This window comes from Gottfriedia sp. S16(2024), from assembly GCF_050473765.1.
Lineage (GTDB): Bacteria > Bacillota > Bacilli > Bacillales > Bacillaceae_G > Gottfriedia.
Map to the genome: position 1 here is coordinate 5,129,160 of NZ_JBFLUO010000001.1, position 115,343 is coordinate 5,244,502.

General features: G+C 33.5%; 112 protein-coding genes, 1 pseudogene and 2 other annotated features (2 of these 115 cut by a window edge). Of the genes and pseudogenes, 26 read left to right on the forward strand and 87 right to left on the reverse strand.

All coding sequences use genetic code 11. The features are described 5' to 3' along the window. The 5 genes from AB1282_RS24730 to AB1282_RS24750 form a co-directional block, all read left to right on the forward strand. Positions 1–814, forward strand: partial view of an ABC transporter ATP-binding protein gene (locus tag AB1282_RS24730; RefSeq protein ID WP_056472869.1) — the 3' portion only. Its footprint begins 173 nt before the window's first position; the window shows 814 of its 987 coding nt (coding positions 174–987); its start codon lies off the left edge, out of view; the stop codon is at positions 812–814. Between the two features lie 308 nt (positions 815–1,122). Further along, positions 1,123–1,872 (forward strand): sensor histidine kinase, encoded by a 750-nt coding sequence (locus tag AB1282_RS24735; RefSeq protein WP_056472866.1) that lies wholly within the window; start codon positions 1,123–1,125, stop codon positions 1,870–1,872. A 15-nt stretch (positions 1,873–1,887) separates the two neighbouring features. Beyond that, on the forward strand, positions 1,888–2,586 hold the full coding sequence (locus tag AB1282_RS24740) for a response regulator transcription factor (protein ID WP_429900935.1): 699 nt from the start codon (positions 1,888–1,890) through the stop codon (positions 2,584–2,586). A 2-nt stretch (positions 2,587–2,588) separates the two neighbouring features. Further along, on the forward strand, positions 2,589–3,908 hold the full coding sequence (locus AB1282_RS24745) for a sodium:solute symporter family transporter (protein WP_429900937.1): 1,320 nt from the start codon (positions 2,589–2,591) through the stop codon (positions 3,906–3,908). 243 nt (positions 3,909–4,151) lie between these two features. Further along, positions 4,152–4,820, forward strand: a complete 669-nt coding sequence (locus AB1282_RS24750) for an epimerase (RefSeq protein ID WP_429900939.1) — start codon at positions 4,152–4,154, stop codon at positions 4,818–4,820. A 56-nt stretch (positions 4,821–4,876) separates the two neighbouring features. Here the strand turns inward: AB1282_RS24750 and AB1282_RS24755 are convergent, their stop codons facing one another. Next, positions 4,877–5,071 (reverse strand): hypothetical protein, encoded by a 195-nt coding sequence (locus AB1282_RS24755; RefSeq protein WP_390311688.1) that lies wholly within the window; start codon positions 5,069–5,071, stop codon positions 4,877–4,879. Between the two features lie 279 nt (positions 5,072–5,350). Here AB1282_RS24755 and AB1282_RS24760 point away from each other — a divergent pair, with 279 nt between their 5' ends. Continuing rightward, positions 5,351–6,829: a S8 family serine peptidase gene (locus AB1282_RS24760; RefSeq protein WP_429900941.1), complete on the forward strand. Its 1,479-nt coding sequence runs from the start codon at positions 5,351–5,353 to the stop codon at positions 6,827–6,829. Positions 6,830–6,921: 92 nt separating this feature from the next. Here AB1282_RS24760 and mtaB read toward each other — a convergent pair whose 3' ends face one another. The 11 genes from mtaB to gpr form a co-directional block, all read right to left on the reverse strand. Beyond that, positions 6,922–8,256 (reverse strand): tRNA (N(6)-L-threonylcarbamoyladenosine(37)-C(2))-methylthiotransferase MtaB, encoded by a 1,335-nt coding sequence (gene mtaB, locus AB1282_RS24765; protein ID WP_390311686.1) that lies wholly within the window; start codon positions 8,254–8,256, stop codon positions 6,922–6,924. A gap of 4 nt (positions 8,257–8,260) precedes the next feature. Beyond that, complete coding sequence (locus AB1282_RS24770; RefSeq protein ID WP_056472848.1) at positions 8,261–9,013, reverse strand: 16S rRNA (uracil(1498)-N(3))-methyltransferase; 753 nt, start codon at positions 9,011–9,013, stop codon at positions 8,261–8,263. A gap of 1 nt (position 9,014) precedes the next feature. Continuing rightward, positions 9,015–9,965, reverse strand: coding sequence for a 50S ribosomal protein L11 methyltransferase (gene prmA / locus AB1282_RS24775; protein WP_056473115.1), 951 nt, complete (start codon positions 9,963–9,965; stop codon positions 9,015–9,017). Between the two features lie 146 nt (positions 9,966–10,111). Next, positions 10,112–11,245 (reverse strand): molecular chaperone DnaJ, encoded by a 1,134-nt coding sequence (dnaJ, locus tag AB1282_RS24780; RefSeq protein WP_056472845.1) that lies wholly within the window; start codon positions 11,243–11,245, stop codon positions 10,112–10,114. A gap of 225 nt (positions 11,246–11,470) precedes the next feature. Beyond that, complete coding sequence (gene dnaK / locus AB1282_RS24785) at positions 11,471–13,294, reverse strand: molecular chaperone DnaK (RefSeq protein WP_335408083.1); 1,824 nt, start codon at positions 13,292–13,294, stop codon at positions 11,471–11,473. A 94-nt stretch (positions 13,295–13,388) separates the two neighbouring features. Beyond that, positions 13,389–13,961 (reverse strand): nucleotide exchange factor GrpE, encoded by a 573-nt coding sequence (gene grpE / locus AB1282_RS24790; protein WP_056472839.1) that lies wholly within the window; start codon positions 13,959–13,961, stop codon positions 13,389–13,391. Positions 13,962–14,018: 57 nt separating this feature from the next. Then, on the reverse strand, positions 14,019–15,047 hold the full coding sequence (gene hrcA / locus AB1282_RS24795) for a heat-inducible transcriptional repressor HrcA (protein ID WP_429900944.1): 1,029 nt from the start codon (positions 15,045–15,047) through the stop codon (positions 14,019–14,021). Between the two features lie 199 nt (positions 15,048–15,246). Beyond that, a complete protein-coding gene (hemW, locus tag AB1282_RS24800) occupies positions 15,247–16,383 on the reverse strand; it encodes a radical SAM family heme chaperone HemW (RefSeq protein WP_429900946.1) in 1,137 nt (378 codons plus the stop codon). Positions 16,384–16,666: 283 nt separating this feature from the next. Then, entirely contained in the window at positions 16,667–18,487 is a 1,821-nt protein-coding gene (gene lepA / locus AB1282_RS24805) for a translation elongation factor 4 (RefSeq protein ID WP_056472831.1), read from the reverse strand. 109 nt (positions 18,488–18,596) lie between these two features. Then, a complete protein-coding gene (locus tag AB1282_RS24810) occupies positions 18,597–18,947 on the reverse strand; it encodes a hypothetical protein (protein WP_056472826.1) in 351 nt (116 codons plus the stop codon). Positions 18,948–18,972: 25 nt separating this feature from the next. Then, positions 18,973–20,073 carry a GPR endopeptidase gene (gene gpr / locus AB1282_RS24815; protein WP_056472823.1) on the reverse strand — a complete coding sequence of 367 codons (1,101 nt, stop codon included), beginning with the start codon at positions 20,071–20,073 and terminating at the stop codon, positions 18,973–18,975. A 219-nt stretch (positions 20,074–20,292) separates the two neighbouring features. On the opposite strand from gpr, the gene rpsT reads away from it, so the two are divergent. Beyond that, positions 20,293–20,559: a 30S ribosomal protein S20 gene (gene rpsT / locus AB1282_RS24820; RefSeq protein ID WP_056472820.1), complete on the forward strand. Its 267-nt coding sequence runs from the start codon at positions 20,293–20,295 to the stop codon at positions 20,557–20,559. 321 nt (positions 20,560–20,880) lie between these two features. Here the strand turns inward: rpsT and tnpB are convergent, their stop codons facing one another. The 3 genes and pseudogenes from tnpB to holA form a co-directional block, all read right to left on the reverse strand. After that, positions 20,881–22,014, reverse strand: coding sequence for an IS200/IS605 family element RNA-guided endonuclease TnpB (gene tnpB / locus AB1282_RS24825; RefSeq protein ID WP_429900949.1), 1,134 nt, complete (start codon positions 22,012–22,014; stop codon positions 20,881–20,883). A 34-nt stretch (positions 22,015–22,048) separates the two neighbouring features. After that, positions 22,049–22,129, reverse strand: a pseudogene (locus AB1282_RS24830) (IS200/IS605 family transposase); the annotation flags it as partial. Between the two features lie 385 nt (positions 22,130–22,514). Continuing rightward, complete coding sequence (holA, locus tag AB1282_RS24835; protein WP_429900951.1) at positions 22,515–23,519, reverse strand: DNA polymerase III subunit delta; 1,005 nt, start codon at positions 23,517–23,519, stop codon at positions 22,515–22,517. 209 nt (positions 23,520–23,728) lie between these two features. Between holA and AB1282_RS24840 the strand changes: the two genes are divergently transcribed. Further along, entirely contained in the window at positions 23,729–23,863 is a 135-nt protein-coding gene (locus tag AB1282_RS24840) for a YqzM family protein (protein WP_082459515.1), read from the forward strand. Positions 23,864–23,902: 39 nt separating this feature from the next. Here AB1282_RS24840 and AB1282_RS24845 read toward each other — a convergent pair whose 3' ends face one another. Beyond that, positions 23,903–26,242, reverse strand: coding sequence for a DNA internalization-related competence protein ComEC/Rec2 (locus AB1282_RS24845; RefSeq protein WP_429900953.1), 2,340 nt, complete (start codon positions 26,240–26,242; stop codon positions 23,903–23,905). Between the two features lie 5 nt (positions 26,243–26,247). Continuing rightward, the gene (locus tag AB1282_RS24850; RefSeq protein ID WP_429900955.1) at positions 26,248–26,865 is read right to left on the reverse strand and encodes a helix-hairpin-helix domain-containing protein; all 618 of its coding nucleotides are present in this window, start codon (positions 26,863–26,865) and stop codon (positions 26,248–26,250) included. A 90-nt stretch (positions 26,866–26,955) separates the two neighbouring features. On the opposite strand from AB1282_RS24850, the gene comER reads away from it, so the two are divergent. After that, positions 26,956–27,771 carry a late competence protein ComER gene (gene comER / locus AB1282_RS24855; protein WP_429900957.1) on the forward strand — a complete coding sequence of 272 codons (816 nt, stop codon included), beginning with the start codon at positions 26,956–26,958 and terminating at the stop codon, positions 27,769–27,771. A 119-nt stretch (positions 27,772–27,890) separates the two neighbouring features. Here comER and AB1282_RS24860 read toward each other — a convergent pair whose 3' ends face one another. Genes AB1282_RS24860 through AB1282_RS24890 form a run of 7 tightly spaced genes read right to left on the reverse strand, consistent with a single transcriptional unit; the run spans position 27,891 to position 32,377 of the window. Further along, positions 27,891–28,634, reverse strand: a complete 744-nt coding sequence (locus AB1282_RS24860; RefSeq protein WP_056472804.1) for a class I SAM-dependent DNA methyltransferase — start codon at positions 28,632–28,634, stop codon at positions 27,891–27,893. Further along, positions 28,631–28,987 (reverse strand): ribosome silencing factor, encoded by a 357-nt coding sequence (rsfS, locus tag AB1282_RS24865; protein WP_056472801.1) that lies wholly within the window; start codon positions 28,985–28,987, stop codon positions 28,631–28,633. Before rsfS ends, AB1282_RS24860 begins: the two co-directional genes overlap by 4 nt. 5 nt (positions 28,988–28,992) lie before the next feature. Next, the gene (yqeK, locus tag AB1282_RS24870; RefSeq protein ID WP_056472798.1) at positions 28,993–29,568 is read right to left on the reverse strand and encodes a bis(5'-nucleosyl)-tetraphosphatase (symmetrical) YqeK; all 576 of its coding nucleotides are present in this window, start codon (positions 29,566–29,568) and stop codon (positions 28,993–28,995) included. 37 nt (positions 29,569–29,605) lie between these two features. Beyond that, on the reverse strand, positions 29,606–29,896 hold the full coding sequence (yhbY, locus tag AB1282_RS24875; RefSeq protein WP_056472795.1) for a ribosome assembly RNA-binding protein YhbY: 291 nt from the start codon (positions 29,894–29,896) through the stop codon (positions 29,606–29,608). Next, positions 29,890–30,726, reverse strand: coding sequence for a shikimate dehydrogenase (aroE, locus tag AB1282_RS24880; RefSeq protein ID WP_429900960.1), 837 nt, complete (start codon positions 30,724–30,726; stop codon positions 29,890–29,892). Before aroE ends, yhbY begins: the two co-directional genes overlap by 7 nt. 23 nt (positions 30,727–30,749) lie before the next feature. Then, a complete protein-coding gene (gene yqeH, locus AB1282_RS24885; RefSeq protein ID WP_390311674.1) occupies positions 30,750–31,859 on the reverse strand; it encodes a ribosome biogenesis GTPase YqeH in 1,110 nt (369 codons plus the stop codon). Then, positions 31,856–32,377, reverse strand: coding sequence for a YqeG family HAD IIIA-type phosphatase (locus AB1282_RS24890; RefSeq protein ID WP_056472787.1), 522 nt, complete (start codon positions 32,375–32,377; stop codon positions 31,856–31,858). The genes yqeH and AB1282_RS24890 overlap by 4 nt, the downstream gene beginning before the upstream one ends. A 238-nt stretch (positions 32,378–32,615) precedes the next feature. On the opposite strand from AB1282_RS24890, the gene AB1282_RS24895 reads away from it, so the two are divergent. Continuing rightward, entirely contained in the window at positions 32,616–32,777 is a 162-nt protein-coding gene (locus AB1282_RS24895; protein ID WP_429892020.1) for a sporulation histidine kinase inhibitor Sda, read from the forward strand. A gap of 128 nt (positions 32,778–32,905) precedes the next feature. Here the strand turns inward: AB1282_RS24895 and AB1282_RS24900 are convergent, their stop codons facing one another. Then, positions 32,906–33,685 (reverse strand): phosphatidylserine decarboxylase, encoded by a 780-nt coding sequence (locus AB1282_RS24900; protein ID WP_056472784.1) that lies wholly within the window; start codon positions 33,683–33,685, stop codon positions 32,906–32,908. 306 nt (positions 33,686–33,991) lie between these two features. Here AB1282_RS24900 and AB1282_RS24905 point away from each other — a divergent pair, with 306 nt between their 5' ends. The 4 genes from AB1282_RS24905 to crcB (AB1282_RS24920) all read left to right on the forward strand — a co-directional run bounded on the left by AB1282_RS24905 (position 33,992) and on the right by crcB (AB1282_RS24920) (position 37,019). Beyond that, the gene (locus tag AB1282_RS24905) at positions 33,992–34,609 is read left to right on the forward strand and encodes a GTP pyrophosphokinase (protein WP_056472780.1); all 618 of its coding nucleotides are present in this window, start codon (positions 33,992–33,994) and stop codon (positions 34,607–34,609) included. A gap of 852 nt (positions 34,610–35,461) precedes the next feature. Then, a complete protein-coding gene (locus tag AB1282_RS24910) occupies positions 35,462–36,223 on the forward strand; it encodes a CPBP family intramembrane glutamic endopeptidase (RefSeq protein ID WP_056472778.1) in 762 nt (253 codons plus the stop codon). A gap of 50 nt (positions 36,224–36,273) precedes the next feature. Then, positions 36,274–36,663, forward strand: coding sequence for a fluoride efflux transporter CrcB (gene crcB, locus AB1282_RS24915; protein WP_056472776.1), 390 nt, complete (start codon positions 36,274–36,276; stop codon positions 36,661–36,663). Beyond that, positions 36,660–37,019 carry a fluoride efflux transporter CrcB gene (gene crcB, locus AB1282_RS24920; RefSeq protein ID WP_056472773.1) on the forward strand — a complete coding sequence of 120 codons (360 nt, stop codon included), beginning with the start codon at positions 36,660–36,662 and terminating at the stop codon, positions 37,017–37,019. The genes crcB (AB1282_RS24915) and crcB (AB1282_RS24920) overlap by 4 nt, the downstream gene beginning before the upstream one ends. A 53-nt stretch (positions 37,020–37,072) precedes the next feature. Here crcB (AB1282_RS24920) and AB1282_RS24925 read toward each other — a convergent pair whose 3' ends face one another. Beyond that, positions 37,073–37,525: an SRPBCC family protein gene (locus AB1282_RS24925; RefSeq protein ID WP_429900963.1), complete on the reverse strand. Its 453-nt coding sequence runs from the start codon at positions 37,523–37,525 to the stop codon at positions 37,073–37,075. A 180-nt stretch (positions 37,526–37,705) separates the two neighbouring features. Here AB1282_RS24925 and AB1282_RS24930 point away from each other — a divergent pair, with 180 nt between their 5' ends. Then, a complete protein-coding gene (locus tag AB1282_RS24930) occupies positions 37,706–38,251 on the forward strand; it encodes a GNAT family N-acetyltransferase (RefSeq protein ID WP_056472768.1) in 546 nt (181 codons plus the stop codon). A 63-nt stretch (positions 38,252–38,314) separates the two neighbouring features. Here AB1282_RS24930 and AB1282_RS24935 read toward each other — a convergent pair whose 3' ends face one another. The 3 genes from AB1282_RS24935 to AB1282_RS24945 form a co-directional block, all read right to left on the reverse strand. Beyond that, positions 38,315–39,547 carry an aminopeptidase gene (locus AB1282_RS24935; RefSeq protein WP_429900964.1) on the reverse strand — a complete coding sequence of 411 codons (1,233 nt, stop codon included), beginning with the start codon at positions 39,545–39,547 and terminating at the stop codon, positions 38,315–38,317. A gap of 226 nt (positions 39,548–39,773) precedes the next feature. Continuing rightward, complete coding sequence (locus AB1282_RS24940; protein WP_056472763.1) at positions 39,774–40,874, reverse strand: prephenate dehydrogenase; 1,101 nt, start codon at positions 40,872–40,874, stop codon at positions 39,774–39,776. 36 nt (positions 40,875–40,910) lie between these two features. Continuing rightward, positions 40,911–41,996 (reverse strand): bifunctional 3-deoxy-7-phosphoheptulonate synthase/chorismate mutase, encoded by a 1,086-nt coding sequence (locus AB1282_RS24945; RefSeq protein ID WP_056472760.1) that lies wholly within the window; start codon positions 41,994–41,996, stop codon positions 40,911–40,913. A 102-nt stretch (positions 41,997–42,098) separates the two neighbouring features. Then, positions 42,099–42,325, reverse strand: a binding site (T-box leader). 258 nt (positions 42,326–42,583) lie between these two features. On the opposite strand from AB1282_RS24945, the gene sigK reads away from it, so the two are divergent. After that, positions 42,584–43,303 (forward strand): RNA polymerase sporulation sigma factor SigK, encoded by a 720-nt coding sequence (gene sigK, locus AB1282_RS24950; RefSeq protein WP_056472757.1) that lies wholly within the window; start codon positions 42,584–42,586, stop codon positions 43,301–43,303. Between the two features lie 74 nt (positions 43,304–43,377). Here the strand turns inward: sigK and AB1282_RS24955 are convergent, their stop codons facing one another. The 5 genes from AB1282_RS24955 to AB1282_RS24975 form a co-directional block, all read right to left on the reverse strand. Next, the gene (locus AB1282_RS24955) at positions 43,378–43,611 is read right to left on the reverse strand and encodes a YrhC family protein (RefSeq protein ID WP_056472755.1); all 234 of its coding nucleotides are present in this window, start codon (positions 43,609–43,611) and stop codon (positions 43,378–43,380) included. Positions 43,612–44,326: 715 nt separating this feature from the next. Continuing rightward, the gene (locus AB1282_RS24960) at positions 44,327–44,971 is read right to left on the reverse strand and encodes a TetR/AcrR family transcriptional regulator (RefSeq protein WP_056472752.1); all 645 of its coding nucleotides are present in this window, start codon (positions 44,969–44,971) and stop codon (positions 44,327–44,329) included. 3 nt (positions 44,972–44,974) lie between these two features. Further along, positions 44,975–45,991 carry an ABC transporter permease gene (locus AB1282_RS24965; RefSeq protein ID WP_429900966.1) on the reverse strand — a complete coding sequence of 339 codons (1,017 nt, stop codon included), beginning with the start codon at positions 45,989–45,991 and terminating at the stop codon, positions 44,975–44,977. Beyond that, complete coding sequence (locus AB1282_RS24970; protein WP_056472747.1) at positions 45,988–46,707, reverse strand: ABC transporter ATP-binding protein; 720 nt, start codon at positions 46,705–46,707, stop codon at positions 45,988–45,990. Before AB1282_RS24970 ends, AB1282_RS24965 begins: the two co-directional genes overlap by 4 nt. A 167-nt stretch (positions 46,708–46,874) precedes the next feature. Next, positions 46,875–47,006: a hypothetical protein gene (locus AB1282_RS24975; RefSeq protein ID WP_429900968.1), complete on the reverse strand. Its 132-nt coding sequence runs from the start codon at positions 47,004–47,006 to the stop codon at positions 46,875–46,877. A 182-nt stretch (positions 47,007–47,188) separates the two neighbouring features. Between AB1282_RS24975 and AB1282_RS24980 the strand changes: the two genes are divergently transcribed. Both AB1282_RS24980 and AB1282_RS24985 read left to right on the forward strand, forming a co-directional pair. Beyond that, positions 47,189–47,824 carry an FMN-dependent NADH-azoreductase gene (locus AB1282_RS24980; RefSeq protein ID WP_056472744.1) on the forward strand — a complete coding sequence of 212 codons (636 nt, stop codon included), beginning with the start codon at positions 47,189–47,191 and terminating at the stop codon, positions 47,822–47,824. Between the two features lie 126 nt (positions 47,825–47,950). Further along, positions 47,951–48,700: an SDR family oxidoreductase gene (locus AB1282_RS24985; protein ID WP_429900970.1), complete on the forward strand. Its 750-nt coding sequence runs from the start codon at positions 47,951–47,953 to the stop codon at positions 48,698–48,700. A gap of 184 nt (positions 48,701–48,884) precedes the next feature. Here AB1282_RS24985 and mtnN read toward each other — a convergent pair whose 3' ends face one another. The 22 genes from mtnN to cymR form a co-directional block, all read right to left on the reverse strand. Further along, complete coding sequence (mtnN, locus tag AB1282_RS24990) at positions 48,885–49,577, reverse strand: 5'-methylthioadenosine/S-adenosylhomocysteine nucleosidase (RefSeq protein ID WP_056472738.1); 693 nt, start codon at positions 49,575–49,577, stop codon at positions 48,885–48,887. A gap of 186 nt (positions 49,578–49,763) precedes the next feature. Further along, a complete protein-coding gene (locus tag AB1282_RS24995) occupies positions 49,764–50,360 on the reverse strand; it encodes a YrrS family protein (protein WP_429900972.1) in 597 nt (198 codons plus the stop codon). 67 nt (positions 50,361–50,427) lie between these two features. Further along, on the reverse strand, positions 50,428–52,188 hold the full coding sequence (locus tag AB1282_RS25000; protein ID WP_429900974.1) for a peptidoglycan D,D-transpeptidase FtsI family protein: 1,761 nt from the start codon (positions 52,186–52,188) through the stop codon (positions 50,428–50,430). Between the two features lie 73 nt (positions 52,189–52,261). Further along, complete coding sequence (gene greA, locus AB1282_RS25005) at positions 52,262–52,738, reverse strand: transcription elongation factor GreA (protein WP_056472726.1); 477 nt, start codon at positions 52,736–52,738, stop codon at positions 52,262–52,264. 211 nt (positions 52,739–52,949) lie between these two features. After that, the gene (gene udk, locus AB1282_RS25010; RefSeq protein ID WP_056472723.1) at positions 52,950–53,585 is read right to left on the reverse strand and encodes a uridine kinase; all 636 of its coding nucleotides are present in this window, start codon (positions 53,583–53,585) and stop codon (positions 52,950–52,952) included. A 20-nt stretch (positions 53,586–53,605) separates the two neighbouring features. Further along, complete coding sequence (locus tag AB1282_RS25015; RefSeq protein ID WP_056472719.1) at positions 53,606–54,883, reverse strand: peptidase U32 family protein; 1,278 nt, start codon at positions 54,881–54,883, stop codon at positions 53,606–53,608. A 113-nt stretch (positions 54,884–54,996) separates the two neighbouring features. Next, positions 54,997–55,929, reverse strand: a complete 933-nt coding sequence (locus tag AB1282_RS25020; protein WP_056472717.1) for a peptidase U32 family protein — start codon at positions 55,927–55,929, stop codon at positions 54,997–54,999. After that, positions 55,922–56,581 (reverse strand): O-methyltransferase, encoded by a 660-nt coding sequence (locus tag AB1282_RS25025; protein WP_390309950.1) that lies wholly within the window; start codon positions 56,579–56,581, stop codon positions 55,922–55,924. The genes AB1282_RS25020 and AB1282_RS25025 overlap by 8 nt, the downstream gene beginning before the upstream one ends. Positions 56,582–56,946: 365 nt before the next feature. After that, positions 56,947–58,041, reverse strand: a complete 1,095-nt coding sequence (mltG, locus tag AB1282_RS25030; protein ID WP_286131715.1) for an endolytic transglycosylase MltG — start codon at positions 58,039–58,041, stop codon at positions 56,947–56,949. Positions 58,042–58,163: 122 nt separating this feature from the next. Next, positions 58,164–58,454 (reverse strand): DUF1292 domain-containing protein, encoded by a 291-nt coding sequence (locus tag AB1282_RS25035; RefSeq protein ID WP_056472710.1) that lies wholly within the window; start codon positions 58,452–58,454, stop codon positions 58,164–58,166. A gap of 123 nt (positions 58,455–58,577) precedes the next feature. After that, on the reverse strand, positions 58,578–58,994 hold the full coding sequence (gene ruvX, locus AB1282_RS25040; protein WP_056472707.1) for a Holliday junction resolvase RuvX: 417 nt from the start codon (positions 58,992–58,994) through the stop codon (positions 58,578–58,580). Between the two features lie 3 nt (positions 58,995–58,997). Next, positions 58,998–59,264 (reverse strand): IreB family regulatory phosphoprotein, encoded by a 267-nt coding sequence (locus AB1282_RS25045; RefSeq protein ID WP_056472706.1) that lies wholly within the window; start codon positions 59,262–59,264, stop codon positions 58,998–59,000. A 114-nt stretch (positions 59,265–59,378) separates the two neighbouring features. Further along, positions 59,379–62,030, reverse strand: a complete 2,652-nt coding sequence (alaS, locus tag AB1282_RS25050) for an alanine--tRNA ligase (protein WP_429900977.1) — start codon at positions 62,028–62,030, stop codon at positions 59,379–59,381. Positions 62,031–62,385: 355 nt separating this feature from the next. Beyond that, positions 62,386–63,453 (reverse strand): AI-2E family transporter, encoded by a 1,068-nt coding sequence (locus AB1282_RS25055; protein WP_056472702.1) that lies wholly within the window; start codon positions 63,451–63,453, stop codon positions 62,386–62,388. A 40-nt stretch (positions 63,454–63,493) separates the two neighbouring features. Continuing rightward, positions 63,494–64,042: a GNAT family N-acetyltransferase gene (locus AB1282_RS25060; RefSeq protein WP_429901228.1), complete on the reverse strand. Its 549-nt coding sequence runs from the start codon at positions 64,040–64,042 to the stop codon at positions 63,494–63,496. 729 nt (positions 64,043–64,771) lie between these two features. Next, complete coding sequence (locus AB1282_RS25065; protein ID WP_082459514.1) at positions 64,772–64,906, reverse strand: DUF3918 family protein; 135 nt, start codon at positions 64,904–64,906, stop codon at positions 64,772–64,774. Positions 64,907–64,919: 13 nt separating this feature from the next. After that, positions 64,920–65,108, reverse strand: a complete 189-nt coding sequence (locus AB1282_RS25070; protein ID WP_056472699.1) for a hypothetical protein — start codon at positions 65,106–65,108, stop codon at positions 64,920–64,922. 112 nt (positions 65,109–65,220) lie between these two features. Further along, positions 65,221–67,578 (reverse strand): SF1B family DNA helicase RecD2, encoded by a 2,358-nt coding sequence (gene recD2 / locus AB1282_RS25075; protein WP_056472697.1) that lies wholly within the window; start codon positions 67,576–67,578, stop codon positions 65,221–65,223. Positions 67,579–67,611: 33 nt separating this feature from the next. Then, a complete protein-coding gene (locus AB1282_RS25080) occupies positions 67,612–68,271 on the reverse strand; it encodes a tetratricopeptide repeat protein (RefSeq protein ID WP_429900980.1) in 660 nt (219 codons plus the stop codon). 207 nt (positions 68,272–68,478) lie between these two features. Continuing rightward, the gene (mnmA, locus tag AB1282_RS25085) at positions 68,479–69,597 is read right to left on the reverse strand and encodes a tRNA 2-thiouridine(34) synthase MnmA (RefSeq protein ID WP_429900982.1); all 1,119 of its coding nucleotides are present in this window, start codon (positions 69,595–69,597) and stop codon (positions 68,479–68,481) included. A 28-nt stretch (positions 69,598–69,625) separates the two neighbouring features. Beyond that, positions 69,626–70,771, reverse strand: coding sequence for a cysteine desulfurase family protein (locus AB1282_RS25090; protein ID WP_429900984.1), 1,146 nt, complete (start codon positions 70,769–70,771; stop codon positions 69,626–69,628). A gap of 54 nt (positions 70,772–70,825) precedes the next feature. Then, positions 70,826–71,242 carry a cysteine metabolism transcriptional regulator CymR gene (cymR, locus tag AB1282_RS25095; RefSeq protein ID WP_056472685.1) on the reverse strand — a complete coding sequence of 139 codons (417 nt, stop codon included), beginning with the start codon at positions 71,240–71,242 and terminating at the stop codon, positions 70,826–70,828. A gap of 446 nt (positions 71,243–71,688) precedes the next feature. Here cymR and AB1282_RS25100 point away from each other — a divergent pair, with 446 nt between their 5' ends. Continuing rightward, positions 71,689–75,810 (forward strand): S8 family serine peptidase, encoded by a 4,122-nt coding sequence (locus AB1282_RS25100; RefSeq protein ID WP_429900986.1) that lies wholly within the window; start codon positions 71,689–71,691, stop codon positions 75,808–75,810. A 70-nt stretch (positions 75,811–75,880) separates the two neighbouring features. On the opposite strand, the gene AB1282_RS25105 is transcribed toward AB1282_RS25100, so the two are convergent. Continuing rightward, the gene (locus tag AB1282_RS25105; protein ID WP_056472680.1) at positions 75,881–76,093 is read right to left on the reverse strand and encodes a hypothetical protein; all 213 of its coding nucleotides are present in this window, start codon (positions 76,091–76,093) and stop codon (positions 75,881–75,883) included. Between the two features lie 43 nt (positions 76,094–76,136). Then, a complete protein-coding gene (locus AB1282_RS25110) occupies positions 76,137–76,469 on the reverse strand; it encodes a DUF4257 domain-containing protein (RefSeq protein ID WP_056472677.1) in 333 nt (110 codons plus the stop codon). A 308-nt stretch (positions 76,470–76,777) separates the two neighbouring features. Here AB1282_RS25110 and AB1282_RS25115 point away from each other — a divergent pair, with 308 nt between their 5' ends. Together AB1282_RS25115 and AB1282_RS25120 are read left to right on the forward strand one after the other, a co-directional pair. Next, positions 76,778–78,538, forward strand: a complete 1,761-nt coding sequence (locus AB1282_RS25115) for a hypothetical protein (protein ID WP_429900988.1) — start codon at positions 76,778–76,780, stop codon at positions 78,536–78,538. A 659-nt stretch (positions 78,539–79,197) separates the two neighbouring features. Further along, complete coding sequence (locus AB1282_RS25120) at positions 79,198–79,830, forward strand: DUF2306 domain-containing protein (protein ID WP_056472673.1); 633 nt, start codon at positions 79,198–79,200, stop codon at positions 79,828–79,830. 43 nt (positions 79,831–79,873) lie between these two features. Here AB1282_RS25120 and AB1282_RS25125 read toward each other — a convergent pair whose 3' ends face one another. Beyond that, positions 79,874–81,163: a replication-associated recombination protein A gene (locus AB1282_RS25125; RefSeq protein WP_056472670.1), complete on the reverse strand. Its 1,290-nt coding sequence runs from the start codon at positions 81,161–81,163 to the stop codon at positions 79,874–79,876. 137 nt (positions 81,164–81,300) lie between these two features. Here AB1282_RS25125 and AB1282_RS25130 point away from each other — a divergent pair, with 137 nt between their 5' ends. Both AB1282_RS25130 and AB1282_RS25135 read left to right on the forward strand, forming a co-directional pair. Further along, positions 81,301–81,735 (forward strand): SANT/Myb-like DNA-binding domain-containing protein, encoded by a 435-nt coding sequence (locus tag AB1282_RS25130; protein ID WP_429900990.1) that lies wholly within the window; start codon positions 81,301–81,303, stop codon positions 81,733–81,735. 99 nt (positions 81,736–81,834) lie between these two features. Beyond that, positions 81,835–82,053, forward strand: a complete 219-nt coding sequence (locus tag AB1282_RS25135) for a hypothetical protein (protein WP_390309931.1) — start codon at positions 81,835–81,837, stop codon at positions 82,051–82,053. A 67-nt stretch (positions 82,054–82,120) separates the two neighbouring features. Here the strand turns inward: AB1282_RS25135 and AB1282_RS25140 are convergent, their stop codons facing one another. The 13 genes from AB1282_RS25140 to AB1282_RS25200 form a co-directional block, all read right to left on the reverse strand. Continuing rightward, positions 82,121–82,369, reverse strand: coding sequence for a hypothetical protein (locus AB1282_RS25140; protein ID WP_056472663.1), 249 nt, complete (start codon positions 82,367–82,369; stop codon positions 82,121–82,123). An 89-nt stretch (positions 82,370–82,458) separates the two neighbouring features. Next, positions 82,459–83,226 (reverse strand): tRNA threonylcarbamoyladenosine dehydratase, encoded by a 768-nt coding sequence (locus AB1282_RS25145; protein ID WP_056472661.1) that lies wholly within the window; start codon positions 83,224–83,226, stop codon positions 82,459–82,461. A 165-nt stretch (positions 83,227–83,391) separates the two neighbouring features. Then, a complete protein-coding gene (aspS, locus tag AB1282_RS25150) occupies positions 83,392–85,161 on the reverse strand; it encodes an aspartate--tRNA ligase (protein ID WP_429900992.1) in 1,770 nt (589 codons plus the stop codon). A gap of 19 nt (positions 85,162–85,180) precedes the next feature. Next, positions 85,181–86,446, reverse strand: a complete 1,266-nt coding sequence (gene hisS / locus AB1282_RS25155; protein ID WP_056472657.1) for a histidine--tRNA ligase — start codon at positions 86,444–86,446, stop codon at positions 85,181–85,183. A 66-nt stretch (positions 86,447–86,512) separates the two neighbouring features. Then, positions 86,513–86,740 (reverse strand) — a binding site (T-box leader). Positions 86,741–86,811: 71 nt separating this feature from the next. Further along, a complete protein-coding gene (locus AB1282_RS25160; RefSeq protein ID WP_088013656.1) occupies positions 86,812–86,985 on the reverse strand; it encodes a hypothetical protein in 174 nt (57 codons plus the stop codon). 309 nt (positions 86,986–87,294) lie between these two features. Continuing rightward, positions 87,295–87,474: a hypothetical protein gene (locus AB1282_RS25165; protein WP_056472655.1), complete on the reverse strand. Its 180-nt coding sequence runs from the start codon at positions 87,472–87,474 to the stop codon at positions 87,295–87,297. 132 nt (positions 87,475–87,606) lie between these two features. Continuing rightward, positions 87,607–88,047, reverse strand: coding sequence for a D-aminoacyl-tRNA deacylase (gene dtd / locus AB1282_RS25170; RefSeq protein ID WP_056472654.1), 441 nt, complete (start codon positions 88,045–88,047; stop codon positions 87,607–87,609). Positions 88,048–88,062: 15 nt separating this feature from the next. Beyond that, on the reverse strand, positions 88,063–90,258 hold the full coding sequence (locus AB1282_RS25175; protein ID WP_429900994.1) for a RelA/SpoT family protein: 2,196 nt from the start codon (positions 90,256–90,258) through the stop codon (positions 88,063–88,065). Between the two features lie 162 nt (positions 90,259–90,420). Beyond that, positions 90,421–90,933: an adenine phosphoribosyltransferase gene (locus AB1282_RS25180; RefSeq protein ID WP_056472646.1), complete on the reverse strand. Its 513-nt coding sequence runs from the start codon at positions 90,931–90,933 to the stop codon at positions 90,421–90,423. Continuing rightward, on the reverse strand, positions 90,933–93,284 hold the full coding sequence (recJ, locus tag AB1282_RS25185) for a single-stranded-DNA-specific exonuclease RecJ (protein ID WP_429900996.1): 2,352 nt from the start codon (positions 93,282–93,284) through the stop codon (positions 90,933–90,935). The genes AB1282_RS25180 and recJ overlap by 1 nt, the downstream gene beginning before the upstream one ends. Positions 93,285–93,323: 39 nt before the next feature. Beyond that, positions 93,324–94,235: a cation diffusion facilitator family transporter gene (locus tag AB1282_RS25190; RefSeq protein WP_429900998.1), complete on the reverse strand. Its 912-nt coding sequence runs from the start codon at positions 94,233–94,235 to the stop codon at positions 93,324–93,326. Positions 94,236–94,896: 661 nt separating this feature from the next. Then, on the reverse strand, positions 94,897–97,134 hold the full coding sequence (gene secDF / locus AB1282_RS25195; RefSeq protein ID WP_056472637.1) for a protein translocase subunit SecDF: 2,238 nt from the start codon (positions 97,132–97,134) through the stop codon (positions 94,897–94,899). Between the two features lie 102 nt (positions 97,135–97,236). Further along, positions 97,237–97,515: a post-transcriptional regulator gene (locus AB1282_RS25200; RefSeq protein ID WP_335412584.1), complete on the reverse strand. Its 279-nt coding sequence runs from the start codon at positions 97,513–97,515 to the stop codon at positions 97,237–97,239. 156 nt (positions 97,516–97,671) lie between these two features. On the opposite strand from AB1282_RS25200, the gene spoVB reads away from it, so the two are divergent. Next, complete coding sequence (spoVB, locus tag AB1282_RS25205; protein WP_056472631.1) at positions 97,672–99,228, forward strand: stage V sporulation protein B; 1,557 nt, start codon at positions 97,672–97,674, stop codon at positions 99,226–99,228. A gap of 678 nt (positions 99,229–99,906) precedes the next feature. On the opposite strand, the gene AB1282_RS25210 is transcribed toward spoVB, so the two are convergent. Then, positions 99,907–100,557, reverse strand: a complete 651-nt coding sequence (locus AB1282_RS25210; RefSeq protein ID WP_056472628.1) for a DUF421 domain-containing protein — start codon at positions 100,555–100,557, stop codon at positions 99,907–99,909. 223 nt (positions 100,558–100,780) lie between these two features. Between AB1282_RS25210 and AB1282_RS25215 the strand changes: the two genes are divergently transcribed. Further along, positions 100,781–101,164, forward strand: coding sequence for a TIGR04086 family membrane protein (locus tag AB1282_RS25215; protein WP_056472625.1), 384 nt, complete (start codon positions 100,781–100,783; stop codon positions 101,162–101,164). Positions 101,165–101,278: 114 nt separating this feature from the next. Here AB1282_RS25215 and yajC read toward each other — a convergent pair whose 3' ends face one another. The 6 genes from yajC to ruvA form a co-directional block, all read right to left on the reverse strand. Beyond that, positions 101,279–101,551, reverse strand: coding sequence for a preprotein translocase subunit YajC (gene yajC / locus AB1282_RS25220; protein ID WP_286131712.1), 273 nt, complete (start codon positions 101,549–101,551; stop codon positions 101,279–101,281). Positions 101,552–101,578: 27 nt separating this feature from the next. Further along, entirely contained in the window at positions 101,579–102,718 is a 1,140-nt protein-coding gene (tgt, locus tag AB1282_RS25225; protein ID WP_056472622.1) for a tRNA guanosine(34) transglycosylase Tgt, read from the reverse strand. Between the two features lie 20 nt (positions 102,719–102,738). Then, entirely contained in the window at positions 102,739–103,767 is a 1,029-nt protein-coding gene (queA, locus tag AB1282_RS25230; protein WP_429901001.1) for a tRNA preQ1(34) S-adenosylmethionine ribosyltransferase-isomerase QueA, read from the reverse strand. Positions 103,768–103,854: 87 nt separating this feature from the next. Further along, positions 103,855–104,052 (reverse strand): DUF2905 domain-containing protein, encoded by a 198-nt coding sequence (locus tag AB1282_RS25235; protein ID WP_056472616.1) that lies wholly within the window; start codon positions 104,050–104,052, stop codon positions 103,855–103,857. Then, on the reverse strand, positions 104,049–105,050 hold the full coding sequence (gene ruvB / locus AB1282_RS25240; RefSeq protein WP_056472613.1) for a Holliday junction branch migration DNA helicase RuvB: 1,002 nt from the start codon (positions 105,048–105,050) through the stop codon (positions 104,049–104,051). Before ruvB ends, AB1282_RS25235 begins: the two co-directional genes overlap by 4 nt. A 5-nt stretch (positions 105,051–105,055) precedes the next feature. Continuing rightward, a complete protein-coding gene (gene ruvA / locus AB1282_RS25245; protein ID WP_056472609.1) occupies positions 105,056–105,673 on the reverse strand; it encodes a Holliday junction branch migration protein RuvA in 618 nt (205 codons plus the stop codon). A 194-nt stretch (positions 105,674–105,867) separates the two neighbouring features. Here ruvA and AB1282_RS25250 point away from each other — a divergent pair, with 194 nt between their 5' ends. Further along, positions 105,868–106,443, forward strand: a complete 576-nt coding sequence (locus tag AB1282_RS25250; RefSeq protein WP_429901229.1) for a GNAT family N-acetyltransferase — start codon at positions 105,868–105,870, stop codon at positions 106,441–106,443. A 107-nt stretch (positions 106,444–106,550) separates the two neighbouring features. Here the strand turns inward: AB1282_RS25250 and AB1282_RS25255 are convergent, their stop codons facing one another. The 8 genes from AB1282_RS25255 to nadB all read right to left on the reverse strand — a co-directional run. Continuing rightward, positions 106,551–107,060 carry a BofC C-terminal domain-containing protein gene (locus AB1282_RS25255; RefSeq protein ID WP_056472605.1) on the reverse strand — a complete coding sequence of 170 codons (510 nt, stop codon included), beginning with the start codon at positions 107,058–107,060 and terminating at the stop codon, positions 106,551–106,553. Positions 107,061–107,210: 150 nt separating this feature from the next. Further along, positions 107,211–107,669 (reverse strand): GNAT family N-acetyltransferase, encoded by a 459-nt coding sequence (locus AB1282_RS25260; protein ID WP_429901003.1) that lies wholly within the window; start codon positions 107,667–107,669, stop codon positions 107,211–107,213. A 27-nt stretch (positions 107,670–107,696) separates the two neighbouring features. Then, positions 107,697–108,278, reverse strand: coding sequence for a TetR/AcrR family transcriptional regulator (locus AB1282_RS25265; protein WP_429901005.1), 582 nt, complete (start codon positions 108,276–108,278; stop codon positions 107,697–107,699). A gap of 220 nt (positions 108,279–108,498) precedes the next feature. Further along, positions 108,499–109,269: a YhcN/YlaJ family sporulation lipoprotein gene (locus AB1282_RS25270; RefSeq protein ID WP_056472600.1), complete on the reverse strand. Its 771-nt coding sequence runs from the start codon at positions 109,267–109,269 to the stop codon at positions 108,499–108,501. 241 nt (positions 109,270–109,510) lie between these two features. Then, on the reverse strand, positions 109,511–111,889 hold the full coding sequence (locus AB1282_RS25275; protein WP_429901007.1) for a LysM peptidoglycan-binding domain-containing protein: 2,379 nt from the start codon (positions 111,887–111,889) through the stop codon (positions 109,511–109,513). A 219-nt stretch (positions 111,890–112,108) separates the two neighbouring features. Next, the gene (gene nadA / locus AB1282_RS25280) at positions 112,109–113,218 is read right to left on the reverse strand and encodes a quinolinate synthase NadA (RefSeq protein ID WP_025569222.1); all 1,110 of its coding nucleotides are present in this window, start codon (positions 113,216–113,218) and stop codon (positions 112,109–112,111) included. Positions 113,219–113,243: 25 nt separating this feature from the next. Beyond that, positions 113,244–114,071: a carboxylating nicotinate-nucleotide diphosphorylase gene (gene nadC, locus AB1282_RS25285; RefSeq protein WP_390309911.1), complete on the reverse strand. Its 828-nt coding sequence runs from the start codon at positions 114,069–114,071 to the stop codon at positions 113,244–113,246. A gap of 12 nt (positions 114,072–114,083) precedes the next feature. Then, positions 114,084–115,343, reverse strand: the 3' portion of a protein-coding gene (gene nadB, locus AB1282_RS25290; RefSeq protein WP_429901009.1) for an L-aspartate oxidase. It continues 222 nt past the right edge of the window; the window shows 1,260 of its 1,482 coding nt (coding positions 223–1,482); its start codon lies beyond the right edge, outside the window — the gene reads right to left on this strand; the stop codon is at positions 114,084–114,086.

Genomic DNA, 115,343 nt, shown 5'->3' on the forward strand with positions numbered 1-115,343 from the left:
TTGTGGTAAGTCTACTACTGGTAGAGCCATTCTAAGATTGGACGAGCCTACAAGTGGAAGCATTCATTTTAAGGAAAAAGATTTATTAAGCTTAGGAAAAAAAGAAATGCGTAAAATAAGAAAGGATCTGCAAGTAATCTTCCAGGATCCGTTTGCATCACTTAACCCTAGACAAACAATTGGACAAATTTTAGCTGAAGCATTAGCAATTCAAGATGTCGTTCCAAAAGAAGAACGTAAAGCTAGAATTGAGGAATTATTAGGGCATGTTGGTTTAAGACCAGAAGCAATGGAGAGATATCCTCATGAATTTAGTGGTGGTCAACGTCAGCGTGTCGGAATTGCACGTGCACTTGCAGTTGATCCAAAACTAATCATTTGTGATGAAGCAGTATCCGCTCTAGATGTTTCAATCCAAGCTCAAGTATTAAACTTATTAAAATCGTTACAGAAAAAATTCTCACTTACCTTTCTTTTCATCTCACATGATTTAGGTGTAGTAAGACATATTTCTGACCGTGTAATGGTAATGTATTTAGGGAAGATTGTTGAGATTGCCGATAAAAAATCTATTTTCGAAAATCCGCAGCATCCTTATACACGTGCACTATTATCTGCTATTCCAGTACCAAACCCGGTACATCAAAGAGAACGAATCATCTTAACAGGAGATGTACCTTCTCCAATCGATCCTCCAAGCGGTTGTCGTTTTCACACAAGATGCCCTTTCGCGATCGATATTTGCAAAACAAAAGTACCTGAATTAAAAATATCTGAACAAAATCATCAAGTTGCTTGTCACATAATTAATTAAATAGTATTCTTATAGGCGTGAAGTAAAGGAAAAGAAGAGAATTGATCCTGCCATGTAGAAATTCTACTTCTATTAAAAATATTAAATGCTTATAAAATTGGATTATAAATCGAATTTTGATTTAATCAAGATGTTATAAGGCTCCTATGGAAAAAGGCGCGAAGGCTAGAGACTCCTCTAAGTATCTCCAATGGGATGCTCAGCTTCGTTCCATTCCATTGGAGATACTTTAGTTGTAATCAACCATTTATAAACAAAGTTTTCGAAAAAATTAAAAATATTATTAAAAAAACTAATTGAGGTTCTTCATGCTTAGTTACGAGGGATTTACTTTACTAATTATGCTATTTATTTTAGCTCCTATTATGGGAGCTATTGCTTTATTATTTTTGTTTATCTTTGAAAAAAGAATTGATTTACTTGAAAATAAAAATAGAGAAATTCGGTTAGAGCATGCATTACAAGAAGCCCAGTACAATAAATTAAATCAGCAAATTCAACCACACTTTTTATTTAATACACTCAATGTCATATTAAGCTTAGCTCGTTTAAACCGAACCTCGGAATTAATCCGAGCTCTAGAAACATTCTCTCAATTTTTAAAGTTTAAATATAAATCTTCAGAGCCATTAATCCCTTTAGATCAAGAAATACAATATACTCAATATTATTTAGATATTCAAACACTACGGTTTGGAGATCGTCTTAAAACTCAGTTAGATTGTCCAAAAGAATTATATAAAGCGCTAGTCCCCCCTTTTATTTTGCAAACATTAGTAGAAAATTCATTTAAACATGGTTTAGAAAAAAAGGTTGGAGAAGCTTTACTGGATATTCGATTTTATCAAGATTCCGAGCTAGTTTGTTTAGAAGTAATTGATAATGGTTTAATGGGAATGACTAATTCTTTTTCTAATCAAGAAGGCCATGGATTAGACAATATAAAAAAGAGATTACAACTATATTTTGGTAACAGTGGACATGTACTGATTACATCAAATGAATCAGGAACAAATGTTAAGGTCGTTTGGCCACTTATATATGACTCTATAGAGTAAAGGAGGGAAAATGAAGTGAATGTATTATTAGTAGATGATGAACCATTAGAGCTTGAACAGATGGAATATTTGATAAAAAATATGTTTCCATTATGGAAATTTTATAAAGCTGCTGATGCATGCCAAGCAATAACAATTAATCAAAATCATAAAATTAACATTGCGTTTCTAGATATAAATCTACCTGGGCGGTCTGGACTAGAGTTTGGCGAAGAGCTTAGAGCACAAAATAAAGACGTAGATATTATTATGGTTACAGCATATCAAAGTTTTGATTATGCTCAACAGTCAATCCGAATCGGCGTTCTAGATTATTTAACAAAGCCAATTATTGAAAGTGAATTATATAAAGTTTTATCTAAATATTGTGATACCGATACGTCAAACCAATATTCTAGTTTAATACATCAAACTCTTTTATATATTCATGAGCATTTCGCTGAAAAACTGTCTCTTTCTGACGTAGCTCGAGAAGTTCATACGAATCATACTTATTTAAGTAGAAAATTTCACGAAGAAGTCGGTGTATCATTTTCAGAATATTTAATAGACTATAGAATACAAGCAGCTAAGCGATATTTAACAAATAATCCCAATTGGAACATATCCGATGTAGCAGAAAACTCAGGCTTCAATAGTCAGCATTACTTTAGTACTTTATTCCGCAAAATTGAGGGCATTACTCCAAAAGAGTATCGTGAGAAAGGAAAATAACAGTGAATTCACGTTCATTTAGAGAATACGTGCAAGGTCCTATTCAAATTGGAATGGGAATGGGAATTATTTCTCTCTTGGCACGTTGGGTAACAGGAACTACGATATTATCTTCGCCAGAATCAATGATTAAATATGGCGTATTTGGTGGAATCGGATATGCATTTTTAGGTGCTATTGCTTTATTTGTATTTAGTTTTATTGGGAAAAAGGTTCGACAGGAGTACCCTGATGGTCTAACAATTGGAGATTATTTGAAGAAAAAACTACATCCACTTGGTTATTGGATTATGATTTGTATTTTAATATTAACTAGTTTACACATATTATATATACAGTCGATCACTGCTTCTACTTTATTTCATTTTCTTTTTAATTTACCGTTGTACATAGAAATAATCATTTTTATAAGCTTTTGTGTACTTTTTGCAGGTTTTGGTGGATTAAAAATGATACATGGATTAGCAGGATTCCAAGTCATTACAATGTTTGCAGCGGCAATTTTAATTCCGTTGTATTTTTTCGTAAAAGAGGGTGTTCAACCCGTATATGATGGGATTAAATTATACCATCCATACATGCTCGTTATTGATCATTACGATTTATGGGGTTTTTTATTTTCTGGCTTATTAGTCGGATTTGGTCAGTTTTTCTTTGACATTACTTCATGGCACCGATTATTTATGATTGAACCGAAAAAACTCCGCTTAACATTCTCAATATCAGGCTTAATATGGTGTATTTTCCCACTTTCATTTTCATGCCTTTTTATTATTGTTATATTTACAGGTGGTTTTACAGATATTCAATCAATATTAGTCGGTTTAGCAAATAAAATAACAACACCATTTTTTTTCATACTTTTTGTTTTATGTGCATTTAATGCAATTACTTCTACATTTGGTGCGGTTCTACATTCGCTTGCTAGCTTAATCATTATCAATATAATAGAGCCATTTCATACGATAAAAAATGATCAAAAAAAAATAAAACTTGCTTATCTTCTATCTGTGATTATTGGCGCGATCATCTTTTTCGCTACAATTATTCAATCAAAAAAAATTATTGAGCTATTATTTTACTCAGGAAATGTCTATTCAGCATTGTTATTTCCAATTTTAGTTATTGTCTTTAGTAAGAATAAGGTCGGTAATTATATTCCAATTAGTATCGTAATTAGTATTATACTTTCTTATATTGTTCAGCCGTATGTAGGTGAATTTGAAAGTATTTGGTTGAGCTTATTATTTTCTATTGTGATAATTATTCTTGGTTTTACACTCCAATTTTTTAGTAAGAAAGAGACTGTAAATATGTCGTAACGAAGAGCTAATCAGTTGACTTGATTAGCTCTTCTTGTTGTTGAAAAACAATCTTGTAATTAATTACCAAAATTTTCGTAAAAGGAGTTGAGTGTTGTTGATTTCCATTACAGGATGCTCGCTTTCAATGGGGCGAGACCTGAGCCTCCTCGTCTTTCATTTTTAAATTGCTTAAAAATGATTTATCATTTATTATTTGCCCATGAGATTAAATCGATGAAATTAAATTATGGGGGTTACATTATGAAGATTTTACTTTTTGGAGCAACTGGAATGGTTGGACAAAGTGTATTAAGAGAATGCTTACGAGATCCTTCTGTTAGCTCGATTTATTCAATTGGTCGCAGTATTACAGGTATTCAACATGAAAAATTCTATGAAATTAAGCATTCTAATCTGCTTGATTTATCTACAATTGAGAGTCAATTAACCGGATTTGATGCATGTTTTTTTTGTCTAGGTGTTTCATCATTTAGAATGACAGAGGAAGATTATCGTAAGATTACATATGACCTTACACTATCCATTGCACGTACATTATCAATATTGAATCCTCAAATGACTTTCATTTATGTCACTGGCTCAGGTACCGATAGTACGGAGAAAGGTCGTACAATGTGGGCTAGAGTGAAGGGAAAAACAGAAAATGACTTGTTAAAATTACCATTTAAAGCTGCATACATGTATCGACCAGGTGCTATTATTCCGCATAAAGATATAAAATCAAAAACTAAACTATATCAATACGGCTATAACGTAACGAAACCTATCTATCCGATACTAAAAAAAGTATTTCCAAACTCAATAACAACTTCAGAACAAATTGGTCGATCCATGATCAATATTGCCAAGGCTGGTTATCATAAGCCTTTAGTTGAGGTTGAAGATATTAATAGGACAGCAGAAAAGTGAAAGTAAAAAAGGCATAGGGAAAGTATTTTTCCTTCTTTCCCCTAACCCTCTTCACATTAAGTATTTAAATATGGAGCTCCTCGTCTTGTGTTTGCTGCGGATGATGCGTCCTCACTAGTATCTAAGTATGGGCTACCACCTTCGTCATAATTAATTTTATTGGAATCGTTCTCGCTTGTGTCTAAGTATGAGTTAGTAGCAACGTGGATATGATTGTCATCAGTATCTTTTGATGTTTTATGTTCTGACATTATAAGTTCACCTCCGTATTTATATTGTGTATGGATGTTAACATTAAATTACAGGTAGTTTGAGGGAATTATTACATCCATTTCAAAGTTTATATCATGTTGTTTTTTTCACTTATCTCTCATTTATGTAATTAAAATACCCTTATCGATTTATTCCCTAATGAATTGTCAAAAAATTTTGTATTTTGCGTTCGAAATTCCGACAAGTTTTTAAAGGGAGTTTTATTAAAATTTGATTAAATACGTGTATACGTAAATAATACAAATTGGAGAGATTTCATGAAAAAAAGAATTGCTGCCTTATCGATTTGTTCTGTTTTATCATTTTCATTACTTATTGGTACACAATCCAAACCAGCAAAAGCTGCACCTGAGGAGCTTCATTATGTTTTAGCTTATAAAGGTAATTTACCAAGCAATTTCACAGATACAATTTCAAAAGCTGGAGGTTCTGTGGAACGAATTATTTCAGAAGTTGGAATTGTTGAAGTTTCATCATCTAATAGTGAATTTTTAACTAATATTAAAAAAGATACAAGCATTCAATCAGCTGGTAAAGAACTTCAAGCATACTTGGAAGCTGACCCAGATGATAAAATTGAGTTTACTCCTGGAACACCGAATGGTGAAAAAGTAACACTTGATGCTAACTCTAACTCCTACTGGGACAAACAATGGGACATGCAGAACTTAACTCATAATGGAGATTCCTATAATATTAACAAAGGAAATCATAAAACGGTCGTAGCTGTAATCGATACAGGAATCGACTTTGGTCATCCAGATTTAAAAGCTAATGCAGATCTTGCTGGATCAAAAACATTTGTCCCAGGAACGACAGATGCATGGGATAAAAATGGCCATGGAACGCATGTTGCTGGCTCAATTGCAGCAAATGGAAAAGTTAAGGGCGTTGGACCTGAGTTAACAGTTCGTGCTTACCGAGTTTTCGGTGCAACAGGTGGAGCTGAACAGTCATGGATTACAGATGCAATTGTTTCAGCTGCAAACGATGGTGTAGATGTAATTAATATGTCGATCGGTGGATGGCGTTGGATGGCTAATAACTTAGACGAAAAAGGTGAGTCAGCTTCAATGGTGGCATATCATCGAGCGATTCAATATGCAATTAAAAAAGGTGTAACGGTCGTTGTATCTGCGGGGAATGACTCAAGAGATTTTAACAATATACACGATATGCAAGATTATTGGAAAACTACTTACGGTTTAGATATTAAAGGTCCTTCACGTGTTGTTCCTGCACAAATCTCAGGTGTCATTACAGTTTCTTCATCTAATCAGTGGTCAAAAGATAGTATTGCATTCTACTCAAATTATGGAAGTGTAATCGATGTTGCTGCTCCTGGTGGAGATAACGGGCCTGTATACGATGGATTATACCGTCAAAATCCAACAGGTAACTTTTTAAATAAACGTGATTATACATATCGTACTTTGTCTACTTATCCTACATATCCAGTAGGTGTAAATGCAGCTAATCCAAATGGTACGAATGCAACAACACAATTTAGTGACGGAAAATGGCATGGCTATTCATATCTTCATGGAACTTCAATGGCAGCACCAAAGGTTGCAGGTATTGCAGGCGTAATTAAGGCAGCTCATCCTGAATATAATCCTGCTAAAGTAGCAGCAGCAATAAGACAAAGTGCACTTGATTATGGGAAAAAAGGACAAGATCCACTTTATGGTTCTGGTGAAGCAAACATTTATTCCTTTTTATCTAAAGATAAATAAGCGAATAAATTAAATTTTTAAGCAAGTAAAATAAAAAAGGATAGATAATCCAGGAGATTTCTAGATTATCTATCCTTTTATTTATATATTCCTTAGTTAACAGCTACATCTTCTAATACTCGGACAAATTCACCTTTATTTACTGGATAACCAGCTTCAGCGATTTTAACTTTTACAATTTTACCGATCATGTCTTCTGTTCCTTCGAATACGACTTTTAGATAATTGTCTGTGTAACCAATTAATAGTCCTTCTGCATCATCTTCAGTGTACTTTTCTTCCGGAATAACTTCTAGTACATCTCCATCAAACATTGATGCGTATTCTTTTGCAAGTTGATTTGATAATTCAATTAAACGATGTACTCGTTCATTTTTAACTTCTTCGTCAACTTGATCTTCCATACGTGCAGCTGGTGTACCTGTACGTTTAGAGTATGGGAATACGTGTAATTCAGAGAATTTATTATCTCGAATGAAATTGTATGTTTCCATAAACTCTTCTTCAGATTCGCCTGGGAAACCTACGATTACATCAGATGTAATTGAACAGTTTGGTAATACTTCGCGTAGTTTTTCAATTCTTTCAGCAAATTCAGCCATTGTATATTTACGACGCATACGTTTAAGAACAGTATCTGATCCAGATTGTAAAGGTACGTGTAGGTGTCGAACTACAATATTTGAATGACGAAGTACTTCAATTACTTCATCTGTAATTTGACTAGCTTCAATTGAAGAAATACGAACACGTTTTAATCCTTCAACTGTTTCTAAATCTTTTAATAACATTGCTAAGTTGTAATCTTTCATGTCTTGACCATATCCACCTGTGTGAATACCAGTTAAAACGATTTCCTTATAGCCTGATTCAACTAATTGAGTAGCTTGTTTTACAACTTCTTTTGGATCACGAGAACGCATTAAACCACGTGCCCATGGAATAATACAAAACGTACAGAAGTTATTACAACCTTCTTGTATTTTTAATGAAGCACGTGTACGATCAGTAAAAGCAGGTACATCTAGCTCTTCATAAACTCGTGCTTTCATAATATTTCCTACGCCATTAATTGGTTGACGTTCTACTCGGAATTGTTCGATATAATCCAGCATTTTCGTACGGTCCTGTGTACCAACAACGATATCCACCCCAGGAATTGCCATGATTTCGGCTGGAGATGTTTGTGCATAACATCCAGTTACACAAATTACTGCATCTGGATTTTTGCGCACGGCACGACGGATTACTTGTCTACTTTTTTTGTCACCTGTATTTGTAACTGTACAAGTATTAATTACATAAACATCAGCTTTCGTTTCGTATTCTGTACGTTCATAGCCAGCTGCTTTAAACAGTTGCCAAATTGCTTCTGTTTCGTAATGGTTAACTTTACAGCCTAATGTATGAAAAGCTACTTGTGGCATTTCTTCACCCCATTAATTCAAAATGAAAGGAGGCAGCAGCTAAAACATAAAATGGTGCTGTTTCTGTTCGCAGAATTCTTGGTCCAAGTCCACATAGCTTAGCACCTTTTTCTTCTAGCTGATCAACTTCTTTATCTGACAAACCACCTTCTGGTCCGAAAACTACTAATAATCGTGAGCCTTCCTTTAGTGACTGGAATGTCTGAACAAGTCCTGCTGATTCTCCTGTTTTTGCACTTTCTTCATATGCAACAATACAAGCATCATAATGCTGTATTGAGTTAAGTAATTGTTGAAAAGATGCTGGCTGTTCGACAGTTGGTACAATAAATCGATATGATTGTTCAGCTGCCTCTTTTGCAATTTTTTGCCATCTATCAACCTTTTTACCAGCTTTTTTATCATCTAGTTTAACAATTGATCTAGCTGCAGCGAATGGTAAAAAACCAGAAGCTCCAAGCTCCGTACCTTTTTGAATGATTAACTCTAGTTTATCACCTTTTGGTAGTCCACTAGCAATCGTAATTGATATCGGCAGTTCATTTGTATTCTCAACATATTCTACAACAGCTGCTGTTATTTGTTCACTAGAAATATTTGTAAGTGTACAACGAACAGTTGAAGATCCTGGAACTGTACAAATGATCTCTTGATCAAGCTTCATTCGCATAACATTTGCGATATGATGAGCATCATCACCAGTTATTGTAACAAGATCATTTTGAAGCTGCGTTTCTTCTATAAAATATCTTTGCATATTACATTCCTTGTTCTGGCTTTTTTGCAATAATTGCAACCCAGTCCTCTAAATGTAGTACTTCCTTCACTTCAAAGCCAACTCGTTTAAGCTCATTTTCGATGTCTGCTTGTTTAGCACCTATAATTCCTGAAGAAATAAATGTTCCACCCGGTTCTAAAACATTAAAAACATCGTCTACGAAACGAAGAATAATTTCAGCAAGTAAGTTCGCAACAACTACTTGAAACGGACCTTCAATTCCTTGTAGTAAGTTACCTTGTCCAACTTTTATCACATCGTCTACTTTGTTTAATACAACGTTTTCTCTTGCACTTCGAACTGCTACATCATCTAAGTCATAAGCTTCTATATTTGTAGATCCCAGTTTAGCAGCCGCAATACTTAATACTCCTGAGCCAGTACCTACATCGATTACACGGTCAGTTGATTTTACAACCTTCTCAAGTGCACGAATACACATAACAGTTGTCGGGTGAGTACCAGTACCAAACGCCATTCCTGGATCTAATTCGATAATTAATTCGTCTGATGATTTGACTTCATACTCTTCCCAAGAAGGTACAATTGTAAATCGATCTGAGATTGAAATTGGATGATAATATTTTTTCCATGCAGTAGCCCAATCTTCTTCGTTTACTTCATGCACAGCAAATGTATTTTTTCCTAAATCAATATCATATGAAATTAAATTATTTATTGCTTCTTTTATTCCGTCGATTGTATCGTTTAAAAAACTATTCACAGGAAGGTATGCTTTAACGATTACACCTTCCTCTGGATAATCTTTTGGGTTAAGTTGGTAGATTTCACCGTAAACCTGTGCTCGCTCCTTCGTCAAATCAAACACATCCTCTATGACAACACCACTTGCACCAGCTTCGTGTAAAATGTTAGAAATCGGTTCAACCGCATCCTGTGTAGTGTGAATACTTAATTCTGACCATTTCATAAAACTACCAACTCCATTCATACTCTCTTCTTTACTTGGCAATACCCTCTAATCATAGTCAGATTTAGAGGGTGCCATTTAAATTACTTCTTCTATTTAGTGTTTCCACTTTTTACCTTAACTAACGTACTGAATTAATAACTTCCTTATTGTTCGCCAAAATTCTTAACCGCACGCTTTAACTTTGTAAAGAAAGAATCGTGTTTATCGTCTTTTTGACCTTTGCCAATATTGTAAAACTCTTCAAGCAATTCTTTTTGACGGCTTGTTAGTTTTGTAGGTGTGATAACTTTTACGATTACGTGTTGATCACCTTGACCATATCCACGTACATCTTTAATACCTTTACCTTTTAAACGCATTCTAGTGCCAGTTTGCGTTCCAGCAGGTATTTTTGTTTTTACTTTACCATGTAATGTTGGAACTTCAACTTCATCACCTAATGCAGCTTGTGCAAATGTTAATGGAAGTTCGCAGTAAACATCATTTCCGTCACGTTCAAAGAACTCATGTTCACGAACATGGAATGCAATATATAAATCTCCAGCAGGACCACCATTTTTACCTGGTTCTCCCTGACCTGAAAGACGAATTTGTTGTCCATCATCGATACCAGCTGGCACTTTAACCATGATTTTCTTACGAGTTTTCACTCGGCCAGCACCATGACAAGTATTACATTTATCTTTAATTATCTGACCAGTACCTTGACAGTGTGAACATGTCGTACGGTTCACAATACGTCCAAATGGAGTATTTTGTTCAACACTCATTTGTCCTGAGCCTTGACAATGATTACATGTTTCTTTTGATGTACCAGGTTTCGCACCTGATCCACTACATGTATGACATGTTTCTTCAGTTGGAATTTCAATTTCTTTTTCCATTCCAAATGCTGCTTCTTCAAACTGGATTGTCATTGTGTATTGTAAATCAGCCCCTGCTCTTGGTGCGTTCGGGTCACGACGACGTCCACCGCCACCACCAAAAAACTGACTGAAAATATCTTCGAATCCACCGAATCCGCCGCCGCCAAATCCGCCACCGCCGAAACCTTGGTTTGGATCTGTATGACCAAACTGATCATAATGAGCACGTTTTTGATCGTCTGATAAATTTTCGTATGCTTCTTGCACCTCTTTAAACTTTTCAGGTGCATCAGGATCCTTATTAACGTCCGGATGATATGTTTTTGCTAATTTACGAAACGATTTTTTTATTTCATCTTGTGATGCACTTTTACTAACACCAAGCACATCATAGTAATCACGTTTACTCATAGTGTTACAATCCGCTCCTTTCACATAAAGAATATTTTAACACATCCTGTGCTTTTCTAAAAGAAAAAGAAGAAGTCAAAGCCAAGGCTTCCCTGACTTTGACTTCCCTTAATGTTTTAAATATATATGTTGTCTAGTTCAGGCGTTACTGACCAAAACGCCTTCCACTTTTCGTTATTGTCTAGTTCCAGGCGTTACTGAGCAAACGCCTTCCACTTTTCGTTATTATTTATCTTCCTTAACTTCAGTAAACTCAGCGTCTACTACATCGTCTTGTTTCGCTCCGCCTTCAGCTCCACCTGCAGCTTGTTGTGCAGCAGCAGCTTGCTCATAAAGTTTCATTGATAAAGCTTGAACGATTTCAGAAAGAGCATCTTTCTTCGTACGGATGTCATCTAAGTTACCAGCTTCTAAAGCAGCTTTTAATGCGTCTTTAGCTTCGTTAGCTTTAGTAACCTCTGCTTCTTCAACTTTTCCTTCAAGATCTTTTAAAGTTTTCTCTACTTGGAATACTAATTGATCCGCTTCGTTTTTAAGATCTACTTCTTCTTTACGTTTTGCATCTGCATCAGCATTTAATTCTGCTTCTTTTACCATGCGTTCTACTTCTTCATCACTTAAACCTGAAGAAGATTGAATTACGATGTTTTGTTCTTTTTGAGTACCTAGGTCTTTTGCACGCACTGTTACGATACCATTTTTGTCGATATCAAACGATACTTCAATTTGAGGAATTCCACGTGGTGCTGGTGGGATATCCGATAATTGGAAGCGACCTAATGTTTTATTATCATTAGCCATTGGACGCTCACCTTGTAGTACGTGAATGTCTACAGCAGGTTGATTGTCAGCAGCTGTTGAGAATACTTGTGATTTACTTGTTGGGATTGTTGTATTACGTTCGATTAACTTTGTAAATACTCCACCCATTGTTTCAATACCTAATGATAATGGTGTTACGTCTAGTAATACTACGTCTTTTACATCACCAGTTAATACTCCACCTTGAATTGCAGCACCTAGTGCTACTACTTCATCAGGGTTTACACCTTTATGTGGCTCTTTTCCTGTTTCTTTTTTGATTGCTTCTTGAACAGCAGGAATACGAGTTGAACCACCAACTAAAATTACTTTATCAATTTGACTAGCAGTTAAGCCAGAATCTTTCATCGCTTGACGAGTTGGGCCTAAAGTTCTTTCTACTAAGTTGTGAGAAAGCTCTTCGAATTTTGCACGAGTTAAGTTTAACTCTAAGTGTAATGGACCAGCTGCACCCATGCTAATGAATGGTAATGAAATTTGAGTTGAAGTAATACCTGATAAATCTTTTTTCGCTTTTTCAGCAGCATCTTTTAAACGTTGTAATGCCATTTTATCTTGACTTAAATCAACACCGTTTTCTTTTTTGAATTCAGCTACTAAGTAATCAATGATCACTTGGTCGAAGTCATCTCCACCTAAACGGTTATCACCAGCTGTAGCTTTAACTTCAAAAATTCCATCTCCTAATTCAAGGATTGAAACGTCGAATGTACCGCCACCTAAGTCATAAACTAAGATTGTTTGGTCTTCATCCATTTTATCTAAACCGTATGCTAATGCAGCCGCAGTTGGCTCATTGATGATACGTTCTACTTCTAAACCTGCGATTTTACCAGCATCTTTAGTTGCTTGACGCTCAGCATCATTGAAGTATGCAGGTACAGTAATAACTGCTTTCGTTACTGCTTCACCTAAATAAGCTTCAGCAGATGCCTTTAAGTTTTGAAGAATGATGGCAGAAATTTCTTGAGGAGAAAAATCTTTACCTTCAATGTTTTCTTTATGTGTAGTACCCATATGACGTTTAATTGACATGATTGTGTTAGGGTTTGTAATTGCTTGACGTTTTGCCACTTCCCCAACTTGACGCTCACCATTTTTGAACGCAACAACTGACGGAGTTGTACGTCCACCCTCTGGGTTCGGAATTACTTTTGGCTCTCCACCTTCTAATACTGCGACACAAGAGTTAGTTGTACCTAAGTCAATACCAATAATTTTACTCATTGCATGTTCCTCCTAAAATCTACATAAGTTATATTTTAGTTTTTTTAAAAAAATTTTATATTTATGTTAGCGATATAAATAGACGCTTAACGAATTACTCGTTTACTTTAACCATTGATGGACGAATTACTCTGTCCTTTAGCTTATAGCCTTTTTGGAATTCTTGTAGAACTTCATTAGATGGTTTAGAATCATCACTTTCTTGCATTACAGCTTGATGTACATTCGGATCGAATTGTTCACCAAGTGCCGGGATTTCTTCTACCCCTTCTTTTTTCACAGCTTCAACAAGCAAACGGTAAACCATTTCCATACCTTGTTTTAAAGAAGCAGTTTGCTCATCTGTTGCTTCAACTTGTAGTGCGCGTTCGAAATTATCTAGTACTGGTAATAAATCAGTCACTAAACTTTGAGCACGATAAGTCATTAAAGATTGTTGGTCTAAAAGTGCACGACGTTTATAATTTTCGAAATCAGCATGTAGACGTAAGTACTTATTTTCCTTCTCATCTACTTCAGCACGAAGTTTTTGTAGCTCTTCTTCAGAAGAATTCACATTATCAGTTTTCTCTTCTGTATTTTCTTCTGTAAAGATTGAAGGCTCTTCAACAGTAGTTTCTTCATTCACTACTTCTTCATTTAAAAGTTCTTCCTGACGTTCTGTCATGTCACCTTCACCTCCTATTTTTTTATATGTAATCCATTGTTTCTTTTCACAATGGATTTATTCAACATCCTTAGATGAAAATAATAAATTCAATTGTCCTGTAATTAAATGCATTAATGAGATTACTCGAGAATATTCCATTCGAGTTGGTCCTAATACTGCGATTGTACCAATTTGATCTTCACCTAAAGAATAGGTTGCGCTAATGATACTTACATTTTCTAATCCAGACTTTTCATTTTCCTTACCAATTTTGACACTTAAACCCATGTGTTCAAGAGGAATAATACTTTTTAGTTCATCTTTCCTTTCAATCATGTTTAACAAAATTTTCATTGTCTCAACATTATTAAATTCTGGTTGAGCTAAAATATTCGTTTTTCCACTTAAAAACAGTTTTTGTTCAATCGGTACGTCAATAGTGCCACCAATCATCTTTATAACGCTCTCATAATTCGAAATATGCGTACGTAAAATCATAGCAATTTCTTTATAAAGCTTGTCATTTATTTGATGAATCGGTACATTTACTAGTCGTTCATTTAATATATTTACCATTTTCTCAATATCACTCATAGACACACCAGGTGGTATAGTTACTGTTCGATTTTTAACAATACCTGTGTCTGTCACAATAATTGATACTGCTGTATTAGGTCCTATTGGAATAAGCTGAATATTTTTAAGCTTATTTTCAGTAACTTTTGGTCCTAGTGCAATTGTTGTGTAATTTGTTAAGTCAGATAGTATATCAGCTGAATTTTTCACAAGCTTTTCTATTTCAAAAATACGCTCGGCAAAAATACCTTTTATCGAACGAACATCATCGTCATTAACAATTTGTGGTGATAACAAATGGTCTACATAAAAACGATACCCTTTTTCAGAAGGGATTCGACCTGCAGAGCTATGAGGCTTTTCAATATAACCAAGTTCCTCTAAATCAGCCATCTCATTTCGTATCGTTGCTGAACTAAATGAAATACCTTCCTTTTTAGATAAACTCCTTGAACCAACAGGTTGTGCCATGCGAATAAAGTCATCGATAATAATTTGTAGTATCAATAACTGTCTTTCAGTCAACATGTTTATCACCTCTATTAGCACTCTTATCTAGTGAGTGCTAAATATATTATTAACTTAACAAATCCTTTATACGATGTCAAGAAGTTAAGGGCAGTAATAAAGAAGTACAGGATGAATGGATTAGGAATTTTTAAATACATAAGATCTATTCTATAGTCACATATCTCATCCGCTTTTCCTGCTCTTCACCTTACTGCTTTTAAAGTAAAAATGCTTGAAATACTTCGTTTCCGAGTAACTTCCCTTTATGGGTTAATCGAAGAAATACTCCATTCATCTCGACTAATCCATCTTTCATTAGTTTTTCAATTACGTTCGGAAATACTTCATTAAAGTTTGAACCAAATTTTTCTTGGAATTTTCTTTCCGAAACTCCCTCCATTTTACGTAATCCTAAAAACATTTCTTCTTCCATTTTTTCTTGCTTCGTTACCGTATGCTCATGAACAATTGGGACACCAGTCTCATCAATCAACTGAAAATATTTCTTTAACGGTCCTGCATTTGAATATCGAATGCCATTAATATAGCCATGTGCTCCTGCACCAAATCCAAAATACTCTTCATTATTCCAATAAACAAGATTATGCTTACTTTCTAAACCGTTCTTTTCAAAATTGCTGATTTCATATTGATGAAAACCTTTTTCTTCTAAATACTTCATTAAAAAGTCATACATAGCTGCTTCATCTTCTTCAGGAGCCGGTTTAAGCTTGCCCCTATTCATTTCTATGTAAAACACGGTTTTTGGTTCAATAATTAATGAATACGCTGAAATATGCTGAATCGGTAACTTCATAGCTTTATCCAACGAATCAACGAATTGTTCCATTGTTTGACCTGGCAAAGCATACATTAAATCAAGATTGATATTATCAATTCCAACTTCTTTTGCAGTTTGAATTGCTTCTTCTATTTCATTAGGTGAATGTGTTCTTCCAATCTTTTTAAGTAAACCTTCATCAAATGTTTGCGCTCCAAAACTAATTCGATTCACTCCACCATCTTTTAAAATTTGAAGCTTCTCTTTAGAAATTTCATTTGGATTACTTTCAAAAGTCATTTCGATTTCTTTATTCCCTTTAATGATCTGTTTATTAATCATATCTACTAACGTTTGAGTTTGGGGCAAAGTTAATGCTGTAGGTGTTCCTCCACCTACAAAAACTGTTTTCAAATCTGAAATCGGATTTCTTTTTAGACTTTCAACAATTTCTTTCTCTAGATATTCTAAATACTGATCAACCGGCTGACGGTCCATCATAAATTTATTAAAATCGCAGTAGTAACAAATCTGCTGACAAAATGGTATATGAATATAAACGGAAGATGCCATACCTTCTCCTCTTTTCTATGTGAAAAGCCCCTGATCCAATACCACCTAAGGTGCAGATTCAGGGACTTTTGTTGATTTTAACTTTTATGATTGTATATTTTCTTATGATATTTGTCTAATGAATCGCTTTACTATTATTAATCATTATTTACATCTTACTTTTTATTAATAACAATTTGAGTGAGAAATTATCAATTAACATTAAAAAAAGCCACCGCAAATAAATTACGGTGGCCTCTCTAGATAATCTTCAATTCTATAATCGATAAATTCCTATTGATTATTAATCATCCATACGTAAAACAGCCATGAATGCCTCTTGTGGAACCTCTACAGATCCAACAGCTTTCATTCGCTTTTTACCTTCTTTTTGCTTATCTAATAGCTTACGCTTACGAGAGATATCCCCACCGTAACATTTAGCTAATACGTTTTTACCCATTGACTTAATTGTTGAACGAGCAACGATTTTTTGTCCGATTGCCGCTTGAACTGGAACTTCGAACTGTTGTCTTGGAATAAGTTCTTTTAATTTTTCAACGATAATTTTTCCACGGTCATAAGCAGCGTCTTTATGAACGATAAATGATAGAGCATCTACTTGTTCACCGTTTAATAAAATATCCATTTTCACAAGTTTAGAAACTTTGTAACCAATTAGTTCATAGTCAAATGATGCATAGCCTTTTGTACTTGATTTTAATTGATCAAAGAAATCATAAACAATTTCAGATAATGGAATTTCATAAGTTAATGTTACACGGTTAGCATCTAAATATTGCATATCGATAAAGTTACCGCGTTTCTTTTGGCAAAGCTCCATGATTGCTCCAACAAAGTCATTTGGAACCATGATTTTTGCTTTTACGTAAGGCTCTTCCACTCGATCAATTGATTGAGGATCTGGCATATGAGCAGGGTTATCAACGATAATCATTTCGTCTTTTGTTGTATAAACATTATAAATAACACTTGGTGCTGTTGTAATTAAATCAATTTTGAATTCACGTTCAATACGCTCTTGAATGATTTCCATGTGTAATAATCCTAAAAATCCACAACGGAAACCAAAACCTAAAGCCTGTGAAGTTTCTGCTTCAAATTGTAAAGCTGCGTCATTTAATTGAAGCTTTTCAAGTGCATCACGTAAATCATTATATTTAGAAGTATCAATTGGATATAATCCACAGAATACCATTGGATTTAATTTACGATAACCTGGTAGAGGCTCAGTTGCTGGATTCTCAGCAAGGGTAATTGTATCCCCAACGCGAGTATCTCCAACATTTTTAATAGAAGCTGTTAAGAAACCTACGTCACCTACAGTTAATTCGTCTCTTTGTGTAGTGCGTGGTGTGAATACTCCAGCTTCAACTACTTCGAATTCTTTACCTGTAGCCATCATTCTAATTTTTTGCCCAACTTTTACAGTACCTTCTACGATACGAATATAAGCTACAACACCACGGTATGGATCAAATAATGAATCAAAAATAAGTGCTTTTAAAGGTGCATCTGGATCGCCTGTTGGTGCTGGTACTTTTTCTACGACTTGTTCTAGAATTTCTTCTATTCCGATTCCTGCTTTAGCAGATGCTAATACCGCTTCTGAAGCATCTAATCCAATTACTTCTTCAACTTCTTGTCTTACACGTTCAGGCTCAGCACTTGGTAAGTCAATCTTATTAATAACTGGTAAGATTTCTAAATCATTGTCTAAAGCTAAATATACGTTGGCTAATGTTTGTGCTTCGATACCTTGTGCAGCATCAACTACAAGAATTGCGCCTTCACACGCTGCTAAACTACGTGAAACTTCATAAGTGAAGTCGACATGTCCAGGTGTATCGATTAAATGAAGAATATATTCTTCACCATTTTTAGCTTTATATTGTAACTGCACAGCATTTAATTTAATGGTAATTCCACGTTCACGCTCTAAATCCATTGAGTCTAATAGCTGAGACTTCATCTCACGCTGAGTTAGTGCATTTGTTTTCTCAAGAATTCTATCTGCTAATGTAGATTTTCCATGGTCAATGTGTGCGATGATTGAAAAGTTTCTAATTCTCTTTTGTCTTTCTGATCTTGACTCTTTGTTCATTTCATCACTCCTAAATTTCTCGACAGCATAGATAGTTTTGATTATATCAAAAAAATAGGGAAATATTCAATCTCTATTAGCAGTATATGTCGAATGAAGTTTAGAAGGTCTAATTAAAGCTATCAATAATAGAAGGAATTTTTTCAACAATCTTAACCCCTTTTTCAGTTACATACGTAACAAAATGGGATAGTCCTTTACCAACAACTGTAAAATAATTAAATGCCCCTAATCTTTCTAAATGATCTTCTCTAATTGCTAGTCCTTCTTTCGTGTAATCTTTTCCAAAAAGTACTGGACCAGCTTTCCCATCTTCTTTTGAGATTTTTACTACATCATCTACATGATAGTAATCAGTCGAAGTAACTTTACTTATTCCGTCTTTCGCAATTTGCATACAAGTAATGATAGTTATAGAAAAAATGATGATTAGCGTAAAATACCGAACCATATATTTCATTTTATTTCTCCTCACTTACGAAATATTAATGAGTATATGAGCCAATATTATCTTGATTAATTTTAGAATGCAGTGCAGCGTTCATACCGCCAGCAATAATATTTGCCATATCTTCAATAAATGTATCCACTTCTTTTGGTGTAACCATTAAGTTATGACCTAGTGGTGACAATACCTCATGAATCAGTTTTCGTTTTTCATTCTCTTCTAGCGTTCCTACAATCCCCATAAATGCCATTCGTTCCTTTTCACTAGGCATATCTTCGTCGGTATACTTTTTCTTTTCTCCAAATGCCATTCCAGAAGGGATTAGCGCTTTAGCAGGCTTGTCTCCCTCTTTTATTTCTCGTCCAAAATGTTTTAAAATGAAGTCAATTGTATCACTTGTAATAGCAACAGCATCAACAACGGTTGGAACCCCTATAGCAATTACCGGAATACCTAGTGTTTCCTTACTTAATTCCTTACGTTTATTTCCTATTCCAGAGCCTGGATGAATGCCATTATCTGTAATTTGGATAGTTGTATTAACTCGCTCAATGGATCTAGCTGCAAGTGCATCGATCGCAATGACAAAATCAGGTTTTACTTTATCAATGACACCCGATATAATATCGCTCGTTTCAATACCAGTAATTCCCATTACACCAGGAGATAAAGCACAAACTGGACGATAACCATCTTGTACACTTTCAGGCTGTAATTCAAAAAGATGCTTTGTAACAACTAAATTTTCAACAACCATTGGACCAAGTGCATCTGGTGTCACATTCCAATTACCTAAGCCGACGACTAAGCAAGTTTGATCTTCCGTAATTCCTAAATTTTTTAAGAAAGCAGAAAACTCGTTTGCAAAAACCTTTTCAACTTTTTCTTGAAGGTCAGTATCTTGTTCACGAATACCTTGAACTTGAAGTGTTAAATAATTCCCTGGCTTTTTACCGATTCTTTCAGATGCCGATTCTTTAATATGAACATGAGAAATACTTACACCATCTGCTTCACGTTCTTTAACGATTACGCCGGTAATTTCTTCCTTTGTCTGTTCACGCTCCTCGAGCATCTCTTTTGCCTCTACTGCTAAATCTGTTCGAACACTATATTGACTTAAATCCAACTCACTCATTTATCTAGCCTCCACAATACTCATCGAAATTTAACAATTCTCTTCTTAACTAGTTTAGCTAGATGTTACCAATTCTAAACGAATTGTTTATTTTTCTTTTGAAAAGGCGAAAATAGCTTTATGAATTCTATTGCCAAATGGGACTTGTTTTGATAAAATAAGTTTTGTTCTATTTGTATTCGAGGCAAATTTCTCGACTGCATTCGGGAGGTGAAAGGTATGCCAAATATTAAATCAGCTATTAAACGTGTAAAAACAGCTGAAGCTCATCGTGCTCACAACGCATCTCTAAAATCAGAAATGCGTACTGCAGTGAAAACTGTTGAAGCTTTAGTTACTAATAACGAAACTGAAAAAGCGCAAGAAGCTTTATTAACTGCTTCTAAAAAATTAGACAAAGCTGTTAACAGCAATCTAATCCACAAAAACGCTGCTTCACGTCAAAAGTCTCGTTTAGCTAAAAAAGTTAACGCTATGAACGCGTAATGAATTAAATGGTGTCTCATCTGAGACACCATTTTTTCGTGCAATAAAGTTGTTCAACTAGACGTTTTTTAAATACATATTTGCATTCGAACCAATATGTTAGATTAAATAATTTTATTACATTCTTCAATCATAAACTCCACATAGTCAATCGCATCTTTTCTTCTTGTTTGAACTACTCACCACTTAACACCCTTACAGGTTGTTTGAAGTGGGAGATTCTTGGGAACAGAGCATACTTGCTAGTGTTATTTCTTTGCCAGCAGAGGTTTCTCTTATTTACCAAGCTATCCCCGTAGATTCCTACGGTTCTATGATTATTTAGACCAAAGCCAATGTTCGTAAGCCTTCAGCTAGAATATTTTTACTAGCATTTAGATCTCGATCGTGATGTTGATGGCAATTTGGACAGGTCCATTCCCTGATTGCAAGAGATTTCTTGCAATCTTGGTGCCCACAATCAGAACATATTTGGCTGGATGGAAACCATTTACTTACTTTCATGATTGTTTTACCATACCATGTAGCTTTGTATTCTAATTTAGATACAAATGCAGACCATGATACATCAGAAATCGATTTGGCTAATTTGTGATTACGTAACATTCCTTTCGTATTCAAGTTTTCGATACAGATTAGATCGTGGTTTTTGATTATTTCTGTACTCAACTTGTTAAGGAAATCATCACGTTGATTCATTACTCTTTCGTGTAATCTAGCGACTTTTCGTTTTTGTTTCTGATAGTTTTTTGCATCTAAAAGGCTAATCCCATTCTTGTTAGCATGTAACGCACGTCTTGAAAGTTTTCGCTGTTCACGTTTTAGTTTCTTTTCCATTTTGGTAGTAAATTTATTGTTGTCAATTTTGCGACCGTCAGAAAAAATGGCAAAATCGATGATGCCTAAGTCGATACCAATCGATGATTCAGCTTTCTCGAGTGGTATTACGTCTACTTCTGCAAGAATGGATACAAAGTATTTACCACTTGGAGTTCGTCTAACGGTCGCATTTAAAACACGACCATGTACTTCGCGACTTTTAGCAAAGCGAACAAGACCAAGTTTAGGAAGTTTCATTTTGTTTCCGACAACGGCAATATTTCCGTTTGTTTCTTTTGTTGTATAGGATTGAATTTGATTCTTTTTAGACTTAAAGCGAGGTGCTTTATTCTGCTTTTTGAAGAATCGTGAATACGAATCTGCGAGGTTTTTCAGTGAGGATTGAAGAGCAATACTGTCAACTTCTTTGAGCCATACTAATTCTTTTTTCAACTTTGTTAATTCTGCAGAACAAGAATTGTACGTTAATCCTTTGCCGGTTTCTTTGTATGAGTCGTTCCAGTGTCCTAAAAAGTGATTGAATACAAAACGACTACATCCAATCGTTTTGGCGATTAGTGTTTCCTGTTCTTTAGTTGGATAGATACGGAATTTATATGCTTTATTGACTAGCATTGTTTTCACCTCACTTCATTCCTTGATTTTTAATTTATTTCTTAACTACATTGATGGGAGAACCACCAGTAGTTAGTAAGCAGAAACTTCTTGACCAAAACATTTCTTCCAATAGCTCTTTTCTAATTCATTAAGTTTTGAAGCAGACAATAAAAAAGCCTTTAGACATGCCGCCTAACCGATATTCATCTCCCACCTATTACTGGTGTTATCACACCTTCACGTAATTGAGGAAGGAGTCTTCTGTCGGATAATGATAAAGATAAAAAGAATCAATTAAATTTGGTAATTTCAAATCAAAATAATGAAAGTATGTATCTAATTCACTGTTTATTTCTTTAGGTATTTCCTCCATTGAACCATCTCCCAAATACCACTTATTGGTAAACTTTCACAATTACACCATTATAAGTAATTGTATAAGTAGTAGATTGAAATTTATAGCCTTTTTATATCAAAAAATGGCAGTCCAATTTATTGCATTCGGACTGCCATTTGATTTATTTATTTAATTGAAGAATCAACATTTCAAGGATCATAACCTTATCTCCTTGACCAGTCTTCATTTTATAATCAACTTCAGCAATTAATCGTATTGCTTCTTTTAATTCACTTGCTTGAAAATTATTCGCTTGTTTTTGCCCATAAAATACCCTTCCTGGAGATACGCCAACTGCAGAAGCGATTTGATTATTTGAGTACCCACTACTTGAAAATTGTTTTATTCCGTACAATAATCTAAACTGGCTAGCTAACAATGCAACTATTTTTATCGGTTCTTCACCTATAAATAACAATTCATGAAGAATTTTAAGCGCATCAGTTGTCTGTCTTACTGCTGTTTTTTCAATAAGAGAAAAAACGTTTTGTTCAATGGTTTTTGCTACCATCATTTCCACAAGTTCAGCATCAACTTCGCCTTCATCACCGATAAACAATTGTAGCTTCTCACATTCAAGTTTTAATATCGATAAATTATTTCCAACGAGTAGTTTTAATTTTTCAATTGCTTCTTTAGTAATCGTTACATTCCCAGTGAACCGCTCTTTAATCCAGCCGTCTAAATTGCTCGTTTCAACAGGATGACACTCAACTAGCTCTACTTGTTTTTTTAACGCTTTTGTTACTTTTTTTCGCTCGTCCAATTTTTCAAAAGGAGCAACAAAAACAACAGTAGTAAAAGGTGCAGGATTTTCAATATAATCAAATAATGGTTCTATATCTTGTACAATTTTTTCTTTTTGAGCTGTTAAAAACAAACATGATTTTATGATGATGACTTTGTTGCCGCCAAAAAAGGACGGTGTTTGAGCATCCTCAAGAGCTTCACTTAAATAAGCCTCTTTTAAATCATATGTTTGATAGTTAAAATCATCAATTTCTCCTTGTAAAGCTGCTTTCACGATTAAGTTTTCCGCTTCTTGAAGTAAAAAATCTTCAGTACCTACCAATAAATACATTGGTGACACATTCTTTTTCAATTTTTTATGTAAATCATTAATCATGTTTTGCTCCTCTATACTAATTTTCTTAGTATAGTATAACATGTCCTACATGAGAAGGAAGAGATTAGTAAATACTAATCTCTAATTTATATTAACGTTTTAAATAAAGACCCGGTTTCTTCATTTAAAACGGTATAACTAAAACAAACATACTATGGATTTTTTAGTTATATTGATTTATACTAAAATTGAATTAGGAGGGGTTATTTGTGAATACTTTTGAAAAAAATGTTCAAAGCAAACGTAATGATTCAACAGATTCTGGCGTTGGCTTTGCTGTTTCATTTGGTTTCTTCGCAATTCTATTTATCATCGCAACAGTTGTGGAGTATGTTACGAGATAATACATAGGATCAAATGATTGGACTGCCTCGGCAGTCTTTTTAATTTCCTTCTTGGTTTCTGTTATTTGTTTTACGATATGCTTTAAATGTATAAATGGTACCTTGTCCTCTTTTAAATTCATAAGTTATTGCACCAAGTTCATCAGTACGTAAGATTTTTACATTGTACTTTTTTAATCGATTAAGTACTTCTTTTGTTGGGTGACCATATCTATTTTTTTCCCCAACGGAAATAATGCCAATTTTAGGCATAACTGCTTTAATAAATTGTTCAGAAGTAGATGTTTTGCTTCCATGATGCCCTATTTTCAAAACATCAGCCTTTAAATCATGATACATAGAGATCAGTCGATTTTCTCCATTTTCATCTAAATCACCTGAAAACATCCAATCCTTCCCACCTATGTGTGCCCTTAGAACAATTGACCCTTCATTTTCCTCACCTACATAATCTTTGATTGGCGAAACAACTTGAAAATAATTCGGACCGATTTTCCACCCCATACCTTCGCTTATTTTTTTAATCTCGACTCCCTTTTTTATGGCTATATTAATTCTTTCTTTTTCTGCTGAACTAAAATTCGCCTTGTCTCCTACAATTAATTGTTTTACATGAAATGATTGTAGTACTTCCTTTCCGCCTCCAATATGATCAATGTCACCATGTGTAAATATTAATTTATCTATTTTACTAATTCCTTCTCCTTTTAAAATTGGAATCAATAAATCATTGCCTGTTGAAAATGGTTTTTTTCGCTTCATCCACGTTTCTTCTTTTATAGTTAACTTACCTCCCGTATCAATTACATAATTCCCTTTATTAAAAGGCAATTTTATAAGAATACAGTCACCTTGACCAACATCAATAAACATAATCTTTCCAACTGGGTTAATAGAGGGATAAAATAAATGCCCGCTTATAAGAATAAAAAATCCAATCAGGCAATTATTAAACAACTTCTTCCATTTCTCACTTTCCATAAAGAATAAAATTAAAAATATTAATGCTATATACAAAAGTAGAATTCCTTTGGATGGATGTATAAAAATCAGCTTAATAAACGGTAGTTGCATGCATATATTCAGTAATTGATCTGACAAGTTAATAAAGTATGTTAACAGTAATGTTAACTGTTCGCTTATTTCTAAATTAATAAAACTTAAACTAAAACAAAAAATACATAGTGGCATAATAATAAAACTAATATAAGGAATAAAAAGTAAGTTAATTATTATACTGTATGGTGATAATTCGTGAAAATTAAAAAGTAATATTGGGATTGACACTAGTTGAGTAATACCCGATGTATAAAGAGCCCTTGCATACCAGGATTTGTAATTTAAAATTTGTTCAGACGTTAAAACAAGTACAAAACTTGTTACAAAGGAAAATTGAAATCCAATATCATCTAAATAATTTGGTTTTGCAAATAACATGATTATACAAGAAATGAATAATAGCGAAGTAATGTCAACTTTCATTTTTGCTAACTTGTAGAAACAAACTAGAACACCTATAATAACTGCCCTGACAACTGATGCTGAAGCACCTGCTAGAAATCCATACGATATAATACACAAAATTGTTATAAATAAGCTGGTTTCTTTCGTTAAGCCAATTCTAATTAATAAAAAATAGATGACAAGACTCAACAAACTAATATGAGAACCACTAATCGCAAGTAAATGTACAATTCCCACTATTTGATATTGAGATTCGGTGATTGTATTCATCTTTGATCGATCCCCAAAAAGGAGCGCATTAATATAACCTTCTGTATTGGAATCAAAATTCATCTCAACATATTTAATTAAGCCATGTCGGCTATAATTTATTGATTGAAGGATGGTTCGATTTCCATTTTCACAATCCTCAAAACTATTTGGATTTGCAGTATTTATCCAGTGAATTCCTTGATTTAATAAATACTTCTTATAATTAAATAAGTATGGGTTTGAATTTTCTAAAGGCAATGAAACTTCACCTTTTACTTCACATATTTCACCTATTTTTCTTTTTTGAAAAACTTTTAATTGTTCTTTTGTATTAGCAAAACTATTTAATAAGATTTCTTGGTTTTGGAGTTTAAATGTAAATGAAACTTTATTACCATCTATTATTGGAGTAGAAGTGATCTCACCACGGACATTTTGCGAGGGCTTTGGTTGAGGTGAATTCACCTTATTGTTTTGTAGGTAACATATACCAGACGTAAAGCATAGCGAAATAATACAAATTAATAAAAGTAGCCATTTTTTCTTTCCGACCAAAAAAATCATTAAAATGAGAAATATTAAGATAAAGAATAAATTATAGCTCTTAAAAAAGATGATTGTAATTATTTGTACAAAAACAATATAAGCCAGATAAATACTCATTTATTTTAGCGTATGACAATAAAAGGAGTCATTTTTTCAAGGGATTTTTTGCCGATTCCATTGACAGATTCTAATTGTTCTACTGAAGTAAATGGTCCGTTCTCATCAATATAATCTAAAATATTTTTTGCTTTTGCTGGACCAACACCCGGTATTTTTTCCAAATCTGCCTGTGATGCATGGTTTATATCGATCATCTCATTTTGTTTGGTTTCATCCCCTCTTTTAGTAATAATCGTTTGATCGGTTTCTTCTACAATGAACGGTACATAAATGACCATCTCATCAAATATTTTTTCGGCTAAATTAACCTTATTAACATCAGCTTTTTCTTTAAATCCACCCGCCAATTTAATCACGTCAAAAACTCGTTCTCCTTCGTTACATTGGATTACACCTGGTTTTTGTATTGCACCTTTTACATCAACCATAAATACTTTTGAAATCACTGGCATCTTAACTTCTTTTTTCTGATCATCGTTCTTCTTTAGTATTTCTTCTTCAAGTGGTTTTTTCGCAAAAACCACCTCATTTTTACGCTCAGTTTGATAAAAATTTACTACTAAAATACCAACAATTACGAGAGCAATCCAAACTAGTTTATTATGAATTAACTTTTTCATTATTAGTCCTCCATTTTAACTTATATCATTATTTTCGACCTTGCTTCATATAGTGTAGGAGAGAATGTATGCAAAGGAAGGGATGTACTCATGAACGTAGGAATCATAGGTACAGGAAATATGGGCACTATATTGCTCAATGGATTTATAAAATCAAATGCCGTGAAGCCCTCCGAATTAACTGTTACAAACCGCTCAATGTATAAAGCTTATGAGCTAAAAAATATATATCCTGATTTAAATGTTGTTGAGACTGCTAAAGAAGTAATTACCGCTTCTGATATTGTATTGGTGTGTGTAAAACCTTTAGAAATTCAGCCACTTTTATCATCTTTACAAAAGCATTTCACTAAAAAACATTGCGTTATATCGATCACTAGTCCGATTAATGTTGAACAATTAGAAGCGATATTACCTTGTCAGGTTGCACGCGTTATTCCAAGCATTACGAATCAAGCATTGAGTGGAGTAACTTTAGTTAATTTCGGGAATAGGTGCACGGCCAAAAGTAAGGAACAAATAATCGAACTTTTTTCGAACATTTCTAAACCTGTCATGATTACAGAAGATATCACAAGAGCTTCATCGGATATCGCAAGCTGTGGACCCGCATTTTTTAGTTACTTACTTCAAAAATTTATCGATGCAGCTGTTTGTCAAACTTCAATTTCAAAAGAGCAAGCAACGATTTTAGCAGAAGAAATGATTATTGGCTTTGGTAAACTAATTGAACAAAAACATTTTACGCTTGAAACACTTCAAGAAAAGGTATGTGTAAAAGGCGGAATTACTGGAGAAGGTATTAAAGTTTTAGAAGCACGAGTAGGAGATTTATTCGAAGAAATTTTTGAGAAAACACATGATAAGTTTGATAAGGAAATTGAGCGTGTAAAAGAACAATTTTGATTAATTTAAAAATGATTATACCGCTTTAATCCATTCGTTACAAAAATACAAAATTCAATTTTGCAGGTCTAATAAAGTAAAAAACCCTTTAAGAAAAGGAATTTTCTTAAAGGGTTTTTTTATTTTTTCATTGCTATAAAAAAGATTCGTTCAGAAGCATCATCTACAGCTTCATCGAAATCTGCTATGATTTCCTTCACTTCAAATCCAGTTTGATTTAATAATGATTTATACGTATTGATCGGAAATGTTCTTTGATTGTGATATTCCTCGAAGCGTTCATATAAATCACGATTTTCATCTTTCATAAAGAAAACTAAATCATGTTCAACACTTAATGGATGTTCCCCTTGCGTACAAGACCAGACTAAGCTTAACTCTGCATCATCAATAAAAAATGTCTCTTCACCAAAGATTTCTTCAATTTTATAAGGAGAATGTACATCAAATAAAAATAAACCATTATCTTTTAAGCTTTCATTTACTTTTATAAAGGTTTGTTTTACTTGATCTTCTGTTTCTAAATAATTAAGTGAATCACAGAAAATTGTTACACAATCTAATTGATCAAAACCTTCTAATTCCATCATGTTTTGTTGAAAAAAAGGTATATTAACTTTTTCCTGTTCTGCTTTTGCCATTGCGACACTTAACATTTCCTCAGATAAATCTACCCCGCTAATTGAATAGTTCAATTTAGCCAATAAGATGGGTAATGTACCAGTTCCACATCCTATATCTAATATTGAAGGCTGAAGCACTTCATATTTTTGAAATACATTTTTTAGGAATTGAACCCATCTTTCATAAGGGACATCATTCATTAATTGATCATACAAATACGCGAAGCGATTGTATGTCATGAAAGAAGCTCTCCGTAAACATCAAGAGAAGGTGCATCTCCCCATAGTTTTTCTAAGTTGTAATAGTTTCTTTCGTCACGATGGAAAACATGAACGACAACGTCACCGATGTCTACTAATACCCAACGAGCTTCGTCAAATCCTTCTAAACGCTTAACATCTTTACCATTTTGTTGAGCTTGATCTTTTACTTCTCTTGCAATAGCTTGAACTTGCTTATCCGAATTACCGTGACAAATAATGAAATAATCTGCAATTGCAGAGATTCCTTTCATATCTAATACGACTAAATCCTCAGCTTTTTTATCATCAGCAGCATTTACAGCTAGCATCATTAATTCTTTTTCATTCATTCTTTTTATTCCCCCTGGCTTTTAACTTGCTTTAATATTGAGTTATATGTTTTAACCGTTAATGGGTAGACTGTTTGTTCTTTATCAATCAAAAATGTAATTGTATTTTTTAATGCAAATAATAAAGCTCGATCTAAATCTTGATCCGCTAATTCACGAGCTTCCTCTACACCTGGAAAATTACGATTAGGTTCAATATAATCTGCTACATAAATTACTTTATCTAATAAAGTCATCTCTTTATGACCACTTGTATGATATGTGATTGCTTGTAAAATCTCTTTATCATCAATCCCATATTCATGTTCAGTAAGAAATGCACCAACAGGAGCATGCCATAATTCTTTATTATACTTTAAAAGCTTTAATGAAAGTTTATTTTCTTCCATGATCGATTCTAACTCTTTTATCGGCATACATTTTGCGACATCATGGAAAATTGCAGCTAATTCTGCTTTTTTTACATCCGCACCGTACTTCTCGGCAAGTCTAACTGCAGTTTCCATTACACCGATAGTATGTGTAAAACGCCCGTTTGTTAGTTTTTCTTTTACAAGTGAAAGTGCTTTTTGTTTATCCATTAATCCGCTTCTCCTCTAATTAACGGTATTTAACATATTAAGGTAGTACGATTGTTTTATTTTCTTTAGACTCTTTATATAGAACAATTGTATGTCCAATTACTTGTACTAGTTCAGCATTTGAACCTTCAGCTAACTGCTCTGCTACATCATAACGATCATCATCGCAATTTTGAAGTATGCTTACTTTTAATAGTTCCCTTACTTCAAGTGCTTCTGAAATTTGCTTAACCATATTTTCATTAACTCCACCTTTACCTACTTGAAAAATAGGGTTTAAGTGATGAGCTTTCGAACGTAAAAATCTTTTTTGTTTACCTGTTAACATTTTGTTCCTCCAAGTTTTCTTTCTAATAATGAGTATGCATCAATCGTATTTGGAAAAATTCCCGTCCACTCTTGAAATGCTATTGCTCCTTGATAAATAAACATCGGTAATCCGTTTTGTATAGTCGCATTTCTTTCTTCAGCTTCTTTTAAGAATACTGTTTTAAATGGGCTATATATTAGGTCCGATACAATTGCATCTGGTGATAAATTAGTTAGCGCTAATGGCGTACTATTTTCATTTGGCTTCATTCCAACAGAAGTTGTTTGAATGATAAGAGAAAAGTGACCTAAATGTTCTTCAGCATCTGAAATAGACATAATATTAACTTCATTCATCAGCTTACCATCTAGTAGATCCTCTGCTTTTTCTATTGTTCGGTTTGTGACTGTAATATGCTTAACACCCAAGTGCAGTAAACTATAAAGGATCGCCCTAGCAGCACCGCCTGCACCGATAATCAAAATCTTTTCTTCTTCAATCGGATTTTTCAAAACATAGGATAAGCCCCTACAATACCCCATACCGTCAGTATTTTTACCGTACAGTTTTCCATTTTTATTGATAACTGTATTAACAGCTCCAATCGCTTTTGCCAATGGATCAATTTCATCTAAGTACTGCATAATTTCTACTTTTAGTGGAGCTGTAACATTAAATCCTTTTACAGTTGAACGAAATTCTGTCATAACTGATTCTAATTCTGTTATCCCAACTTCTTTTGCTGAATAGTGCCCCGGAATTTGATTAGAGCCAAACCATTCATTATGCATAGTTGGTGACATTGAATGACCAATCGGTTGACCGATTACATAATATTGGTCTTTCATTTCTCTTAGCCCCCAAATTATTCTTATATAATAGAATTACGTAGAGTTACAGCTACTCCTTTTGGTACATAAGCTACTATTTTTGCACCTGGTTCATTCACTGTGATCCAACCTAACCCTGAATAAACTATATCAGTTTTAGCATCTTTTATCATAAATTCATGCTTCACTAATTTAGGAAGTTCATTTATTTGTTCACCATATGGTGGAACTAATAATTCCCCAGCTTGTCTTTCATATAAATCATCAGCGTTTTCTTGTTTAGTACGATGAATTGTTAATTCGTTTGAGAAGTGACAAGTAAAAGAACGTCTTCCACCCTCTAAATAATCAAAACGAGCTAACCCACCAAAGAATAATGTTTGTCCCTCATTTAATTGATAAATCATAGGCTTAATTTCTTTTTTCGGTGTAATAATCTTTAAACCTTTTTTATCAACAAAATGAGCCATTTGATGATGATTAATAATACCAGGTGTATCAATTAGATCACTCTGATCATCAAGTGGGATTTGAATCATATCAAGTGTTGTGCCTGGAAAATGCGATGTAGTAATAATATTACTATTTTCTTCACTATAACGTTTAATCATTGTGTTGATAAACGTTGATTTCCCAACATTTGTACAACCTACTACGTATACATCCTTACCTTCACGATGCTTCTCAATACTTTCAGCTAATTCGTCTATACCAGTGCCTTTTACCGCACTAATTAAATGAACACCTGCAGGTTTAAGCCCCCAACGTTTTGCAGTTCCGCTCATCCATTGCGTAAGCTTATTTTTCTTAACTGACTTAGGAATTAAATCTGCCTTATTTCCTACTAATAATATTTTGTTATTTCCGACGAATCGATTAATTCCATTTAACCAGCTGCCAGAAAAATCAAAAACATCAACTACTTTGATAACAAGACAGTCCTTAGAGCCTATCCCATTTAAGATACGAATAAAGTCAGAATCAGTCAACTCTACATCTTGAATCTCATTATAGTTTTTTAAACGAAAACAACGTTGGCAAATAATCTCGTCTTTTTCTAATGAAGATGGAGGTGCATATCCAAGCTTGTTTTTATCCTCTGTTTGAATTTCAACCCCACAGCCAATACATCTTACTTCTGTATTACTCACTTTTTATCCTCCCATTGTAGTAATCCTTGCTTCCTTAAAGATGAAAGAATTCTACGTTCTACCATTCGATTAAATCTTGTCCAAATTCCATCCGTGCTTGCAACCGGAACAACTAAAATAGTATGAATTCCTTGTCGATTGCCTCCAAATACGTCTGTAAGCAATTGATCTCCAATCATCACGACTTCATTTGACTTTAAATTCATTTGTTTATATGCCTTTTTATATGATGTAGCGAGTGGCTTACGTGCACGATGAATGAATGGAATTCCTAAAGGATCACAAAACTTTCCAACACGCTCAGCATTGTTATTCGATACAACCGTAATTTTAATCCCTGCATCATCCATGCTTTTGAACCATTTCGTTAGCTCTGGAGTAGCTAATGGACGGTCCCATTCTACTAACGTATTATCTAAATCCGTAATGATTCCCTTAATTCCTAAGCCTTTTAAATGCTCAGGCGTAATTGCATAAACATTATTAACAGTTTCACTCGGTAAAAATTTATTAAACATTATTACACCTCAATATATTCTTAAAATCGTTCGACAAATAACTACAACCATTCAAACTGTGGATAAATCTATACACATTATCCTTAGTCCAAGAACCTACCTTTTCAGAATATATAAACAAATTACCCACAACTTATCCACCTATTTCTGTGGATAAACGAACGATTGTTCTATTTTTAAAAATTTGATACAGTAAGTTTACGAAGAAATTCAAAAAACTTTACTCACTCGGAGGTGAATGCCCAACCGGGCAAAAAATATGTACAAATTAAATGATGAGTTGTTACTTGAGTCGTACAAAAAAGCTCTTGGTTTACAGCTTGATCCTGCTTTCATTTATTTAATTGAAAAAGAAATAAAACGAAGAGGATTAGATTTCTATATTAAAAAAACATCATAATCATTTTTATTATTTTCAATATATGCAAATAATACAAGCGAAATTAAAATACAAGCACTCTTTACAATAACAGAAAAAGAACCATCTTTCTATATGATGGCTCCCATTTCGTGAAAAAAAGTGCATACTTAGTGTAATTTACCAAGATTTTGACCAACTCTTATCGCTTCGCCGGATTGAAGTTTCAAATTTGGTGAAAAACTATTAGCTTCAAAAAGTAAAACAACTGTAGAACCGAAAGAAAAATACCCTACTTCTTCACCTTTTTTCATACGCTTTTCTTTTTTGGTTACTACGATTGTATTAACAAACATAGCACCAACTTTAATCATCGCAACATGTTTATTGTTTTCAGAGCATAATACTTCTGAAATAACTCGATAATTTTTGGAAAGTGGATCTTTACCATACGTTAATCCTGCTTTATTCACGGGATAAGATTTAGCACCTAACTCGAATTGTGAAACAATTTCGCCTTCGATTGGGCTATGTATACGATGATAATGGCTAGGACTTAAGTACAATACCATATAATAACCCTCATCATATTTTTCTGCCATTTCCTTTGAACCTAACATCTCAATAATGCTATATGTCTTGCCTTTAACGACAAATTTAATATCCATTTCAATTTTCCCACAAGACTCTAACACACCATCTACAGGACAAGCTAATTCACTTTCACCAGCATGAATCGGTCTGACATTTTGTTTTAATTCTCTAGTAAACAAGGCATGTAAAGTAGGAAAATCAGTCTCTTTACTTTCATCCATATTTAAATTAAACGCTTTAATATAAGGATTAATAAACAGTCTACTAAATCTAGAAGTAGCAAACCTACGCAAAAGACCAGAAGTAAAACGATTATTCGTCAACTCTATAAACAAACGATAAAAACTTTGTTTCATCAATGTACTCCTAACTAAAATTATATATATAAATTTATAACATATTATTCCAAAACTAACAAAACCCTAAATGATCTTACTATTATTACTATCAATTGCTTATTCTTTTAATATAACTTGGACTCTCTACATCTTTGATCCTTGTATAAGGCTCCTGCCATTGCTACTATTACTATTCCCTTTTTCCTAATACCTTAAAAATCCCTATACTATACTTTACTTGTCACTAACTGTTCACCAAGATTTCACACTGAGTTCACATTAAGCTGGTAGAATACTGATGTAATATACATTAGGAGGTTGCCTATGTTGAAAGATCAAAGCTTAGGTGAGTGGACTAACACACTTTTAATATATAAATTTGCGTTAGATGAAATCAATACTAAAATTAGAATTTTAAATGAAGAATTTACTTTAACTCATAATCATAATCCAATCGAACACGTAAAATCACGCTTAAAAAAACCTGACAGTATAATGGAAAAGCTTGAGCGAAAAGGTTTAGAATTAACACAATATAATCTAGAAAATTATATGAGTGATATAGCTGGCGTTCGTATTAGTTGTTCCTTTATTAGTGATATTTATATGATCTATGAACTGTTAAAACAACAAGACGATATTTATATAATAGAAATAAAAGATTATATAAAGAATCCAAAACCAAATGGTTATAAAAGTTTTCATATGATTATTGAAATACCAATTTTCCTTGCTTCTGAAACGAAAAGAGTAAAAGTAGAAATCCAAATTAGAACCGTTGCGATGGATTTCTGGGCAAGCCTTGAACACAAGATTTTTTATAAATACAATAAACAAGTTCCAAAAGCAATTATCGAAAGCTTAAATGAAGCTTCCGCAACTGTAAATTCATTAGACTACAAAATGGAAATGATTAGAGATCAAGTAGAACAGTTGAATTGATTTGAGCAGGATTTTGGAAAGGTCTTAAGAAGATGATAGCTTCGAACCCTCTCTCTTCTTTCCTGTTAATCCCAAAATCAAATTAGAATTGAAGAAAACAAGGTATATCAACATACCTTGTTTTCTTAGTTTTGAAATTTAAAATAGAAACATTAAATAAACAATTACTAATGATGAAATGATCATTTTTTGGTTGATCTATCTATTAATGGTTTTAAATTTTAATATGTTAGAGCAATTTTATTGTTCCAATAACACTAGCTAATTTTTAGAAAAACAAATTCATTTGAATAGTTTATTAATCAATGTTCAATATTAATTACCTGTAAACTGGTTAAACAATTGTTAGGATACTCTTAGTAAAGGATATTTGATTAGTATTTATTGCAGATTTTTTTTGATGAATAAGTTGATTGGAACGAAAGGGGTGCTCGACTCCTATGGGAAATGCGGGAAGCCTGAGACCCCGCAGGAACGAACGTGACGAGGAGGCTAAAGAATCTCGCCCCATGGAAAGCGAGCATCCTGTAGTGGAAATCAACCTCACAATACTCCTTTTACGAAAATTTGATAATTAATTGACAAGATTGTTTTTCAACAGTGCGAAAACAAGGTATATCAACATAACTTGTTTATACATTAATTATTTTTAAGTACCCTTTCAACTATCATATAATTCATTGAAACTCTCATATATTAAATAACAATGGTTTTAAAATAATTAGGCTCATTTATTCTATTTCTAGTTCTTTCAGCTTTAAATTTAAGATAAAATAGGATATGTTAGTATAAATATAAATTAGATTAACTAGAAAGTTTGTGAACATAGAACAAAAAATTGGAGGAGCCGATTTGGATAATGAATTAAACTATAAAACAATCATTCCAGAAAATATTCCGAATGAACGTAAGTCCGCCTTAAAAACCCTTGGCTACTATTTTTTAATATTTATTGTTGGGTTGAACTTACTAATCTTGATTGCTTCAATATGGGGTATGATTTTTGTTAATGTTGCAGATATAAATCTTACTGAAAAACAATTTAATAATCTTGTAAATACCGTTTCAATTTATTCGGATTCAATTTTTGGTGTCCTCAGCTTATTATGGCTATATTATTATACGAAGAAAAAAGGACTACTAACTTTAAGACGAATAAATATAAATGTGATTGACGTTGTAATCGTCTTAGGAGCATACGTGGTTCTTATGGCTTCTTCACAACTTCTTGATGTTATTTTTCAACATTTCAATTATTCAATTGCTACTCCAGATAACCAAAAAGCAGTGGAAGGCTTATTGCGAACTAATCCAATCCTTATGATTATATCAGCGGTAATTCTTGCACCAATTAAAGAAGAATGGATTACACGTAAGTTAATTATTGGTTCAATTTTTAAAAACTCTCCAATCATTGGATTAATTGTAAGTTCATTTGGGTTTGGTTTATTGCATATGCTTGCTGGCTTTTCAATCTATGCATTACTATCTTATTCTTTAGCTGGTTTAATTTTTGGTATGATCTATATCAAAACAAAAAAAATCGAAGTTACGATTTTTGCCCATTTTTTAAATAACTTAGTTTCAATTATTGCTTTTTTTATTGTAAACTAACAAAAAAACGCTCCTAGGGGCGTTTTTATAATGCATTTATGAGGTGTGAAATGAATTATTTATTAATACTAATCGGAGGATTTTTTGGAGCAATTCTTCGTTACATAATAGGTCTATCAATCCATCCACTTTCAAATGGATTTCCAATTCAAACATTTTTAATTAATATCATTGGATGCTTCTTTTTAGGTTTCTTTTTACCAATGGCAAAAGTTAAATTAAAACCTGAATATACTTTACTAATCGGAACAGGATTTACCGGAGCATTCACTACATTCTCTACTTTTTCACTTGAAAATGTAATACTGATGGATGAAAAAAAATTACTAGTAAGTTTAGTCTATATCATCTCAAGTTTAGTTGTAGGAATAAGTTTGGCGTATCTTGGTTTTAAAATGGCTGAAAAATTCAATAAAGTAAAAGGAGAAACCTCATCATGATTTTTATTGTTGGAATAGGTGGGGGGATCGGAGCAATTTTTCGCTATGCCCTTGGAAACTATGTTAATAAAAAAGTTAAAACAAATTTTCCTGCTGGAACATTCGTTATCAACATACTCGGATCGTTTATTTTAGGCTTAATAAACCATTTATATCTCGATAAATCGATTTCTATCACAATGTGGTTGTTTATTGGGATCGGAATATTAGGTGGATTTACAACCTTTTCTACATTTGGTTACGAAGCGATTCAATTATTACTGGCAAAAAAGTATAAAACTGCATTATCTTATATCATTTTATCTACTATTATTAGTATTTGCAGTGCATATATCGGTTTTCATATATTTAGATGAACCGGATTCTAAAACAAAAACCTCTGATCCCAGAGGTTTTTTATTTTCAAGTTTCACCAGCCGAAATCTAATGTTTTACCGGTTTCTGCATATGTTTTTACATTACTTAAAATCATTGGCCACGTAGATTTTGTATTTTCATATGATGGGTGATTTTCTGGCCATTGATCGTTAAGTAGTGTTAATTTTGTGCATTCACCCATCTCTTCAAGTGTAAGTGTAATTCTAGTTTCTAATGCAGCATGATTTTCACGGTAAACTGGGCCAGGATGTTCAGTATAGCTCATCATTTTGTGGGGTTCAAAAGCTAGTATTTTCCCATAAACATGCACTGTATGATCTCCATCTTCTCCTGGTCCAATATATTCATATTGTGCTCCGACTTCAAATGTTGATTTTAAAATGCAACCAAAAAAGATAGCCTTTGTTTCTTCTGGCGAAACAAATATGTTCCACACTTTTTCCGGTTTTGCTCCAATATAAAACTCATACTTAAGATCTTCCATTTTCTCATCCTCCATTCGTTTTATGTGTAGAATGATGAATTGACTCTAGATGTCACTTCCATTATATACCAAAAACGGTTCAACTTATTATTTCATTTGTTTTCAAGTATTTATATATTAAAATTAAATCGTACGAAATTTATTTAAAGCTCAAAATCAATTTTAATGAGGGGTGACAAGATGAATTTAACTTATGAAGTGATAGACGAGGATCACATTGAGTTATGTAGAGATTTATGTAATGAATTAATGACTTTTCAGAAGGCAAAAGCGAAGATAAAACCAGAGTTGTTTGATGGTATGAATTTCGATACACGCATGGTTCCTTCAGTTAGAAAAGCTATACATAATTATATTGTGATCGTAAAAGATGAAGATCAAATCGTTGGTTACGTTTATTCGAATATTTCTCCAAAAGAAGTATACTCAAGCGAATTTGCAACTTTTTTTGACCTTTCATCAGTCCATAAAAAGAATGTTGGTTGTTTATCTCAATTTTATATAAAAGAAGAATATAGAAAATATGGAGTAGGCTCTGTACTATTCAAAATGTCAATGAACTGGCTAAAACAATTTGATGATGTAGAGGATTATTTTATCTATGTTTCAAATGGAAATGAGAACGCTCTAGAATTTTATAAACGCAAGGGTTTTTCTGTTAGTCATACAATATTAGATGGTTTTATAACGGTTCTCAGAAGTAACGATCAATTTCAAAATATTTAAGAAAAGTATAAAAAAAGGTTTCTCAAAATATCTTTTGAGAAACCCTTTTATTTTTATTTACTATTAAAATGCCCAGTTACCATTTCTCATGATTGGTTCAACTGTACCATCTTCTTTAATTCCATCAATATTTAATTCCGCTGATCCGATCATAAAATCAACGTGAGTTAAACTTTGGTTGATTCCTAATTTCTCTTGCTCTTCTGATGGTAATTTTTCTCCATCCTTCATATTGTTTGGATATGCTTTACCTAATGCTAAGTGGCAAGAAGCATTTTCATCATATAATGTGTTGAAGAAAATTAAACCTGTATTTGAAATTGGTGAATCATGTGGTACTAATGCTACTTCACCTAGACGGCGAGCACCTTCATCAGTATCTAATAAATGTTGTAAAGTATCATAGCCTTTTTCAGCTGTGAAATCGATAACTTTACCATCTTTAAATGTTAAAGAGAAGTTCTCAATTAAATTTCCACCATAATTTAATGGTAAAGTCGCTTGAACAGTACCATTTACACCATGGCTATGTGGCATAGAGAAAACTTCTTCAGTTGGAATATTAGGATTAAACCATTTTCCATCTTCACTATTCGCTCCGCCACCTTTCCATACATGATTATCTACTAAATCTAGTTTCAAATCAGTACCAGGTGCTGTGTAATGTAAAGTTTTGTAACGCTTGTCATTTAATTCAACAACTTTTTCTTGTAAGAAATCGTTATGTTTAACCCAAGCTTCAACTGGATTTTCATTGTCTACTCGGCAAATTTTGAATACTGAATCCCAAAGTAATTCCATTGCTTTATCAATTGATTCATTTGGATAAACTTTTTCAGCCCATTCAACACATGGAATAGCAACGATTGACCAACGAATTCGGTCAGCCATCATGAATTCACGATAATTATGTAGTGCTTTGCTAGCTGTTTTATTAAAATTTGCAATACGTTTTGGATCAATCCCTTTTAATAATTCTGGGTTTGGTGAAATTACTGATAAAACAGCACCACCATTTTCAGCTAATTCTTCCATAGCTGTTACTTTCCAACCTGGGAATTCTTCAAAAACTTCATCAGGAGCTAGTTCGTATTTAGTACGAGTAATTACATCATCATTCCAATCGATGTTTACATTTTTAGCGCCAGCTTCGTAAGCGAATTTTACAACTTTACGAACGAATTCTGCAGCTCCGATTGGTGCATTTATTTGTAATGTTTGTCCTGGTACGATATTAACACCACTTTTTACCGCAAGTTCAGCATATTTTTCTAATGATTTTTCAAACTGAGACATTGATATCCCTCCATGTTTAACGAATTAAAAACCTAACCTACTAAATTATAATATAAAGTTCAGAAAATTGGTACATAAAAGAGACTGACTATTCATTTTTATTTGAAATGTCAGAGAGACCTTAGCAGATTAGCAAATGACTTGATTACTTGTCGCTATTTAAACAAAAAAAGCACTTTCGAAAAGTGCTTTTAAGTGTATAGATAAAGTCCTAAAAACTGATTTTTTATGAAACAATATACGTCTCATAACCATTAACATTTAAGAACTTTTCAGCTTTCTCTCTGTCATTTTCTGTTTGAAGGCTTATTCTTAGTACACCTGGTAAGCCTTCACGTGATTCAATTATCCTTAGATTCGTAATGCTTACTTGGTGAATCGATAAGATTGTCGTGATGTTAGCAAGCTCACCAACTCGATCTAAAACGTCTACATACAAATCAAAATAACTTGGGATAGCGCCATTTGCTTTTGCTGGCATGTTGTCTCTAAAATCTTTTGATTCCTTGAAATAGTGAAAGATATCTTCTTGATCCTGGCTTTCAACAAGCTGATACATTTGTTTCATATCATCAATCCAATTTGAAATTAATGAAAGCAATGTATCCCTATTTTGAATCACAATATCAGTCCACATTTTCGGGCTGCTTGATGCAATCCTAGTAATATCTCTAAACCCTCCGGCAGCTAAGGCTGTTACTAAAGGCTCATCCTTCGAATAAGATTTAACTTGTTTTACAAGATTAGCAGCAATTAGATGTGGAAAATGGCTTACCACTCCGGTGATTTGATCATGTGTTTCTTCATCAATTACAACGAAATGTGAACCTGTTCCTTTAAGCCATTCTTTTAATTCATCAATTTGATCATTTTGAGTATTTTCACTTGGTGTCAAAATAAAATATGCATTTTCAAATAAATGAACTTTTGCACTCTCGATGCCAGTTTTATGCGAGCCTGCCATTGGATGACCTCCAATAAAGCAATATCCTTTATCTGTAAGAGTCTTCGAATGCCTCATAATTTCACTTTTCGTACTACCTACATCAGTTAATATGACATCATTCTTTAGTTCATATTCACTTAACATATGTATATATTTTATTGACTCCTCAACAGGGCAAGAAAAAATGATTAGATGAGCCTTCTCGGCACAGTCTTTAAGCTGTACCGAGATTTCATCTAAAACTTGAATTCTTTTACCAATTTCAAGTTGTTTTTCGTTGATATCATATCCAATTATATTTACATCATGAACTTTTTTTATTGCCAAGGCAATTGAGCCTCCGATTAATCCTGTGCCAATTAAAAGGACGTTCTTTTTCAAGGCATTCACCGCCTATCCTTCATTAAGTAATATTATTTATGATTGTAGTTTTGCACGGAAGTCTTTTAACTCAAACATAAATTCTTCAAATTGTGGGATATTCATTTGTTGAGCTGAATCTGATAAAGCAACTGCTGGATCAGGGTGTACTTCAGCCATTACTGCATCTGCTCCAATTGCTAAAGCTGCTTTTGCTGTTGGTAATAGCAAATCCTTACGACCAGTAGAATGCGTAACATCTACTACTACTGGTAAATGTGTTTCTTTCTTCAGAATCGGTACTGCCGAGATATCTAATGTATTTCTTGTAGCTTTCTCGTAAGTACGAATTCCTCTTTCACAAAGAATAATTTGGTCATTTCCTTGCGAAATAATGTATTCTGCAGCATTAATAAATTCTTCAATTGTTGCTGACAGTCCTCGTTTTAATAACACTGGTTTATTTACTTGACCAACTGTTCTCAGTAAATCAAAGTTTTGCATATTACGTGCACCAATTTGAATGACATCAACGTATTCTAACGATCTTTCAACATCATTTGGATTTAGTATTTCACTTATTACTGCTAAATCAAATTCATTTGCCACTTCTCTTAAAATTTGTAGTCCTTCGTATCCAAGACCTTGGAAATCGTATGGAGAAGTTCTAGGTTTAAATGCACCGCCTCGCATCATTGTTAAACCTTGTTGTTTCATAGCTTGTGCTACTGCACGTACTTGTTCGTAGCTCTCAACTGCACACGGTCCCATAATAAATGATTGAGAACCATCACCAAGGACAATATCATTTTTCACTGTAACAATTGTATTGTCAGGCTTTTTCTTTCTTGAAACTAATAGAGCTTTTCTGTGATCATCCTCTTGTAGTTCTAAGCTTGCTTGGAAGATCGTCTTGAAAATATGTTGTAAAGTTGACGTTTCAAATGGTCCTTCATTCACATTTGCAATCATATCTAACACTTCACGCTCACGAACTGGATCGAAACGCTTAATACCATGTTTAATCTTTTGCTGACCAATTTCTTGAACAACTTTTCCACGCTCGTTTAATAATTCAACGATTTTTAAATTAATCTCATCAACCTTATCACGTAATTGCACTAACTCATTATTTGTACTCATTTCTTTTTCCTCCTCAAATTTTAAATGTCTATTCCAATACCACTTCTTTTATCAAGAAGTAAGTATGTAAAAATGAAAACAAAAAGTCCCTACTGAATAAACAGTAGGGACGAATTAATTAATCGCGGTACCACCCTAGTTGTGAACAAAAAATCTGTTCACCACCTTCATTTTGTTAACGATCAAAATGACCGTTTCTATTTTCAATAAATGAAATAGAAATTGCTCCAAGAATGTAATTCAGCATACCATTTGTACTGACTCGCAGCCTACGTCAGCTCTCTTAAACAGGGAAGTTATGCCTACTGTGCTCTTATCATCGCAATATATTTAATTGTCAAAAGATTCATTAAAAAAGTTATTAATGAGGATTATAAAGTACTTTTAAATAGGCTGTCAATGCATTTTTTTTCTAAAATATGTAACGATTTTAAAAAAGATACATCACTATCGGATTGGTAGCGCTTACTATTTTCAACAAATTTTTTACACTGCTTACATTTTTTTTATGGTACAGACACACAGAATTTGTACATTACATAAATATATAAATAACAACTAACCTTACCTTCCTTAGGAGTGATTATATGACTGGTTTATTTACCGCCTTAAGTCTTTTCTTAAAAGAAGTGTTTGTGTTTGTTTCATATGTTAAAAATAATGCCTTCCCTCAACCTCTTTCACAAGCCGAAGAAACGCTCTATTTAAATCGTATGGCAAATGGAGATGGAGAAGCACGAAATTTATTAATTGAACATAATTTAAGACTCGTTGCTCACATCGTTAAAAAATTTGAAAATACCGGAGAAGATGCTGAAGATTTAATTTCGATTGGTACAATAGGTTTAATAAAGGCAATTGAGAGCTTTGTTCAAGGAAAAGGAACAAAATTAGCCACATATGCTGCTAGATGTATTGAAAATGAAATACTTATGCATTTACGTGCTTTAAAGAAAACAAAAAAAGATGTCTCACTTCATGATCCGATAGGCCAGGATAAAGAAGGCAATGAAATCTCACTATTAGACATATTAAAAACTGAGACGGAAGACGTAGTTGATCAAATTCAACTGAATATGGAATTAGAAAAAATCAAACAATATATTAAGATTTTAGATGACCGTGAAAAGGATGTAATTATCCAACGATTTGGTATTGATATGGATAAGGAACTAACTCAACGTGAAATCGCAAAGAAATTAGGAATCTCAAGAAGTTATGTTTCGAGAATTGAAAAACGTGCTTTAATGAAAATGTACCACGAGTTTTTAAGAGCTGAAAAAGAAAAGAAAAAAGATAAAAAATAAACCACTAAAGATGAATATGGCCTCCAATTGTTAGTCAAATCTAACAATTGGAGGGAATTCATTTTTAGTGGTTTTTATGCTTGCTCTTCTTTTTGCATTTTGCGTTTAAAATAATTGGATGTCAGAAAGAAACCTAATGCAAAAATCAGCATTGTAAAAACGATACTCTCGACGATCAATATTTTATGTTGGGTTAATCCGTCCTTTGGAAGGAGAGTCCCGATATAGAAAAAAGTAGCCAATGCTGTTGTTATTGCTCCAAATGTTTTAAAATCATTAACCTTCGCCTGTAGCTTTTTAAAATTCATGAATACTACACCTTCCCTTCTTGTTTACTTAATTAAGTTTAACATATTTTATACAAGAAAAGTGAAGGTAATTAAAGGCAGTATATGTAGAGATTAGTAAGTATAAGAAAAATTAAAGTCATAAGATAAGTAATGTCTTGTTGATTTCCACTACAGGTTGCTCGCTTTTGTCCACAGCTCTTATAGAATATTGAACACAGAAAAGAATCAAATAATTGATACAACCGAATAAATTAATTTTGATTTATTACTATATCGCTAAAATATAATAACTTACTAATTAATTTTATTTCAGCTCAATTCCAGAGCATATTTCAACACAAAGAAGAAAGAGATTATTTAAAATCCCTTTCTTCTGATAAAAATAGAAGTTGTCAAATTAATAAGTAATCTCTTGGTGATTTCCACTACAGGATGCTCGCTTTCCATGGGGCATGAGCTGAGCCTCCTCGTTCCTGCGGGGTCTCACCCTTCCTGCATCTCCCATAGGAGTCGATCATCGTCCAATCAATTCATCTAAAAAAGTTTATATTACAAATTGTCTCTAAATCAAGGTTGTAAAATTCAATATAATATCATCATGAATTAGGCTAATAGAACCAAAAATAGAAGCATTTCCATTTAAAATCAAATAGTATTAAAAACTCCAAAATTCTCATACCAAGATTTACCTTTTATAAACAAAAATCATATTTTTATCAAAATTAATTATAAGTTATTTCAACCCATTCTTAATAAACTCAATCGTACGTTCAGTTTCCTGTTCTTCGTTCCAAAAAGGGGTATTTTCTAGGACGATTGAAGAGATAACTAAACCAATTACTGTTGAGATAATTAATCTTAGTACTGTCGGTATCGGTAATTCTTTTATTTGTCCTTTATCAATAAACGATTGTAATACACTAGCTACTTTGGGGTACATTTTATCTTTAAAGAGTCTTTTTAGCTCTTCTTGCATATCGTCTTGGAATGGCATTTCTTGTATGATTATTTTTACAGCTGCTTTATTTTTCTTTGCAAATTCCATGCGATTTTTAATAAGCGCATTAAGAAAATCTTCAAATGTTTCGTATTCTAAATGAAATACTGCTTTAGAAAAACGATCCATTTCAAAAGGAGCAATTGTTTTTACTAATGTCGGTTTGATAATACTTTTTAGTAAATCCTTTTTTGTTTTAAAGTAACGAAAAATAGTACCTTCAGCAACATTTGCTTTTTTGGCAATTTCATTAGTAGAAGTACTAACAAAACCTTTTTCTGCAAATATTTCAATTGCAGCTTCAAGAATTTTTATTTCTTTTTCATTCATTTCTTGTAATTTTTCTTCTGGAAAAAACTCTTCTAATTTAATTGGTAACACTCCTTAAATTGAACGCTGTTTCTTTAAAGCAACTATATTTAAAGAAATAAATACGATTGAAAATCCAAGTAGGATCAGTAATTGAATTACAACATCTGAAAGCGACTGTCCTTTTATCATAATACCTCTAAGCGCTTCTGCTCCATATGTCAGTGGTAAAATACCCCCAATAAATTTGAACCAATTTGGTAAAAACGCTGTTGAGAAAATACCTGAAAAAAGAATTTGAGGGACTGCAATAACTGGAATAAATTGCACAACTTGGAATTCATTATTTGCATAGGCAGATAACAGCATTCCAAGTGTTAGAGCAGTTAGAGATAATAAAATATTAACTACGCAGACTTCCCATGCACTTCCTACATTATACATATCTAACACACTGATTGAAAAGACTGTTATAATGATCGATTGAATTAAAGCAAAAAACCCAAAGCCTAAAATATAACCTACTACTATTTCCCATCTTTTGACTGGCGTAACAAGTAATCTTTCAAGAGTTGTTGTTAATCTTTCCCTTACAAAAGAAATACCAGATAAGATAAATACAAATAAGAATGAGAAAAACCCAATAAAAATTGGTCCAATTGAATCAAATGATTCCATATTTTTACTACCATAAATTGGGTCCATTACAATTTTAAAATTCGAAGGTGTGTTTTCTTTAACTGCTGATTGAATAGCATCCATTACTGCAGTTGTTCTTGCCTTATCAGTCCCTTCAATTTGTACAACTATTTTCCCTGCTCTAAACAAAACAGCACCATCAAGATCCATGCTTTTTAACTTATCTTCTATGTCTGAAGGATTTACATTCTTTACTTTCGCATAATCTTTCACAATTTGCTCAAATGCTGGAGGTGCATCTACAAGGGCTAAAGTTGGTTTCGTATCATCCTGTTTTAAGATATACGAAAATAAAAACAATAATACGATAGGAGCAACAAAAATCATTGCAAGAGATCTTCTATCTTTTAAAAATTGTTTTATTATTCGTTTAGAAATTGCAAAGACTCTCATGAGCTCACCTCAGTATTAAAATATAGGTCTTCGATTTTACCTGTTTTTGATTGCGAGATTAAATTTTCAGTAGTATCTAAAGCAATTAATTCTCCTTCTCTAATTAATCCGATCCGTTCACATTTTTCAGCTTCTTCCATGATATGGGTTGTAATGATGATTGTAGTACCTTGCTTTTTCATCTCAAAAAATTGATTCCAAATTTGCTTTCTTAGTACTGGATCAATTCCAACTGTTGGTTCATCAAGGATTAGTAATGTAGGTTTATGGAGGATTGAAATGGCAAGAGAAAGTCGTTTTTTCATTCCTCCAGAGTATTGATTAACTTGTTTGTTTAATGAATCCTCTAAACCAACGATTTGAGCTACTTCTTGAATTCTCGACTTAAGTTCTTTGCCTTTTAAATTATATAGAGCACCGAAGAAATTTAAATTATCAGTTCCTGTTAAATCGCTATATAATGCGTCAGATTGCCCCATGTAACCTATAGACGGAAGGACAGAAAAATTAGGCATTTTTTTGTTGTAAACTAGTACCTCGCCTTTTGAACTTTTATCAATTCCAGCTACTAATTTTATTAAAGTTGTTTTCCCAGAACCTGATGGGCCTAAAATCCCAAAAATTTCACCTTCTCGGATGTTCATTGAAATATTTTTTAGCACAGCTCTTTTTCCAAATAAACGATCGACTTTCTGGATTTGAACTACATCGCTCATCGTAATCCTCCGTTCAAGTATATTTACAATCTATATTATTCAAAATGAGTGAGTACTCACTCTATACTTTCATCTTAGTTCATCCTTTACGATCAGTCAATAAAAAGTGAGTACTCACTCAATCATACTATAAAAAAAGGCTGCTAGGGCTGGTTATCCGCTTGGTTTTATAATAGCACCAATATATCTGCACCTTGAAACTCGGAAAGTTCTTTAATCGTAATACTCGAACTTGGTGTTATATCAATTACATAAACAAGGCAATGAAGACAATATTCCACCTCTACACTATATTGCACCCAAAACGCCTCCATTACAAAAAATAAAATGTATAAACAATATTTTAGAAGTATTTATTATTTGTGTATAACTTCACAAATATCATTGACATTTTCAAAAACAAGGGTTATATTACTGATGTGGTCAATCGCCGATTACATTTGTCGCCGATTATTCAATACTACACGAGGAGACATAATTAATGAATAGAATACTTGTAATAAATGCACATCCAAATTTCAATTCTGAAGAGGTATATAGTGTAAATGTATTAAATCATTTTAAGAACACACTTAAAAGTAAGGACCCTTCTGCAAAGATTGAGCAAATTAACTTGTATAACGAATTTATACCTAATGTAGATTCAAACGTTTTATCTGCCTGGGGAAAATTAAGTGAAGGTATTCAACTTAACTCAGATGAAGCTCGTAAAATAGAAAGAATGAATGAGATATTAAAGCAATTTAAAGAGATAAAGCAGTATGTAATCGCCTTCCCACTTCATAATTTCAATATTCCATCTAAATTAAAAGATTATATGGATAATATTCTAATTGCGCGTGAGACTTTTAAGTATACAGAAGACGGTTCAGTAGGGTTACTTTATGATGATCGAAAATTATTAGTCATTCAAGCCAGTGGTGCAATTTATACAAATGATGATTGGTATACAGAGGTTGAGTACGCTCATAAGTATTTAAAATCCATGTTTAATTTCTTAGGTGTTGAAGACTATCAAATAATAAGAGCACAAGGCACAGCTTTGTTAAAAAGAGAAGAAATATTGGCTAATGCATATAAGGAAGCTGAAGATGCTGCAATGCGTTTTATAAAATAATTGAAAAAATTTAGACTTAAGAACTATTAAGGATATGTCATTTTAAAAATGGTATCAATGAGCAAAAACGGCATACTAAATAATCAAATTAAATAATTAAATTCATAATTAGTGAGGTTAACATAAATGAAAATTGTAGTAGTTGGTGGTACTGGATTTATTGGAACTAAAATAGTTAGCAAACTTCGTGAGACAGAACATGAAATTATTGTAGCATCACCTTCCTTAGGGGTTAATACAATTACTGGTGAAGGACTTGTTGAAGTACTTATGGGCACTGATGTTGTAATTGATGTAACTAATTCCCCTTCCTATGAAGACAACGTCGTATTGGACTTTTTTGAAACTTCTACTCGAAATATTCTTGCTGCTGAGAAAATTACCAACGTAAAACATCATGTTCATTTATCAATTGTAGGTACGGATGGTCTTCTTGAGAGTGCATACTTCCGTGGTAAAATGGCTCAAGAAGAATTAATAAAAGATTTCAGTATCCCTTACACGATTGTTCGTACAACACAATTCTTTGATTTTATTCTGACTCTTACAGATTTATTTACCGATGGAGACACTATTCGTTTACCTGATTCGTATAATCAGGCAATATCCTCTGAAGATGCTGCAGAAGGCATAGTCGACTTTGCACTAAGTACACCAGTAAACGGTATTGTTAATTTAGCCGGACCAGATCGAAAGAAATTTGCTGATTACGTAAAGGCTTACTTAGAAAGTAAAAGTGATATACGTAAAATTGAAGCAGACGAAAAAAATCTATACTTTGGTGCAAAACTTGGCGAGTTTTCGTTAGTTCCTACTCTAGAAGAAACTCTGCATACTGCCCCAACACATTTTAAAGATTGGCTTAAAGAAAAATAAGATATTAATACCTGCTTTAGTTTAAATCCCTATTTTTAAGTTTAGACTTCAATAACAAAGTAAAAAAATGTATGGAGCAATAGCTACCATACATTTTTTATTTTAATTTCACACTCTATTTTTCTACATTACAAAATAGATTTTCTAAAGAAAGATGCCTATAAGGCATCTTTACTTAAAAGATTTATAACGCTTTAATCATTTCCTCAACCATTAATGTTGAATTAACAGCTGCCGTATGAAGGAATTGATCAAATGAAATATTTGATTCTTTACCTGCAATATCTGACAACGCTCGTGTTACAACAAATGGTACTTTAAAAGCATAACAAACTTGAGCGATTGCAGCTGCTTCCATCTCTACAGCATATAGATCACCAAATTTCTCTTTTACAAAGTCTACTCGTACTGGATCATTCATAAATGAATCACCAGTTACGATTAATCCTTCAACAACTTGGATACCATTAATTTTTTCAGCGCATTTTTTAGCGATAGACTTTAATTTGTCATCAGAAGGGAATGCAGCTGGCATACCTGGAACTTGACCATATTCATAATTGAACGCGGTAACGTCTACATCATGATGACGCACTTCAGTTGAAATCACAACGTCTCCTACATTTAAGTCAGTATGAAGTCCGCCTGCAGATCCTGTGTTAATAACAACATCTGGCTGATATTTTTCTAAAAGAATTGCTGTTGCCATTGCGGCATTAACTTTACCAATTCCAGACTTTAATAAAATTACTTCTTTACCTTCGTATGTACCTATATTATATTCTGAGCCTGCAACTTCTTCTTTTCTCAAGTTGTCTAATTTATCACGTAATACATGTACTTCTTCTTCCATTGCTCCAATAATAGCTAATTTCATTCTTTAAATTCCCTACTTTCTCTTTCAAACTTTAATCATTTTACCATATAGAGACATATCATTCATCTTTAAGAATGCGTACAACAAAAAACACTTTAAATTTTAAAAGTTTCCTAAAAAGGCGTTCGCTTTCCATGTGGCGTAACCTTATCGTTTGATCCCATAGAGACTCAAACTTTATAGCTTTTAATACTTTAACTCTTTTACTTCTTGTACCAAAATAGGGAGCCAGCCTTCTTTTACAACCCAATGTAAGTAAATTACATATTTATAGCTTAAGTCGTTTGTGGCAACGTATACATTTATACTTTGCTGATCGTATCCTTGACTAATATGCCAAATTGAATAATCTTCTTTTGTTAAAGAAATCGCATTTGATACTGCTTCTTCCATTTCATAAAAGTCCTGAGACATATGACTATAATGAACTTTATGTGGCTCAACTTGTCTTGTTTTATTAGGTGTCCATTCTTTTACAGTCGATTCTATAATATTTTCATCATTTATTGAATCTTTAATAATCTCATTTACTTTTTCTCGATATTTCGCTTGATAAGGATTCGGTATATCTGTCATTTGCTTTGGTTCTTGAGCAATCGTAGTAATCTGAGCTTTTGCAGTATTAGGCTCTATCTTTTGTTGGTTGATGATTGGTAAAGTTATTTTTATCCCTAAATAGATGATTCCAAAAAGAAGTGGAATAAGTAGTATTCGGAAAAAATAATTTCCTCTTCGTACTCGTCTTAATTTTTGGACCCTTTTGTTTGGTTCAATTGAAGACATTGACAAAATCCTCCAAAAACAACTAATTTTTCCCTATTTTAACATAGAGTTAATTAATTAAAAATAGCTATTTTGTGTGGTTTTTATCAAAGTTATATATAGATTTTATTAAACTTGTAACAGTGTCAGAAGTAGATGTAACTTCGTTTGGAACATTTAAACTAACAACTGCGAATGCATACCTTGGCTTATCATATGGAAAATAACCTGCAAACCATTTGTTTTGTTCGACTATTTTACCATCTACTACTTTTGTTTCCGCTGTACCACTTTTCCCTGCTAAAGTGTAAGGCAAACTAGTATATCGATTTCCCGTTCCTTTCGCATCCGTAACTACACCTCGTAGTAACTCTCTTAATTTTTGCATTGAATCTGGAGCTAGATAATCATCAGCTAATGTCTGTTCTGGGAATTTAAACATTTCTGTACCATTTTTATATACTACAGAATCTACTACTTTTACTTGTTTTGGGCTTCCACCTCGCGCAATGGTAGCCATCATATTAGCTACAGCTAAAGGGGATACTTTCACATCCTGTTGTCCAATGGATGTATTTAAGAGCTTATCACTTAAAGAGTTTCCTACAAAATATGTTGGTTTCCCTTCATTTTGAAATTGACTAAAACTAGATTCATGATAGACAGATCCTGTCCATCCTACTGGACCATCTAAACCTAGCTTTTTGGCATAGGCTTGAAACATATCTTTATTTTTTAAAGTTAATTGCTTACCTAATTGGCCAAATGTGTAATTACAACTTTCATAGAAACTTTGTTGAAAAGTTAAATTACCTTTTCGCTTTTTCTCTTCATCTTCGTATTTACCGACTAGATTATTATTGCAATTATACATTTGATTTTCTTTCACAATACCTTGATCTATTGCAGCAGCCGCTACAACTGTTTTAAAGACGGAACCGGGTGTACTAGCTAATAATGCATAATTAGTCGCAGTATTATCATTTGAAGAAAATAAATTTTGGAAATTCATAGTTGGTCGACTAACCATAGCTAATAAATTGTTCGTCTTTACGTCAATTAACACTGCAGCACCTTTTTGAAGTTTAGCTTGGTCAACAGCTTGTTCTAAAATTTGTTGTAAATCTTTATCTAGTGTAGTAGAAAGGGAAACAGGATAAAATGGATTACTAGGTTTTGCATATTTGACTTCATTTCCAAACATCGGTTTACCTAAATTATCCACGTGAAGCATTAAATTAGATGTGCCATCAGATTTTAAGAAATCTTCAAACTGAGCTTCTAAACCAATTACCCCAAATTCTTTAGGCTTATAATTTCGATCACTTTCATACTGTTTTTCATATTGTTCTTTATTTTCCCTAGCTATTCCAATTAGGTGTTCTGCCAATTGTTTATCATCTTTGTCTTGAGACAGCATGGAAATTAATCCAGAAACATGAAAATTATTTATTTGATCAATTTGTTCAGATGTTAATGTTTTTGTCATTCCTTCTAATGTAAAAGGTTCTTTTTTACCATTAAACTGATCTTTAATTTTTGCAACCGGTACTCCTGTAATCGACGATAATTTATCAATTGGCCAATCGATTGTTTTTAAAAATGGAAATAAAATAACTTTTGGAGTGTAAGCTGCACTTAATAATTTTCCATTTCGGTCTAGTATTTTTCCACGTCCATTATCAATCCGAAACTGAAATGTTCTTTGAGCAACACTTCGTTCAATTAAATTTACCTTTTGTGGGCCAAAATTCTTTTGATGAAGTACACTAATATCTAAACATCTGTATGCGATTAAAGAAAATAGTAATGAAAATATAATTAATATGGCTTTTATCCGTCTATGCATATAAAAAACACCTCATCTACAGTGTAGACGGGGTGTTCTTTTTTCAAACAATTAAATTGTTAAACAAATCAAATTATTTAACAGCAAGGATTCTTACTTGCATATCTCCACCTGGAGTATTAACTGTCACTTCCTCACCAACAGTTTTGCCTAATAAGCTTTTTGCGATTGGAGAATCATTTGAAATTTTACCTTCAAATGGATCAGCCTCAGCACTACCTACAATTGTGTAAGTTTCTTCGTCACCAGCTGGTAATTCTAAGAAAGTTACAGATTTACCTAAAGTTACTGTATCTGATGCATCATTATTTTCTGTAATAATTTCAGCATTACGGATCATATTTTCTAAAGTTGTAATACGACCTTCAACAAATGCTTGCTCATCTTTTGCAGCATCGTATTCAGAGTTCTCTGAAAGGTCACCAAAGCTACGAGCAATTTTAATACGCTCTACTACTTCAGCACGCTTTACTGTTTTTAAATTTTCTAATTCTTGTTCTAATTTTTGTTTCCCAGCTAAAGTCATAGGGAATTTTTTTTCGTTAGCCATTTTGTACACTCCTTTTAGTATCCACCGTTTCTTTTATGTAGAACTTCTAAATATCTGTTTATACAATGTAGTTGTACAAACAGTGTATGAGAATAATTAATGAAACATTCAACTTATGAAAACGCATTCTTTTATATAGAAAGATGAAGAAGTGAGTGCTTCTCCATCTTTCCAAAATTATTTTTAGGAATTATTCTCTCATATGAACGTATTATAATACACTTACTCTTTCAAGTATAGTCTGAATTTTTGTAGCCATTAAATCGATAGCCACAAAGTTCTGACCACCTTCTGGTATGATAATATCTGCGAATTTCTTAGATGGTTCACAGAATTGATTATGCATAGGGCGTACAACATTCACATATTGATCTACTACAGAATCAACTGTTCTTCCACGTTCTTTTATATCTCGTTGTATTCTACGAAGGATTCGTAAGTCAGCATCTGTATCTACAAATATCTTTATATCCATTAAATCACGTAAACGCTCGTCTTCTAATACTAGAATACCTTCTAAAATAATAACTTCTTTTGGCTCTACAGGGATTGTTTCTGAAGATCTTGTATGAATTGTATAGTCATATACAGGTTTTTCAATTGCTTTGTATTGCAATAAATCTTTTATATGCTCAATAAACAAATCATTATCAAATGCTAATGGATGGTCATAATTTGTTTTCAATCTTTCTTCCATTGGTAAATGCGTTTGATCTCTATAATAAGAATCTTGCTGAATCATTAAAATTGAATGACCTTTAAATTGATCATAGATTGCTTTTGTTACAGAAGTTTTACCAGAGCCAGTCCCTCCAGCAATTCCAATTACAATGGGCTTATTCCCCATACTTCAATCCCTCTTTCTTATCAAACTAACTTTTTTCTCATCATGTTGTAAGGATAAACTTTTTGATCCACTTTAATTTTTACGATTTCTAATGGATGTCTTGCAGCGTCTACTTCTGTTCCTTCTTCATTAACAATTACACCAACTGTTTGTTTGAAGTTGTCCATTTCAGGTCCAAAGAATTCAATTTGGTCACCTGGTTTGAAGTAGTTACGTTGTTGGATTGTTGCGATACCGGTTTCATCATCATAGTCTAATACAAGACCTGCAAAATCATACGTTGTTTTTTTGCTATGATTTCCATACATTTGCTCTTTCATTCCTGGAAGTCCTTCAAAGAATGAAGAAGCAGTGTCACGATTAGCACATTTATCTAGTTCTTCAACCCATTCTTCTTTAAATTCAAAGTTTTCTGGGTCAGCACAATATGCATCAATTAATTTACGATAAACAGATACAACAGTAGCTACGTAATGGATTGATTTCATACGTCCTTCAATTTTTAAACTATCTACACCCATTTCAATAAATTTAGGAATTGAACGTAATAAGTTTAAATCTTTAGGGCTCATTGCAAATGGAGCATCTTCTTCAGCAAATAAAGCATTTTCTGAAGCATCAGGATTTTGTGACTCAGTTTGAACTAAATCGTAATCCCAACGACATGATTGACAACATCCACCACGGTTTGAATCACGTGCAGTCATATGATTACTTAAAGTACAACGGCCAGAATAAGCAATACACATTGCTCCATGAATAAATGTTTCAATTTCAACATCTACTTTTTCTTTGATTTCTTTTATTTCTTCATAGCTCGTTTCACGTGCTAATACTAATCGATGTAATCCTTCTTCTTTCCAGTATTGTGCAGCACGATAATTTGATAAAGATTGTTGTGTACTTAAATGCACCTCTAATTTAGGAGCAGCCTCTTTACATGTTTCAATAATATATGGGTCAGCTACAATAATACCCGTTACTCCTGCAGCTTCAATTCCTTGTAAATATTCAACTAATCCGTCCATGTTTTCGTTATGAGCAAATATATTTGTTGTTACATAAATTTTCGCATTAAATTTGTTTGCAAATGCTACCCCTTCAGCCATTTCTTCTATAGAGAAGTTATCTGCATTCGAACGTAAACCAAACTCTCTACCGCCGATAAATACAGCATCTGCGCCGTATCTTACTGCAATTTTTAATTTTTCTAAATTACCAGCCGGTGCTAATAGTTCAGGTTTCTTCACGATTACACGTTTGCCATCAACTATTTTATCTAATTGTCCAATTGCCATTATTAATCCTCCTCTTTAATACAGGACTAAGGTCCAAGGCTCTAAAATACGGCTTTTCCTGCACTAGAATTCCTTGGCTGTCCTAAAATATCCATGATTTAATCTTGCTTCTATTAATACACCGTTTCTTTAAAGAAGAATCCTGTGTCAAGTGGTCTATTTACAGGTTGGATTGCTTCGATTTTGTCGAAAAGTTCGTCTTTAATATCTTCGTAAGCTTCACGATCTTCTACACATAGATCAATAGCTTGTCTGTATAGTTTTGTTACTTCAATGATATACTCTGAAGATTTTAAGACTCCGTCAATTTTGAATGAATCAATACCTGCATCAACTAATTCTTCTAACTCGTTAACAATACAAATATCATTTGGACTCATAATATGAGTTCCATTTTGATCTTCAAAAATTGGATATTTATTATTACGTTCGTGGTCAACTAGGAACATATTTTCTTCATATTTCTTTTGTTGAACGATCTCTAAATTCTTTCCTTGGTATTCAAAATAGTTACCGACAAGTGAACGTTTTGATTGGAACATAGCAGTCATCCCATGTACTTGTACTTCGATTTCTACTTTAGCATTTTCTTTAATTTCAGCGACAGCTTCAAAGCTTAACTCTCTAGCTAATACCGCACGTTTAGATCCACGTTTTCCCCAGTAATTACATGTAAACCAGTTTGTTGCCGTTGTTTCTGTGTTCCAATGTAATTGCATATTAGGTGCAATCGCACGTACAGACATAAGAACTGCAGGATCTCCGAATACAATTGCATCCACATTTGCATCTCTTAAAAAAGCAATATAATCTTCAATTTCATCAAGAATTTCATTATGGTAGACGCCATTCATCGCTACATATACTTTTACATTTTTTTTATGTGCAATTTCTACTGCTTCTTTTACAGCTTCACGATTAAATTCACCCGCTAAGCGTAATCCGAAACGTTGTTCACCAATAACAAAAGCGTCTGCACCAGCATCAGCTAATTTATCTATATCATTTAGGTTAGTTGGCGTAACTAATAATTCAGGCTTAATCATTATTAACTCCCCTTTTCTTACTAATAGCAACTCCATCACCAATTGGTATAATTGTCGAATCATACTTAGGGTGATTCATTAGCCATTCATTGTAATTTTGAATCTTTTTTATTAAAGCTTTCTTGCGTCGATCATCAACAAGATCCGCACTTTCAGCAACTTGGCCTTTAAATAAAACATTATCTGAAATGATAACACCTCTGTCTGATAACAAAGGCTCATATAATTCAAAAAATCGTTTATACTGAGCTTTAGCTGCGTCGATAAAAATAACATCAAATTGTCTGTTTACAGGCAACTTTTCTTTTAAAAGTAAAGCATCACCTTCTAAAAGTAGAATTCGATTGCTGTAATCACTTCGCTCAATAAACTCTTTTGCTTTTCGAATTCTCTCTGCATTTCGCTCCATTGTAACAATCTTCACATTTGGAAACTCTTTTGCCATTCGAATACTTGAATAGCCTATTGCACTGCCAATTTCAAGAATGGAAGTTGGCTGTATTAAATAAAGTAAACCAAGCATAAATTCCATACCTGCTTTATCCATTATCGGCACATGATGCTCAAATGCATAAGTTTCCATTTCTTCTATAAAAGGTTCTCTATGTTTATAAAAATTCGCCAAGTATTGACGAACTAAAACGTCATTCATTGCTTATAAAGCCTCCAATAGAAATACAACCTTGTCAAAAACAAGGTGTAAGTAAAATTTCTTTGTATCTGAATTTTTTTAGACCCGTAATATTCTAACATAAAAAAAAGACCCTTGGCTAGTACCAAGAATAGTTACAACGCTTTCACTATTTTTTAATTTACAAAATTCCTCAGTAGACTATTTATACTACTGAGGAATTTAATATTTTCACTTTAAAAAAAGTAATAAATTGGCAGCAAGATAGAGTAATCGACGTTGTTGCCAATTTAGGAATCAAGTATAAGTGCAACTACGTCTCTGGCTCTGCAAAAAAGGCTTGTCAATCGACGATTTTACTATATTATACAAGTATTTCCAACTTTTTATTTTATATGCTTTTCTTTTTCAGTATTGTGTTCTGCTAACGACTTTGTAAAGATTACTTTACCTGTTTTATCAGCAAGGAAATATAGATAATCTGATTTAGCAGGCTTTAGAGCAGCTTCTATACTATCAACGCCAGCACTTGCGATTGGTCCTACTGGTAACCCTTTAACATAGTAAGTATTATAAGGAGATTTAACTTCTAAATCTTTATATAATACGCGTTCTTTATGTTTACCCAGTGCATACAAAACTGTCGGATCCGTTTGTAATGGCATTCCTATTTTTAGTCGGTTATAAAACACACTTGAAATTAACTTTCGATCTGTTGTACCAGTGGCTTCTTGCTCAATTAATGAGGCCATTGTTAATGTCTGATGAGGAGTAAGCTTTTGGCTACTCATTTCTGTTTTATATAGGTCTAATGTTTTCACTGTTTCATTTAACATTGGTGTAATTATTTCCTCTAAACTTGGAGTATAATCCCCATACATATAAGTTGAAGGATATAAGTACCCTTCTAATGGATAGCGAATTCCTGGTTTAAAAACATCATTCGTTATTAATTGCGGAAACTTTTTTTGTAGTCCCTGAATAAATGTTTTATCATTCAACTGTTTTAGTACAGCTGCTTGATCTAATTTAAAACCTTTTGCAATAATCGCTGCGATTTCGCTTAATTGAGAACCTTCAGGAATCATTAAATCCTTTACAGCAACTTGATATTTACCACCTACCTGTAAGTGATTAATAATCGTTGCAACTCCTTGATTTTCGCTAAAATGATAATTCCCTGATTTTAGACTAGCGTTGTTATGCAACTTCACATATAGTTTAAAAATTGAAGTATTTTTTATTAAGTTTTTCTTTTTTAATATTGCTGCAATATTATCAACAGAGCTTCCTTGAGGAATTGATACCAATTTAATTTGTTTATTTGCTGAATTAACTGGTTTTAACATATGTTTATAAGTTGCAAAACCCGCTCCAACTACGACAATACAAGCAATAATTAAATATGTAAAAATAAGCATAATCCTGCTTTTTTTATTTGTATTCTTGTATCCATTTTTATCAAAATCGTTAAATGACAAACTTATCTACCTCCTTTTCCACGTTATAGTATACTACAAATATGTACTAAATCGGCAATTTTCTACATAAAAAAAATGCTAAACACTTTTAAAAGCGATTAGCATTTTTAAATCCAGAGATATTATTCTCCTTCTTCTTCGTCAAAGAAAGTGTTTAATACTTCTTCAACCATTTCCCACTCTTCGTCAGATTCGATTGGATATAACTCTCCATCTTCACCATCTTCTGCAGGAATGAAGCTAGATGCATGGTAGATTGGGTCTCCATCTTCATCAAACTCTTGTCCAACTGGACTATAAATTACGTATGATTTACCATAATCATCTGATTCAAAAGTCATGATAATATTACAAAGAATCTCATTACCTTCCTCATCGATGATTGTAATTTGTCTGTCTTCACCGTGTTCCATTTATATCACCTCTATTATTTTAATCCTTTTATGTATTAGTATAAAAGTGAAGAGGTGGAGGGGCCGCACAAAAAGTTATTTCTGCAAATACCATTGTTGTCGGCCAATCTCCATTCTTCTTTATCACTTTATACTATCTAAGTAGTTTTGTAAAATAACTACTGCTGCCATTTTATCGATTACTTGTTTTCTTTTCTTGCGACTTACGTCAGCAGAGATTAGAAATCGTTCGGCTGCCATTGTTGAAAGTCTTTCATCCCATAGTATAACCGGAAGATTGAATTCTTCTTCAATCATTTTTCCAAAACGCGTACATGCTTCACCGCGTTCTCCAATACTTCCGTTCATATTTTTAGGTAAACCTACCACTACTTTTTCGATTTCGTAGCTGTCGATGATTTCTTTTAGTCGGTCTAGTCCAAATTTCTGACGTTCTTCATCAATTTTGACTGTCTCAATACCTTGAGCCGTCCAACCAAGAGCATCACTTACAGCTACACCAATTGTTTTAGTACCTACATCTAGCCCAAGTGCTCTCATTAATTATTCTCCACGATGTTGTTGTAAGTAAGATTTAACTAATTCCTCAATGATTTCATCACGTTCTAGTTTTTTCATCATACTTCTTGCGTCATTGTGACGAGGAATGTATGCAGGATCACCTGATAATAAGTATCCTACTATTTGATTGATTGGATTATAGCCTTTTTCTTGTAACGCGTCATGAACCTTTAACAAAACTTCATTAACTCGTATATCTTGACCTTCATCTTGCAAACTAAACTTCATCGTTTTATCAAATGAATCCATACAAAGCACCCCACTTATCCGTATATTTTTAGCTAATTACATTGTACCATTTTTATTACGCAGTTACGAATCAGCTAAAAAATTTTATATCTGTTATTGTACACGATTTTTATATTATTTTGAAATCGTGTTCATCCATTTTTCAACAAAAGCAACAGCTTCGTCTAATTTCGAAGGATCTTTACCGCCAGCTTGAGCCATATCAGGACGGCCTCCGCCTCCTCCGCCACAAATTGAAGCAGCTTCTTTTATTAGATTTCCTGCATGATATCCTTGACTTACTAAATCTTTTGTAACACCAGCAATTAAGTTTACTTTACCTTCATTAGCAGAACCAAGTAATACAACAACAGAACCAATTTTATTTTTAAGGTCATCAACCATTGTGCGGAGACTATTCATATCTGCTCCATTTACTTTAGCAGCTACAAATTTTACTCCATTTACTTCTTTTACGTTATTACTAATATTTCCTGCTTCAATATTGCTTAATTTTGAAGAAAGTGATTCATTTTCTTTTTGAACTTGTTTTAAATCTGATTGTAAAGTTTCAATACGAGCAACAACGTCTTTCGTATTTGATTTTAATAGACCAGCTGCCTCTTTTAGTTGGCCAATTTGTTCTTGCATATATTCGTAAGCTGATTTGCCAGTTACTGCTTCAATACGTCGCGTACCAGCTCCAATTCCTGACTCAGAAATTATTTTAAATGTACCGATCGATGCTGTGTTATCAACATGACATCCACCACATAGCTCAAGACTATAATCTCCAACTTGTACTACTCGTACTACATCCCCATATTTTTCACCGAATAATGCCATTGCTCCCATTGCTTTTGCTTCAGCAATTGCTTTTTCAGAAATTTGAACTGGGATGCTTTCCCAAATTTTTTCATTCACAATTTTTTCAATTGTTTCAAGCTCTTCAGACGTTACTTGACCGAAATGCGAGAAGTCAAAACGTAAGCGTTCTTGGTTTACTAATGAACCAGCTTGATTTACATGAGTTCCAAGTACATCCTTTAATGCTTGGTGTAATAAGTGAGTAGCTGTGTGGTTCTTTACAATACTTGAACGGTTAGCTTTATTAATTGTTGAATCAACTTTAGCACCAACTGATAAAGCACCTTCAACAACCCTTACGCGATGTAAATTTTGTCCGTTTGGAGCTTTTTGAACATCAAGTACTTCTACTTTTAAACCAGGAGCAGTTAAAGTTCCACGGTCTGCAATTTGACCGCCACTTTCAGCGTAGAAAGGAGTTACATCAAGAATTAAATGAGCTTCTTCTCCATTTGCTACATCTTCAACTTTTTCTCCGTCTTGTACTAGAACAAGAACTGTAGATTCAACCGAACCTTCGCTATAACCTACAAAAACTGAAGTTTCCTTGATTTCACGAAGTGCCTCACTTTGTACTTGCATTGAGTCAACATCTTGTCTTGCAGAACGAGCACGCTCACGTTGTTTCTCCATTTCAACTTCGAAACCGTCATGATCAACTGTTAATCCTTCTTCTTCTGCATACTCTTCTGTTAATTCAATTGGGAAACCGTATGTGTCATAAAGACGGAAAACATCTTCGCCTTTAATTACAGTACTGCCTTTAGCTTTTGCATCCTTCATTACATTTGTAAGAAGTGATAATCCTTCATGTAATGTTTCATGGAAACGTTCTTCCTCATTTTTAATTACCTTTTGAATAAACGGTACTTTTTCTTTCACATTTGGATAGTAGCTTTCCATAATTTCTGCAACAACTGGAACAAGTTCAAACATAAATGGACGTTCAATACCTAATTTTTTAGCAAAACGAACAGCACGACGGATTAAACGACGTAATACATATCCGCGACCTTCATTTGAAGGAAGAGCGCCATCTGCAACAGCAAATGATACCGTACGGATATGGTCAGCAATTACTTTAAAAGCAGTATCTTGATCTAATTGTCCATTTCGATATTTTTGACCCGAAATTGTTTCAACAACATTAATAATTGGCATAAACAAATCAGTGTCAAAATTTGTGTCTACTTCTTGTAGTACACTTGCCATACGTTCTAAGCCCATACCAGTATCAATGTTTTTGCTTGGTAATTCAGGGTATTCTTTACGGTCTAAACCATCTTTTGAATTAAATTGAGAGAATACAATATTCCAAATTTCTAAATATCGATCATTTTCTAAATCCTCTTTTAATAATTTAATTCCAATGTTTTCTGGATCATATTTTGTTCCACGATCATAGAAAATCTCTGTACATGGTCCACATGGTCCTTCACCAATTTCCCAGAAGTTACCTTCTAAAAGGATAATATGCTCAGGATCTAATCCTAATTTAATCCATAAATCATACGTTACTTTATCCTCAGGATAGACTGTAACGAATAATTTTTCTTTTTCAAAACCAAACCATTCAGATGAAGTTAAAAGCTCCCAACCCCATGTTACAGCTTCTTCACGGAAATAATCTCCGATTGAGAAATTACCTAACATTTCAAAAAATGTATGGTGACGAGCTGTTTTCCCAACATTCTCAATATCATTTGTTCGAATTGATTTTTGTGAATTTGTTATTCTTGGATTCTCTGGAATTACTCGACCATCAAAATATTTTTTTAATGTCGCTACACCACTATTAATCCATAATAAAGTTGGATCTTCTACTGGTACTAAAGATGCACTTGGCTCAATAGAGTGACCTTTTTCTTTAAAGAAGTCTAAGTACATTTGGCGAATTTGAGCAGCAGTTAGCTTTTTCATTATATTAACCTCCATTTAGTAAATTTATAATGTTATAAAAACAAAAAAATCCCGTCCCTAAAACAGGGACGAGATGTACTCGCGATACCACCCTGATTATGAACAGAAAGCTTGTTGCTTAGGCAAATGCCTCGAAGTCTATTCATCACCTCAAGAGACCGTAACGTGGTCTGACGCGTCAGTGATTAGCTGCATTCAGGAGTAGCTTTTCTGTCACCCTTCATTAAAGTTTCTTTCAGCCTAGGAAACTTCTCTCTTTTGCATAAGCTTAAATGGTTTAGTGACATACTTTTTCCTTCAAAATTTTGCAAATATAAATTGTATGAAAAAATAGTATCATTGTCAAAAATGAAAGTCAAGTTGAGAGACGCTCTTTTCTATTACTGTAATAGCGAATAACAGAAATGATGACCACTAATACCGGTACAGCAACTAACAAACCTATAAAACCAGCTATTTCACCTGCAACTAATAATGAAAACATAATAATAACCGGATGAGTATGAATTGATTTTCCAATTATGAGCGGAGAAAGGACGTTACCTTCGATCAATTGTAAAATAATTAATGTAATACCTACTCTAATTAATAAACTTGTCCCTCCTGAAGCGGCTAAAAACAGAGTTGGTACAGCTCCAATAACCGGTCCGAAATACGGAATGATATCTGTAATACCTATGACCACTCCTAATACTAGAGCATATTTCATTCGAACAATCCAAAGAAATATTGTTGCTAGTACAAACAGTAAAAAACAAACTAATATTTGACCACGAATATATTTTCCAAATGTATTATTAAGTTCTTTTGCTAAACCTTTTGCTTCATATCGCCATTTGTAAGGGATAATTTTCCAAAACATATTCGATAAGACCTTATAATCTTTTAAAAAGTAAAAAACGATAAACGGAATGATAAAGAGTGAAATCATATTATTTACTAATTGCTTCATCCATTCACCAGATTTATTCAATAATGATAATCCTGATCTTTCAGCGCCATTAATCATTAAATCAATCCGATTATGAAGAAAAATTGGCATCCTCGAAGTTTTTCGATCGATTTTTGATAAAAAATTATCATATAATGCCATAACTTTAGGAAAAGCTCTTAAAATATCTTGCCACTGTTGTTTAAAAATTGGGAGTAGTAAATAAAGCCCTAGTACACACCCTCCAAAAAATAATAAATAAATCAATAAAATCGCAAAAACTCGTTTAATCCCTTTTTTATGAATATATTCAATTGCTGGATGTAACAAATAGGCAATTATTAACCCAATCAAAAATGGAACCATCGATTTTAAAACACCAATTACAATATGTAAATAAACTGGTTTTAAATAATAAAAAACTATTCCAACTAATCCAATGAGCAAAATTAAACATAATCGATATATCCACTTTAACTTTAAACCGTCCATAAAAAAACCTCCATACTGATAATAGTATGGAGAATTTCAATTAAATTATGTGACTTGTTAAAAATTTTGCGAAGTCTTCTCTCTTCACAACATTCAATACACATTTCGTTTTTGCTTCTTGTTCAACGATTGTTAGTTCTTTTGGAAATTCATTCTCTACTCCAATTGTCATATAAGATAACTTCTCTTGTGCCCGCCTTGATCTAGTATTCGACTCTTTTGCACCAGCAAAAACATAATCCATTTTCAACTCTTTAAAAGCAATTTTTAAAATTTCAATTTTGGAAGCTTCATTATACCCTTGCCCCCAAAATGGAACACCTATCCAAGTACCGATATGACAAATCCCATCTCCTCGGTCAATGTGCTTTAAAGTTGTTATACCGACTACTTCATCTTGTTCGTTCAATATTATCCGATTTATTACCTTACCTTTTAATTCCTGCTGAACAATATAACTAATAAATCCAATTGTATCATCAATATTATCTACTTTTATTCCCAATACATCTTTCACACCTGGATCTGACGATAACTTAAAAACCTGCTCTGCATACTTCAAATCATTTTTAACAAGCCTAACTCCCATTCCCACATTTACCATCTCTTTTCCATGTTTTTATAAATGATAAAAGAAGATGATCATTTTCTCAATGGAAAATTATAAATAATTGAGTAATGTAAGATTAGGATTGGATGAAATACATTGAAAAAACTTAGCACATGTCCTTTATAGATATGTCAGAGTGATAAAATATAAAATATTCAAGCGTAAATTAAGTGCATCTTATTGATATGATAATTATTTTTTTATCCTATAATGATATTAATATCTTTGAACGGCTTTATAAAATTAACAAACTAAGTAATTGTTTAGTCTTGAGAAGTTAAAAATATTTAAGAGCTTATTTTTAGAAAAACATTTTAAAATGATTATTATAATACGTTGAAGTTCGATCTTAATTGACCTACAAACTGGACCTTCAAACTGATTACCATGCTGTATGCTACTCTAAGTAAAGGATTTTAAAATAGGTTTTTAGTGTAACCATTTTTTGATGAATAAATTGATTGGAACGGAGGGGTGCTCGACTCCTATGGGATATGCGGGAAGCCTGAGACCCCACAGGAACGCACGTGACGAGGAGGCTTAGGTCTCGCCCCATGGAAAGCGAGCATCCCGCAGTGGAAATCAATCTCACTAAACTCCTTTACGAAAATTTGGTTATTTAGTTGACAAGGTTGTTTAGTAATTAATTGTCTAACTCTTTTTTGACAATAAAAAAGCACATGCCCTAAAGACATGTGCTTTAAAAAATTAAAGCATTTTTTTCAATGACTTTCTCATACGTTTCATGTTCTTTGAAGTAAGCCATTTATTATCGTACATTAACTTCATCGCAAGTGCACCTGCACCTAAACCTAAACCTAATAAAGAGCTTTTTCTAGCCATCAATTACCCACTCCTACATACTAAGTTTTCGATCCTCTTCGTCAAATAAATCATCCAACGAACTTAACGTACCATCTTCTTCAACTTGGTGGGTATAAATAATGCCTTTATTAATTGTTAGTTCAATATAACATCCCCAACAATAATATTGATTTACACCTATTTTCCCTAAGTCTTTACTATGACAATTTGGACAATTCACAACGCTCGCTCCCTTAGCCTAAAAAAGGCAATGTTTCTAAGCATTGTGACCAAATTTTCATAAAAATATACGTTAGTACAGGAATCGTCTTGCACTATATATTCTTAGTCAATTACATGAAATCATAAGGTGAAAGATTTGGTAATTCATCTGAAAGCTGAAATGGTAAATCCTCGTTTAGTTGTACTTCACCATTTTCAATCCCTTTTAGTTTCATACAAAGAGTAGTTTGCCTTTGACCATCATCTGTTCTTCCAATGCCCTGAATAAATGCATCTTGTTCACCGCACATGATTAAAAACTTCTTACTTCTAGTCACTGCAGTGTAAATTAAATTTCTTCGAAGCATTCGATAATAACTTTTGACAATCGGAAGCACAATAATATCAAATTCACTACCTTGCGACTTATGAATTGAACAACAATAGGCAAGAGTTAATTGAGAAAAGTCTGGTCTAGTATAGGTCACTTCATTTCCATCAAATGAAACGATAATAATATCTTGTTGTTCTACATTCTCTTTGGCGAAAAAAATGTTTACAATTTCCCCCATATCTCCATTAAAAACATTGTTTTCAGGAACGTTTACAAGTTGGAGAACTTTATCACCTGTACGGAAAGTTGTATCCCCAAAATTCATTTCACGTTGTTTTTCTTTTTTAGGGTTAAACACTTCTTGTAGTCCTTCATTTAGGGCATCAATTCCCGCTGGACCACGATACATCGGTGCTAATACTTGGATATCTCTTACAGGAAAACCTTTTTTATTGGCGTTCTCACACACTTTTTTGACAACTTCAACAACTTGTTGACTTGAACACCCAATGAATGAACGATCTTTTCTTTGTTCAAATAAATCCCCGGAAATTGTTCCATCTTTTATATAATGTGCAAGCGTAATAATCGATGAATCTTCTGATTGACGGTAAATGTCTTTTAATCGTACCGTTGGAACTGTACCAGAGTTTAATAAATCCTTTAAGACTTGACCTGGACCAACAGAAGGTAATTGATCCTCATCCCCTACAAAAATGACTTGGCAGCCTTCTGGAATGCTTTTTAATAATTGATTCCCTAGCCAAACATCAACCATTGAAAACTCATCAATGATTAGTAATTTTCCATTTAAAGGATTTTCCTCATGATGGCTAAATTCCCCTTCTCTTGTCCAACCGAGTAAACGATGGATTGTTACTGCCGGTAATCCAGTTGCTTCACTCATTCGTTTTGCCGCTCTACCTGTAGGTGCTGCAAGCAAATAAGGGAATGGATCATCTTTCGGATAAGAATGCTGATCTAATGATAAATCATGGATTGTTGAAAATAGATTAACGATTCCTTTAATAACTGTCGTTTTACCTGTCCCTGGTCCACCTGTAAGGACCATCATAGCTGACTCCATAGCCTTTTTGATTGCTTGCGCTTGTGAAGGGGCATATTTTACATTCATTTTTGATTCGAGGTCTTCTAACTCTTTTGCAAATCTAGTATCAGTCATTTCTCCTAAATCTGGAGCACTGCTTAATAATTTTTGGATTGCATTGACAATGCCTTTTTCAGCATAATAAAGAGCAGCTAGATAGATTCTCTCATCTTCCATAACCAGCTTTCCGTCTGCTACTAATCGTTTCATTTCCCGAGAAATGTCGACTGCTTCGACAAGTTCTTTATCCTGTTTCATTAATAATTGTCTAGTTTCATCAATAAACTGATCTTGCGTTATATAAACATGTCCTTCTTGCATCGATAAATGCTCTAAAATATAAATACAACCAGCACGTATCCGATCTGGATGATTTCCTGTAATACCGATTGCTCGACCAATTTCATCTGCTCTTCCAAACCCAATCCCATCTACATCTTCAATTAACTTAAATGGATTCGTTCGGATAACATCAAGAGTTGATTCATTATAAGTCTTATAAATTTTAATCGACAGACCCGTTCCAATGCCATAGCTACTTAAAAAGCTGATTACTTTTTCAAGACCTTGATGAGATAGAATTGTTTCATAAATTTCTTTACCTTTGGATTTTGCCAGACCGGGAACACCTTCTAAGCTATCAGCATTATCTAAAATTTTATTAATTGCACCTTCACCTAAATGGTCAACGATTTTCTCAGCTGTTTTCTTTCCAATTCCTTTAAACAAATCTGATGATAAATATTGAATAACACCTTTTTTAGTAGATGGAAGCTCTTTTTCAAATGATGAAATTTGAAATTGTTTACCATATCTCGGATGGTCTTTTACAATCCCCTTAAATGTATATGTTTCATCTTCATTCATCCTTGGAATATTCCCAGTAATGGTCATTTCCTGTTCACAATTTGATAAGTTTGTATCAACGACTTTTACCTTTGCAACAGTATAAAAGTTTTCTGCATTATAAAAGATGATTGTTGTGATATGCCCTTTAATATATGGTGTCTCATCAACAAACAATTCCATTTCACTTTGGGTTTGCATTTCTCCACCTCCCCGTCTTACACTAAACTAGCTTCATTCCTCGTCTTTATTTTCAATTACTTTTAAAGCATGCATAGCAAGCATATGGTCATCTTGACTTTCAATCGCTTTATTAAAATGCTCTTTCGCAGTTGTAACTTGATCATTAAACATTGCAATAATGCCTAGATTATAATGTGCATCAGCATGCAGTTCATCTAATTGTAAAACCTTTTCTAAACTAATTTTTGCTTCATCTAACATTTCTAATTTAGCTAAATTAAGGCCATATTGGAATAATGCGTCTACATCTTGATCATCTAACTCAATCGCTCGTTGAAAAAATGGAAGTGCAAAACGATCTTCTCCATTATTAACGCAGCATAATCCAATCATAAAATGAACATCACTATCGTTCATGCCAAGTTTCACACAATGTTGAAAATGCTTTTTAGCTAATTCATACTTTCCATCTTCAAAATACACTGTTCCAACTGCATAATGCGCTGCTGCCAATTCCGGATCAATTTCTAAAGCTTTTTCAAAAAAACGACAAGCTCGTTCTACATCTCCCATCGATAGTAAAAGCTGACCAAAATTAACATACGCTAATGAATTAGTAGGGTTTTCTTCAATTTCTTTCGTTAAAAAATTAGCTGCATCCTCTAAGTTACCCTCTTGCAGGGCTGCTACACCACGTTCAAAATTATTCATATATGACACCTCTATGTATTTTCTTTCAATTATTTTGGATAGAATCCATTTTCTATACTAATCAGTTTAAGAAACTTACTATATCTATTTAACACTATCACACCATAGTATACATTTCAAAGGAACGTTTCTTTAAAATTCTAACGGTAAATTAAGTATTTTCATTCAAAAAAACAACCCCAACCATTACGATTGGGGTAAATAGATTTATCTTAAATAAGTTAATTCATTACCATCGATAAATGCGCGATCAATTGTACCTCCACCTAGGCAGTCTGTTCCGTCGTAAAATACAACGGCTTGCCCTGGAGTGATTGCACGAATTTTTTCGTGGCAAAGAATTCTTACTGAGTTATCATCTAAAATGTGAACTGTTACTTCGTTATCTTCAGAACGATAACGGAATTTAGCTGTACATGTAAATGAACCTTCTTTTGGTTTATCTGATGTCCAACTAATATCAGAAGCAAGTACTTCATTACTATAAAGTAATTCATTATGAAAACCTTGTTCAACTAATAAAACATTATTTTTTAAGTCTTTTCCTACAACGAACCATGGATCTCCATTTCCACCGATTCCAAGTCCATGACGTTGACCAATTGTATAATACATAAGTCCATCATGTTTACCTTTAACTTCCCCGTTCATTGTTCTCATTTCACCAGGTTGTGCAGGTAAATAATTACTTAGAAATTCTTTAAAGTTACGTTCACCTATGAAGCAAATTCCAGTACTGTCTTTTTTCTTAGCTGTTGCTAAATCCGCCTCTTCAGCAATTTTACGAATTTCTGGCTTTAAATAGCCTCCAAGTGGAAACATAACTTTCGATAGTTGTTCTTGGCCAAGTTGATTTAGGAAATAAGTTTGGTCTTTATTGCTATCAATTCCTCGTAACATTTTATATTCTCCGTCACGAAACTCAACTCCAGCATAATGACCTGTCGCTACATAATCTGCTCCAAGCTCCATGGCATGTTCAAGAAATGCTTTAAACTTAATTTCTTTGTTACACATAACGTCTGGGTTTGGTGTTCTACCTTTTTTATACTCATCTAAAAAATAGGTAAATACTTTATCCCAATATTGCTTTTCAAAATTCACTGCATAATACGGAATTCCTATTTGATTACAAACTGCAATTACATCTTCATAATCTTCGGTTGCTGTACATACGCCAAATTCATCTGTGTCATCCCAGTTTTTCATAAAAATACCGATGACATCATATCCTTGTTGTTTCAATAAATATGCTGTTACAGATGAATCTACACCACCTGACATTCCTACTACTACGCGAGTGTCTTTTGGATCTTTTTTATTCATAAATGATATCCCCTCGCATTTTTAAAATTTATATTTTAACTAATCGCTTTACAATTGAAGATACACGTTCTCCAAGTATACGGATTTGTTCGTCTGTATTTCCATAACCAAAGCTGAATCGAACCGAAGAACGTATTTTAGGTGAGTCTATTCCAAACATTTCAACTAAAACATGTGATGGATCTATACTACCAGCCGTACAAGCAGACCCGCTCGAAGCTGCTATGCCTGATAAATCAAGGTTTACCAAAAATGATTCAATTGAAATATCTTCAAATGATAAGTTTAACACATGTGGTGCAAAAAACGATTCATTTCCATTTTTTTCAAAACGAATGCCATTTTCTTTTAGAACATTCAATAAGATTTCATGGAAACGCAAATAACTTTTTACACGGTCATCTCTTTCAATGTGAATAACTTCTACCGCTTTTGCTAATCCAACAATACCAGGAACATTTTCTGTACCTGCACGACGTTTACGCTCTTGCTGTCCACCGTATTGCAATTGTGTAAAAATTGCATTTTCACTTACATAAAGAAAACCTACACCTTTAGGTCCATTAATTTTATGTGAGGATATGGATAAAAAGTCGACACCAAGTTCTTCAACATTAATTGGAATTAAGCCGTAAGCTTGTACTGCATCTGTATGGAAATGAGCTTTATGGTCACTAAGAAGTTCACCAATTTCTTTAATTGGTTGAACTGTTCCGATTTCATTATTAACCATCATAATTGATACTAAAATCGTATCTTCACGCAGTGTAGCTTTTACATCCTCTACATTCACACACCCTGTATGATCAACAGGTAAATACGTAACCTCAAAGCCTTCCTTTTCAAGAGCCTGGCATGTATGTAATATAGCATGATGCTCAATGCTAGAGGTAATAATGTGCTTACCATATTTTTGATTCGCATAAGCAGCGCCTCGAACAGCAAGATTATCACTTTCCGTTCCACCGCTTGTAAAAATAATTTCGTTAACTTTTGCTCCTATACTATTAGCACAAATCATGCGTGCAGTATCAATCTTTTGGCGAGCTTGTCGGCCAAATGAATGAATACTAGATGGATTCCCAAAAGTCTCTTGCATTTCTACAACCATCTTTTCGATAACTTCTGGATGCATCGGAGAAGTCGCAGCATGATCTACATAAATACGTTCCATTTTTATTAAACCCTTTCTTTATGAAGCGTTCAACTATCTTTGAACGCACTAAAATTAAATATAAAACATATATCCGTTTAAATCGTCAGATTCTAATTTTGCTAAGTCCTCAAGACTCGTGTGGTCTAACACTTCATTAATCGCTTTTTGAACCCGAGTCCACAACTCTCTTTGTGCAGGATTTTCATCTTCAAGATTTTCGATTGGAGATAGTGATCCTTCAAGTGCAGTTATCACTTCACCTGCAGAAATTTCATTTGGTTCCTTTGTTAAAATATACCCACCATATGCTCCACGAATACTCTTAACTAATCCTGCATTACGTAATAATGAAATAATTTGCTCTAAATAATGCTCAGAAAGATTTTGTGCTTTCGCAATACTCTTGAGTGAAATTGGTTTATCACAATATCTTTTAGCTAATTCAATCATAACTGTCAGTCCGTATCTTCCCTTAGTTGAAATCTTCATTAATTCACTCCGTTCAATATACTGTTACTCTTTATTTTAATCAGATTTATATTATTTTTAAACTGTAGTAATACAATTATTGTACACTATTTGTCCTATAAATTCACATGCCAGGAAAAAAATGCACTAAACCAATTGGAAAAGTGCAATATCAATCTAAAAAATAGTATGTTTTAATTTTTAGTTTTACTATTCTAACTTTTTAACAAACCGAATAAAAGCTTTTAGACTTACTCCTCCATTTTCACAAATAATCTACTATACCTAAAAATCCGCCCAACAGATTTTCACATGAAATGTTGTTAATATAAGGTTTCACTAAATTCCTTAAAATTTAATCAGCTAAAATTTAGATAAATACATCAAAAATAACCCGCCTTCCATTCAAAGAATATTCTGTAAAATAAAAACTAGTAGTTTATTAATAGAGAAAGAAGTGGGGAAAAATGCGAAAATCAAGGAAAAGTAAAACGAAACACCTTACATCCATTGGATTAAGTACTTGTCTTCTGTTTGGAACCTTTGCACCTATTACTGATCATTTTAATGCAAAGGCAGAAACAATTTCTTCAAGTGAAGTGATATTAGCTAAACTGACACCAGAACAAAGAGAGGCACTACAAGCATTAAATTCGAACGAATTTAAAACGGGATTGCATCTTTCATCAGATGTAAACTTAAATAGTTCGAAAGAAGTTTCTGTAATTGTTGAATTTAAAGTTCTTCCTGCAAAAACTGAACAGTTAGCAGCAGCAGCTGAAGGAAAAAACATTTCAATTGAAACAGCTATGGCCAAAGTAGAGAAATCTCACATTCAATTTAAAAAAGATTTACAAGAAAAAGTAGGAAAAGAGACCAAATCAAACCGAACTCTTTATCAGATAAAACATACTTATAAGCATTCACTTAATGGTGTCTCATTAACAATCCCAGCTAATCAAATTAAAAAATTATTGCAATTTAGTGATGTTAAAGCAATTTACAGCGATTCTCAAGTTCGAGTGAATCCTCCAAAACAGATTGATGAAACGAAGGACAAAACAAACGTAGACAGTATACCATTTTTAAAAATAGATCAGCTTCATAAAGAAGGGTTTACTGGAAAAGGGATTAAAATTGGTGTAATTGATACTGGAATTGATTACAATCACCCTGATTTAAAGGATGCGTATAAAGGTGGATATGACTTCGTAGATAACGATCACAATCCAATGGAAACTACTTACGATGATTGGAAGAAATCTGGAAACCCAGAATTCTATAATGGTGGTTCTTATTATACCGAGCACGGTACGCACGTTTCAGGCACAATCGCTGGACAAGCTAAAAGTGATTCAGATTTCAAAGTAACAGGTATCGCGCCTGATGCTGATTTATATGTATATCGTGTTTTAGGTCCATATGGTAGTGGCGCCAATTCTTCAGTAATTGCTGGAATTGATAAGTCCGTAGAAGATGGCATGGATGTGATTAACCTTTCATTAGGAAGCGATTATAATGACCCATTAGACCCTACAAGTCTAGCAATTGATAATGCTGTACTAAGTGGTGTCACAGCAGTTGTTGCAGCAGGAAATTCAGGCGAGTACGGGATGTCTACAATAGGCTCTCCGGGGGCAGCTGCCCTAGCATTAACAGTTGGTGCAAGCTCAGCAACTACTAAAGTAACAACCTTTAAAAGTAGTTTCAAAGTAGGAAAACGAAAAATAAATGGAACTTTACAGTTAATGACTAAAAAATGGACCGATGATTTTAGCAATCTTTCTGGAAACTCATTTGATATTGTCAATGTTGGAGAAGGCGGTCCAAATGATTATTCCGGAAAAGATGTAAAAGGTAAAATAGCATTTGTTGTACGTGGTACATATGCTTTAATCGATAAAATGCAATATGCAAAACAAAACGGTGCAAAAGGAATTATTATATACAACAACAATAGCAACGAGGGGCAAATTCCTTACTTCTTAGGAGAAAGGAATGACAATATTCCAGTCTTTTCGTTGGATAATAATACTGGCTCAGCGGTTAGGGATTTATTACCAACTGGTCCATTAACTGTTTCATTAGGTGCACTAGGAGAGAGTGAAATTCCTGGTGACGTATTAGCAGACTTCAGTTCAAAAGGTCCATCAGGAACTTTATACGATATAAAACCAGAAATAACAGCGCCAGGCGTAAATGTACTTTCGACAGTTCCTTCCTATATCAATAATAAAAATGATAAGAATGATTATTCATCTGCATATGAAAGAAAGTCAGGTACATCAATGGCCACTCCCCATGTTGCAGGTATTGCGGCACTATTATTGCAAGCAAACCCAAGCTATACACCTGCTGATATCAAAACAGTATTAATGAATACAGCAGACCCATTAAAGGGTAAGAATAGTGTATTTGAAATAGGCGCAGGCAGGGTTGACCCTTATGAAGCTATTCATTCAGATACAGAAATATCAGTTATAGATGAAACTCCGTATATTGAAAATGGACAAGAGCAAATCATTCAAGAGCAAACAGGTGGTCTTAGCTATGGTTTTATTCCTATGAATAACGAAGCTTCTTTCAACGAGTCAAAAAAGCTAGTAATCTCTAACTCAAGCAAAAAAATGAAAAAATATGCTATTTCTGTAGAATATAACGTAGGCGCGCAAGGTTCATTGGATGCAGAGAAAAATGGTGTAAATGTAAAATTATCTGAGGACTCTTTTAAGGTAAAATCAGGTACACAAAAAGAGCTTTCTGTCTCATTAATCGTTCCTAAAACAGCTGAAAAAGGAACATATGAAGGATACATTCGTATTGAAAATGAAAAAAATCCTGAAGAGAATTATCAAATACCATTCGGCGCACGTGTTGTTGAAGAAGGATTTAAATATTTTGCTGTCCACTCCCCATCTATCTCAAATAATCGCGTAATCGCACAATATAGTGTTAAAGATACAGATTTAGATTTCAATTTAAATTCACCTATGAAAACGATCGATTTTGTTTTAGTTGATCCAAAAACAGATAAAGATTTAGGGCTAATCACATCAATTAACACTACTGGTGCTGCTGTAGACTATGATTATTATTTACAAGATGGATTTGCAGGAAGATACTTCCCGTTTACTGGAAATGCTAAAAAGCCGATTGGATTTACTTCTACTTCAGCTCCAGATGGCGTTTATAAAATTAAAGCAATTGGAACAAATCAAGCTGGGAAACAATTTATAAAAACTGATAAAGTCTATATTGATAATAACGGAGCGACGCTTTCATTAGATCAAACAAATACTTTACCAAAAGGAGATCTTCCATTTGTTGAATTAGCACCCGATCAAAAAACAGTTACATTATCGGGAACGGTAATTGATAACGAAGTAAGTGAGATGCAAAAGAACGGAATGAATGTAGCACAATCCAATAACAAGGTATATTACGGCTCTAATGGACCAGCATTAAGTATAAGCGTAGATGAAAATGGTAAATTCTCGAAAGAAATTTCTGTAACCGGGTCTTCCTCCGCTACAATGCTTCAATTTGTAGGAGCTGATCGAGCCGGTAATTCATCTGTTGCACCTACAGTTATTTACTATGTAAAAGCTGGAACGCAATACATTTACGCTAAGCCGAATAAAGAATCTATCACAATGGGTGATAAAGTAACCTATACTTTATATAGCCATGGATTAAAGAACGCTAAAGAAATGAGCTTTTCGCTAAATTATTTAAATAAATATTTTGATTCTGTTGAGATTGTAAAAAACAAAACATTACCAGAAGGTACAGAACTTACTTCTACAACTAGTGGTACAACTAGCTTAACTTCAAATATTACATTGAAAATGCCTAACGATGGTATTTCAGGCGATGTGCCATTAATCGATCTAGTATTTGATACTAAAGCCGATGAATATGTAAATGTACTTAGTCAACTATTTAGTATTTACGGAGGGGCATACAAAGATTTGAGTGGGGCAACTGTAAGACCACTAATTCAAACAGGTCTACTTCCAATCTTTGCAGCCTATTCAAAAGTACAAGCTCAGCTTGGAGCCCAAGGCCTATATAAAGAAGATGGCACTTACAATTATTCAACGGATTACACAGCTGTTGGTGCAAGTGTTAAAGCACAAGATTCAAAAGGTAATTTATATACAGGGGAAATACAAAAAAACGGGCAAATCTTTATTAATAACTTGCCAGCAGACGAACTTTTTTACACTGTTATTGTAGATGTTCCAGGGCATTTTACTACTTACACTCCGCTTGAAGTTGGAAGAAAAGCTGGAAATATAAGTATTGGAGAAAGTATTTATTATTACACTGCTAAATCGAAAGCTGGAGACATCAATAAAGACAACGTGGTCGATCTAAATGATGCACTTTTAATTGAAGCAAACTGGAATAAAAATAATCGAGATACTGATATTAACTTTGATGGCATTACCGATGCTAAAGACTTTAAATTACTAGAATCCAATTATTTAAAAGAAAATGATTATGTGTTAGATACACCGAGTCCAGTCCAAGAGCTTAAAGGTCAAACACTCCAAACAATTAAAGCAAAACTAGGAATTAACTAAAATAAAGAACTGGAACTCTAATTTTGAGTTCCAGTTTTTAGTTGTTGAATAAAGTCAATTAAATGATTGCTTAACTTTTCAATTTACCAGCTCTTACGAATTGAGCGGCTGCTGCTTTTTCATCGAAATCTTCAACATTTTTTCTAGATTCTTTTATGTTATTTAAAAAGCTTATGACTTGGAATTCGATACTTTTTATTTCGTATTCAGTATCAGCATTTAATAAATCCTCTAATAAATCTAAATAAATTGCTTTCTCTTCAGGTGTTAGCACTAGCCTCATTACATGCCTCCTTCATCTTTTGCTAAGTAAATTATTGTAGATACTACACAATTTGCTTAGAAATATTATGCAGTGAACTTACCCTTTCCCGTTCAGTGTTAAGTGCCCTACTTAAAAGAAAGCTTTGAGATGAGAGACCAGCTAATATACAGTATCCGATTACCATACGCATATCCTTTAACATGTTTTCTGGTATAAATAAAGAAACAAACAATGTCGCGGCTGTTGCTCCAAATAAAATATCTGCAAGAAAACCTAAATAAAAGCCTTTCTTTCGTCTCACCGGGAGCATAATCGTACCTTTGTTAAACAGGATGTGAAAAATAAATCCGGTCACTCCACCAATGACAACCGCCAGGACATAGAGCTTAACCATGTTCATCCTCCATTCTTAATTTTAGGTACAAAAAAAATTCCTACTTTCGTTTCGAGAATAAGTTAATCGAAATGATCGCTAGGATTGGACAAGTTCTATATAAAATATGAACAGCTTGTTCTTATTATTATAAAAGCTTAAAAATAAATTATCAAAACATTTTGTAAAATTTATCCAATTGTGACAATAAATAAGGTAAAAGACCTGAATTTCCATTTAAACAAATACACTACAAGACTATTTAACTATTTCCCATTACCCTTATTATGATATATTGGAATTAAAAAGAAGCTAGAGGAGGTTTTAAGTTGGCTGTACAAAGAAAATTCAAGAAAATAGTCAATCAATTACGCCACCAAGATCTATATCAGCGCGCAAAAGGCGTAGACCAACTTAGAAAGTCTCTTCGTTCTGGTGCTTCTATTGAATCATTAATTTATTTATTAGAAGAAGCGGGAAGCAATTTCCCGAAATCAATAGAAGATTGGGATGATGGAAGCTATCACTTAGTTGGATTTTGTTCAGAGTTCGAACTCCAAGAATTAATAATTCCAATAGATAAGAATTTTGAAGCATATAGTGAAAGAGCTAAACATCAAGCCCTTTATTTATTAATAAGTCTTAAATCAGAGTTAGCTAGAGATGCTTATATACGAATCATTGAAAAAAATAGTAATCGATTCTCGCTTGATATCGATGTTCAATTCATTTTCGAAATGACAAATTGGGCGCCTGAAATTGTAAAAAAATTATTACGTTTAATCGAAAATGAAGAAACTGCAGTTTCAATTTTCCATCTAATTCTGTTATGTAAAAGGAATTCAATTTCTCTACCTTTTTCATCCGATGAGAAAGATTATATAATCGAAAAAATTAAAGTCTTATATAAGCTTAAGCGAGATTCCTATTTAACTTATGATCAAGATTACAACATAAAATATGTGTACCAGGCTTGGAAGGAATCTTACCTCATCGTTCGAAAAGAGATGGGTATTTACCTTCAATTAATGCAATTTTATTTTGATGATAGCATTCATGAATTTTTACAAGAAGCACTTGAGTATAAAGATCCATACCTAAAAGTGGATGCTGTTATCTCACTGATGGAACATGGCGTACAATTTGAAAAAGAAATTCTTGATTATTGTGCTCACAATATTGAATCTGCTGTATGGTTTTATACAAAATTAAATGAATTTTCAAAGAAAGATATATACCAATTTACGGAAGAACATCAACTAAGTTTTGTGAAAAACAGACTATTTCTTTACTTAATTGCTCATGAAGATTTTGGTGTTATCCCTGATGAGATCGAAATTATAAAGCGTTATGATACTTCAAACTATTATGAACAAGAAGTAACTTATTATTTAACTAAATTTCGTAGTAAGCAAGAAAATTGGGAAGAAAATGATTGGATGGCTGCATATGTAGGGGCTTATATTTCTGAACAAATTCCTAGTCCACGATTTTATGATGAAACAATAACGGCATTTACAAAATGGGACAAATACACCGAGGACGAACATAAAAGCCAACTTGAATTATTGAATAAAGAAGAAAATGATAAATTAGGTCAAGAAGTCATTTTGGAATCAAAGCCAAGTTGGCATTTTGGAACCTATTTTCTTGGATTCCTAACAGCTGTTAGAACAGGTACTGCTTTCGGAAATCACGATCCTATTTATTTTTTATTACTAGCTTTACTATGGATTGTTTTCTTATATAAAGTGTATGCAACGATTCAACTTCGAAAAGAGTCGAAATTAATTTTAACAAGTAGACAGCTAACCTTAAAAAAAGGTAATGAATTGAAGTCGATCGAGCTTCACAAAATAAACAGAATGACCATTGAACTCCGAAAATGGGGTAAAAACGAAGGAAAAATGGCAGCATATCAACGAAAAGTAAATTATATTGTTTTCTACGATAAAGATGACGAAGAGATATTATCAATCCCTTCTACATTTATTAAACCTGATCTACTTTTCCTCGAGATAAAATTATTAACTAGTCATTTAGTTGATTCTCCAACTATTGAGGTTTTTGAAAATGATGTTAGTGCTTAAAAGTCGAGACTCGAATCTCGACTTTTTTTAGAGTGTTGAAATATAAAATGGTCAATAGAGAAAACGGACATTAAATGATCATTTATTAATAATTAAATTTTCAATTTTTGGATGATCTATTAATGGTTTTAAATGTTATTATGTTTGAGTAATTGCACTAGTAATGGTTTATTTCAGAAGTTAAAAGTATTATGAGCTAATTTTTAGAAAAGCAAATTCAATTGTTTTGTTTAATAATTAATGTTCGATATTAATTGACCTACAAACTGATTAATAAACAACTGATAGGATACTCTTAGTAAAGGCGATTTGAATAGCTTTTATTGCAGACTTTTTTTTTGATGAATAAGTTGATTGGAACGAAAGGGGTGCTCGACTCCTATGGGATATGCGGGAAGGCTGAGACCCCGCATCAGGTCTCGCCCCATGGAAAGCGAGCATCCTGTAGTGGAAATCAACCTCACTCTACTCCTTTTACGAAAATTTGGTAATTTAATTGACAAGATTATTTTTCAACAGCGTGTAAAAAGTCGAGACCTGAGTCTCGACTTTTTTTATTCATGTTCCGTTCATATTAGATTGTTATGATATTAATTAAAGATTTTCTTACTAAATTACATATTAAATATCAAACTAAATATCGGGGGACAGGTTAATTTATGAATTCTAAGAAAAGTTGGTGGATTTTATTTATTATTTCGCTTTGTGTCATTATTCCTTTTATGGCTCCTTATTTTCTAATAAATCCTGAGAAAAGTCGGATCCAAATTAGTTCAACTTCAATTCAATATCCTGCTTTAATTACACATATCTTTTTTGCATTTATTGCTTTAATTACTGGGTTCTTACAGTTTGTAAAAAAGATTAGAACTCGTTCTCCAAGAATCCATCGAATAATCGGGAAGATTTACTATATTAGCGTTTTTATAAGTGGAATTTTGTCTTTGATTGTAATTTTCTATATTGAAAATTTTTCAAAGGTAATTTCTTTTCTTGTTTTAGCTATCTTTTGGATTTTCACTACAATTAAAGGTATCCATAGCGCTAAGAAGAAAAATTACATGGCTCACCAAATCTGGATGACTCGAAGTTTTGGAATCACATTAGTAGCAGTTAGTGGTAGAGTTTTAGTGCCATTTATATTATTAGCCTACTTTTTGCTAAATGGATTACATGTACCTGGTGGTAGAGAAAGAATGGTTGAGGAAGCTCTAAACGTTAATATATGGGTAGGTTTATTAATAAATTTAATCATAATTGAGTGGATTATATTAAAAAAGAAGGTAGATTAAGCGACAAACTTCGCTTTAATCTACCTTCTCGTTTAGTTTTGATCTATTTCCGATCTTTCTTAAACTGCCGTAGTTTTTCAAAAATAGCCCCGTAACGTTTTTCGTTACCTGCTTCTTTTGGTTTATAGTAAACCTGATTTACAAGTCGGTCTGGAAGATATTGTTGATTTACCCAACCGCCAAAATTACCTAAAGGATGATCATGCGGATAAATATAACCAATCCCATGCCCCATATCCTTGGCACCGGCATAATGACTATCTTTTAAATGTGCTGGGATATCATCATGTAGCCCACTTCTCACATCATTTAATGCTCGATCAATTGATGTCACACTAGAATTAGATTTAGATGACAAACAAAGCTCAATTACTGCATTTGAAAGAATAATTCTTGCTTCAGGAAATCCAACTTGCTTTGCAGCTTCACACGCTAGAACAACCTTCCATGGATCGCCAGCTAATCCGATATCCTCGTAAGCAATAACTAATAACCTTCGAATAATGCTAGTTAAATCACCCGCTTCAATGAGCCTCGCCAAATAATAAAGTGCAGCATTTACATCACTTCCACGAATACTCTTTTGGAAACCAGACAATGTATCATAATGAAAGTCTCCATTTTTATCATGATTAAAACCTTTTGAACGAAGAAATTCATCAATAATTTCATCTTGTACTACAATCGTACCGTCTGACTCTTTTGTAGAACCGTATACAATTGATTCCAAAATATTTAAAGATGATCTTGCATCACCGTTTACTCCATGAGCAATTTTTAAAATTTGTTCCTCTGAAATTTGGATTTGCAAATTTCCTAATCCTCTATCCTCATCTCTTAAGGCTTTATCTAATAATTTATAAATATGTTTTGGTAAAAGAGGTTCTAATTTTAAAATGTGGTTACAGCGAGATCGTATCGCACTGTTAACGTCGTGGTATGGATTCTCAGTTGTTGCCCCAATTAACGTGATAAACCCGCTTTCTACATATGATAATAAATAATCCTGTTGTAGCTTTGACCATCGATGAATTTCATCTGCAAAAAGAATAATCTCACCGAACATTTTCGCCTCATGAACGATATCCTCAAGTTCTTTTTTACCAGAAGTAGTCGCATTTACAGTTACAAAACGTTTATCAACCGTACCAGCAATTGCATGGGCAAACGATGTCTTCCCTATTCCAGGTTCCCCGTGTATTAACATTGAAGGAACTCGTCCGTTATGTATTAATCGATATAACGCTGATTCTTTTCCGATAATTTTTTCCTGACCAATTAATTCATCAATCGTTCTTGGTCTCATTCGGTATGCTAGAGGTTCATGGCTCATTTTGCTCCCTCCTTTATAGCTCTTTTTACTATTGTAAATGAATTGGAAACATTTTTCATCTGCACCCGAAAATATTTCTTTTTACTAATAATATATTTGGTCAAGATAATAATAGATGAATTAAAGAAGGTGAAAAAATGAATGCTCTGAAAACAAAATGGTCACTTGAAGATGAAAACACATTAATAGAACTAGTTGAAAAATATGAAAGTAAAGGTAAATCGAAGCAAGAAGCATTTGAAATGGTAGCAAATATTATTAATCGGACAAAGACAGCCTGTGCTTCTAGATACCGAAAACTATCAAAAGATCATTGTAAAGAAATAAACACACCCACAGAAGAAATTACCAGATTAAATAAGCCAATAGATCCTCCTTCACTAAATTTAGAAATGATCATCCAATTCTTAAAGAATTTTGAACAAATGCATCAAGCTTCGGAGGAAAATTTGCAGTTAAAAGAAAGAGTAGATCTTTTAAAAATTGATAATGATAATTTAAATAAAAAAATTGTTGAACTAAAGGCATTAATCCAAAAGAAACAAAATGTATTAATCAATCTACTCGAATAAATTCGGACAAAATAATGTAAAACATTCACAGTATATTATCACTTGTCCTATTGTATAATGAAGTAACAAAATGGATGCAATAGTAAGGAGTATAATGAAATGAATTGGAAAAAAGGCGGTTTATGGATAATTATATTTTTTATTATTAAAGGTACGTTATCTACACTCTTAATTATTACTGGTGCTAAATACTTTAACTTATCATATATTCAAATTCTACTACTTGTAGTTGGACTATTAGTTATTTCTTTAATAGGACGTCAATTTGTGAGAGGACGTAAAAATAGAGCTAAAAATGAGAAGGATTTAAATATGTAATCCCTTTTACCTTATCCTGCAATGTGTCCGAGCAGACTGAAACCCCCAATTAATTTGGGGGTCTTTTTTATTTATTAGGCTTACGTTTATTCATTTCAATCGATTCCATATCGTTAACGACGCCATCTTTGCCAACCTTACCATTTTTCTCGACAACATTATTTTTCTTTTTATACTTAACATTAATCCGATTGGATAAATTATCTACATGATGCTGTTTTGAATCTTTTTCCACGTCACTTGTACTATTACAAGCAGTTAATATTGATAATGATAATCCGAAAGTACAAAATACTTTCAAGGCTCTATTCAACATCAAACACCTCCTATAGAAGGTAGTTTTTACATTAATAAATAAAAAAACTGTAGGAAATTAATTCCTACAGTCAGCAATGTGAGCATTGGTTATTCTTTACCTACACGCTTAATTTCAATATCCTTTATTAATTCACGCACTGCATGACTAGCTGCGATTAAGCCAGCAACTGATGGGACAAAGGCGTTTGAAGACGGTGGCATTTTTGCTTTTCTAATTTTTGTATTTTCATCTGGTACGATTTCTTTACGTACATCTTCACGAATAACAATAGGACTTTCGTCTGAATAAACAACTGTAACACCTTTTTGAATGCCTTCTTTGCGAAGTTTAGTTCGAATAACCTTCGCAATAGGATCGTGAGTTGTTTTTGATATATCAGCAATTTTAAATCGAGTTGGATCCATCTTATTAGCGGCACCCATACTTGAAATAAGTGGAATTCCCAGGCGGCGACACTCTTTAATTAAGTGAATTTTATATGTAATTGTATCAGAAGCATCAATTACATAATCTAATGGAATTTCGAAAAACTTTTCAAATGTTTCTTCTGTATAAAACATTCTATGTGTAATTACATCGCACTCAGGATTAATCTCAAGAATACGTTGCTTCATCATCTCTACTTTAGGCTCTCCAACTGTTGATAATAAAGCATGAATTTGTCTATTCACGTTTGTTATATCAATAACATCTTTGTCCACTAGTATTAAACGTCCAACTCCAGAACGCGCTAAAGCTTCTGCAGAAAATGAGCCAACGCCTCCAATACCTAAAATAGCTACCGTACTGTTTTGTAATCGCTCTAAACCTGCTTTACCAAATGCAAGCTCATTACGAGAAAATTGGTGTAACATTTATTCAACTCCCACTATCTTAATCAGATTACAATGATTTAAATATACATGATACAAGCTATTTACATCAAGCTTGAATTAAAGAAAAACAGAATTTTTCTTAGTCCTTCAACAAGAAAAAGGAAAGGATTAAGAAAATTAATTCCTTCACCCTTCCTCTTTATTTTACTCTTCTACAGTTGTTTTTAACGCTAATTCTTCTAATTGTGCAGAAGAAACTGAACTTGGTGCATTTGTTAATAAACAACTTGCTGATGCTGTTTTAGGGAATGCAATTGTGTCACGTAAATTTGAGCGACCTGCAAGTAACATAACAATACGGTCTAAACCTAACGCAATTCCGCCGTGTGGTGGTGTACCATATTCAAATGCTTCCATTAAGAAACCAAATTGCTCTTGTGCTTCTTCTTCAGAAAATCCTAAGCATTTGAACATTTTTTCTTGAATGTCTCTTTCGTAAATTCGAACCGATCCTCCACCAAGCTCGTAACCATTTAATACTAAGTCATAAGCTTGAGCTTTTACACTACCTGGGTCAGTATCAAGTTTCGCAATATCTTCACGAACAGGAGACGTGAATGGATGATGAGCCGCAAAATAGCGATTTAATTCTGCATCATACTCAAGTAATGGCCAGTCAGTAACCCATAAGAAATTGAATTTAGATTGATCAATTAAATCTAAGTCTTTACCTAGTTTTAATCGAAGTGCACCTAAGCTATTTGCAACTACTGAAGCATCTGAAGCTACGAATAAAATTAAGTCACCAGCTTCTGCTTCTACAGCTAATTTTAATGTAGCAAACTCTTCCTCACTAAAGAATTTAGCGATTGGTCCTTTAAAACCATCTTCTTCAAGTTTTAACCAAGCAAGACCTTTTGCTCCATAACGGCCAGCATATTCTTGAAGACCATCGATGTCTTTACGAGAATAATTTGCTGCTTGACCTTTTACATTTAAACATTTTACTTGTCCACCGTTTTCAACAGCTGAAGTAAATACTTTAAATCCACTTTCTTTAGCGAAAGAAGAAACATCAATTAGCTCTAAACCGAAACGAGTATCAGGCTTATCAGAACCGTAACGATTCATCGCTTCATCATAGCTCATACGAGGAAGTGGTGTAACTAGTTCAACACCTTTGGTTTCCTTCATCATTTTAACCATCATTCTTTCAGACATTTCCATTATTTCCTCTTGAGAAAGGAAGCTAGTTTCAATGTCTATTTGAGTAAATTCTGGTTGACGGTCAGCACGTAAATCTTCGTCACGGAAGCATCGTGCAATTTGGAAATAGCGTTCAAATCCTGAAACCATTAATAATTGTTTAAAAATTTGAGGTGATTGTGGTAATGCATAAAACTCACCTGGATGTACACGGCTAGGTACTAAATAGTCTCGAGCTCCTTCTGGAGTACTCTTCGTTAAAATTGGCGTTTCAACTTCTAAGAAGTCTTCACCATCTAAGAAATCACGAATTGATTTTGTAATTTTTGAACGTAATTTAAATGTGTCATACATAACTGGACGACGTAGATCTAAATAACGATATTTTAAACGAAGGTCTTCTGCTACCTCAGTTTTATTTTCAATTGCAAATGGAGGATTTTTAGCTTTATTAATAAGTTCAAGTTTTTCAACAGAAACTTCAATTGCTCCTGTTTCAAGATTTGTATTAGCTGTACCTTCACCACGAGATACTACTTTCCCGTGAACGTGAAGAATAAATTCATTACGTACAGTTTCAGCTAGAGCTAAAGCTTCACCTGAAGTTTCAGGATTAAAAACGATTTGTACAAGTCCAGAACGGTCACGTAAATCAATAAAAATCAATCCACCTAAATCACGTCTTTTTTGTACCCATCCTTTAAGTGTTACACTTTGACCGATATGTGATTCCCTTAGTTCTCCACATAAATGCGTTCGTTGTTCCATTTTCAATTCCCCCATTTGTTTATTTAGAGCTTACGTATTTTACAAAGATGTCTAATGCAACTTCTTCTTGTACACCAGTCTCTTGGTCTTTTAAATTAATGACTCCTCGAGATAATTCTTCCTCACCTAGAACCGCTACAAATCTTGCTTTATAACGTTCCGCTGCTTTGAATTGAGCTTTTATTTTACGATCTTGGTAATCTTTTTCACAAACAAGACCAGCTTTTCGCAATTGATATAAAATAGCAGTCGCTTCTTTTTTCACTTCTTCTCCAAGTCCGATTAGGAATACATCCATTTCTTGTTGGATTGGAAGTTCGATTCCTTCTGTTTCAAGAGCTAATATTAAACGCTCTATACTTAATGCGAAACCAATACCAGGAGTATTAGGACCGCCAAGTTCTTCAACTAATCCGTTATAGCGGCCACCACCACTTAAAGTTGAAATTGTACCGAATCCTTTACCTTCTAACATGATTTCAAATACAGTGTGATTATAATAATCTAAACCACGTACTAAATTTGCATCAATCTCAAACGGAATTTTCATAGCTGTTAAATAAGATTGAACAGCTTCGAAATAGTTCATAGATTCTTCATTTAAATATTCTAAAATCGATGGTGCTGTCTTCATTGAAGGGTGATCGTGATCCTTTTTACAATCTAAAATACGTAAAGGATTCGTTTCTAAACGATTATTACAATCACTACATAGCTCATGTGCTACTGGTTTAAAATGATTCACAAGCGCTTCACGGTGTGCTTTACGGCTTTCTAGGTCACCTAAACTATTAAGAACTAACTTAACATTTTTCAATCCAAGACCACGATATAATTCCATTGATAGAGCTAATACTTCTGCATCGATAGAAGGATCATTACTACCTAAAGCTTCGATACCAAATTGTACGAACTGACGATAGCGACCAGCCTGGGGACGTTCATAACGGAACATAGGACCGATATAGTACATCTTTGTAGGTTGATTGCTATTTCCGTACATTTTATTTTCAACATAAGAACGAGCGATTGACGCAGTTCCTTCTGGACGTAATGTTAATTGACGATCTCCACGATCAGTAAATGTGTACATTTCTTTTTGAACAATATCTGTTGTATCTCCAACACCACGCTGGAATAATTCAGTATGTTCAAAGATTGGTGTACGAATTTCGTTATAGTTATATCGTTTGCATAAATCTCTTGCAAACTTTTCAATATACTGCCATTTTTCAATCGTACCAGGTAAAAGATCCTGAGTACCTCTTGGGATATTAATCGACATTTTAAATCCTCCTAAATATAAACCTTTATAAATACAAAAAACCCTCGTGCCTACTGAAATAAAAACAGTAGGGACGAGAGTTATAAGCCCGTGGTGCCACCCTAATTGAAGAACAATAAACTGTTCTCCCACTTTCATCGTTAACGCCGATTACGTTTATCCTTACTAGAAATCGTTCAGAATAAAGCCTCGGGAGTGTCTTTCAAATAGTCTACTTGTGGAAATGCTCTCAGCCACGGCACTTCCTCTCTCTACAAGAGATCCTATCCTACTTTTCTCCGTCTATGGATTATTACTATGTATCAATATGTTATTTAATATCTTACGTTCGGATACGACAAATGTCAAGAACAGTTAAAATTTTTTTACGAACGCTCCAACTGTCTTTTTAAATCACGCACTTCTCTTAAAGTTAAACCAAACTCACTTGCCATCTCTAATGAATTGGACTCTTGTCCCCTATTTTGAAACTCATGAAAATCCATATTCAAGACACCTTTTCTACCTGATCCTAGACTATTACGATTATTTATTCTCATGCTGCAGTCTCCTTCCAAGTATGTTGTTATATAGGATGTCCAAATAATTAAAGGATTAAACAATTAAAATATTGTTGAAAACTTAGGCACGTTTTTTTAGGGTTAAGCAATTTTAATTAGTTCTATAGATTCAGAAAAAAAGAGGTGGAAATTGATTAAATTTAAGTAGTCTTTAACGTAGATATTAGTAGAAGTAGAAAATAATTAGTTAAATTTAACGATATTTTTTTGCAAATTGATGTTTATTTGCAGTCTTGAAAATTTATTTGCAGTTGCTTTCAAAAAAAAAACCATGGTACATACCATGGTTTAAATAAATATTCTCAAAGTAGATTGAATGCTTTCAACTGATCCGTCTATGAAATGCATTAATCCGTAATAAACTAGGATGATTAAAATAACAAATAAAAGTGCTTTTAAGAAACTTTTGAGGATCGTAAACAAAATTACACCAGCGATAAGGATTAACACGATTGTAATTATGTCCATATAATGACCTCCTCTAAATTCTTTGAAAGAACCCGTGTACTTCAATATATTCGCTATTTGAAGTTATTATTTTAATAATTTTTTTTATTAAAAAAAATGCCTCCTTTTTGGAAAAGGAGGTTAAAAATTGGATTATTTACTTTCAATCATAATTGTAATTGGTCCCCAGTTTGTAAATGTTACATCCATATCTGCACCAAAAATACCGGTTTGTACTTCGTAACCTTGTTCGCGTAAATACGAATTAAAATATTCGTATAATTCATTTGCGATTTCTGGCTTGGCTGCATCTGTGAAGCTTGGACGTCTACCTTTTCTCGTATCGCCATATAAAGTGAATTGAGAAACAGATAGAACCTGGCCTCCAACATCATTTAATGATAAATTCATTTTTCCAAGTTCATCTTCAAAAATTCTTAGGTTAACTGCTTTGTCAGCGCAATATTTAACATCTTCTATCGTGTCTTCATGCGTTATTCCAACTAACAATAATAAACCTTTAGATATTTGACCTACTACTTGTCCGTCTACAACGACTTTTGCTTCTTTTGTGCGCTGTAATAATACTTTCACTTTCGGCACCTCCTATTAGTGGAAAATACGTCTCACAGAGTATATGTCTGGAATTTGTTTAACCTTATCCACTACTTTTTGCAGGTGGTTTATATTACGAATGGACAAACTCATTGTAATAGTTGCCATTTTATTTCGGTCATTTTTTCCTGTTACTGAAGAGATATTTGTTTTTGTTTCATTTACAACTGAAAGAACTTCATTTAAAAGACCACGACGATCGTAACCGAAAATTTCGATATCAACGTTATAATCACGTTCGAACGTAGGGCTTTCCTCCCAATCAACTTCAATAAAACGATCTTCTTCACTATCATTTAACATGTTTACACAATCGCTTCTATGAACTGAGATTCCTCTGCCTTTTGTGATATAGCCAACAATATCATCACCAGGTACAGGATTACAGCATTTTGATAAGCGGATTAATAAATTATCTACACCTTTTACAGAAATACCAGCATCTTTACGACGTGATGGAGCTTTTTTAAGGTCCGAAGAAAGTTCTTTTAATCGGTCTTCTAGCTCAATTTCAGTACGTTTGCGGAATTTATCTGTTAAACGGTGAGCAATCTGTGTTGCAGTAATTCCATTGTATCCAACGGCTGCATACATATCTTCTGCATTAGAGAAATTAAATTTCTCTGCGACGCGTTTTAAATTTTCAGACGTTAATACTTCTTTTAAATCACATTCTAATGCTTTAATTTCTTTTTCAACTAATTCCTTGCCCTTTTCAACATTCTCTTCTCTTCTTTGCTTTTTAAAATATTGACGTATTTTATTTTTAGCGTGTGAAGACTGAGCGACCTTTAACCAGTCTTGGCTAGGTCCATACGAATGCTTCGATGTCATAATCTCAACGATATCACCGGTTTTAAGTTTATAATCAAGTGGGACCATTTTTCCATTTACTTTTGAACCAATTGTTTTATTTCCGATTTCAGAGTGAATTCGGTAAGCAAAATCGATTGGAACAGATCCTAGTGGTAATTCATAAACATCACCTTTTGGAGTAAATACAAAAACCATATCAGAGAATAAGTCCATTTTTACCGATTCCATGAACTCTTCTGCATTTGTAGAATTATCTTGCCATTCGATAATTTCACGGAACCAACTTAATTTATTTTCTAAAGATTTTTGTGAAGGAAGATTTGCATTATCTTCTTTGTATGCCCAGTGTGCTGCAACACCATATTCAGCAATTTGGTGCATTTCTTGTGTTCGAATTTGTACTTCTAGTGGTTCACCTTTTGGACCGATTACAGTCGTATGAAGAGATTGATACAGATTCGCCTTAGGCATTGCAATATAATCTTTAAAACGACCTGGCATCGGTTTCCAGCATGTATGAATAACGCCTAAAACAGCGTAGCAATCTTTAATACTATTAACAATCACACGTACAGCTAATAAGTCATAAATCTCGTTAAATTGTTTATTTTGCTTAGCCATTTTATGGTAAATGCTATAAATATGCTTAGGACGTCCAGAAATTTCTGTTTTAATTTCGACATCTTCAAGTTGAGTTGAGATTTCGTTAATAACCTCTTCTAAATATTGCTCGCGCTCTGCTCTTTTTCGCTTCATTAAGTTAACTATTCGATAGTATTGCTGTGGATTTAAATAGCGTAACGCTGTATCTTCAAGCTCCCACTTTACTTTACTAATCCCTAGTCGATGAGCTAGCGGTGCAAATATTTCTAACGTTTCATTCGCAATTCGCATACGTTTTTCTTGAGGTAAGTGTTTTAACGTTCTCATATTGTGAAGGCGATCGGCTAATTTAATTAATATTACTCTCAAGTCCTGTGCCATCGCTACAAACATTTTGCGATGATTTTCAGCTTGCTGTTCTTCCTTCGATTTAAACTTGATTTTACCTAACTTTGTTACACCATCTACAAGCATAGATACTTCTTTGCCAAATTGATTCTCTAAGTCCTCTTTAGATACTTCAGTATCCTCTACTACATCATGAAGAAACCCAGCACTAATGGTTGTAGCATCCATCTCTAAGCCAACTAGGATACCTGCTACTTGAACCGGGTGTATAATATATGGTTCACCTGACTTACGAAATTGCTCACTATGTGCGTCACGAGCATATTCATAAGCACGTTTAATAAACGCCACATCATCTTCTTTTAAATAATGGGACGCTTGCTCTAAAACCTGTTCTGCTGTCAAAACTTGCTCAGTAGCCATCTAATCACCTTAAATCATTATTTCTTCTATTATCATGAAAATTTCGTTTTTTGTAAAGCAGGAGTCGTCAAATTTCATTTTTTTTTGCAGATCTTTGATAGAAAAAGAGCACTCTGATTATTCAGAGTACCCTGTCTAGATAACATTATCATATGTTAAATATTAATATGTCATTAGTGTAAATATATCATAGCCTTCTAATTTTTTACGACCTTCTAAGTAAGAAAGCTCAATTAAGAAAGCAATACCAACTACAATTCCACCTAATTCTTCAATTAGTTTGATTGTAGCTTCAATCGTACCACCAGTAGCTAATAAATCATCAGTGATCAGTATACGTTGACCTGGTTTAATAGCATCTTTATGCATTGTCAACGTATTTGTACCATATTCTAAATCGTAGTTGTAGCTAATAACTTCACGAGGTAATTTACCTGGCTTACGAACAGGTGCAAAACCTATTTCTAAAGCGTAAGAAATTGGACAACCAACGATAAATCCACGAGCTTCTGGTCCAACTACTAAATCAACATCTTTTTCTTTCGCATAAGCTACGATTTGATCTGTTGCTTCTTTATAAGCTTTTCCATCATTCATTAATGATGAAATATCTTTAAACTGAACGCCTTCTTTTGGCCAGTCCGGTACGATCGTTATATAATCTTTTAAATTCATTAAATAAGTGCCTCCCCATTTTCGGAAAAATGACTTTTCATATTTTGAAAAAATGTAGTTAATTCATCACATTTTGAGTACAGAAATAAGCGTTCTAGTTCAATACTAGCTAATTTTTTTGCATACGTATTAGATAAAGAGAGATCTTTCTTCTCAGTTTGTGGCAACAAACGAATTTTTCCATCCTCTATTGTAACAAATTCTAAATCAAAAAACACCTTTGTCATAAAATCGACTTGTTCTTTTTTCCAACCCATCTTACGACATAATGCCACTTCATACATGTTCATGTCAAATGGATTTGTATTTGCTAAGATCGAATAGAATTTTTTAAAACTTTCTCTACTTGGTATTGGTGAGAAGAAATGTAATTCTTCTTGATTAAAAATTAAGTAGATACGTTCTGATAACCCATTACGAAAAACTTCTTTCAAATCATTTTCAGAACTAGGTAAATCAAGTAGGATCACATAGTTATTTTGTATATTAACATCTAAGTTTAGTACATCTTCATATGCAACAAACTTAGAAATAGGATATTTAGACTTTAAATTTTCATATTCATTTGATGATTGATGTAAAAATATGAATTTTTCTTCGGTTGAAGGTAAAGTTAATCGATGTGGCTCTTGACCTCTTAAGTCAAATAACTGCCAATGATTTACTTTAATATCATGGATCATTAACTGCGGCTTTCGTTTACCATTCCATTCGTTAATAGAAGCCATTCCTAAGCATGATACTTTTGATCCACTTGCAATTTCATTAGCAACATGTCCAAATCCAAACCCTACGGCATCAAGGAATGTAACCTCATCTTTTAGTTGTACTTTAAGATGTGCACCTTCATTACCGATTTGTTTAATATTTAGAGCATCAACCTCGTTTATTTCTAAAACAGGTTTTGGGTTATGCATCCCAAAAGGTGCTAGCATATTTAATTCATTAATAAATGAGATTGAAACTTCACTAGCCTCACAGTTTAAATCGACTTCTTTTAACGGGATAAAATCTTCATCTGTCATAATTTGATCTGCATATTCATTTAAACGATGTCTTAATAGCTCGACATCTTCAATTGCCAATGTCATACCAGCAGCAAGTGTATGACCTCCAAAATGAGGTAAAATATCTTTACATTTTGTTAAGTTTTCAAATAGAGAAAAACCTTCAATGCTTCTTGCTGAACCTTTTGCTATTCCTTTTTCACGATCGATACTTAGAACAATTACTGGCTTGTAGAAGCGATCAACTAATTTCGAAGCAACGATCCCAACTACTCCTGCATTCCAGCCTTCTTTTGCGACAATAATCACTTTATTTGAACAAGATGAATCAAGCTCTTTTACTTGCCTAATTGCCTCTTCTGTCATACGTGAAACTAATTCTTGTCGCTCCTTATTTAGAATTTCAATTTGCTCTGCTCTTTTTTTAGCAAGTGCTCTATCATTTTCTAAAACTAACTCTACTGCAGGCTTAGCATCACCAAGTCTACCAACTGCATTAATTCTAGGACCAATTGCAAATCCAATTGTTTCTTCGGTAATTGAATCTGTTGTAGTTCCACTAATTTCTAAAAGAGCTCTTAGTCCTTCACGCTTAGTTTGCTTTAGTTGCCTTACACCTTTTTTTACGATTAAACGATTTTCATCAACCAAAGGTACTAAATCAGCAACTGTACCAATTGAAACTAGTTCCAAATATTCCTCTGGTTCTCTACCTAATAATGCGGAAGCGAATTTAAACACAACTCCTACACCAGCTAGTTCTTTAAAAGGATAGCTCGGACTTAGCTTTGGATGAATAATCGCAATAGCGTTTGGTAATTCCTCTGGTGGTTCATGATGATCCGTAATAATTACATCCACACCTAGTTCATTTGCAAAATTAACTTCCTCTGCTGCAGAAATACCTGTATCTACAGTAATGATTAATGAATAACCTTGGTCATTCGCCCATTTAAATGCATTCTTATTTGGACCATATCCTTCAGTAAAACGATTTGGTATATAAAAATCTACATTTGCTTCTAGTTCGATTAATGTTAAATACAATACTGAAGTACTGCTAACTCCATCTGCATCATAATCGCCAAAAATTAATATTTTTTCATTTTCTTCAATCGCTTGAAATACTCTGTCAATTGCAATATCCATACCCTCTAATAAAAACGGGTCATGAAAGCTCATTTGATCTTCATATAAAAACTTACTTGCTGCATCTACTGTATTAAATCCACGAGTAACAAGTAGTTTAGCTAATAGAGGGGAAATCTGTAATTCTTTACTTAATAATTGCTCTTCTTGGTGATTCGATAATTTCGGTTTCCAACGTGCTTTTGACTTTAACAATACTCTCACCCCTAACTGTACTATTATACTAAAGTAAACTTATTGGATGAAAGAGTTATTTTTATCATTATATGGATTAATATGGACAAAAACATTTTCCACATCTTTTTGTTCCATCAACTGTGCTTTAACATTTTTACCGATTTTATGTCCTTCTTCAACCGTTATATATGGATCTACTGAGACTTTTATATCGATTATGACGTAATAGCCGTGTTCCCTTGCATAGAGAGAATTTATTTCTTTAACTCCTTCTACGTTCCTAACAATTTCTTTATAAGGTTCAATATCTTCTTCATGAAGGACATGATCCATTGTCGTATGTATTGATTCTGCACCTATATCCCAAGCCATTTTTAAAATCATAATTGCTACAATAAGACCAGCGGCAGGGTCTGCATATAAAAGTACTGGCATATTAAATTTAGTACCTAGAATTGCAATTCCAATACCAACCATAGCTGCAGCAGATGAGTATACATCGGAGCGATGTTCATATGCATTAGCGATGATTGCGTCACTATTTAACCTTTTCCCTAAAGCATATTTATAGCAAAACATCCATTCTTTTAAAAATATTGATATAAAAGCTGCTAATAAAGCGATTAGCTCTGGTGGATGCACTGGTTTAAAAAATGCAGTTATAGAGGATTTAGTTATTTCAATTCCAACAATAAATAATAGTACAGCAACAATAATTGCAGCAATTGATTCAGCTTTACCATGTCCATAAGGATGATCCTCATCTGGAGGCATCTTAGCAGCTCTTAAACCAAATAAAACCGCGATCGAACCGACCACATCTGACGCAGAATGTACCGCATCTGCCATTAACGCTTTACTATTTCCAATATATCCTATAACTGCTTTAACAATTGCTAGAAGTAAATTTCCATATATTCCGATATAAGCCCCTTTCCTGGCTTCCTTATAACGCTCTTCCTGTTCCATATACTTTACCTACTTCCCTTTTTCTAACTCTAAAAAATACACTAATCATTATTAACACATTATATTATTATCTTCAAATCATAATGAATTTAATACAAAAAAGAGTATAAGCATGCGCCTATACTATTTTTCAACGTTTATAAATAAAATATATTCAATTGAAAAATGGAACACTAAAATTTTTTGATATGTTGGGTTGATTTTAGTTATGTAATATTGTTTGTTAAAAAGTTTAAACCAATCTATGAACACAAATTAAGAAGAAGATTTATTTTTATTTTTTGATTTTATGTAATTTCTTCTATTCCTTTGTTTTTTCTCTTTCTTCATGATTCAATGGCCTTATTTATAGTTTTCCTAATTATTAAAGAAATGTTCTTTTATTTGCACTTTCTCTAAAAGATTATTCCAAAATTCTTAAAGATAAACTTTTTTTGATGAGGAGTTGATTGGAACGAAAGGGTGCTCGACTCCTGTGGGAGATGCGGGAAGGCTGAGACCCAGCAGGAACGTACGTGACGAGGAGGCTCAAGAATCTCGCCCCACGGAAAGCGAGCATTCTGTAGTGGAAATCAAAAAGACCTTACTTTTTTAATTGATAAATTCTTTTTTTCGCTAACATGAAAAAAAGAGTATAAGCATGAGCTTATACTCTTTTTAATTATTTAGCTTCTTCAACATCAATTACTTGGTTTTTATCAAGTTGGCGACCTTTAATAAATAACCAAATTTGTGAAGCGATAAAGATTGAAGAATATGTTCCAACAACTAAACCTATTAATAATGCAAGTGAGAAGTTAAGAATTGCATGACTTCCGAATATAAGCAATGCAAGTACTGCTAATAGTACAGTAAGAACTGTTTTAACAGATCGGCCTAAAGTTTGACGAATTGATTCATTTACAACTTGTTTCAATTCTTCTCTAGAACGAATTTTCTTCTTAAGCTTCATATTTTCACGAACTCGGTCAAATGTAACGATAGAGTCATTAATCGAATAACCAACAATCGTTAGAACCGCTGCGATGAAAGTAATATCTACTTCTAATCTAAAAATACTAAACACTACAACAATGAAGAATGCATCATGTAGTAGGGCAATTACTGAAGCAATTGCATATGAGAATTGGAAACGTAATGATACGTAAAGAATGATACCTGCTGACGCGATAATCAATGCTTTAACGGCATTAGCTGCTAATTCTCTACCAACTACTGGATCAACAGTACTTACGTTTGGTTCTACCCCAAATTTAGTCGTAAAATCTTTTTTCAAATCATTAATTTGATTTTTTGTTAATACGCCTTTAAATACGATTGAACCTGTTTTTGCATCATTTGTTGAAATAGTAATACTTTCTGGCTTCAAGTTCAATTTTGAAATCTCATCATTAACAACTTGTTTTGTAACGGCTGATTTTGATTCAAATGTTACACGTGTACCACTTGCAAAATCAATTCCTAAATTTAATCGGAAAATAGAAAGTAGAATAACACCGACAACTACTGTAACAATTGAAAAATAAACAAATTTTCGACCTACACTTACAAAATCGACTTTATCATATTTTGTAGGAGGATGTGCTAGGTTATGATTTAAACCAAGAATTTCACTTTGTTTAATACCAAACCATGTTTTCTTATTATTTAAGTAACGACTTTGAACTAATAAAGAAAGTAATAGACGAGTACCGAATACTGCAGTTAAAAAGCTTACTAAAATACTTACAATTAAACTTGTTGCAAATCCTTTTACTGAGCTTGTACCGAATGAGAACAATACTACAGCAGCAAGTAGAGTTGTAATATTAGCATCAAAAATCGTGCCAAATGAACGCTGATTACCAGCACGATACGCCGATGCAACTGATTTCCCTAGTTTTAGCTCGTCCTTCAATCTCTCAAAGGTAATGATATTATTATCTACTGCAATACCAACACCAAGTATTAATGCAGCTATACCCGGAAGTGTTAATACTGCATTCATGCCGTCAAATACTAGTAATGTTACGTAAGTATATGCCATTAACATGATGCTTGCGATTAAACCTGGTAAGCGATAGAAATAAAGCATAAATAAGAAAATTACTGCCACACCAATAATTCCAGCAAAGATTGTTTCATGAAGAGCATCTGTACCAAATTTTGCACCGATTGATGTTGAATACATTTCTTTAAGGTGTACTGGAAGTGCCCCTGCATTTAATAAGTCTGATAGTTCTTTTGCACTTTCAACCGTAAATGTAGAGCCTACAATAGAAAGTGAATCGTCTGTAAATACTTGATTTACACTAGCTGCTGATAAGAATTTAGGCTTTGCTTTTGCAGATTCCTTTTTGAAAGAGTCTTGTCCTTCTTTGAAATCTAACCAAATAACCATCATATTATTTGGAGCACCCATTTTTAATACTTTACTTGTAACATCTTTAACCTTAGAAGCATCCTTAAATGTAATTGATACACTTGGTTTACCCATTTGGTCAAATGTTTGCTTTGAAGCGCCTTCTTTTAAATCCGCTCCAGTCATCAGAACCTTATCATTTACGTCACGAATTGTTAAGTTCGCTTCAGTAGAAAGAATATCACGTGCTTTAGCTTGATCTTTTACACCAGCTAATTGTACACGTATACGATCTTTCCCTTCGATTTGAATGTTTGGTTCACTTACTCCTAATACGTTTACACGTTTTTCAAGAGCTTTTGCTGTACTTACTAAAACATTTTTGTTAATTTTGTCGCTTTTCTTAATCGGCTTAACTTTGTAAAGCACCTCAAACCCGCCCTGTAAATCTAGACCAAGCTTAATATTATTCGCGGTACCAAATACAGTTGTGCCGATTACTGCTGCTAATACAGCAATAATTAAGAAGAAGGCAACAATTCTGTTACGCTTCACCATGTTGTGAATTTCCTCCTCTAACTAGTTCAAGTTCTAGTACGAAAATGGTATGTTTTCATTCTTATATTATACAAATGCAATTTTTTTATTGTCAATTAATGGTTAAACTGACTCCCCAAACTGCCAAGTAGGTGATTTAAATGCTTCGATTCGAATATAATTCATATAATCGTTTACAGTTAATGAGAGTATGTCTTCTACCAGTTGAAAAAGCTTTGGTTCGTCCTCTTTCTTTCGCCATAAGGTTCTTTCGAGGCATTCCCATAATTCATCCTCACTGACAGTATCGAATCCAAGCATTCTAAATTCATCCAGTTTACTTTCAATTACTACCTGTAGCTTAGGTTTAAATTCTGCAGCTTGTTGATGAAAAGTCGACATACTCTTCCCCCCTAATTTTCTGTATTTTTAGAAAAATGATTTTAGACCTTCATATTCATTTCCTAGATGTTGAACTAACTTGTCATGCTTGCCTACATTTATAGCATATATATAATTGTAAATCATTCTAGGCTGTTTGAGAAGGTGGTAAAAGTAATGACAAAGCAAACGTTTTTAAGAGGAACGTTTTTTTTACTTATTGCAGGGCTCATCACAAGAATTTTAGGGTTTTTTAATCGTATTGTTGTAGCAAGAATAATGGGTGAAGAAGGCGTAGGATTATTTATGATGGCAGTCCCGACACTATTTTTGGTCATGACGCTTACACAGCTCGGCTTACCAATTGCCATCTCAAAATTAATTGCAGAAGCAGTTGCTCAAAATAGACAAGATCGGATAAAAAAGATTTTAGCTGTATCAATGTCAATAACTGGCATATTAAGTATTATTTTTACAACAGCAATGATATTTTTATCCCCTTATATTGCTAAAAACTTATTAACGGACGAAAGGACTATGTACCCACTAATTGCCATCGCACCAGTAGTTCCAATTATTGCTATTTCATCAGTATTACGTGGATATTTTCAAGGCGTTCAGAATATGCGACCTTCTTCCTTTTCCCAAGTTATTGAACAAGTTGTTCGTATAGTACTAGTTGCAGTTTGTACTAAAACTTTTTTACCATATGGAGTTGAATTTGCCGCTAGTGGCGCCATTATCTCTTCTGTATTAGGGGAATTAGCTTCTTTAATTTATATGCTTTATGTTTTTAAGAAAGAAAAAAATGCAAAGTTCATTTCTGGATTTAAGAACAATATTAAAGATGGAAGAAAAACTCTTAGCGACCTATTAAGTATTGCTCTACCAACAACTGGAAGTCGTTTAATTGGTTCAATATCAATGTTTTTAGAACCAATAGTTGTCTCACAAAGTTTAGCGATTGCAGGGGTAACCGCAGCTGTTGCAACTAAACAATATGGATTGCTTGCAGGATATGCTTTACCTCTATTACTTTTACCAGCGTTTATTACTTATGCACTATCTACAGCACTTGTGCCAGCGATTAGTGAAGCAATGGCCAAAAAAGATCGTGTAACTGTTGAAAGAAGATTGCAGCAAGCACTACGCTACTCAATGATTGCGGGTGGTTGGTCTGTTGTTATTTTATACGTCTTTGCCTCACCGATTTTAACACTAATGTACAAAAGTGACCAAGCTACAAATTTTATATTACTTTTAGCACCTTGCTTTATTTTTTACTATTTCCAAGGACCACTACAAGCTGTATTGCAGGCACTTAATCTTGCAAATTCAGCCATGATTAATAGCTTTGTCGGTTCGGTCGTTAAAATTGCTAGTATTTTATTACTAGCTACAAATCCAAAGTTTGGTATTAACGGTGTTGCGTTAGCTATGAATATTAGTATTGTAACAATAACGGTACTTCACTATTTCACTGTATTAAAAGCCATCAACTTTTCAATTTTCGTTAAGGATTATGTTTATTGTCTAGTCATTTTAGGAATTTGTATTTATGTCGGAAAATTCATCAAAGAATACGTAGTTTTTTCATCCTCATTATTAGTACAAACCTTAGCAAGTATTTCGGTTGTCACTTTAATGTATATCTTATTAATTCTATTATTTAATCTAGTTAAGAAAGATGAGATCATTCGAATCCCATTCTTTAAAAAGTTAATTACAAGATAATGGACAATAGAATAGATCATAACAAAACCACAAAGTAATTAATGTACTTTGTGGTTTCACTCTGTTGAAAAACACTTTTGTAAACTAGTTATCAAATTTTCGTAAAGGAGTTGATTGATGTTGATCTCCACTACAGGATGCTCGCTTTCCATGGGGCGAGATTCTTTAGCCTCCTCGGCAAGCCTGCGGGGTCTCAGCCTTCCCGCTAATCCCATAGGAGTCGAGCAACATCCGCTCCAATCAACTTTTTCATCAAAAAAAGTTTACACTAAAAAATCTAATTTAAAATCCTTTACTAAGGGTAGCATAAAAGTTTGTTAATCAATATGTAGGTCAATTAAGATCGAACACCAACGTATTATAATAATCATTTGAAATTGTTTTTCTATAAGTTAGCCCTTATATATTTTTAACTAATCAATAATAATCAATTACTAGAGTTCATTGATCTATAAAACTGCTCAAACATATTAACATTTAAAATCATTAATTTCTCACCAAAATTGATAATTTAATCATTAAAATGTTCACTTAATGTACGTCTTGTTACTGACCGTTTTATATTTCAAAACTCTGAAGCCACAAAGTAATTAAATGTTCTTTGTGGTTTATTAATTTTCTTTTATGTATATGTTAGTTAATTTCCACTGCAGGATACTGATATTTCTAAATCCTAAATTATTCGTCTTTCTTATCAAAAAATATTTCTCCTCCTCGTAAGCTACAATAAGATACTTGTTTGAATTCATCATATCCATGTTTTTTTAACTCTTCTAATAACCACTGTTTATCTTTATGATACTGATTTAAATTATCTTCTTGTACGATGCCATCTAATATTAGTGGAAATGTGAGTGAGCTATAATTTATATCACCGTTTATTTCCTTTTTAAATATTGATAATTTTCCTGTAGGTTCTAGTAATGCATAGTCAACATCCCGTACATCTCCAATATCCTTTTCTCTTAGTTGGAGTAATAGGTCGTCAAATGTGTATCTTTGTTTTTTCATCTCTTTCTCTAAAACTTTACCTTTACTAATGATTAATACAGGATGTCCATCTAATATTTTTCTAAATTTAACACTTTTTAGCGAAATTAAAGAAAAAATTATTTGGATAACTACAATTAAAAACATTGGATAGATTACTTTTACGATCGGATCATTATGGTTTTCGATCCCGATTGCTGCTATTTCAGTTAATAAAATATAAACGACTAGATCTAATAAACTTAACTCACCTATTTCTCTCTTACCCATTATCCGAAAGAAAAATGCAATAATTAAATAGATTAAAATGGTACGAATCGTCATAGAACCTAATTCCATTTTACTTACCCTCACATCCAAAACTTGTTGATTTTCAAAAAAATTGATCTTAAGCTAGCACTGACACCTGTAAATATGAATCCAAACCCTACTAATTTCCCATAAAGAAAATAATAGTAGAATTTTGTTCATAATTTTACTATTTGTAATTGCCCTATAAGTATTCTAAAAATTCATCTCATGAATATGCTTGTATTAAAAGAGTGTACAAGGGGGAATATGAATGAAAAAAACAGCTGTAGCTGTCTCTTTTGGCTTTTTAACTATTCTTTTATTAGTATTGTCAATTAGTTTGATTTTATCATTATTACTTAAACTAACTTCACTTACAGAAGCAAGTGTCACAACAACTACTCTTATCCTATCATTTATCGTTATGTTAATTGGTGGTTTTGTTACAGGAGCGAAAGGGAAAGAAAAAGGTTGGATTCTTGGATTATTAACAAGTGGAGCGTATTCTATTTTTGTATTTTTTGTACAGTTTCTTGGCTATGATCGAACTTTTTCACAGGAACAAATAATGTATCACGGTATTTTCTTAGGTGTTTGTATGTTAGGGTCAATTTTTGGAGTGAATGCGGCAAGTAATAAATCTTATAATCAATAAAGTTTTTTGAGTTATATCTAAATCACTTTAGACTTAATTTAAATTTCTTACAGAATAAACAAAACGCTAGTTCCCAAAAGGAACTAGCGTTTCTTACGCTACAATTAAGTAAAATTAAGCTTGATTTCTTGTTTCACGAATTGCGTTTTTTTCAAATACCATACGTGATCCATCAGCAGTTTTTAATGTAATTGTATTATTTTCTTCGTTAACAGCATCAACTAATCCGTGTAATCCACCGATTGTTACAACCATATCGCCTTTGCTAATTCCAGCTTGCATAGAAGCTGTTTGCTTTTGACGCTTTTGTTGTGGACGAATTAGTAAGAAGTAGAAAACTATGAACATTAATATTAGAGGTAAAATCCCCATTAAACCATTACCCATCTTAATCTTCCTTTCAATATGTAAATTTTAGAAGTTCCTAGCGTTCGGCTTATTAAAACCGTATTGTTCAAAAAACTCTTCTCGGAAATCACCTAAACGGTCTTCGCGGATTGCTTGGCGAACTTGTTCCATTAATTGTAACAGAAAATGTAAGTTATGGTAAGTAGTCAAACGCATTCCAAACGTCTCTTCGCATCGGATTAAATGACGGATATATGCTCTTGTATAGTTTTTACATGCATAACAATCACAATTAGGATCAAGCGGAGAATAGTCCTCTGCATATTTTGCATTCTTTATAACTAATCGTCCTTCGCTAGTCATACATGTACCATTACGAGCGATACGCGTTGGAAGTACACAGTCAAACATATCCACTCCTCGAATTGCGCCATCAATTAATGAGTCAGGAGAACCCACTCCCATTAAATATCTTGGTTTATCCGTTGGTAGGAAAGGTGTCGTAAACTCTAAAACTCTATTCATTACATCCTTTGGTTCTCCAACTGATAATCCACCAATTGCATAACCTGGGAAATCTAAAGAAACTAAGTCTCTTGCAGATTGTTTACGAAGGTCTTCGTATTCTCCCCCTTGAACAATTCCAAATAATCCTTGATCCTCTGGTCTTTGGTGAGAATTTAAACAACGCTCTGCCCATCTACTTGTTCTCTCAACTGAACGTTTCATGTAATCATACTCAGCAGGGTATGGTGGACATTCATCAAACGCCATCATGATATCAGAACCTAATGCATTTTGAATTTCCATCGCCTTTTCTGGTGAAAGGAATAATTTATCGCCATTTAAGTGATTTCTGAAATGTACGCCCTCTTCTTCGATTTTTCGGAATTGACTCAAGCTAAATACTTGGAATCCTCCTGAATCTGTTAAAATTGCACGATCCCAGTTCATAAATTTATGTAAGCCACCAGCTTTTTTAATAATCTCATGACCAGGTCTTAACCATAAATGGTAAGTATTACTTAAAATAATACCTGATCCCATTGCTTTTAAATCTTCAGGAGCCATTGTTTTAACAGTGGCTAAAGTTCCAACAGGCATAAATGCTGGAGTTTCAAATGAACCATGTGGAGTATGGACAATTCCTAATCTCGCACCTGTTTGCTTACAAGTTTTAATATGTTCATAACGAATTGCTGTCATTTTTCGATTCCTTTCAATTCTTAAAGTATTAACATTGCATCGCCAAAGCTAAAAAAGCGATATCTTTGATCTACTGCTTCTTTATAAGCAGATAAAACTGGTTCTCTTCCAGCTAAAGCGCTAATCAGCATAATTAGAGTTGATTTTGGTAAATGGAAGTTCGTAATCATCCCATCAATTCCCATAAATTTATATCCTGGGAAAATGAAGATAGACGTCCAACCACTAGCCCCTTCAAACTTACCATTATTAGCTGTAGCAATCGTTTCAACTGTACGAGTAGAAGTTGTTCCGACAGTAATGATTCTACCACCGTTTGCTTTCGTTTCATTTAACAGTTTAGCCGTTTCATCAGACATATAGTAGTATTCTGAGTGCATATCATGTTCTTCGATCGATTCTACACTTACTGGTCTAAATGTACCTAAACCTACATGCAATGTAATAAATGCTAACTTTACACCTTTTTCTTGAACTTTAGCTAAAAGTTCTTTTGTAAAATGTAAACCTGCAGTAGGCGCCGCCGCTGAACCAATTTCTTTTGCAAATACTGTCTGGTAACGATCTTTATCTTCTAACTTTTCTTTAATATATGGAGGTAGTGGCATTTCACCAAGTTGGTCTAAGATCTCATAAAAAATCCCATCGTATTGGAATTTTAATTTTCTTCCACCTTGATCACTAGAACCTACACATTCTGCCTTTAATCTGCCATCTCCAAATAACATGATTGTGCCTTCTTTGACTCTTTTAGCAGGCTTTACTAATGTTTCCCATACATCCTGCTCTTCTTGTTGAAGTAATAATACTTCAATTTGAGCACCTGTATCTTCTTTCACACCAAATAATCTAGCAGGCATTACTTTTGTTTCATTTAAAACTAAACAATCGCCCTCTTGTAAATAATCTAACACATCAGGAAACTGTTTATGCTCTACATTTCCTGACTCTTTATGTAATACCATTAGTCTCGATGCTTCTCGGTCCAACAAAGGAGTCTGAGCAATCAACTCTTCAGGTAAATCAAAATCAAATAAATTTACATCCATTTCTATACACCTCATAAATTTCAGGAGTAAGGAGAAAGGGAGATTATCCACAATTCCCTTTTCCAAACTCTATTTATTTCTACTCACTTATTTTCTCCCAAATAATGAAAAAATAAGTGATAATAAAATACTTATGATAATACAAGTTACAATCGGAAAGTAAAACGATACATTTCCTTTTTTTATAAAAATATCGCCTGGAAGTTTCCCAACAAATCGAATAAACAATCCAACAACTAGTAAGATAATTCCTAACGTAATTAAAATTTTTGACAAATCAATCATTGCTCCGGCACCTGCAACCCGAAATGTTTGTATGTTAAATCAGTAACAATTCGTCCCCTAGGAGTCCGCTGAAGAAAGCCAATTTGAAGTAAATATGGCTCATATACATCTTCAATCGTTTGTGACTCTTCCCCGATTGAAGCAGCAATCGTATCAACCCCAACAGGACCACCTCTAAATCGCTCAATAATAGCTAGTAACAATTTATGATCGATATGGTCTAGACCTGCTTCATCTACCTGCATTTGAATTAAAGAGTCTTTAGCTATTTCAAAGGTAATGATTCCACTTCCTTGAACTTGAGCAAAATCTCTAACCCTTCTTAATAAACGGTTTGCAATTCGAGGGGTACCTCGAGATCTTCTAGCTACTTCTGAAGCAGCGTCATTTTCAATTTCCATTCCGAATAACTCTGCTGTTCTTTTCACGATCAATGCAAGTTGTTCAACAGTATAGAATTCTAATCGATTTAATACTCCAAAACGATCTCTAAGTGGTGAGGAAAGGAGACCTGCTCTTGTTGTTGCTCCTATTAATGTAAATGGAGGCAAATCAATTCTTACCGACCTAGCAGTTGCATCCTTTCCAATTACGATGTCAAAGAAAAAGTCTTCCATTGCTGGATAAAGTACTTCTTCTACTGTTCGAGGCAATCGGTGAATTTCATCGATAAACAATACATCACCAGGTTGAAGTGAAGTCAAAATAGCTGCTAAATCTCCAGGACGCTCAATCGCTGGTCCTGAAGTCGTTTTGAATCCAACACCTAGTTCATTCGCAATAATCGCTGCTAAAGTGGTTTTACCTAATCCAGGAGGACCGTATAATAGAACATGATCTAAAGACTCATTTCGCATCTTTGCAGCTTCAATAAAAACTTGCAAATTCTTTTTGACTTTATCTTGCCCTATATATTCCCTTAATGATTGAGGCCTTAGTGAAAGCTCTTGATCAAATTCCTCGCCACTACTTTCACCAGATAAAATTCGGTCATCCATTTTCATCACCTCTTAGCTTGCAATAGTAATTGAAGTGCTTTTTTAATATATTCATCCGTTGAAAGCTTCTCATTCTTTAATAACGGTACGATCTTTTTAACTTCTTTTTCTGCATAGCCTAATGCTTTTAATGCTTCAATTGCATCATCTAATGAAGATGCTGCACTCTCTTTCTCTTCAATAGCATCTAGGTCAGTAAATAAATCGACTTGAACTGCTCCAAAGACTTTTTCAAGTTTTCCTTTTAAATCAAGGATCATTTGTCTTGCTGTCTTTTTACCAACACCAGGAAATTTTGTTAAAAATACCTCGTCCTCTTCTTCGATCGCATGAACTATCTGATTTGGTTCTCCAGTCGCAACAATTGCCAAGGCACCTTTAGGACCGATTCCTGACACACTTAACAATTTTTGGAATAAAGTACGTTCATCTAGTGTTTTAAAACCATATAACATCATAACATCTTCTCTTACATAATGATGTGTATAAACTTTTAAGATTTCATTTGAAGGTCTAAAAACATATGGATTAGGTGTAAATAATTGATAGCCCATTCCATTATGATCAATTACTATATATTCTGGTCCAACCCATTCTATCTTTCCAATTATGTATTCGTACATGGTTTTCTCCCCTTTTTACATGTATTCCATTGTACCATAGAAAGAAGAAGGAAAAAAATAGTCGGCTGTCGAAAATAAAAATTTTATACATATGATTTAACGAAAAAGTTTACATAAAAATGACTAATAAATTTAGCGAAAGTTTAAAAAATCGGTACTTAAGAAAATCCATAAGGAGGCCATTCGATTTGAACATGTTTCCAATTCTAACTACAGAGCGACTTTATTTAAGAGAAATTAAAGTCACTGATCTTAATCGAATGTTCAATATTTTATCAAGAGAAGATGTCACCAAATATTATGGACTAGATGCACTAAAAAATAGTAGTGAAGTATTGGACGTAATTCATTATTTTAGAGAAATGTATGAAGCGCGCAATGGCATCCGTTGGGGGATGATTGATAATGAAACAAACAAATTAATCGGAACATGTGGATTTACTGCCTACCAAGAACGAAACAAAAGGGCCGAAGTTGGCTATGAGGTACACCCAGACTATTGGAGAAAAGGTTTTGCGACAGAAGCTTTAAAAGCATTATTATCTTATGGATTTAATATTCTTCAACTAAATCGAATAGGAGCAATCGTTTATCCGGAAAATCTACCTTCCCAAAAACTTCTTGAAAAAATAGGATTTACGAATGAGGGTCTACTACGTCAGTATTTAATACAAGGTAGTACAGTGCATGATACTTATGTTTATTCAATTTTACGAAGTGAATGGGAAAGAATAGAGGAATTGGAAGTTCAAGATAGAAAAATGACTTGAACCATCCAAATACAAAAAATCCACAAGGAAAATAAATTACTTTGTGGATTCTTTTTTATATGACATTTTAGATAGACGTCCGATTGATCACAGTCAAATTCCGAAATTTAATTTACGATTCTTTCATACTCTTTTAAGTAATGTAATAGATAATCGTAATGATCTTTCGTCGAAATTTTAATCCCTTGTTCAAGTTGCTTTTGTTTATTTACTTCTAATTTATTCGTATCTATTTGAAAAAAAGATTCGATAATATTATTACCGCTTGGCACTCCAATATATAAATTCAAAACCCCATTTGAATTTATTCCGAAGTAACCTTTCGCCTTTAAAGTAGGTGAAAGATCATTAATTTTTTTCATTAGTACGATTTGATCATCATTTTCTTCTATGACTTTCCAACCCTTAAATTCTTTTTTTACTTGACCCAACGTTTTGTGTTGATTAATGTAAATTTCCTCAATCACTTCACCGTTTATATATACTTTATGTAAAATGATTGTAATTCCCTTTTTGTTAGAACTATGTTGAAGTTCATTATGAGCTGCCAATGTTTCAGTTTGTGCCGGTATTAATAAAGCTAGTAAACAAACAAATATTAAAATGAACTTTTTCACAAACATCCACTCCTTTAGACAAATTCATACAAGCTTTTTTAGTTTGACCATTCCTTTTATCTTTATCCAACATATTTATAATTTTTATATGTAAATGGCCATTAATCTTCTAAACAAAAAAACCTAAAGAGTTGTCTTTAGGAAAGGGGGTTAATTACCATATGTATTTTCAAATAGAGATATAAAAAAATTAGGTGCCACTTCAATTTTCTTATGAAATTTAAAACCAGAAGTTTTATATAAGTTAATGGCTGGTAGGTTATCTGATCCTGTTGAAACAATTACTTTTTTCTTCTTGGCAACTTCATTTAAAAAATAATTAACTAATTTTCTTGCAATGCCCCGCTTAAAGCATCTAGGATGTACTACCAATCTACATATTTGAAATTCGTTATCGTTTTCTGTATAGGCCAAAAATCCTTTTAATTCATTCTCAATCACATAACCGATAAAAATTTCCTTGGAATCTCTAATGCTTTTGACATTGTCCTTTAATTGTGGTATTCCTTCAAAATTGATTAATTTTGCTTCGACCTTATATGCGGGTAACTGTACATTTAAAATTAAATTTGCCATTTTTTTATCTTTATTGTCTAATTTAAAAATCAAAATTTTCTCCTCCTAATCCCCTGATACTTAATCTAGTCCTTTTGATAAACCATTTAGGATATAAAAGTTAAATAACTCAGTAATTTTTTTAGGACTTAGCGCCTCGTGCTCTTTCTCCCAATCAATTTTAAGTGTTGTATACAGTCGAAACATTACCAAAGCTGTTATTTTGGGATCACATTCAACAATTTCTTTCTTTGCTATTGCTTCTTCAATTTTTTTCTGAATGTATAGAATGATTGATTGATTCAATCGTTTTAATGCGTCATGTACTATAGTCGTTCCAATTTCTTGTTGTTCCTGAAGCAACTTTATTGTTAATTCATGTTCATTATGAAAAGCAATAAATACTTCAATTCCTTTATGAGCTTTTTCAATGAATGAATCTTCATCATGAATCGATTGTTCTGCTAAAAATTTCATTTCAGTAATCAAATTATTGATGATTTCATCAAATAATTCTTCTTTATTTTTGAAGAAAGTATAGATCGTTCCTTTTCCAACATTTGCCTGTTTTGCGATTTGACTTATTGTAGTTGCTTTATAGCCAAAAATGGTAAATGACTTTGTGGCAGCTTGTAAAATATTTTGCTTTTTCAAAAAACTCACCTCAAATTCTCTTATTAACCAATTGACCACTTCGAACTTTTGGTCAATATAAAAATCACTTTACCATATTGTTTAACCCTCATCAAACGAATTGTTAAACTATTCTAAGAACTAAAAGGATCTTAATCATCGAATTAAGAAAAATGTAAATTACAAAGAAACAAGCTCTAAAAAAGGAAGAAGCAAGAGCTTCTTCCTTTTCAGTGTAAAAAATTGATTATTATCGGTTTGGATTAGTTGCATCCTTAACATCATTTTTTACATTACGATACATATGTTTAACATTTTCTTTTGTATCGTATAATACATTTTTAGTGGCATTTGGAACATTATTTGTCATGTTATTTAAATTATTTCTAATTGTTCCATCAAATGTTACATATACTTTTTTACCACTCGTGTATGGTGATAAAGCGTCTTTGATTTTTGATCGAAATGCGCTTTCATCAACATTTTTATTTACCAGATCTACTGCAATAAGAACCTGATCACCAACAGCAACCGTGCTTGCTTTGGATACATTTGACATTTCTTCTACTCGTTTAGATATTTGGTCCGCAAACTTTCGTTCACCAGCATTCATATTAGTGTTTGTACTAATATTTGTATATGGTACAAGAGGAGCTGTGTTTAAATCGTTATTATAACGAACTTGATCCATCGTGTAGTTTCTATTTGTATAATTGACATTTCTTCCATATGTTCCGTCATGGATTACGCCATCATTAGAATATTCACTACTTAAACCTTCATTTATACGATCATTTCCGTAGTGATTATTTTTCTTTGTGAAATAATCTTGGTTATTAGGATAGTTTACGTTTTCATAACGATAATTAACAGCATAAGGGTTTGTCGGTTTATTGAAGTTTACTTTTTCATAACCAACATTTCTTTTATGGTCATTCATGGCATTATTGTTTGTTCCACAAGCAGATAATGTTAAAGCTGTTAGCACACCTGTAGCAACGATAAGACCTTTTTTATTCAATATAAAACCCTCCCTTTAATTACAGCCAATTGTAATACTAAAATGTATTACAAAGTTAGGTTGACCTTTTTAGGTGGATTTTAAATTGTTAATTGATGGTTTGAAACTCATTTTAAGTAAAAAAGTGCTCTTTAAAGGCTGTTACATGAGAAATAATTTCTAATCCAATTAATTCCTGTATTAAAATAACTAAATAAAAAAAAGACGATTAGTAATTAATCGCCTTTTTAAATAAAATTCTTTATTGTTCATCTTCCTCAAAATATGGTACTCCGTAGGAAGACTGATTTTGTGCATAAGGAGTAAATAATTGCGAATTTGGATCAAAATAAGGTTCAGATGAATCACGATACATTGGAGTCGGTCCAGTAGCATATGGTGAAACAACTGGACCGCCTTGGAACTTTGGATAGTCCATGGCTGGTAATGTTTGTGGGAAGTTTTCATTTGGTCCCATATATGCTGGCATTGTTGCTGGGAAGTTTGCGTTTGGTCCCATGTATGCCGGCATTGTTGCTGGGAAGTTTGCGTTTGGTCCCATATATGCTGGCATTGTTGCTGGGAAGTTTTCATTTGGTCCCATGTATGCTGGCATTGTTGCTGGGAAGTTTGCGTTTGGTCCCATATATGCTGGCATTGTTGCTGGGAAGTTTTCATTTGGTCCCATATATGCTGGCATTGTTGCTGGGAAGTTTGCGTTTGGTCCCATATATGCTGGCATTGTTGCTGGGAAGTTTTCATTTGGTCCCATATATGCCGGCATTGTTGCTGGGAAGTTTTCATTTGGTCCCATATATGCTGGTAATGTTTGTGGGAAGTTTCCGTTCGGTCCCATGTATGCTGGTAAAGTTTGTGCTACATTTGGATTCGGTCCCATATATGCTGGTAGTGTTTGCATATTATTTCCTGGCATTGGTGCAGGTAATGGCATTGGCGCTGGTAATGGTGTTGGCACTGGTGCTGGTAATGGCGTTGGCATCGCAGTTGGCGGAACTGGTGCTTCTCCAGTTACTCCTGGCATCATCGGCATAGCTCCAAAACTCGGTAAAGTTGGTAATGTCCCTCCTTCTCCTCGTGGATAATATGGGTAGTTTGCGTTTGGTCCCATATATGCTGGTAATGTTTGTGGGAAGTTTTCATTTGGTCCCATATATGCTGGCATTGTTGCTGGGAAGTTTGCGTTTGGTCCCATATATGCTGGCATTGTTGCTGGGAAGTTTGCGTTTGGTCCCATATATGCTGGCATTGTTGCTGGGAAGTTTTCATTTGGTCCCATATATGCTGGTAATGTTTGCGGGAAGTTTCCGTTCGGTCCCATATATGCCGGTAATGTTTGGGCTGCGTTTGGATTCGGTCCTACATATGCTGGTAGCGTTTGTGCTGCGTTTGGATTCGGTCCTACATATGCTGGTAGCGTTTGGGCTGCGTTTGGATTCGGTCCTACATACGCTGGTAGTGTTTGCGGTACATTCGGTCCTGCAAATGCTGGAAGTGTTTGTGGTGCATTCGGCCCCATATACGCTGGCAATGTTTGTGGTGCATTATTTGGGCCCACATACGCCGGTAATGTTTGAGCTTTATTAGTAGCTACTGGTGATACTTGCGCATTTGGCTTTCCTGTTGCCACTGGCGATACTTGCATATTTGGTTTGCCTGTTGCCACTGGCGATACTTGCATATTTGGTTTGCCTGTTGCTACTGGTGATACTTGCATATTCGGCTTTCCTGTTGCTACTGGTGATACTTGCATATTCGGCTTTCCTGTTGCTACTGGTGATACTTGCATATTCGGTTTTCCTGTTGCTACTGGTGATACTTGCATATTCGGTTTTCCTGTTGCTACAGGTAATACTTGCTCTTTTGGTTTTCCTGTTGCCACTGGCGATACTTGCACATTTGGTTTTCCTGTTGCTACTGGTGATACTTGCACATTTGGTTTTCCTGTTGCTACCGGTGATACTTGTTGATTTGGTTTGCCTGTTGCTACTGGCGATACTTGTTGATTTGGTTTCCCTGTTTCCACAGGAGATACTTGCGTATTTGGTGTTGATGGAGAAACCAATGATCCTGGGAAGTAGTTCTTTTTCTCTGACATGCTTTGTCCTCCCTTGGTGTTCACATTTGATTTATTATCATTTATCGGATTTTTAACTGCCACTGGCGAAACAACTTGCGGTATGTTCGCATTTGGTTTTCCAGTTTGAACAGGAGATACTTGTTGATTCGCATTATTTGTCGCAGGTGATACAGTCGGTTTCGCAGGTGGAATAGGTATCTGAATTACAGGTTTTACTGTCGGTGTAACCTCTACATTAATATTCAAATTATTATCAACTGGCTTTGTATTCGGCATGACAACAGGTTGTGTCTGAGCTACAGGTTGAACATTTCCTTCTTCTACCTCCAAAGCAACACTTGGCTTAGGTTGCTGTACCTCCTTTTTAGAACCTAATGGGGCTGGTTTTTCTCCCCTTTCTGGCACTTTTATTTTCATGCCAGGATAGATCATATCTGGATTACTTAGTTGGGCATTTAATTTAACTATCTCTTCATAGTCGATATTATATTTTTGAGCAATGCTCTTAAGGGTATCGCCCTTTATTACTATGTGAATTCTCACCTTTTCCCCTCCTGACCAATTGCCTCTACGTTGGATTGTACATTAGTACCTCACAACAATGTATGTCTGAATATTTATATTTATGATAGAAGGTATTTTAATTTATGACGAGTAAGCTTGTATAAGTATTTACTTTATTCTTGTTTTTTCTATAAAAAAATCATCTAGCTCAAGTTGAACTAGATGATTTTAAATTTTTTATGATATTTTATTTTATTTTTAAGCAAGCTCAAGCATTTTATCTAATGCCTTAATTGCATCTTTTGCAGTTTGTTTATCAACTGTAATAATATTTTGGATATTACCTTTTTCGATATTTTCTAAAGACCATAACAAGTGTGGTAAATCGATACGATTCATTGTTAAGCATGGACACATAAATGGATTTAATGAAATGATTTCCTTATCAGGATGATTTTTAATAATTCTTTGAACTAAATTCATCTCAGTTCCAATTGCCCATTTACTTCCTGCAGGAGCAGCTTCAATCTGGTCAATAATATATTTTGTAGATCCATTGTCATCACTTGCTGCTACAACTTCTCTAGAACATTCTGGATGCACAATAATCCTCATATCAGGATGATTTTTTCGTACATTCTCAATATTTTTCACAGTAAAATTCTCATGAACAGAGCAGTGACCTTTCCAAAGTATTACTTTGATGTTATTTAGGTCTCCCTCATATTCTAAAGTGTCCGTTATTGGATTCCAAATCGCCATATGCTCTAAAGGTACACCTAATTCAAATGCTGTGTTTCTGCCTAAATGTTGATCAGGTAAGAACAATATACGTTCTTTTTGTGTGAAAGCCCAAGAAACTACCTTTTTAGCATTAGATGATGTTACGGTTGCACCATCATTTCTACCGACAAACGCTTTAATCGCAGCAGTTGAATTAACATATGTTAACGGTAAAATTGTGTCTCCGAAAAGCTTCTGTAACTCTACCCATGCACGATCAGTTTGATGATGATCTGCCATATCTGCCATTGAACAGCCTGCTCTCATATCAGGTAAAATAACAATTTGTTCATCTTCCGTTAAAATATCTGCAGTCTCTGCCATAAAATGTACACCACAGAATACAATATATTTCGCTTTTTTATTATTAGCGGCAACTTGAGCAAGTTGTAGAGAATCTCCTGTCGAATCTGAGAAAACTACAACTTCTTCCTTTTGATAATGATGACCTGGAATGAAAAGAGCATCACCTAATCTCTCTTTTATATCTTTTACTCTTTTTTCCATTTCCTCAGTTGATAATGTATAGTACTCATCAGGAATTTGATATCCTTCATTTTTTTGTATCATATCTAAAACGTTCATTGTCCCCACTCCAATCCCTACTATTTTACAAGTAGAAGCTTATATCTAATGCTTTTGCTGAATGTGTTAAACAGCCTAAAGAAATAACATTTACACCACAGTTTTGAAAACTTGCTAAATTATCTAAAGTAATTCCACCAGAAGCTTCCGTTACGATCGTTTCTGGAACAAGTTTAACAAATTCTTTTATTTCATCTGGCGTACGATTATCAAACATAATGACATCTGCACCAGCTTCAATAGCTTGAAGAACTTGATCTTTGTTTTCCGTCTCGACTTCAATTTTGACCATATGACCTAATTTATTTCGTAATGACTCAACTGCATTTTTTATTGAACCTGCGTAAGCAATATGATTATCTTTAAGCATCACTGCATCATATAAACCGAAACGATGGTTCGCTCCACCACCACAAGTAACTGCATATTTATCAAATAAACGTAAACCTGGCATCGTTTTTCTTGTATCGACTAGTTTAATTTTCTCATCGCTTAGTGTTTCAACTGCTTTTGAAGTAAGTGTTGCAATTCCACTCATACGTTGTAAAAGATTAAGCATAACTCTTTCACCTGATAATAACACTTGAACTGGTCCCTCTACTTCTGCAAGTAGTTGCCCTGCCACAACAGATTCACCATCTTTAACGTGAAGTGTTACTTTAATATCTTCATGAAGTAATTTATAAGTTATTTCAATTAATTCAGTACCCGCTATTACTCCATCTGCCTTTGCAAGTACTTTTCCCGTTGTTCTTTCATGCATTGGGAAAATATGAATTGAGGATAAATCCCCTTCTCCAATATCCTCTAGTAAAAATTGCTCAATCATTTTTTTAGCTTTTAAAGTATTCATGAATTTCTCTCCTCAAATATTAGCTGGTTGATCTATATATTCTATAAAATGTGAGCCGATGCTTTCTTTTCTTCTTACAGCAGCTTCTGCAATTAGTTTTCCAGTAATTAGCATATTGTATCTTTCTAGTTCCTCTTTGTTCATCGGGCGTGAATCTACTGTTTTAGATTCTAAAAAGTAAGAAAAATATGTGATTGCTTTATTTAAATCTTCTTCCTTTCTTACAATGCCGATATACTTCATCATTATTTCTTTAATTTCATCTTTTGTAGGTAACGTTCTAAATCTTGGTATCATGTATTTCGGTTGATTCCCATCTATTTTAGCTAAAGGTAGGTCAGCAATAAATTTCGCAACCTTTTTACCAAACACAATCCCTTCCAATAAAGAATTACTAGCAAGTCGGTTTGCACCATGCACACCGGTACAAGCAACCTCACCTACTGCATACAATCCTGGAATTGTCGTTTCTCCATTTGCAGATGTCTTTATCCCACCCATGTGGAAATGTGCACCTGGAACAACTGGAATCAATCCTTTTTGTAGATCAATCCCATTATTAATAAGATTTGTAGTAATTGTTGGGAAACGCTGTTCAAATCCATCTATCATTTCGATCGATAAATAGATTTCTTCACCGTTTTGCATTTCATTAAAGATCGCCCTACTAACAACATCTCTTGGTGCTAAATCTTCAAAAGGATGGATTCCCTTCATAATGCGACGACCAGTTTTCGTTACTAAAAAAGCTCCTTCACCTCTAACAGCTTCTGATACTAGACCTTTACATGCTCCATTAATGTAAAGCATGGTAGGATGAAATTGGATAAATTCCAAATCAGTGGTCTCACAACCCGCTCGATATGCCATAGCAATTCCATCTCCGGTTATGGCCCTATTATTAGAACTAAATTGATACATTGCCCCAATACCGCCCGTTGCCAGAAGTGTCGTGTTTGCAAAACAAGATTCTAATTCACCATTTTCATTAAGTATATAAATACCCTTGCATATACCATCATGTATTATTAAATCAATTACCATTTCATGTTCAATAATCGTTATTTTATCTTTTATCCGAGCATATACAGTTTCTACTAGATGCTTTCCAGTGGCATCACCGCCAGAATGTAAAATTCTATTTTTGCGATGGGCTCCTTCTCTACCAAGATGAAACTGGCCAGATTCATCTTTATCAAATTCCATACCAATAGAAACAAGTTCTTTCATAGACTTTGTTCCGTTCTTTACTAGCTCTTCTACCGCATCTAT

Coding starts and splice junctions, on each gene's coding strand:
- AB1282_RS24735 (WP_056472866.1), top strand. CDS start 1,123: ATGCTTAGTTACGAGGGATTTACTTTACTAATTATGCTATTTATTTTA.
- AB1282_RS24750 (WP_429900939.1), top strand. CDS start 4,152: ATGAAGATTTTACTTTTTGGAGCAACTGGAATGGTTGGACAAAGTGTA.
- AB1282_RS24755 (WP_390311688.1), bottom strand. CDS start 5,071: ATGTCAGAACATAAAACATCAAAAGATACTGATGACAATCATATCCAC.
- AB1282_RS24760 (WP_429900941.1), top strand. CDS start 5,351: ATGAAAAAAAGAATTGCTGCCTTATCGATTTGTTCTGTTTTATCATTT.
- mtaB (WP_390311686.1), bottom strand. CDS start 8,256: ATGCCACAAGTAGCTTTTCATACATTAGGCTGTAAAGTTAACCATTAC.
- AB1282_RS24770 (WP_056472848.1), bottom strand. CDS start 9,013: ATGCAAAGATATTTTATAGAAGAAACGCAGCTTCAAAATGATCTTGTT.
- prmA (WP_056473115.1), bottom strand. CDS start 9,965: ATGAAATGGTCAGAATTAAGTATTCACACTACACAGGATGCGGTTGAA.
- dnaJ (WP_056472845.1), bottom strand. CDS start 11,245: ATGAGTAAACGTGATTACTATGATGTGCTTGGTGTTAGTAAAAGTGCA.
- dnaK (WP_335408083.1), bottom strand. CDS start 13,294: ATGAGTAAAATTATTGGTATTGACTTAGGTACAACTAACTCTTGTGTC.
- grpE (WP_056472839.1), bottom strand. CDS start 13,961: ATGACAGAACGTCAGGAAGAACTTTTAAATGAAGAAGTAGTGAATGAA.
- hrcA (WP_429900944.1), bottom strand. CDS start 15,047: ATGTTGACTGAAAGACAGTTATTGATACTACAAATTATTATCGATGAC.
- hemW (WP_429900946.1), bottom strand. CDS start 16,383: ATGGCATCTTCCGTTTATATTCATATACCATTTTGTCAGCAGATTTGT.
- lepA (WP_056472831.1), bottom strand. CDS start 18,487: ATGAACAAAGAGTCAAGATCAGAAAGACAAAAGAGAATTAGAAACTTT.
- AB1282_RS24810 (WP_056472826.1), bottom strand. CDS start 18,947: ATGAAATATATGGTTCGGTATTTTACGCTAATCATCATTTTTTCTATA.
- gpr (WP_056472823.1), bottom strand. CDS start 20,073: ATGAGTGAGTTGGATTTAAGTCAATATAGTGTTCGAACAGATTTAGCA.
- rpsT (WP_056472820.1), top strand. CDS start 20,293: ATGCCAAATATTAAATCAGCTATTAAACGTGTAAAAACAGCTGAAGCT.
- tnpB (WP_429900949.1), bottom strand. CDS start 22,014: ATGCTAGTCAATAAAGCATATAAATTCCGTATCTATCCAACTAAAGAA.
- holA (WP_429900951.1), bottom strand. CDS start 23,519: ATGATTAATGATTTACATAAAAAATTGAAAAAGAATGTGTCACCAATG.
- AB1282_RS24845 (WP_429900953.1), bottom strand. CDS start 26,242: ATGAGTATTTATCTGGCTTATATTGTTTTTGTACAAATAATTACAATC.
- AB1282_RS24850 (WP_429900955.1), bottom strand. CDS start 26,865: ATGAAAAAGTTAATTCATAATAAACTAGTTTGGATTGCTCTCGTAATT.
- comER (WP_429900957.1), top strand. CDS start 26,956: ATGAACGTAGGAATCATAGGTACAGGAAATATGGGCACTATATTGCTC.
- AB1282_RS24860 (WP_056472804.1), bottom strand. CDS start 28,634: ATGACATACAATCGCTTCGCGTATTTGTATGATCAATTAATGAATGAT.
- rsfS (WP_056472801.1), bottom strand. CDS start 28,987: ATGAATGAAAAAGAATTAATGATGCTAGCTGTAAATGCTGCTGATGAT.
- yqeK (WP_056472798.1), bottom strand. CDS start 29,568: ATGGATAAACAAAAAGCACTTTCACTTGTAAAAGAAAAACTAACAAAC.
- yhbY (WP_056472795.1), bottom strand. CDS start 29,896: ATGTTAACAGGTAAACAAAAAAGATTTTTACGTTCGAAAGCTCATCAC.
- aroE (WP_429900960.1), bottom strand. CDS start 30,726: ATGAAAGACCAATATTATGTAATCGGTCAACCGATTGGTCATTCAATG.
- AB1282_RS24890 (WP_056472787.1), bottom strand. CDS start 32,377: ATGTTTAATAAATTTTTACCGAGTGAAACTGTTAATAATGTTTATGCA.
- AB1282_RS24895 (WP_429892020.1), top strand. CDS start 32,616: ATGCCCAACCGGGCAAAAAATATGTACAAATTAAATGATGAGTTGTTA.
- AB1282_RS24900 (WP_056472784.1), bottom strand. CDS start 33,685: ATGAAACAAAGTTTTTATCGTTTGTTTATAGAGTTGACGAATAATCGT.
- AB1282_RS24905 (WP_056472780.1), top strand. CDS start 33,992: ATGTTGAAAGATCAAAGCTTAGGTGAGTGGACTAACACACTTTTAATA.
- crcB (WP_056472776.1), top strand. CDS start 36,274: ATGAATTATTTATTAATACTAATCGGAGGATTTTTTGGAGCAATTCTT.
- crcB (WP_056472773.1), top strand. CDS start 36,660: ATGATTTTTATTGTTGGAATAGGTGGGGGGATCGGAGCAATTTTTCGC.
- AB1282_RS24925 (WP_429900963.1), bottom strand. CDS start 37,525: ATGGAAGATCTTAAGTATGAGTTTTATATTGGAGCAAAACCGGAAAAA.
- AB1282_RS24930 (WP_056472768.1), top strand. CDS start 37,706: ATGAATTTAACTTATGAAGTGATAGACGAGGATCACATTGAGTTATGT.
- AB1282_RS24935 (WP_429900964.1), bottom strand. CDS start 39,547: ATGTCTCAGTTTGAAAAATCATTAGAAAAATATGCTGAACTTGCGGTA.
- AB1282_RS24945 (WP_056472760.1), bottom strand. CDS start 41,996: ATGAGTACAAATAATGAGTTAGTGCAATTACGTGATAAGGTTGATGAG.
- sigK (WP_056472757.1), top strand. CDS start 42,584: ATGACTGGTTTATTTACCGCCTTAAGTCTTTTCTTAAAAGAAGTGTTT.
- AB1282_RS24955 (WP_056472755.1), bottom strand. CDS start 43,611: ATGAATTTTAAAAAGCTACAGGCGAAGGTTAATGATTTTAAAACATTT.
- AB1282_RS24965 (WP_429900966.1), bottom strand. CDS start 45,991: ATGAGAGTCTTTGCAATTTCTAAACGAATAATAAAACAATTTTTAAAA.
- AB1282_RS24970 (WP_056472747.1), bottom strand. CDS start 46,707: ATGAGCGATGTAGTTCAAATCCAGAAAGTCGATCGTTTATTTGGAAAA.
- AB1282_RS24980 (WP_056472744.1), top strand. CDS start 47,189: ATGAATAGAATACTTGTAATAAATGCACATCCAAATTTCAATTCTGAA.
- AB1282_RS24985 (WP_429900970.1), top strand. CDS start 47,951: ATGAAAATTGTAGTAGTTGGTGGTACTGGATTTATTGGAACTAAAATA.
- mtnN (WP_056472738.1), bottom strand. CDS start 49,577: ATGAAATTAGCTATTATTGGAGCAATGGAAGAAGAAGTACATGTATTA.
- AB1282_RS24995 (WP_429900972.1), bottom strand. CDS start 50,360: ATGTCTTCAATTGAACCAAACAAAAGGGTCCAAAAATTAAGACGAGTA.
- AB1282_RS25000 (WP_429900974.1), bottom strand. CDS start 52,188: ATGCATAGACGGATAAAAGCCATATTAATTATATTTTCATTACTATTT.
- greA (WP_056472726.1), bottom strand. CDS start 52,738: ATGGCTAACGAAAAAAAATTCCCTATGACTTTAGCTGGGAAACAAAAA.
- udk (WP_056472723.1), bottom strand. CDS start 53,585: ATGGGGAATAAGCCCATTGTAATTGGAATTGCTGGAGGGACTGGCTCT.
- AB1282_RS25015 (WP_056472719.1), bottom strand. CDS start 54,883: ATGGCAATTGGACAATTAGATAAAATAGTTGATGGCAAACGTGTAATC.
- AB1282_RS25020 (WP_056472717.1), bottom strand. CDS start 55,929: ATGATTAAGCCTGAATTATTAGTTACGCCAACTAACCTAAATGATATA.
- AB1282_RS25025 (WP_390309950.1), bottom strand. CDS start 56,581: ATGAATGACGTTTTAGTTCGTCAATACTTGGCGAATTTTTATAAACAT.
- AB1282_RS25035 (WP_056472710.1), bottom strand. CDS start 58,454: ATGGAACACGGTGAAGACAGACAAATTACAATCATCGATGAGGAAGGT.
- ruvX (WP_056472707.1), bottom strand. CDS start 58,994: ATGAGAGCACTTGGGCTAGATGTAGGTACTAAAACAATTGGTGTAGCT.
- AB1282_RS25045 (WP_056472706.1), bottom strand. CDS start 59,264: ATGGATTCATTTGATAAAACGATGAAGTTTAGTTTGCAAGATGAAGGT.
- alaS (WP_429900977.1), bottom strand. CDS start 62,030: ATGAAAAAGCTAACTGCTGCTCAAATTCGCCAAATGTACTTAGACTTC.
- AB1282_RS25055 (WP_056472702.1), bottom strand. CDS start 63,453: ATGGACGGTTTAAAGTTAAAGTGGATATATCGATTATGTTTAATTTTG.
- AB1282_RS25060 (WP_429901228.1), bottom strand. CDS start 64,042: ATGGGAGTTAGGCTTGTTAAAAATGATTTGAAGTATGCAGAGCAGGTT.
- AB1282_RS25065 (WP_082459514.1), bottom strand. CDS start 64,906: ATGGCTAGAAAAAGCTCTTTATTAGGTTTAGGTTTAGGTGCAGGTGCA.
- recD2 (WP_056472697.1), bottom strand. CDS start 67,578: ATGCAAACCCAAAGTGAAATGGAATTGTTTGTTGATGAGACACCATAT.
- AB1282_RS25080 (WP_429900980.1), bottom strand. CDS start 68,271: ATGAATAATTTTGAACGTGGTGTAGCAGCCCTGCAAGAGGGTAACTTA.
- mnmA (WP_429900982.1), bottom strand. CDS start 69,597: ATGAATAAAAAAGATCCAAAAGACACTCGCGTAGTAGTAGGAATGTCA.
- AB1282_RS25090 (WP_429900984.1), bottom strand. CDS start 70,771: ATGGAACGTATTTATGTAGATCATGCTGCGACTTCTCCGATGCATCCA.
- cymR (WP_056472685.1), bottom strand. CDS start 71,242: ATGAAGATTTCAACTAAGGGAAGATACGGACTGACAGTTATGATTGAA.
- AB1282_RS25100 (WP_429900986.1), top strand. CDS start 71,689: ATGCGAAAATCAAGGAAAAGTAAAACGAAACACCTTACATCCATTGGA.
- AB1282_RS25105 (WP_056472680.1), bottom strand. CDS start 76,093: ATGAGGCTAGTGCTAACACCTGAAGAGAAAGCAATTTATTTAGATTTA.
- AB1282_RS25110 (WP_056472677.1), bottom strand. CDS start 76,469: ATGGTTAAGCTCTATGTCCTGGCGGTTGTCATTGGTGGAGTGACCGGA.
- AB1282_RS25120 (WP_056472673.1), top strand. CDS start 79,198: ATGAATTCTAAGAAAAGTTGGTGGATTTTATTTATTATTTCGCTTTGT.
- AB1282_RS25125 (WP_056472670.1), bottom strand. CDS start 81,163: ATGAGCCATGAACCTCTAGCATACCGAATGAGACCAAGAACGATTGAT.
- AB1282_RS25130 (WP_429900990.1), top strand. CDS start 81,301: ATGAATGCTCTGAAAACAAAATGGTCACTTGAAGATGAAAACACATTA.
- AB1282_RS25135 (WP_390309931.1), top strand. CDS start 81,835: ATGAATTGGAAAAAAGGCGGTTTATGGATAATTATATTTTTTATTATT.
- AB1282_RS25140 (WP_056472663.1), bottom strand. CDS start 82,369: ATGTTGAATAGAGCCTTGAAAGTATTTTGTACTTTCGGATTATCATTA.
- AB1282_RS25145 (WP_056472661.1), bottom strand. CDS start 83,226: ATGTTACACCAATTTTCTCGTAATGAGCTTGCATTTGGTAAAGCAGGT.
- aspS (WP_429900992.1), bottom strand. CDS start 85,161: ATGGAACAACGAACGCATTTATGTGGAGAACTAAGGGAATCACATATC.
- hisS (WP_056472657.1), bottom strand. CDS start 86,446: ATGTCGATTAATATCCCAAGAGGTACTCAGGATCTTTTACCTGGTACG.
- AB1282_RS25160 (WP_088013656.1), bottom strand. CDS start 86,985: ATGAGAATAAATAATCGTAATAGTCTAGGATCAGGTAGAAAAGGTGTC.
- AB1282_RS25165 (WP_056472655.1), bottom strand. CDS start 87,474: ATGGACATAATTACAATCGTGTTAATCCTTATCGCTGGTGTAATTTTG.
- AB1282_RS25175 (WP_429900994.1), bottom strand. CDS start 90,258: ATGGCTACTGAGCAAGTTTTGACAGCAGAACAGGTTTTAGAGCAAGCG.
- AB1282_RS25180 (WP_056472646.1), bottom strand. CDS start 90,933: ATGAATTTAAAAGATTATATAACGATCGTACCGGACTGGCCAAAAGAA.
- AB1282_RS25190 (WP_429900998.1), bottom strand. CDS start 94,235: ATGGAACAGGAAGAGCGTTATAAGGAAGCCAGGAAAGGGGCTTATATC.
- secDF (WP_056472637.1), bottom strand. CDS start 97,134: ATGGTGAAGCGTAACAGAATTGTTGCCTTCTTCTTAATTATTGCTGTA.
- AB1282_RS25200 (WP_335412584.1), bottom strand. CDS start 97,515: ATGTCGACTTTTCATCAACAAGCTGCAGAATTTAAACCTAAGCTACAG.
- spoVB (WP_056472631.1), top strand. CDS start 97,672: ATGACAAAGCAAACGTTTTTAAGAGGAACGTTTTTTTTACTTATTGCA.
- AB1282_RS25210 (WP_056472628.1), bottom strand. CDS start 100,557: ATGGAATTAGGTTCTATGACGATTCGTACCATTTTAATCTATTTAATT.
- AB1282_RS25215 (WP_056472625.1), top strand. CDS start 100,781: ATGAAAAAAACAGCTGTAGCTGTCTCTTTTGGCTTTTTAACTATTCTT.
- yajC (WP_286131712.1), bottom strand. CDS start 101,551: ATGGGTAATGGTTTAATGGGGATTTTACCTCTAATATTAATGTTCATA.
- tgt (WP_056472622.1), bottom strand. CDS start 102,718: ATGACAGCAATTCGTTATGAACATATTAAAACTTGTAAGCAAACAGGT.
- queA (WP_429901001.1), bottom strand. CDS start 103,767: ATGGATGTAAATTTATTTGATTTTGATTTACCTGAAGAGTTGATTGCT.
- AB1282_RS25235 (WP_056472616.1), bottom strand. CDS start 104,052: ATGATTGATTTGTCAAAAATTTTAATTACGTTAGGAATTATCTTACTA.
- ruvB (WP_056472613.1), bottom strand. CDS start 105,050: ATGGATGACCGAATTTTATCTGGTGAAAGTAGTGGCGAGGAATTTGAT.
- ruvA (WP_056472609.1), bottom strand. CDS start 105,673: ATGTACGAATACATAATTGGAAAGATAGAATGGGTTGGACCAGAATAT.
- AB1282_RS25250 (WP_429901229.1), top strand. CDS start 105,868: ATGTTTCCAATTCTAACTACAGAGCGACTTTATTTAAGAGAAATTAAA.
- nadA (WP_025569222.1), bottom strand. CDS start 113,218: ATGAACGTTTTAGATATGATACAAAAAAATGAAGGATATCAAATTCCT.
- nadC (WP_390309911.1), bottom strand. CDS start 114,071: ATGAATACTTTAAAAGCTAAAAAAATGATTGAGCAATTTTTACTAGAG.